Origin of the sequence: Streptomyces sp. NPDC047042, from assembly GCF_040644035.1 — a bacterium.
Classification (GTDB): domain Bacteria; phylum Actinomycetota; class Actinomycetes; order Streptomycetales; family Streptomycetaceae; genus Streptomyces.
The window spans coordinates 55,588-144,235 of record NZ_JBEYVP010000030.1 but is presented as its reverse complement, the minus strand read 5'-3'; the positions used below and the strand labels follow the sequence as shown (position 1 = coordinate 144,235).

Sequence of the window (88,648 nt, the reverse complement as noted above, 5' to 3'; positions counted from 1 at the left end):
ACGCGTGTCGAGCAGCGCACCGACTTCGACAAGCTGATCGTCGACGTCGAGACCAAGCAGGCGATGCGTCCCCGTGACGCCATGGCCTCCGCCGGCAAGACGCTCGTCGAGCTGTTCGGGCTCGCCCGTGAGCTCAACATCGACGCCGAGGGCATCGACATGGGCCCGTCCCCCACGGACGCCGCCCTTGCCGCCGACCTGGTGCTGCCGATCGAGGAGCTGGACCTCACCGTCCGGTCGTACAACTGCCTCAAGCGTGAGGGCGTGCACTCCGTGGGTGAGCTCGTCGCCCGCTCCGAGGCCGACCTGCTCGACATCCGCAACTTCGGTGCGAAGTCGATCGACGAGGTCAAGGCGAAGCTCGCCGACATGGGCCTGGCCCTGAAGGACAGCCCGCCCGGATTCAACCCGACCGCCGCCGCGGACGCCTTCGGCGCCGACAGCGACGCGGACGGCAGCTTCGTGGAGACCGAGCAGTACTGAGGCCGCGCAGTGGCCGGTTCCCCAGGGAGCGGGCCATGCGGAGCAGCCGACGATCAAGGAGACACCGCCGAAGGTGACGGGCGCGGTCGTACTCCTGTGGCCCGCCAACGCCATCCGTGGCACGGCGGGCCCGTGGTCGTCGGCTGCGGCGTTTTTGAGGGGCCTGGGAGAATCCCGCGCATGGCGAGACACGACAGCGACGAGGCGTACGTCCTCGATCTGTGCGACGAAGCACTCGGGCAGACCGGACTGCGTCAGCACAGGTTCGACTGGCTGCTGGGCGATCCGGGGAGAAACGGGCGGCGGGTGAGACTGCCGGTCGACTCGTACTGGCCGGACCTGCGCCTGGTGGTCGAGTACCGGGAGCTCCAGCACGACCGGCCGATGCCGCACTTCGACAAGCCCCACCGGCTCACCGTCAGCGGCGTGCACCGGGGCGAGCAGCGAGCACTGTACGACGCCCGTCGCGACACGCTCATCCCGCAAAACGGGATACGCCTGGTGGCCGTCCGCCCCGCCGAACTCGACGCCGACAGCCGGGGCCGACTGCGCCGCAGCAGAGTGGCGGACCTGGAGGCGGTGCGCCGGCTGCTGGCGCCGACAACGCCTGCGGCCGGCTCCCGCGACGCCTGACCAGGGCCCTTCGGGCAGGGCTGTCGGTTCGTCAATTCCCGATGCACCGGCTCCACTTGAGCGCCACCCAAGGGATTCTCCCGAAGCCGCCAAAAGTACTTCAACTTTCGATCATGATTCGGCAACCGGAACAGAGGAACGTCGAGCCGGACATACGTTCCCCTCTGTGAACTCTGACCCCACACCTCACAGAGCCGTCCCCTCGCAGCGGACAGCATCTCCCGCCCGGCGCTCCCTCCTGCGCGCCGCGCTCACCGGGACCGCGGCAGTCGGCGCCGGCCTGACCCTCGGCGCCGAACCCGCGCTCGCCGCACCGCACATCGCCGCCCAGCGAAAGCACCCCACCACCGCCGATGAGGCGCTTCGGGAGCTGTCGGAGGGCAACCGCCGCTGGCGCACCTTCCGGCAGCAGTACCCCGACCAGTCCCCCGAGGTCCGGCAGGCACTGACGACCGCCCAGCACCCCTTCGCCCTCATTCTCGGCTGCATCGACTCCCGGGTACCTCCGGAGCTGGTCTTCGACCAGGGCCTCGGCGATCTGATGACGATACGCAGCGCGGGCCAGGTCCTCGACGAGGCCGTGCTCGGCAGCCTCGCCTACGGCGTGCTCGAACTGGGGATCCCGCTGCTCATGGTGCTGGGCCACCAGTCGTGCGGAGCTGTGAAGGCCACGGTCCAGGCGGACCAGTCGGGCGAGAAACTGCCCGCCCACATCCAGTATCTGGCCGACCAGATCACCCCGGCCATCGACCGCAGCAAGAACGGTGACGCGCGCATCGACGCGACGATCGACGCCAACGTACGCCTCATACGCTCGCGCCTGGCCGCGGAGCCCGACCTCGCCGCCAAGGTGGAGTCGGGCGCGCTGGCCATCGTGGGCGCCCGCTACGAGCTGAACACCCAGCGAGTGCACCGCATCTGCTGACCTCGCACTCCCCTCGGGCGGCCGTCGTGGACCACCACGGCGGCCGCCTTCGCGTGCCGTCCAGTCGGCGTCCCGATTGACAGCTACCGAACATGCGTCCGGAATGGTCATGGCGGATCGTCGTACGGATGAGTTTTTCCGTACATTCGGCGCCCCCGAGCCTGCCCGGATCGGCCGGACGGTAGCAAGGACAAGATCACGGGTGAACGGCGGCGACCCGCACGCGCACGACGGTTGAACCCCGCGCGTTCCCCCTGCCGGCAAGTCCGCACTCCGCACGTCCTCATGTCCGCGCATTCCAATCACAGGGGGCTTCATGAGATCCAGACGATTACGTGCCCGCGTCGCAGCAGCCGCAGTCACCCTCGCGCTGCTCGTACTCGGCTCCGGGCAGGCGTCCGCGCACACCTCCGAGCCACCGCTGTACACCGCCGTCGACCTCGGCACCCTCGGCGGGACCGGCAGCTACGGGGTCGCACTCGACCGCGACACGGTGGTCGGCAACGCGGCCACCGCCGACGACAACGTGTGGCACGCCTTCGCGTACGACCGCTCCACACGGGTCATGACCGACCTCGGCACCCTCGGAGGCACTTCGAGCGACGCCGTCGACGTCCAGGGCCGCTATGTCATCGGCAACTCCACGCTGGCCGACGGCGACCGGCGTGGATTCGTCTACGACCTGCAGACCGGTCGCATGCGGGCACTGGGCACCTTCGGCGGCACCGACAGCCAGGTCAGGGCCATCAGCGGTCACCTCGTGGTGGGCAACGCCAGGACACCGGGCAACCTGCGCAACCACGCCTTCGTGTACGACATCCGCACGGGCGTCATGACGGATCTCGGTACCCCGGCCGGCCCGGACGGCGGCAGCGTCCCGGTCGGGATCTCCCAGGGCCGCTACGTCGTGGGGACCTGGGGCGCCCCGGGTTCGGTGTTCGACGGAGGCCAGCCCTTCGTCTACGACCTGCGCACCCACGTCATGACGGACGTCGGCCTCCATGGCGGCGTCTACAGCAAGGTCACCTCGGTCAGCGGCCACACGATCGTCGGCATCACCCAGCCGCAACCGACCGGCGGCACCGGCGAGTTGCCGCCCACCCACGGCTTCGCCTACGACATCCGCACCGGGGTCTGGACCGACCTCGGCGCGCAGATGTCGTACCAGCCGCGCGTCACCGGGCACACCGTCGTCGCCAGCAACCGGCCCGCCGCATACGCCTTCGACCTCACCACGGGGACCATGACGCCCTTCGGCCCGGGCCCCCTCAGAACCGCGATCAACGGTGTCGGCGGACCCTTCGTCGTCGGGGAAGCCTTCCCCGGCTTCACCGCCTACGTCTACCGCATCGACACCGGCCGGTTCACCCAACTGCACTCCCTGGGCGGCCGCCAGGCCGCGGCGAACGACGTCGACCGGCACGGTTCCGCCACCGGCAGCAGCGCCACGGCACCGACCGACCCTTCGTCTCCCGACGGCGAGTACCACGCCACGCTCTGGACTCTCTGCGCCGACTGACACCCGAGGCTGGAAGGTTCGGCGGTTCGCGCAGAGTAGTGCCGACTCGAACGGGCACTCGTATGCCACCAGTCAACCGAGGGACGGCATACCGCTCATGGAGATATCAGGCGTCATCAGCGCGATCGTCATCGGCATCGTGATCGGTGTCCTGGGTCGATTCGTCGTACCCGGCCGCCAGCGCATCGGCATCCTCTGGACGATCGCGATCGGCATCGTCGCCGCGTTCGTCGGAACCGGCATCGCAGCCGGTCTCGGCGTCGCAGACACCGACGGCGTCGACTGGGTCGAGTGGCTCGTCCAGATCGCCCTCGCCGCCCTCGGCGTCGCCGCGCTCAGCAAGGTCAAACTGCGCCACTGAACGGAGTTCACGGATACCGGGAGGCGCCCATGGGACGCCTCCCGGTTCTCGTGCGCGGGCGCGGTCAGGTCACCGTGCGTTGAAGCGGTACGACCCCGGCCCGGCCCGGTAGCGAGGACACCCTGCCTCGGACGGTGTCGATCGCGCCAGGGGAAATCAGTCCTCGGCGGGCGACACGTCGGTCACTTTGCCCTGGGGGTCCGCCTCCAGGAAGCCGGCTCCGTAGTCGTCCGTCAGGTAGAGCGCCATCCCGAGCGGTTCGTCGCTGAGTGTGTTGGGCTGCCTCACCATCAGATAGCGGTATTTCGGGTCGGCGACGTTGAGCTTCTTGTGCGCCTCCTGGAGGAGCGCCGGAACCCGGTCCCAGTTGAAGCCGTCGAGACGGAAGGGCTGGTTGCCGCCCGACAGGGAGCCGCTGATGATGCTCTTCTCCACGCCCTTCCCAGGGCGGTAGGTGTAGCTGTCGAACTTGGTGTCGCTGCCGTTGAGCATCACATCGGCGATCGCGTAGTCCTCGTACACGGTGAAGTCGCCGAACCTGTCGCGGCCGGTGTCCTTCTTGAACGCGTCGATGACCGTGCGGATGCCGGTCGGGGTGAGCAGCGTGTCGGTTCGGGCGTCGTCGGACTTCTGGGCCGCCGGGGCGGGTGTGGACGGTGTGGACTGTGACGTGGTCGGTTGTGGGGAAAGGTTGGCGGAGGACGCGGTGGTGGAGGGGGTGGTGGATGTCGAGGCGGACGTCGAGGGGCCCGCTTTCCCGTCACCCGAGTCGCCGCCGAGCGGCAGCAGCCACCACAGCAGGACGGCGGCGAGCGTGATTCCCGGGACGCCCCAAAGGATCTTCGGACCAGGTCCGCCCCGGCGTGCCGCCGGTACGGGTGCGGTCACCGGCTGGGGCGTGAGGTGTACCGGCCCCGGCAGAACAGGGGGCGGGCCGAACCCGGCCGGAACTGCAGTGCCGGGCAAGCCGGGAGCGCCGGCCCCGACGGGCACGTCCGGCGTGGCGGGAGCGGGCGGGGGCCATGAAGCCGGCGGGGCGGTGGACGGGGCCGGGGCCGTGGACGGAGGGTTCAGCGGGTAGGAGGTGGGGTCGTCCCGCCAGGTCGTCGTGCCGGGCGGGGCCGACTCGATCTCGGCGAGCCGCCGGTCCAGCACCTCCGCGGAGGGCCGCGCCGACGGGTCCCGTACGAGCACGCTCATCAGCACCTCGCCGAGGGCTCCGGACCGCACCGGCGGCGGCACGTCGTCGTGGAGGACCGCGGCGAGAGTGGCCAGGGTGGTGCCTCGGCGCAGCGGGTGGTGGCCCTCCACGGCGGCGTACAGCATCATCGCCAGCGACCACAGGTCGGAGGCCGCTCCGCCCTCGTGCCCCGAGATGCGCTCGGGTGCCATGAAGTCGGGGGTGCCGATGATGGAGCCCGTGGCGGTGAGGCTGGTCGCCTCGCGGATCGCGGCGATGCCGAAGTCGGTCAGCACCGGTCGCCCGTCGGGCCGCAGCAGCACATTGGCGGGCTTGACGTCCCGGTGCTGGATGCCCGCGGCGTGCGCCGCGGTCAGCGCGGCCAGCACACCCCGGCCGGTCCGCGCCGCCTCGGACGGTGTCATCGGCGCGCCGGCCAGCCGGTCGGCCAGCGAGCCGCCGCTGACCAGCTCCATCACGATCCACGGGTAGGTGCCCTCACCGCCGTCGACGATGTGATGGACGGTGACGACGTTCGGGTGGTCGATCCGGGCCAGGGCCCTGGCCTCGCGCAGCACGCGCTCGCGCAGCATCCGGGCGCCCTCGGGGTCGTACTCGGCGAGATCCCGGTCGGGCGGGCGGACCTCCTTGACGGCCACCAGCCGGTGCAGCACCAGGTCCCTGGCCCGCCAGACGGTCCCCATCCCGCCTCCACCGAGACGGGCCTCCAACTCGAAGCGCCCGTCGACGACCCGGCGTCCGGTGCCTCTGTCTGCCTCACTCATGGACGGGAGCCTAAACGGAGCCACCGACACCGCTCACCGCACCCCGAGGTGTTCATCGCCGGGCCGGCGAGTTGAGGGTGGGCGGAGGGTGAGCGGGCGGGCGAGTGGTCGGGGCGGGTCGTCATGGGGTTTCCGAGTCGAAGACGGGTTCGAGTTCGCGCTTGAGTCGGTAGAGCCCGCGCCGTGTGTGGCTCTTGACGGTGCCCAGCGGCCAGCCCGTGCGCTCGGCGATCTGGCTCTGGCTCAGGTCCTCGTAGAAGGCGAGCCGCAGCACCCGTTGCTGGGCCGACGCGAGCTTGGCGAGTTCGGCGCGCACCACCACGCGGTCCAGGGCGCCCTCGAACCGGTCGGCGGCGGGTTCGGCGAGCGCCGGCCGGAGGCTCGCCGAGGCGGTCGGCTCGTGGCGGCGGGTGCGCGCGGCCAGCGCGTCGGCGATGCGGTGGCGGGTGATGCCCACGATCCACGCGGCGAGCGGTCCGCGCTCCGGCCGGTAGCCCCGCCGGGCTCGCCACACACCGAGGAAGACCTGCTGGGTGACGTCCTCGGCCTCCTTCGCGTCTCCGAGTGAGCGCCAGGCCAGGGTGTGCACCAGCGCGGACCAGCGCCGGTACACGGCCGCCAGGCCTGCATCGTCGCCCGCGACGAGGGCCCGGACCAGGTCCTCGTCGTCCGACGGAGGGTCGGCGGAAGCGACGGGCCGCCCGGCGGGCTCAAGCATGGTCATGACGAGACTCCTCGCACGGGAACGACTTACCCTCGGTGATCCGGCGGCGGCCGGGCGTGTACGACCGGGCGTGTACGACGGTGCTGTCATCGTCCGAGGCCAGGGCGCGGGGCCTCAACTCGCGTCGATTCTGCGTCGTATGGTGCCGCGAGGCTCGTAGAGTCGCCCCATGGACGGCATGCGCGGCGACTCATCGGCGGCCGGTCTCACCACCGGCGCTCTGGCCCGTCGGCTGGGCGTGGCACCGACCACGCTGCGCTCCTGGGACCGCCGGTACGGCATCGGCCCCGCGATCCGCCCGGACGGACGGCACCGCAGGTGGACCGCGAGCGACATCGCCGTACTGGAGACGATGTGCCGCCTCACCTCCGCCGGCGTCCCACCGGCGGAGGCAGCCCGCACCGCGCGACAGCTGGCAGCCGGGCCCCCGGCCGCTGGCCGGGCGGTGGCGGTGGCGGTGGGCGGCGCGGCGCAGCGGACTGCGCCCGAAACGCCGGGCGAGGGTCTGGTGCCAGGCGCCCCCACACAGTCCATCGCGGCCGACAATCTGCCGCCCGGCACCGCCACCCGACGGACCACCGCCGGAACCCCGAACGTCCGCCGGACGCCCGGCACCGCCGCCCGACAGACCACCACCGGAACCCCGGACGAACACCCGACGCCCGGCACCGCCCCCCGGCGAGCCCCGGCCCCCACCCCGGGTGACAGCCAGGCGCGCAACGCCAGGGCCCAGTCAGCAACTGGGCGCGGAGCTTCCCGTGCCGCCGGCGCGTTGCCCCTGGGTGGTGTGCGGCAGGAGTGTCGAGGGCTTGGGCGGGCCGCCGTGCGGCTTGATGCGCCCGCCGTGGAGCGGCAATTGGCTTCAGCCGTCGATGTGCACGGTCTCGTGGTCGCCTGGCGCGAGGTGATGGTGCCCGCGCTGCACGCCGTGGGCCGCAAGTGGGCCTCGTCCGGGGACCGTTACGTCGAGGTCGAGCATCTGCTGTCCTGGCACGTCTCCACCACCCTGCGTCGCGCCGCCCGCCCGGCGGCGGCCGATTCCGGCGGCGTGGCGGCGCCCGGGCCCGTGGTGCTGGCCTGTATGCCCGGCGAGCAGCACACCCTTGCGCTGGAGGCGCTCCATGCCGGGCTGAGTGAACTGGGCCTGCCCAGCCGGATGTTCGGGGCCGCCGTCCCCGCCGAGGCGCTGACCTCGGCGGTCGACCGGCTCGGTCCGACGGCCGTCGTCCTGTGGGCGCAGGCCCGCTCCACGGCCGGCCTGCCGCTGGCCCGGCGGATCGCCGGCGCCCGGTGGGGAGTGAAGGGTGCCCGCCGCAGCCCCTTGGTGATGCTGGGCGGCCCCGGCTGGCTCGGCCGGTCGGACGCCGGGATGCCAAGGCCCACGTCCTTGGAGGATGCCCTGACAACCCTGGGGACGCTGTACGGCGGTGAGGCGGCGTCGGAGCGGGGGCTCAGTCGAGGCCACGCGCCCGTTTGAAGCGGGCGAGGCCGTCGGGCAGGTCGACGACGGGGTCCGGGTAGTCGATGGCGGCCCGGTCCAGGCCCTGCAGTTTCCACGGCTCGTGCACCGATGACCCTGTCAGCGACCGCAGTTCGGGCACCCAGCGGCGTACATACGTACCGTCGGGGTCGTAGCGCTTGGACTGGGTGACGGGGTTGAGGACCCGGTTGGGCCGGGTGTCGGTTCCGGTGCCCGCCGTCCACTGCCAGTTGAGCTGGTTGTTGGCGATGTCGCCGTCCACCAGAAGGTCCAGGAAGTGCCGGGCACCGATTCGCCAGTCGATGTACAGCGTCTTGGTGAGGAAGCTCGCGGTCAGCAGGCGCCCCCTGTTGTGCATCCAGCCCTCGTGGCGTAGCTGACGCATCGCCGCGTCGATGATCGGGTACCCGGTGCGGCCCTCCTTCCACGCCTCGACGTCCTCCCGCGCCTGTGCTCCTGAGCGCCAACTGTCGTGCCGGGTGCGGTAGTCGGAGGCGGCGACGGCCGGGCGGGCGGCGAGGACCTGGCGGTTGAAATCGCGCCAGGCGAGTTGCCGTACGAAGGCGTCGGCGCCCGGTCCGCCCGCCCGGCGGGCCCGCTGGACGAGTTCGGCGGATGACAGCGTGCCGAAGTGGAGATGCGGGGAGAGCCGGGAGGTGGCGTCGCCCGCGAGGTCGTCATGGCGGTCCTCGTACGATGCCACCCCGTCGCGCAGCCACGCGGCGACCTGTGCGCGGCCCTCGGCCTCGCCTCCCGCCGCGAGGCCTGCCGAAAGCCCCTGAATGCCGCTGCGTGAGGGCAGGGGTTCGGAGCCGACTCCCTCGGGGACCTGCACCGTCCGGGGCGCCCCGAGCGGATCCCGCAGTGGCTGCCGCGACCACTGCCGGAAGTACGGTGTGAACACGGCGAAGTGGTTCGAGCCGGCCGGCACCACCGCCCCGGGCGCGACGGCGACGGTCACCGTGTCATGCACGTGCAGGCGTACGCCGTCCGCCTCCAGGGCGCGGCGCAGCCTGTCCTCCCGTCTGCGCGCGTGCCGGCTGACGTCGGCCGCGATGTGCACCTCGTCGGCCTCGGCCTCGGCGGCGACCCGGCACACCTCGCGGACGAGGTCGCCGTGGCGCACGACGAGCCGGCCGCCCCGCTCGCGCAGCCCGGTGTCGAGGTCGCGCAGGCAGTCGGCGAGGAAGGCCAACCGGTTCGGTACGGCGAATCCGGCGCCGTCCACCGCCGGGTCCCGCACGAACAGCGGAACGACGGATCGTCCGCCGTCCAGGGCGGCCCGCAGCGGCGGATGGTCGTGCAGTCGCAGGTCGGAGGTGAACAGGACGACCGAGACGTTCATGGTGCGCACTCCAGGGAGCATGGAGAGGAACTGACGGGCGGTGCCCGTCGATGATCACTTCCAGGCGCGGGCCCGCTTTGGATGCGCCCCGAGCTTGCCGTGTTCCCAGAAAATTGCGCATATCACCACGTAAGCCATGAAAGACCTAAGGCCGCCTCCTCGAGGGCGCGGCCATCGGCCCGCCCGCCTCCTCGGTGAGCCTGATCAGCAGAACAGCCGGCGTACGCGGCAGCGACACCCGCAGCCCCTCCCCGTCCCAGACCGCCGAGCCGGCTGTCGGAGCCGAGGGGTGCAGGATCTCCGTACTGACCTCCCGGCCCGCCAAGTGCCGTATCGGCAGCCGGAGTTCGGACTCTCCGTCGCGTCGCCAGACCGAGAGGTAGGAGGTGCGGCCGTCCAGCGCCCGCATGCCCAGGGCCAGCCACTCGTCCGTCCATCCCGGCAGACCGAGCGGCCAGAAGGGAACGGCCTCGGCGAGATCACCGCGGAGTGTCTTGTACACGGCCACCGCGTTCCGCACGAGCCCGAGCTGGTGTTCCGACATTCGGTCCAGATGGCCCGACAGATGGATCCGGCCCAGCAGGGCCCCGCCCAGGGTGAAGGTGATCAGGTCGTCGTCGAACGCGGGCTGCGGGTACGCCCAGACGGCGCCCTGCTCGGGCGGGACCGCCGTCGGCGCGGCGGCGGCGATCGGGGGGCAGTTCAGCGGGTCCTGCTGGTCGCTGGTGGACTGGAGCTGGGTGACGGCCAGCGTCGCCCCGTCCATCCGCATTCCGCCCGAGGCGCAGTTCTCGATCACCAGCCCGGGGTGCCGGTCCAGCACCTCGGAGAGCCAGTCCAGGTACGCCTGGGCGTGGCCGAGGAGGCCGGCGCCCGGTGCGATGTCGCCGGGAGCGGTGGTTCCTGGGTCGACCACGATGTTGTAGTCCAGCTTGAGATAGCCGACGCCCCAGTCGCCGACGATGCGGTCCACCGTCTTGTCGAGGTGCGCCCGGGCGGCCGGGTGCCGCAGATCGAGCTGGTGGCGGCCCTGTTCGGCGATGCGTATGCCGTCCCGCTGGAAGAAGGCCTCCGGGGGAAGTTCGGCCGCGACCGGGCTGCGTACGCCCACGACCTCCGGTTCCAGCCACAGGCCGGGCACCATTCCGCGTTCCCTGATGCGGTTCAGGACCGCCTGGATTCCGCCGTCGGGGAAGCGGCGCGGTGAGGGCAGCCACTCGCCGACGCTGTCCCACCAGCCCTCGGTGCTGTCGTCGTACCAGCCGGAGTCGACGCAGAAGTACTCGGCGCCCGCCTCGGCGGCGGCGTCGATCAGCGGCAGCAGTTTCTCCGTCGTCGGATCACCCATCAGGGTGTTCATGTAGTCGTTGAAGACGACCGGCAGGGTGGCGTGGTCCGGGTGCGGGCGGCGCACGGCACGGCGGTACGAGGTCAGGGCGGCGAAGGTGTCGTCCAGGCCGGAACCCAGGGCCAGGACGCCCGGCACGGTGGTGAACTCGGCGCCGGGCGCCAGGCGGACCCGCCACTGGTGTTCCGCGTCCGTGGGTCCGTTCAGCGCCAGATACGTGCCGTGGTCGCGCTCGCCCAGGTCCCAGCGCCAGGCGGCCGGGGACTCGATCTGCCACAACCAGGCCCGGTCGGCGCCTCGTTCGGTGAGGGCGCCCATCGGAAGATGCCCGTCGGTGGACCAACTGCCGCGTCCGGTCAGGGTGAGGGCCGCCCGGCTGTCGTGCTGGTGGACGTCCACGTGGATGTCGGCGACGGTGTCGCGCAGCGCTTCGGTGTGCCAACGGCACTCCGCCAGCCAGTCGTTGCGGGCGCGGTGGACGTCGAGACGGCCCGGAGAGGGGAGGGCGCCCAGCACCAGACTGCTGACGGACTGGACGACGACAGGTTCCTCCCCCTCGTTGCGCAGGCGGACGCGTGAGCGCAGCACGGGCAGTCCGACGGGCGACGACAGCTCGACGAAGGCGGTCAACGCGCTGACGGGGTCGTGGAGTTCGACGGTCAGGTACGTCCAGCCGTCGGCTTGCCGGGTGGTGTGTCCCCGGTGCCGCAGTCGGGCGCCCAGTGCCGTACCGGTGAAGCGGGGGCCCGACCAGCCGCTGCCGTGACCGAGCGCGGTCAGTTCGACGAGGTGGAGGGGGGCGTCAGGGCTGGGTTCGGGCGCCGGGGCACCTGTGTCCGGTCGCCCGCCGGGGACGGTTTCGGGGTCGGGGCGGGACAGGCGTACGAGTCGTAGGGCGCCGTCGGCGCCAGTGGCGAACTCGGCCTCCAGGGCGCGATGACCCCAAAGAAAGTGCTGGTCAGTGGTGGTGTGGGGGGCCGTGCCCGCCGAATCGGACGTACCGGTCAACGTCTTCCCCTCCCGATGCCGCCTGGGCCGACGGTCTGCTTCTACCGCGTGAATTGCTGGTTACGGTCTCTTGACGGCCCTCATGTGACCGGTCACAATCCTGGCATGAATGTGACCGGTCACACAAGACGCTCAGTGAGCATCCGGGATGTCGCCACCGCGGCCGGAGTCTCCTACCAGACCGTCTCCCGGGTGATCAACAACCACCCCAGCGTCAAGCCGTCGACCCGCGACAGGGTGCTCGCCGCCATCGACGAACTGGGGTTCCGGCGCAACTCCAACGCGCTCGCCCTCGCCAGCGGACGCAGCCGGGCCGTGACCGTGCTCACCTCCAACACCACGCACTACGGCTACGCCTCGATCCTCCAGGGCATCGAGGAGGCCGCCCGCGCCGCCGCGTACACGGTCGGCGTCGGGGTGCTCGAATCGACCGACGCGGCCGACGAGCCCGCCATCGACGCCCAGGTGCGGCGGGCGGCGGACGCGGGCGGCGGACTGATCGTGATCGCATACGATCCGGCCGGTGTTCGGGCCCTGGGTGCCGTTCCCGCCGAACTCCCCGTCGTCGGTGTCGTCGAGACCCCCGCGACCCCGCCCGGCGGCGACCGCCCGTGGGTGTGGGCCGACGACCGCGAGGCCGCCTACGAGGCCACCCGGCATCTCCTCTCCCTCGGCCACGAGACCGTGCACTACGTCGCCATCCCGTCCAGCACCCGCCGTACCAGCGCCCGAACGACCGGCTGGCGACAGGCTCTCCGGGAGGCGGGAGCGCCGGAACCCCGTCCCCTACAGGGGAGTTGGGGACCGGCGGGCGGTCACGCGGCCGGCCGGAAGCTCGCGAAGGACACCGGCGTCACCGCGATCCTGTGCGGAAACGACGACCTCGCCCTCGGGGTGATCCGCGCCCTCCACGAGGCGGGGCGCGCGGTCCCGGGCGAGGTGAGCGTCGCCGGGTTCGACGACGCCCCGCACTCCGCGTATCTCACCCCGTCACTGACGACCGTACGCCTGGACTTCACCGGCCTCGGACGGTCCGCGTTCGCCTTGCTGCACGGCGTCCTGGAGGAGTCGGCGCAGATCGCCCCGCACCCCGTCTCCGTACCGGAACTGGTGGTGCGGGAGAGCTCGGGGCCGCCGCCCGGACGCGGCTGAAGCCGCGTTTCGCTCGACCTGAGCAGCGCCCGTCGATCCATCACCGGCTCGGCACCCACCCCGTACCCCGCATCCCCCTCGGCTCCGCCCCCCCCCCAGCTTGCTCCGCCCGTTCGCCGCTCCCCCGGTCAACTCCGCCCCACCCGCCTCGCCGATGCCCGCCGACTCCGGCCCACCCACCTCGCCACGCCCCCCCTGTCAGCTCCGCCTCACCGCCGCCCAACTACCCGTCAGCTCCACCCCACCCGCCTCTCAACTGCCCTCCGACTCCGGCCCACCCGCCCCACCACTGCCCGCCAACTCCAGCCCACCCCACCTCGCCACGCCCCCTGTCAACTCCGCCCCACCGCCGCCCAACTACCCGCCAGCTCCACCCCACCCGCCTCTCAACTGCCCTCCGACTCCGGCCCACCCGCCCCACCACTGCCCGCCAACTCCAGCCCACCCCACCTCACCACGCCCCCCTGTCAACTCCCCCACCTCGCCCCTCCCTCATCCACTCCCCCTCCCCCCACCTGCTCCCCCCGAGTCGGTCCACCCGCGCCCCCTCAGCCCGACCACTTCACGATCCGCCGCCTGTCTGAGCCCGTTCGCGAAAGGCACGTCATGACGAGAAGAGTCCTCCCCGCGCTGGCGTTCATATGCGCCGCCGCCCTGTCCGTCACCGCCTGCAGTGACCCGACCGCCGGCGGCTCCGATTCCTCCTCCGACTCGGGGGCCAAGCAGACGAAGGTCGACCCGACCGCCCGTCTGGACGGCGTGAAGCTGACCATGTGGACCGCGCAGAACACCCTCAACGCGCCCAAGCAGGTCATCGACGCCTTCGAGAAGGCCACCGGAGCCAAGGTCGAGACACAGGCGATCCCCGACCTGTACGAGCAGAACGTGCCGACCAAGCTCGCCTCGGGCGACAAGCCGGACCTGATGTTCTGGCAGCCGTCCATCTCCACACTGCCCTTCATCCAGCCGAAGCAGAACCTCCTCACCCTCGACGGGGAGGAGTGGGTGTCCAAGCTGGGCGACACCGAGAAGTCGCTCGGTGTCATCGACGGCAAGCGGTACGCGGCGATCGTCACCAGCCCCGCCATGCTCGGCGTCTACTACAACAAGGACGTCTTCAAGAAGGCCGGGCTGAGCGAGGCCGACTTCCCCAAGTCGTACGACCAGTTGCTGGCCCTCGGCAAGACGATCACGGACAAGACCGACGCGGCCGGCTTCTACGAGGCCGGCGGCGACAAGTGGCCGCTCCAGTGGCAGATGCAGGTCCAGCTCACCGACCTCGACAAGCAGTGGTGGGCCGACCTCAACCAGAACAAGGTGAAGTGGACCGACCCGGTCGTGGTCGGCGCCATCAAGAAGTACAAGGAGAAGCTGCTCGACGCCGGGCTCGCGCAGAAGAACTACAGGACCGGCACCTTCACCGGGCAGGCCGACTCCCTGTGGAAGGGCGAGTCGGGCATGGTCCTCAACGTCACCTCGTTCCAGAGCCAGTTGCAGGCCAAGTACTCCACGGCCGAGATCGACAAGAAGATCGGCTGGTTCCCCATCGCCAACTCCTCGGCGACCGGCATGTACTCCCCCGACCAGACCAACGGCGTCGTCGCCTTCAAGACCGGTGACGAGAAGCGGCAGAACGCCGCCCGGCAGTTCCTGGCCTTCTGGCTCGGCCCGGACTACGCCGACTACATCAAGACGATGAAGATCCCCTCCGTCGAGCCGTCCGTACCGACCCCCGCCGGCCTCCCCGAGGCGTCGATGGCCCAGGTCAAGGCGCTGCCCACGGCGATCGGTGTCTTCCAGGCGAAGGCGATCGTCGCGCCCGACACGCACCTGTACCTCGCGGACATGCTCTACGGCAAGAAGAGTCCGCAGCAGGTCGCGCAGGCGATCGAGGACCAGTTCTCGCAGGTGGCGAAGGCCCAGGGCGCGCCCGGCTTCTAGGACGACGACGACTTCCGGACCGGCTTGCAGACCCGGCCCCGTCACAGGCCTCCGTACCCATCTCCGCATCGGTCCCTGTGCCCCGGCCTCCGCACCGGCTTTCTGGATCGACCGACCCGACTGGCAAGGATTTCCCCGATGGCGGACACGGCCATACGCACGCGCACGCAGAAACCGGCGCCCGCCAAGCGCCGGGCGGGAAAGGTGGGACGGCTGCCCCGCGCCGCCGTCCACCACCCCTGGTGGTTCGCCCTCCCAGCGATCGTCTTCTTCGCGGCGTTCTTCCTGGTGCCGAACCTGCTCAACTTCTACTACCCGTTCACCAACTGGTCCTCGTACCACCCGGACATCGCCTTCACCGGCCTCGACAACTTCAGCACCATCGCCGACGACGGTTCACTGCTGCGGGCGATCCGTACGACCCTGCTGTACGCCCTGCTGGCAGCGGTGTTCCAGAACGGCTTCGGGCTGGGGCTGGCCCTGCTGCTGGAGCCGGACACCCGGTTCAACCGGTTCTTCCGCGCGGTCTTCTTCCTGCCCGTGCTCATCTCCGCGCTCGCCACCGGCTATGTCTTCCAGTCCCTGTTCAACCAGGACGGCGCCGTCAACGGCCTGCTCGGCACGGACATTCCGTGGCTCGGCTCGACGACCTGGACGCTGGTCCTGGTCACCGTCATCCACGGCTGGAAGTGGATGGGCCTGTCGATGCTGATCTATCTGGCCGGCCTCAAGGGCATCCCCGGCGAGATGCTCGAGGCCGCGAAGTGTGACGGCGCAAGTCCCTGGCGGACCTTCTGGTCGGTGCGCTGGCCGATGCTGGCGCCCGCCCTCACCTTCAACGTCACCACGGCGCTGATCGGCTCGATGAACACCTTCGACATCGTGCAGGCCACGACGGGCGGCGGGCCCGCGGGCTCCACGGAGGTCTTCAACATCTACATGTTCCGCATCTTCGGTCAGGGCCTGTACGCCCAGGCCTCCGCGATGAGCCTCGTCCTCTTCCTGGTCGTGGTCGCCGTCGCGATCCCCCTCGTCATCGGACTGCGCCGAAGGGAGCAGCTGCTGTGAGCACCGCCGTGAATCCCGCGTCCGCCCTGGGTGGCCCATCCGTCGTGGGGCGCGCGTCCGCCGTCAACCCCGCCTGGCGGTACGGCCGTCCGGCGCTCGTCCTGCTGCTCGCCGGGCTGTTCGTCGGCGTACCGCTGTGGCTGGTCGCCGTCACCTCGGCCAAGCCGCAGGCCGAGGCGATCACCCCGAACCTGGACCTGCCGCGGCACTGGCAGCCGGCGAGCAACTACGAAGACGCCGTCAGCCAGGGCGAGATGCTGCACGGTTTCCTCAACTCCCTCCTCGTCGTGGTGCCTTCGGTCGCCCTGGTCCTCATTCTGGGGGCGGGCGCCGCCTGGGTCTTCGCGCGCCGCAAGTCGAAGCTGGTCTCGGCCGCGTACGCGATCTGCATCAGCGGACTGCTGCTGCCGCCCGCCGTCATCACCATCGTCATGGAGCTGCGGCAGCTGGGGCTCGCGGGCACCCGGCCGGGGATGATCGCCGTCTACACCGGGATGTACCTGTCCACGTCGATCTTCTTCATGACCGGCTTCATCCGGGCCATTCCGGTGGAGCTGGAGGAGGCCGCGCGGATGGACGGGGCGTCGCCGCTGCGGATCTTCCGGCAGATCATCCTGCCGCTGCTCAGGCCGGTCATCGCCACCGCGACGATCATGGTGATGCTCTACGCCTGGAGCGACATCTTCTACGCGTTCTTCGTCCTCGGCGGCGGAGACAAGGCGACCCTGCCGCTCAACCTCTACAAGGTCGCCAGCGCCCAGCTCTACCTCAACAACTGGCATCTCGTCTTCGCGTACGTCGTGGTGATGAGCCTGCCCATGGTCGCCATCTTCCTGGTGGCCCAGCGAAAGATCGTTTCCGGAATCACCAGTGGAGCCGTCAAATGACCGGAGGTCCTTCAGCGTGAGCACCCGTACCCCCACTACCACGCGAGCCGGCACCAAATCCCGTACCGCAACTGTCCTTGCCACAGCCGTACTTGGAGCAGCCGCCATGGCAGGCACCCTTCCGGCCGCGGGCCCCGCGGCAGCGGCCGCGCCCCAGCGCGTCACCGTCGATCTCGGCGCGTCCGAGGGCCCGGTGACGCTCGGCGCCAACGGCACCCTGTACGGGCTCAGCGACGACGGCGTACCCAGTGACGCCATGCTGGCGCCCCTGAAGATCACCAGCATCTCGCAGAAGCCGGAGGGCGGCGCCCAGCACCCCAACGGCGACGCCCTCACGGTGTCCAAGTCGTTCTTCCGCAACGGCGGCGGCGAGATCAACGTGATGATGCAGGACATCTACGCGAAGTGGCCGTACGAGGACCTCGGTATCGACGACTACCTCCCCAAGGTCGACAAGATCGTCAAGGAGGTGTCGGCCGACCCGAACAGCGAGCGGTTCGTCTACATCCCCTTCAACGAGCCCGACCAGATCTGGTACAACCTCGGCACTTCGAACCAGGCGCAGTACGAGATCAACCGCGACCGGTTCTTCAAGGACTGGAAGACGGTGTACCAGCGCATCCGCGCGATCGACCCGGACGCCAGGATCGCCGGCCCGAACGAGTCCGGCTACCACAACCGTCTGCTGACCGACTTCCTCGCCTTCGCCAAGCGGGAGAACGTCCTGCCCCAGGTGATGACCTGGCACGAGTTGGACTCCAGCTCGCTGAAGAACTTCCAGGGGAACTACGACAATTACCGCTCGATCGAACGCCAACTCGGCATAGCGCCCCTGAAGATCAACATCGATGAGTACGCCAACCGCCGCGACCTGTCCGTTCCGGGCCAACTCGCGCAGTGGGTCGCGATGTTCGAGCGGAACAAGGTGTACGCCAACCAGGCCTACTGGGACGCGGCCGGCAACCTCGACGGCAATGTCGTGCGCAGCAACATCCCCAACGGCGGCTGGTGGTACTTCCGTTGGTACGCGGGACTGACCGGCGACACGGTCAAGGTGACCCCGCCGCAGGCCAACACCATCGACACCCTCCAGGGTCTGGCCTCCTTCGACAAGAAGCGCCGCCAGGCGCAGGTCCTGCTCGGCGGCTCGGCCGGTGACGCCGACGTCGTCGTACAGAACGTCTCCCGGTCCGCCTTCGGACGTACGGTCACCGCGACCGTCGCCGAGGCCGCCTGGTCCGGTTACGAGGGTCAGCACGCGGCGCCGCGCGTCCTCGCCCGTACGAAGGTGAAGGTGGCGGCCGACGGTACGGTGACCGTCCCGCTGCGTGGCCTGCACAAGATGTCCGCGTACCGGATCGTCCTCACCCCCGGCGGCTCCGGCACCCCGGCCGCCGTGTCCGTCCCCTGGTTGGCGTCGTACGAGGCCGAGGACGCGGCCATCACCGACGGCCAGGTCTACACACAGGGCACGGTCAGCAACGCCAACGGCTACGCGGCCTCGGGGACGAAGGACGTCGGCTCCCTCAACCAGCCCACCAGCAAGGTCGACTTCACGGTGGACGTGCCCAAGGCCGGCACCTACGACCTGGCGATCCTCTACGGCAACCAGTCCGGTGTGCCGGCCACGCAGAAGCTCAGCGTCGACGGTTCGACCCCGGTCACCGTCTCCTATCCCTCCACCGAGAACTGGACCTACCGCGCCAAGAAGGACGTCACCGTCGACCTCCCGGCCGGCAAGCACGTGCTGACGCTGGCCAAGGGCAACACGGAGGTCACCCTCGACCGTATCGACTTGACCGCCCGCACCTCGGCCGCGCCCTCGGCGTCGTACGAGGCCACGTTCGCGGACATCAGCGGCCGGCCGTCCTTCGACTACTCCTCGTCGGCCGGCGTCGGCACGGGGTCCCTCGTCCTCCGCTCCGGGGACAAGGCGACCTTCGACGTCTACGCACCGCGCGACGGCTACTACTCGGTGGTGCCGCGCTCCTCGGCGCCCGTGCGGCTGGAGTTGCACGGCCAGAAGGTGACGGCGGTGCCCGGCAAGGCTCTGCGGCTGTACCTGGTCGCGGGCAACAACCGCGTCGCGCTGACGGCCAAGGCCGCCGCCGTCCGCTCCCTCGACGTCTCGGGCAACGGCTCGACCGCCGGCACCCTGTCCTACGAGGGCGCCGCGGCCACCCTGGCAGGTGGGGCCAAGCTGGTCGACTCGGTCTACGCCTCCGCCGGTTCCTACATCGGCTGGCTCGGCAACAGCGCGGCCAGCACGGCCGAGTTCACGGTGGACGCGCCCAAGTCGGGCCGCTACATGCTGGTCATCAGCTACGCGCACAACGAGCGGCGCGACAACGGCCACTCGTACAACACCGACATCATGTCCCGTACGGCGGACCTGACAGTCGGGTCGGCCGCTCCCCGGAAGGTCACCTTCAAGAACACCTGGGGCTGGGACGACTACTGGACGCTGGGCGTCCCCGTCGACCTGAAGGCGGGCCCCAACAAGGTGACGTTCGGGAACGCGAGCGCGTGGGCCCCGAACATCGACCGGATCGAACTGGGCCGGGTCATCGGCTAGTCGTTGCCGGACTGCCGTCATGAACGGGCCGGGTCGCGTCTTTGGGGAGATGCGGCCCGGCTCCATGTTTCAGCCCTGCCGCGTCACGTCAGTGGATCGAGGAACGTCAGCACGGAGGCGTCCTCTTCGATCAGCGGAGTGAGAGCGGCGTTGAAGGGGGCCCCGTACGGGGCGTTCAGGTGGGCCTTGAAGGCGTCCTCGTCGCGGTACACCTCGTAGATCCAGAAGGCGCGCGGGGCGCCTGCCCTGGTGTAGACGTCGAAGGCGATGTTGCCTTCCTCCTCGCGCACCTTCAGGGCGTATTCGCCGATCATGCGGGCGACCTCGTCCCGCGCTCCCTCACGGGCGGTGAACTCGGCGAGCAGCGTTTTCCTCATGGTCGTGTGTGTCCTATTCAGCCGGTGCGTCAGATGTGGGTGTCGGTTCTGGTTGTCGGGTGTGGTCGTCGGTTGCGGTGCATGTGTCACCCATGGGCGGAGCCGACGTGCCGGACGACGGCACTGTCCAGCCTCACCGAGCCGTTCTCGGCGAAGACCTGTACCCCCTGGGCGGCGGGATCCGGGAAGATCTGGTCGGTGATCACGGCTTCGCCGCTGCCGCCGAAGACCTCGACGGACGACCAGTCGACGAGTACGCGCAGCTTGATCCTGCCGTTCTCCGCCTTGAGCGGGGCGGTCTGGACGCCGGGGAAGGTGCTGTTGAAGTCCACGGCGCCGGACAGGGTGCGGTCGACGTACAGTTCCCCGGTCGTGGTGTCGTAGCCGATGACGGTCCCCTCGCCGTTCGCCCCGGTACGCACCTTCAGGCCGAAGCGGTCGGCGTCCTGGAGGGAGAAGGTCGCCTCGATGTCGAGTGCCTTGCCCTCGGCTGCGGGGCCGATGAGAGGGCGGGTGGTGTCAGTGACGGTGCCGCCTGTCTCCGACACCGGGTTCTGCCAGAGGGAGGCCACGCTGCTCACGGGCCGGCTGGTCAGGCGGATCCGGCCGTCGATCGTCCGCAGCGCCATCTCCCGGGGGATGCTCTGTGCGCCGCGCCAGGGAGACGTGGGGACTGCGCCGCCGTAGTCCCAGTTGTTCATCCAGCCGATCATGTAACGCTTGCCGTCGGGCGCGTCCTCCCAGGAAACCGCGGCGTAGTAGTCCTTGCCGTAGTCGGCCCAGTCGGCGCGCTGCACGACGGACTTCGCGGCCGTGCCGGCGGTGGTGAACCGGTCGGCCAGGACGTGGCCCCAGCCGCCGGTGTTCATGTCGACGAGCTGGATCCGCGCCTGCTTGCCGATGTAGGGGCGCATGTCGAAGGAGGCCCAGTCCAGCGTCTCGCTGTCGGAACCGGTCGCGCTGCGGACCACCTGACCGTCGACGACCAGATTGACGGAGGTCTCCTGGGAGCCGGGCTGGGCCTGGGTGTCGGACAACTCGATCTGGTCGGCGTTGATGTGGCCCCAGCTGCCCGTGTTGGCGTCGACCACCCTGATCCGCGCCTTCTTGCCGGTGAGGTCGCCGACGTCCCAGGAGGCCGTCTCGAGTGCCTCGGCGTCCTTCCCGGTGGCGCTGCGGACGATCTGACCGTCGACGAGGAGTTCGAGGGCTGTGGGGTCGGCGGAGCCGACGGGGTGGTTGCCGCCGCCGATGAGGAAGTTGACGTATCGCTTGTCGATGGTGAACTCGGGCGAGGTGAGGGTGCCGGCGGTGGCGTCGCCGTTCAGGAAGGTGTTGACCAGGCCGCTGCCCTGGAAGCCGGAGACCTGCTGCTGACCGGGGAGGGTGCCGGTGGCCGGTGCCGGGCCGAACGCGGTGCCGGTCGTCGTCCAGCCGCCGTAGGTACCGCCCTCGAAGTCGGCGAGGATCTTCCCGGGCCGGTGCGGATGCCGGCCGCCGCCGATCTTGAAGTTCAGGTAGGGGCCGGCGACGGTGAAGGCGGGCGAGGTGAGGGTGCCGGTGGTGGCGTCCCCGGAGTGGAAGCTGTTGGCGAGGCCCTTGCCGTCGAACCCGGTGACGGTCTGCTGCCCGTCGAGCGTCCCGGCCGCCGGTCCCGCGCCGAACGCGGTGCCCGTGGCCGTCCACGAACCGAAGCCGGTGCCCTCGAAGTCCTGTACGACGGTCCCGGCGGGCGGGGTGTAGACACCGTTGTCCTCGGCGGTGAACTTCGTGCCGTCGAAGTCGCCGATGAAGTACTGGGCTGCCGAACCGCCGGCGATACCACCGGGGTTGATGTTGACGACCAGGACCCACTTGATGTTGTTCGGGTCCCCGTCGACGGCGAGGGGGAACAGATCCGGGCACTCCCACACGCCGCCCGTCGCACCGGCGGGCCCGAACTCGCTCCGCAGCTGCCAGTCCTTGAGGTTCTTGGACGTGTAGAACCGCACCTTGTGCTCGACGGACATCGACACCGTCATCAGCCAGCTCTTCGTGGGCGCGTACCACTGGACCTTGGGATCGCGGAAGTCCTTGGAATTGATGTCGATGACGGGATTGCCCTGGTACTTGGTCCAGGTGCGCCCGCGGTCGGTGCTGTACGCGAGGGACTGGGCCTGGACGCCCGTGTCCTTGCGCAAGCTGGTGTACACCGCCACCATCGCCGGGTTCGCCGGGGTGCCGAACCCGGTGGAGTTGTCCCGGTCGATGACGGCGCTGCCGGAGAACACCATCTCCTTGTCGTCGTGCGAGAGGGCGAGCGGCAGCTCCTGCCAGTGGACGAGGTCGCTGCTCACCGCGTGCCCCCAGGACATGTCGCCCCAGGAGTTGCCGTTCGGGTTGTACTGGTAGAAGAGGTGGTACTCGCCCGCGTAGTACAGGAGACCGTTGGGGTCGTTCATCCAGTTCTTCTGCGGGGTGAAGTGGAACTGGGGCCGGTAGGTCTCGGAGTACGGCGGGGCATCGGCGGCCGTGGCGTGCGGTGTGAACGGGGTGCACGACAGGGTGCAGACGGCGGCCACCGCCGTGAGCGCTCGTACGCGGGCATGCCGTAGTACACGTCCAGAGCTCAAGGTGTCTCCTGTCTGGTGCGTCCACTGGGCGGAGCCTGCGGCCCGTGCGTGGAGCGGCCGAGGAGTGCGCCCCGGCAAACGTCACCTTCCAGAGCGCACGCCAGGTGTCAACGTTGACTTGTGTCATCGATGACACCGAGAGGCCACGATGATGGGCGGAATCCGGCCGGTGCGTCAATGGTCCTGGCGGGATTGCCTGCGCGCCCGCGACAGGGCGTCAGACCCCGTCGACGGCCGTCAGCTGCGCCAACTGGTCGCTCCACGGCGGATTCGGGCCGGCGACCGAGCAGGTCAGTGCGGCGACCCGGGCGCCGAACCGGCAGGCCTCCTCCACCTCCTCGATACCGAGTTCGGTCAGTCGGCCGCCGAGGAGGCCGAGGGTGCCGAGGTGGTGCAGGAGGCCGGCGGTGAAGGAGTCACCCGCGCCGACCGTGTCGACGACCCGCGTGGACACCGCGGGCACCCGCACGCGTTCGCCGTCGAGTGAGGCCAGTGCGCCGTCGGCGCCGAGCGTGATCACGACGAGCCGTACCCCCGCGGCATGCCAGAGGTCGCACGCCTGCTCGGGCGGGGTGCCCGGCAGCAGGAGTTCCAGGTCGTCCTCGCTCAGCCGCAGGATGTCGGCGAGGGCGCACCAGTGCGCCAGCCGGGCGCGGTAGGCCTCGGGGCGCACCAGCAGTGGCCGGACGTTGGGGTCGACGCTGATGGTGGCCCGCTGCGCCGCCGTCCGCAGGAACTCCTCCACCACCGCTCCGCCGGGCTCACGGACCAGTGCGAGCGATCCGGTGTGCACGCACGCCGTTTCGGACAGATCCGCTCGCGCCAGTTCCGCCGAAGTCCACTGCCAGTCGGCCGTGTTCTGCGCGTGGAACGAGAACGTGGCCTGCCCGGTGGCGTCCAGTTCGGCCACGGCCAGCGTGCTGGGCTCGGCGGCGGCGACCGCGTACGACAGGTCGACGCCGGACGCCTCCAGGTGGGAGCGGAACAGACGGCCGAACACATCGCCGGACAGGCGGGCGAGGAAGCGGGCCGGCGTACCGAGCCGGGCCAGGGACACCGCCGTGTTGGCGGGTCCGCCGCCCGGCAGCACCCGAAGGGCGAGTTCGTTCGAGGCGTCTGCCGTCGGTTCGGTGAAGGCGTCCGCGACGCACTCTCCCAGAACGGTGATCTGGCGCGGGCTCATGGGCTGCTCTCCCTCGGAAAGGGCGACGACTGCGGGCGTTGCCGATTTGTGACGGGTGGAAGGCATTGACGTTGCCGGGATCCGGAGTCCATCATCCTCGCCAGGCGGTGTCAACGATGACATAAGTCAACGATGACACCTCCGGCGGCACTCTCTGATCCCAACCCCGTGCTGCCCGCCATCCCACAGGAGTCGATCATGTCTCGCACCACTCGCCTGTCCTCCTCCCTCCTCAGAGTCGCCGCGGTCACGGGCGTCGCGGCGCTCACCCTGACGGCCTGCGGATCCGGCTCCGGTTCGGGGTCGTCGAGCTCCGGTTCGGGTGAGGTCAAGGTCGGTCTGATCACCAAGACCGACACCAACCCGTTCTTCGTGAAGATGAAGGAGGGCGCGGAGAAGGCCGCCAAGGAGAGCGGCGCCCAACTGTCCACCGCTGCAGGCAAGTTCGATGGGGACAACGCCGGTCAGGTCACCGCCATCGAGAACATGGTCGCCGCCGGCGTGAAGGGCATCCTGATCACGCCGAGCGACTCCAAGGCGATCGTGCCGGCGATCGAGAAGGCCCGCGCCAAGGGTGTTCTGGTCATCGCCCTGGACACGCCGACCGAGCCGGAGAGCGCGGTCGACGCCCTCTTCGCCACCGACAACCTCAAGGCCGGTGAGCTGATCGGCGAGTACGCCAAGGCCGCGATGAAGGGCAAGACGGCGAAGATCGCCGCTCTGGACCTCGCGCCGGGCGTCTCCGTGGGCGTCCAGCGCCACGACGGTTTCCTGAAGGGCTTCGGCGCCACGGACAAGGACGTCGTGTGCGCCCAGGACACCGGTGGCGACCAGGCCAAGGGCCAGACCGCGATGGAGAACTGTCTCCAGAAGTCGCCCGACATCAACGTGGTCTACACCATCAACGAGCCGGCGGCGCTGGGCGCTTACACCGCGCTGAAGGCCAAGGGCCGGGAGAAGGACGTGCTGATCGTGTCCGTCGACGGTGGCTGCACCGGCACCCAGGCGGTCAAGGACGGCAAGATCGCCGCGACGTCGCAGCAGTACCCGCTGAAGATGGCCGCGGAGGGTGTCAAGGCTGTCGTCACGTTCGCCAAGGACGGCAAGAAGGCGTCCGGTTACACCGACACCGGTGTCACGCTGATCAGCGACAAGGCGCAGGACGGGGTCGCGTCGAAGGACACGGCGTACGGCCTGGAGAACTGCTGGGGCTGAGTGGACCCCGCCTGATCCGTACACCCCCTCGGCGGGGCGGTCGGCCGCGCGGTGTTCTGCTGCTGGCCCGGTGGGGGCTGGTCGCGCAGTTCCCCGCGCCCCTGTCGGGCGCTGTCGCGCACCGACCTTCGCCAGAACCGCCTAGTGCCATCGCCCCGCCTATCAGGACATCTGTCTTCCGACAAGGACTTCGCATGACAGCCACGACCACGCCGTACTCGGAGCTCAAAGCGCCGACGACCGTTCGCAGACTGCTCACGGCGCCGACCACCGGACCTCTGGCCGCCCTCCTCCTGGCCTGCGCCTTCTTCTCCTTCTCGACCGACCAGTTCCTGACCGGCGGGAACTTCTCGCTGATCGTGCAGCAGGTCATGGTCGTGGGCACCCTCGCCATCGGCCAGACCCTGATCATCCTCACGGCGGGCATCGACCTGTCGTGCGGTGCGGTGATGGCGTTCGGCAGCATCGTGATCGCCAAGATGGCGGCCGAGGGCTCCGTCCCGCCGCTGGTCGCGATCGCGCTGGGCCTGGGGGTCTGCGGCGGCTTCGGGCTGCTCAACGGGCTGTTGGTGCAGAAGATCCCGCTGCCGCCGTTCATCGTGACCCTCGGCATGCTCAACGTGGCGTTCGCGCTGACCCACATCTACTCCGAGGAGCAGACGGTCACCAACCTGCCCGGCTCGCTGACCGCCCTCGGGGAGACCTTCCCGCTCGGTCACACGGACATCACCTACGGCTCCCTGGTCACCATCGGGCTGTTCCTCCTCCTCGCCTACGCGCTGAGCAGCACCGGGTGGGGCCGGCACGTCTACGCGCTGGGCAACAGCGCCGAGGCCGCCCGGCTGAACGGCATCCGCACCTCCCGCCTCACCATCGGCATCTACACCGTGGCCGGCGTGCTCTACGGCATCGCCGCGGTGCTGCTCATCTCCCGTACCGGGGTGGGCGATCCGCAGGCCGGGCAGACCGACAACCTCGACAGCATCACCGCGGTGGTCCTCGGCGGCACCAGCCTCTTCGGCGGCCGGGGTTCGGTCCTCGGCACCTTCATCGGCGTCCTCATCGTCGGTGTGTTCCGCAACGGCCTCCAGCTGATGGGCGTCGCCTCCATCTACCAGACCCTGATCACCGGCGTCCTGGTGATCCTCGCGGTGACCGTCGACCAGATCTCCCGGAAGAAGGCCCGATGACCGCCCCCTCCTCCCCCACGCCCGTGCTGCAGGCCCGCGGTCTGGTCAAGCGGTACGGCCAGGTCACCGCCATCGACGGCGCCGACTTCGACCTGCTGCCCGGTGAGGTGCTCGCCGTCATCGGCGACAACGGCGCCGGCAAGACCAGCCTCATCAAGGCCCTCACCGGCGCGCTGACCCCCGACGCGGGCGAGATACTCCTCAACGGGAAACCCATCACCTTCTCCGGCCCGCAGAGCGCCCGCGCCCACGGCATCGAGACGGTGTATCAGGACCTCGCCGTGGCCGCGTCCATGGACATCGCCTCCAACATGTTCCTCGGACGCGAACTGCGCCGCTCCGGCGTACTCGGCAGCGTCTTCCGCATGCTCGACAAGAAGCGCATGCGCCAGGAGGCCGCCGAGCACATGGCCGACCTGAAGATCGGCCTGCGCTCGCTGACGCAGTCCGTGGAGACGCTCTCCGGCGGGCAGCGGCAGGCCGTGGCGGTCGCCCGCTCCGTCGCCTGGGCGAGCAGCGTCGTCGTCATGGACGAACCCACCGCCGCCCTCGGCGTCAAGGAGTCCGGCCAGGTCCTCGACCTCATCCGCCGGGTCCGCGACAAGGGCATGCCGGTCGTCCTGATCAGCCACAACATGCCGCACGTGTTCGAGATCGCGGACCGGATCCATGTCCACCGGCTCGGCCGGCGGGCCGCCGTGATCAAGCCCTCCGACTACTCGATGGCCGAGGTCGTGGCCATCATGACCGGTGCGCTCAGCATCGACGAGGCCGGAGATACTGTCGTAGCGGATTCGGAGGCCGCGAAGGCCGCCGGAGTCCAGGCCACCTGACAGCTCAACCCGCTCTCGCATCTCCGGCCGAGGCCGCGGCCGGAACCGAGAGCCCTCAGGAGACGGTTTCCTCCATGGCAGCGAACCGCCGCCCCACCCTTGCCGACGTCGCCCGCGAAGTCGGCGTCAGCGCCAAGACGGTCTCCCGAGTCCTCAACGAGGACGGACCCGCCTCCGCGCAGACCAGGGAACAGGTACTCGCCGCGGTGGCCAAGCTCGGCTTCCAGCCGAACCTGATGGCCCGCAACATCCGCGTCGGCGGCCCCGACACCACCATCGGCCTGGTCATCCCCGACCTCGCCAACCCCTTCTTCGGGGCCGTGGCCCGCGCCATCGAGGACACCGTCCGCGACCGCGGACTGACCCTCCTCATGGGCTCCTCCGCGGACACCCCCGAGCGTGAACGCGCCCTGACGGACAAGTTCCTGGCCCGCCGGGTCAGCATCCTGCTCGTCGTCCCGTCCGTCGGCGCCGACCACTCCCACCTCAAGTCCCACCGTACGGCGGGACTGCCCGTGGTCTTCCTCGACCGGCCCGGCGTCGGTCTCGCCACGGACAGCATCGTCAGCTCCAACCGGGCCGGTGCCCACGGCGGGGTCGCCCATCTCGTCGCCCACGGGCACCGGCGTATCGGATTCGTCGGTGACCTGCCCCCGAAGCTGTACACCCGCCGTGAACGACTGGCCGGTTACCGGTCGGCGCTGCAGGAGGCCGACATCCCCTACGACCGCGCGCTCGTCACCAACGCCCACGACCAACAGGGCGCCGAGGCCGCGACCGCCCGGCTCCTCGAGCTGGCCGATCCGCCGACCGCCCTGTTCGCCGGCAACAACATCATGGCGCTGGGCATAGTCGCCGAACTGGCCCGCGGCAGGCGCAAGGACGTCGCCGTCGTCGCCTTCGACGACATCGCGCTCGCCGAGGCACTCGAGCCGGCCCTGACCGTCGTGGCCCAGGACGCGGAGGAACTCGGCAGAACGGCGGCGACGACGGCGCTGGCCCGCCTGGACGGAGACCGCTCCCGGGCCCGGACGATCACCGTCCCCACCCGTCTGATCACCCGGGGCTCGGGCGAACTTCGTGTCCCCGCACTCCAGGAGGCGTGAAGAGAATTCCTCCCCGGGCGATGAGTTCCGGCGGGCTCACGAGTCTCTTGTGGTGACAGTGACAAGGCGTCGTACGGGGCCCTGTCGCACCAGACCCCACGGAGGACACCATGACGACCACGCCCAGTGACCCGACCGCAGGACCGGCCGACGGCCTTCCGCCCGTCGTCGACCTGGCCGCCTGGCAGCTGGCCAGGGACGAGCTGCTGGTCCGCGAGAAGGCCCACACGCGTGAGGGCGACGCCATCGCGGCGGCCCGCCGCCGACTGCCCATGGTGGAAGTCGACGGGACGGCCGAGGTCGTCGGACCGGACGGCCCCGTCCCGTTCCTGGACCTGTTCCAGGGACGGGACGAACTCGTCGTCTACCAGCACATGTGGTACGACGGCGCGCCCCACCAGGGGCAGTGCGAGGGCTGCACCACGACGGCCTGGCATCTCAAGGACGCCGTCTATCTCAACGCCCGCGGCGTCTCGTTCGCCGTCCTGACCACGGGCCCCTGGGACGAGGTCGCCTCCTATGTCTCGTTCATGGGCTACACCCAGCCCTGGTACTCGGTGCGCGACACGGAGGCGCCGATCGGCGGCGAGATGGGTTACCTCGCCTCCTTCCTGCGCTCCGGCGACCGCGCGTTCCTCACCTATTCCACGACCGGCCGTGGCAACGAGCCGGTCAACGGTTCCCTCGCCCTGCTCGACATGACGCCCTACGGCCGTGGCGAGGCGTGGGAGGACAAGCCGGCGGGCCGGCCCGAGGGGCACAGCCCGTGCTGGTACTGGCGCTCGGACGCGGACGGGAACGCCGACTGGGGCCCGACGAGCCGCCCGGTCCCGCAGTGGACGCGGCCCGGCGCGACCCCTGTACAGACCCTCGGCCGGCAGGGCCACCATCACTGACGTGCGCCGGCCCGACGGGGTGTGCGGCTTTCCGTTCGTCGGCATCCTGTTCGCTGGCATTCTGTTCGTCGGCGCGGGGGGTCATCTGCCGCGCAGCCGTGCGCTGATCGTCCTGCCCGTCTGCTGGACCACGTCGACGAGCCGGTCCAGGCTGTGCGCGGGATCGGTCACGACGCTCAACGACGCGATGAGGACGCCGCCCGGCCCGTACAGGGGCACCGCCACACAGCACGCGCCGGGCGCCACTTCCTCCCGGTCGAAGGCGACGCCCCGTTCGTGGATCGACGCGCACTCCCGTCGCCAGGACGAGGGCAACTCCCCCAACGGGAGACGCGGGTGCGTCCCGGCCACCAGGACCTTGCCCGCCGCGGTGAACCACGGCCAGACCGTGCCGTCGAGCTGCGGGTCGAGTACGTCGTCGGTCTCGCAGGCCGTCCAGTCGAGGACCAGGGTCCGTCCCTCCCGCAGAACGTTGACCCCGACCGAGGTGCCCGTGGCGCGTGCCAGCCTGCGGGCCGGCCCCCGGGCCGCGGACCTCAGCCCGGGATACGGCTGCCATGCCTGCCCGAGCCGGAACATCCGCGAGCCCACTCGATAACCCGTACGGCTCCGCTCGACGGCGCCCAGGTCGACCAGTTGCTCCAGCAGCCGGTACGCGGTCGTCTTGGGCAGCCCGCACTCCGCCGCGAGCCTGGTCAGTCCCGCCTGGCCGGCCCGCTCCAACGCCTCCAGCAGCCCGAAGGCGCCCTCCAGTACGCTCCGTCCGCCGACGTCCCGCACGACCGGCGGACGCACCGCCACCTGCTCCGGCACGGTCAGCCGGTCCAGCTGCCCCACCGGTGAAGGTGCCGTCCTTGTCGCTGTCGCTCCCCGTGGTTCCTTCAAGTTGCTCTCCCCAACCACCGCCCGCAGTGCGGCCGCAGCCCGGACGGCTCGGGTCCCCGCGGCCGGACCGCCCGTGTCGCACGACTCCCCGGCTCGCCGCGCCACGTCCCCCGTGTGCGGAGCGCCGCCGTGCGTGGGCGCCTCCCTCCCCCACACACTGAGGTCCGAATGTGGCTCAGAACGTTGTCGATACGTTGTCGCCCAGCGTGAGAGTGTGCGCGACACGTGGAGAAGATCTGCACGGGGGGTGCGGAGAACGTGATGGATTTGCGACTTCTCGGTGTGGTGGAACTGTCCGTGCGGGGACGGACGGCGGAGGTCGGGCCGCCCCAGCGCCGGGCCGTGCTGGCGGCGCTGGCGGTGGACGCGGGCCGCCCCGTCACGGCCGACGTACTGATCCAGCGGGTCTGGGGCATCGATCCGCCCGACGGCGCACGGCGTGCCGTGCACGCCCATGTCGCCCGGATCCGGCGACTGTGCGAGCAGCACGCGGACGCGGAGGACGCCGAGGACGGCCGGTTGCGCCTGGTGCGCCGTTCCGGCGGGTACCTGCTGGAGGCCTCCCCGGAACAGGTGGACGTCCACAGATTCCGGCAACTGGTCGGCCTGGCACGGGAGTCGGGGCGGACGGAGGAAGGGCGGGCGTCGCTGCTGCGGGAGGCGCTCGGTCTGTGGCGTGGCGAACCGCTGGCCGGGCTGGGCGGACAGTGGGCGGGACGGGTGCGTGAGGCATGGCGGCAGCAGCGGGTGGACGCCGCCGTGGGGTGGGCCCACCTGGAGTCGCGGGTCGGCGATCCCGTCGCCGTGATCGGTCCGCTGACCGAACTGCTGGACGAGTATCCGCTGGTGGAGCCACTGACCGGGGCGCTGATGCGGGCGCTGCACGCCGCCGGGCGCGGCGCGGAGGCGCTGGACCGCTACGCGAGTGTCCGGCGGCGGCTGGCGGAGGAGCTGGGCGCCGACCCCGGGACCGCGTTACGGGAGGTGCACCAGGCGGTTCTGCGGGGAGGCCTGTCGACGCCGTCCGCGCGACCGACCGTCCGGGGGCAGGCCGAGGCGGCCCACCTCGCCCGTCGGGGGACGCGACCGTCGTCGTCTCCCCTGTCCCGGCCGGGCGAGGTGCCCGTACAACTGCCCATGGGCGTACGGGGTTTCACCGGGCGCGATCAGGAGCTCGCCCGGCTCGACGAGATCCTCGCCTCGGCGGTGGAGCAGCCGTCGGCGGTGGTGATCTCGGCGGTGTCGGGTACCGCGGGGGTGGGCAAGACGGCGTTGGCCGTGCACTGGGCGCGCCGGGCTCAACGGGCCTTTCCCGACGGGCAGTTGTATGTGAACCTGCACGGGTTCGACCCCGGCGGGCCGGCGGTGGGTCCGGCGGAGGCGGTACGGGGGTTCCTGGATGCCTTCGGGGTGCCGCCGTCCCGTATCCCGGCCGGTCTGGAGGCGCAGTCGGGGCTGTACCGCAGTCTGCTGGCCGGGCGGCGGGTGCTGGTGGTGCTGGACAACGCCCGTGACGCCGAGCAGGTCCGGCCGCTGCTGCCCGGGGCGCCCGGGTGTCTGGCGCTGGTCACCAGCCGGCGGGCGCTGACCGGGCTGGCCGCGGCCGAGGGGGCCCATCTGCTGACCCTCGGTCTGCTCGGACCCGGTGAGGCGCGGGAGTTGCTGATCGGCCGGCTGGGAGCGGACCGGGTGGCGGCCGAGCACGCTGCCGTACGGGAGATCGTGGGTCGGTGCGTGGGGCTGCCGCTCGCGCTGGCGATCGTCGCCGCCCGCGCGGCCGCGCAGCCGGGTCTGCCGCTCGCGGCGCTCGCCGGGGAGCTGCGCCGGGCCGACGGACGACTGGACGCGTTGGACGGTGGGGAGGCGGCCAGTCAGGTGCGGGCGGTGTTCTCCTGGTCGTACCGGGCGCTCGGTGCCGACGCCGCCCGGCTGTTCCGGCTGCTGGGTCTGCATCCCGGACCGGACGCCTCGCTGCCGGCGGTCGCCGCGCTGGCCGACGTGCCGCTGCCGCGTGCCCGTGTGCTGCTGGCGGAGCTGGTCCAGGGCCATCTGCTCACCGAGCATGTCCCGGGCCGGTACGCCTTCCACGACCTGCTGCGCGTCTACGCCGCCGAACTGGTCGCCGCGTACGACAGCGACGAGGTCCGGAGCGCGGCCGTACTCCGGATGCTCGACCACTATCTGCACACCGCCCATGCCGCCGACGCCCTGCTCACGCCCCGGCCCCGGCCGACTCCGCTGCCGCCCGCCCAGCCGGGCGCCTCGCCGGTGCGGCTGTCGGACCACCCTGAGGCACAGGCGTGGTTCACCGCCGAGCACGCGGTCCTGCTGGCCGCCGTGGAACAGGCCCCCGCCGCGGGTTTCGACACCCACGCCTGCGGTCTCGCCGCCGCGCTCACCACCTATCTCGACCGGCACGGCTACCGGCAGGCACTGACCTCTGTCCACACCACGGCGCTGGAGGCCGCGGTGCGCCGGGGCGACAAGGACGGGCAGGCCGACGCCCACCGCGGGCTCGGGCTCGCGCAGGACCGGCTCGACCACCCCGACGACGCCCGCGCCCACTACCTGCGGGCGCTGGACCTCTTCGACGAATCCGGCAACCACGCGGGGCAGGCCCGCATCCACCAGCATCTGTCCCGTATGTACGAGGCGCAGGGACGGCACCTGTGGGCGCTCGGCCATGCCCGCGACAGCCTCGCGCACCACCGGGCCGCCGGTGACCGGGCCGGGCAGTCCGCCGCCCTCAACCACATCGGCTGGACCCTCGCCCAGCTCGGCGACCACCAGCAGGCGCTCGCCCACTGCCGCGAGGCCCTCGAGCTGGCCCGGGAGACCGAGGACCTCAACGGCCAGGCCCACATCCAGGACAGCCTCGGCTACGTCCACCACCATCTCGGCCGCCACGAGGAGGCCGCCGACTGCTACCGGCAGGCCGTCGACCTGTTCCACCGCACCGGGGACCGACACGGCGAAGCCACGGGACTCGTCCGCCTGGGCGACATCCAGCACACCGCCGCCCACACCCACGCCGCCGCCGACGCCTGGACCCGGGCCCTGTCGCTCACCACCGACCTCAACCTCCCGGACACGGACCCCCTACGCACCGGCCTCCTGACCCGCCTCGCTGCCGCGTCCAACCCCGATCCACCAACCCGGCCCGTCCCGGCCCCCCTACGGCCCACGCCGGGAACCAATCCGGACCGCCGGGCTACCTCGTCCGCCCTCGATCCCCGCCCCGGCCCAACCCGGGATTCCGGCCCGGCCGGGCCGGGTGCCAAGGCCGGGCCGAGCCCGGGATTCAAGGCCGGGCCCGGCCCGATGAGCCCCTCTCCGGTCCACTGAACGGCGCCGGTCAGGCCGAGTCGCGTGCCTGGACCCGGAGTTCAGCCTCGACGAGGGCGGCGGGTGTGGCCTGGTGGTCGAGGGCGTCGACGATGCGGCGCGCCAGACCTCGGGCGATGGCGTCGGTGTCGCGGACGACGGTGGTGAGCGAGGGCCTCAGCAGTGCCGAGGTCGGGATGTCGTCGACGCCGATCACGGCGAGGTCGTGCGGGGCGCGCAGCCCCAGGGACTGCAGGGCCATCAGTACGGCCATGGCGACATCGTCGTTGAACGCGCAGATGCCCGTCACCGGCGGGTCCGCCGCGAGCCAGCCCTTCACCGCGTCCACGGCGCCGTTCATCTCCAGCGGAACGGTGCGGACGTCCGGCTCGGGGAGGCCGTGTTCGTCGCAGACCTGGCGGACCCCGGCCAGGCGCGGCTGGGCGAGGACGTCGAGCCGGGCGATGTCCGGGTAGGCGTAGCCGATCCGGCGGTGCGCGGGGACGAGGTGGCGGGCCTGCAGCGCGCCGATCGGTTCCTCGGCCACCAGCGGGGACCGGAGGTCACGCCCCACCGCCCCGTGCATCGTCATGACGACCTCGATGCCCGCCGCCCGCATGGCGTCCGCCTCGGACTCGGGGAACTCGTTGAGGGCGAGTACGGCGGCCGGGGTGAGGGCCCGCCAGATCTCGCGCAACGGCCGGGCGGGGTGGGCCGCCGAGTGCACGAGGAAGGTGAACTCGTGTTCGGCGAAGGCGTTGGTCAGCTGCTGGATGAGCCGTCCGAGGACGTGCTGGATCGGCCAGTCGGGCAGCAGGCCGAGCACGATGTCCGAGCGCCCTGTCCGCAGGGTGCGGGCGGCGGCCGAAGGGGCGTAGCCGAGGCGGGCGGCGGCTTCCCACACCCGGCGGCGCGTCGCCTCCGCGATCTTCTGGTGCGGGGTGTCGTTGAGGACGTAGCTCACCGTCGCGCGTGAGACTCCGGCCTCCCGTGCGACATCCCCACTGGTGACCCGTCTGCCTCTGGATGTCCCCGCCATGCGCCCCCCGCCCTCTGGCCTCTGACCCACCGACAGACCTCTTGCCAAACCCACGATCGCGGGCTAGCTTACCGGCTCAGTCAACCTACACGTTTAAGTGACGCGTTTAAGTAACTCCTGGTAGTCAATTACGGTACTCAGTGAAGAGGACCCATGCCTGGCCCGAACGAGATCACGAGCAACCCCTGGAAGACCGCGACGCTCGCCGGCATGGCCTCCTACCTCGATGCCGCCGCCCTGGTGACGTCGGGAATCGCCATCGGCGGTTACTACGCCGCACCGCTCCAGCTCACTCCCGGGACCATCGGCTCCCTGCTGGGGCTGCAGACCCTGGGCTTCGCGGTCGGCGCGCTGTTCGGTGGCCGGCTGGGCGACCGGTTCGGCCGACGGGCCGTCTTCACCTGCTCGCTCGTCCTCTACGCGATCGGCGTCCTGCTGCTCCTCGTGGCGGCGGGCCCCGCCGTGCTCTTCACCGGAGTGGTGGTCACCGGGCTGGCCATCGGCGCCGACCTCCCCGTGTCACTGGCACTCGTCAACGAGGAGGCGCCGGACGGCAGGAAGGGCACCATGGTGGTGTTCTCCGGCATGCTCTGGCTCGCCGGCATCGTGACCGTGCTGACGCTGAGCTCCTTCATGGGGGCGCGGGGCATGGCCGGCGGCCGGATACTCTTCGCCCACCTGCTGGTCGTGGCCCTCGTCGTGCTGGTCCTGCGGCTGAGCCTCGGCGAGTCCGCCGAGTGGCGCGCGGCACGCCGGGCCGCCGACGCACGCGCCGACGCCGACGCCGACGCCGGGACCATCGAGTTCAGCCGCGTCCGGGATCTCTTCCGGGCACCGACCGTCCACGCCCTGCTCGCGACCGGCCTGTACTACGCCACCTGGAACCTCGGCGCGAACACCCTCGGGCAGTTCGGCACCTTCCTGTGGACCGCGCTGGCCGAGGGAGAGGTCGCGCGGTTCTCCCAACTGTCCCTGCTCGGGCTTCCGTTGGGCTTCGTCGCGGGCCTGGTGTTCATGCGGGTCATCGACCGGCCGGCCAGGCACGGCTGGTTCGCGGCGGGCACCGGACTCATCGTCGTCGCCTGGGCGCTGCCCGCCCTGCTCGGGCCCACCAGGTTCACCCTGGTCGCCGTCATGCTCGTCTCCGGTCTGGGCAACGCCTTCGCCGGCGAGTCCATCTACAAGATCTGGTCCCAGGAACTCTTCCCCACCCTGCTGCGGGCCACCGCCACCGGCGTGACCATGGCGTTCACCCGGGCCGTCGCCGGTCTGGCCGCCCTGGGCACGCCCGCCTTCGCCGTGGGCCACACCCGGCTGTTCTTCGGTCTGCTGTTCGGCTTGATGGTGGTCTCGGCGGTGATCGGCCTGCTCTGGGTGCCGCGACTGCCCGAAGCCACCCGGCCCGAGGAGGCCGTCGGCGCCGGCAGCGACCCCGTACTCACGCTCAAGACGACCGAAAAGGCTGCTCCTTGATCCGCCATCACGACTTCCGCCACCGCGAGCTGACCCTGCGCTCCACATTGCACATCCCCGACGGCCCCACGGAAACCCGCTGGCCGACCGCCGTGTTCGTGCACGGCTTCGCCTCCAACCGGCTCGAACTGCCGGACTTCGTCGCCATGTCCCGGCTGCTGGAGTCCCACGGCATCGCCTCGGTCCGCTTCGACCTCTCCGGACACGGCGAGAGCGACGGCGACTTCTTCGACGTCACCATCACCGGTGAACTCGACGAGACCCGCGCGGTACTGGAAGTGGTGCGGACCTTCGACTTCGTCGACCCCGGCCGGATCGCCCTGGTCGGTATGAGCATGGGTGGTGTGGTCGCCGGCATCACGGCCGCCGAGGTGCCCGGGATCAGCGCCCTGTGCCTGTGGTCCCCGGCCGCCGTAGCCCCGTTCGAGATCGGCAGCGGCCTGCTCAAGGGCCGCAGTCTCGCCCCGGAGCTGGCGGAGAAGGGGTACGTCGACACCGGCGGCCACCGGATGAGCCCCGCGCTCATCGAGGACATCGCCGGCCTCGACGTCTACGGGCGCTCCGGCGCGTACACCGGGCCCGTGCACATCCTGCACGGCGACCAGGACGACATCGCTCCCCTCGAGTACGCGCGCCGCTATCTGGACCACTACGACGGCAACGCACAGCTGGAGATCGTGGCGGGCGCTGACCACGCCTGGGCCTCCATCCCGCACCGCACCGCGCTGCACCAGTCCACGCTGCGATTCCTCCGGAGGCACCTCCAGCGATGAACACGTCGAGCCACACGGCACCTGACGCGCCGGACACCGCGACGTCGGTCGTCGCCCTGCGCACCGAGGACGACTCCGGTCTGGTGGCCACCCCGTACGCCACCCCGCGCCTGTCGTGGTCGCTGACGAGCGAACGTCCGGACGTCCTGCAACACGCCTACGAGGTCCAGGTGTCGGCCGGCCTCCCCTTCGACGACGGACCGCCCGGCGAAGTGGTCGAGTCCGGCACGGTGACCGATCACCCGTGGCCGGCCGAGCCGCTGTGCAGCCGCGAGGTCCGGTACTGGCGTGTCCGCGTCCGCACCGACATCGGATGGACGGCCTGGAGCGACCCCGCCAGGGTGGAGGCGGCGCTCCTGGACGACGCGGACTGGGTGGCCCGTCCCGTCCATCTCCCCAGCGACCGGGGCCGTACCTCCCCCGGCCCGGCACCGCTGCTCCGCCGGGAGTTCGACCTCCCGGCGGAGCCGGTGTCCGCCCGCCTGTACGTGACCTCACTGGGCGTCCACCGCACCGCCGTCAACGGGCACCCCGTCTCGGACGACCTGCTGGAGCCGGGCTGGACCAGCTACCCCAACCGGCTGCTCTACGCCACCTACTACGTCACCACCCTCCTTGCCGCGGGCACGAACGCGCTGTCCGCCGCGCTCGGCGACGGCTGGTACCGAGGCCACCTCACCTGGCACAAGACCCGCAATGTCTACGGCGACACCACGGCTCTCCTCGCCCAGCTGGAAGTCACCCTGGCCGACGGCAGCGTCATCACGGTCGCCACGGACGACCACTGGCGTGGCGGCTACGGCGGTCTGCTGGCGGCGGATCTGTACGACGGCTGCGAACACGATCTGCGTCACGAACCGGACGACTGGCAGCTGCGCGACTTCGTCGACGACTCCTGGGAACAGGTCACCGCCCTCCCCCTGCCCAGGGGGCTGACGCAGCGCGCGCACCCCGCCGTGCGGGTCGTCCAGGTGATCCGGCCCGAGCTGCGGACCCTGCCCGACGGCACGATCGCCGTCGACGCGGGCGAGAACATCACGGGCTGGCTCAGGCTCCGTGTGGACGGCCCGGCGGGGAGCACGGTCACCGTGCGGCACGCCGAGGTTCTCGACGCGGACGGCCGGCTGCTGACGAGCCTGCTGCGCGGCGCCCGTGCCACCGACCAGTACACGCTGGCCGGCGGTCCGACCGAACTGCGGCCGGAGTTCACCTTCCACGGCTTCCGGTACGCCGAGATCGTCGTCCCCCCGACCGTGACCGTCGAGGCGGTCGAGGTCGAGGTGGTGGCGAGCGACCTGCGCCGCATCGGCGGGTTCCACTGCTCCGACGAGCGCGTGAACACGCTGTACGCCAACGTCGTACGCTCCCAGCGCGGCAACTTCCTCGCCGTGCCCACCGACTGTCCGCAACGGGACGAACGGCTCGGCTGGACCGGCGACCTCATGGCCTTCGCCCCGACGGCGTGCGCCACCTTCGACAGCGGTTCCTTCCTCGACAGCTGGTTCACCGACCTGCGGATCGAGCAACGACCCGATGGCGCGGTCCCGTTGGTGATCCCCGATGTGCCGCTCGGCGAGCCGCCACCGGCCGAGCTGCCGCACGCCGGGGGCGCCGCGGGCTGGGGCGACGCCGCCACGGTCGTACCGGCCGCCCTGTTCGAGGCCTACGGCGGACACGGCATGCTCGAGCGTCACTACGCGGCGATGCGGGCCTGGGTCGGCTTCACCGTCGACCACCTGGACGAGGACGGCACCTGGAGCGGCAACGCGCAACTCGGTGACTGGCTCGACCCGGCCGCGCCACCGGAGGATCCGGCGCGGGCCACCACCGACTCCGGCTATGTCGCGACCGCGTTCGTCGCGCACAGCGCCCGTCTGCTCGCCGACGCGGCAAGGGAGTTGGGGCACGTCGAGGACGCCGAGCGGTACGCGGACCTGCACCGGCGTACCGGCGAGGCGGCCTGGCGCAAGTGGGGCGACCACGCCCGCACCACGCAGACCGGTTGTGCGCTCGCTCTCGAGTTCGGTATCGCGCCGGCCGCCGAGCGCGCCGACGTTGCCAAGGCCCTCGCCGGTCTGGTGCGCGCCCGGGACGGACGCATCGCCACGGGGTTCTTGGGCACACCCTTCGTGCTGCCCGCGCTCACCGGTACCGGGCACACGGACGAGGCCTACCAGTTGCTGCTCAACCCGGAGTGCCCGGGCTGGCTCTACCAGGTGGCCCGGGGTGCCACCACCATGTGGGAACGGTGGGACGCCGTCCAGCCCGACGGCACGATCGACGTCGAGAACGCGGGCATGATGCTGTCGTTCAACCACTACGCCTACGGCGCGGTCGCGGCCTGGCTCTACCGGTCCGTCGCCGGACTGCGTCCCGCCTCTCCCGGCTACCGCACCCTCGAGATCGCGCCCCGCCCCGGCGGCACGATCACATCGGCCGAGGCCTCGATCACCACTCCGTACGGGCCGGCGTCCGTCGCCTGGTCGATCGCCGGCGGCACCCTCACGGTGAACGCCGTCCTGCCGCCCGGCACCACCGGGCAGTTCAGCGCCCCGGAGGGCTGGAGCTGCGCGGAGGCGGAGGCCGTGGGACGGCTCGGGTCCGGCAGCCATGTCCTGACGCTGCGTCCCGTCTGAGCCGTCGTGCAGCGGGTTCTGTCACCCCGCCCCACATACGGCGGCCCGCTGTCTCTGACACGACAGCGGGCTGCTCTCCCTGCTGCGGTCCTTGCGGCCGCGGTCCCTACTGGCGCAGGGCGTCGGCGAAGAAGTCGAGGGAGCGGTCGACCTCGGGAAGAGCCGGCGTCCGGTTGAGGTGACCGTGCGGCATGCCTTCGGCGAGGTAGGTCGTCACCGGCACGTCGGACGCCGTCAACTGCCGTGCCAGGAGTTCGCCGGAGGGCCGGAGATCGTCGTACTCGGAGACCAGGAGATGTACAGGCGGGAGTCGGTGCAGCGCGGCCGCTCCCGGCAGGGCGTCGCGCGGCAGGTCGGTGAGCCTGCCGACGTAGTTCTCCACCATGAACTCGATGTCGGTCGTGGTGAAGCGCATCGTCGGTGGGAGGGGGGCCATCTCGGCGGCCGTCGCGGCATCCAGGGCCGGGACGGGGAAGTGCGCGAACGGGTAGGCGAGCAGCAGCAGATCGGCCGGTCGCACATCCTCGTCGCGGTCGTGTACGGCGGTGGCCAGAGCCAGGGCCGCGCCCGCGCTCGCGCCGCCGAGGGCCACGGTACGGGCGTCGGCGGCCCGTTCGTCCCGGAACCATCGCCATGCGGCGCGCACGTCGTCCAGCGGCACGGGATGACGGACCCCGTCGGTCGCCAGCCGGTAGTCGACGCAGACGACCAACGCCTGGGCCCGCGCGGCCAGTTCGGATGCCACGACGTGCGCTTCGGGCATGTCGAGGTCACCGGCGAGGAAGCCTCCGCCGTGCACCCACAGCAGGGCCGTGGAGCCCGGCTCCCGCGGGGTGTAGGTCCTGACCGGCACCGGCCCGTGCGGTCCGGCGATCTCGCCGTTCTCGACGGTGACATCGGGTTGCGCCCACGGCGACGGATCCTCCGCGAACCGGCCGAACCGCGACGCGGCCTCGGGGTCCACGAGGTCGGCGAACGTCAGATCGGCTATGAGGTGCAGCCGCTGAGCGAGATAGGGGTCCAGGGGCAAGGTCGTCAGCTCTCTGTGCGGTCATGGGACACGGCAAGGGGCGCCGGGGAGGCGTCGGGATTCGGCCACCCCCGCTTCGATGGCGTCGGGCCGTCACGCCGACGCACGGACCTCCAGCCGGATGCGCGGCTCGACCACTTCCCCGGAGAGCTGCGTACCGGCGAGCGCCGCCGTCACGGAGTCCGCGTAGTACTCGGCGATGGCGGCGACGTCCTGGACGACCGTGGTCAGCGGCGGGCAGGCCACGGCCGAGGCGGGGCTGTTGTCGACGCCGATGACCGCGATGTCCCCGGGAGCCCGAAGGCCCAGGTGGTGCGCGCCGGCCAGCACGGCCATGGCGACCTCGTCGTTGAACGCGCAGACGCCGGTCACCGGGATGTCCATGGCACGCCAGGCCCTGATGGTGTCGGCCGCCCCGGCGGGATCGAGCGGAACCGTCCGGACGTCGGGCTCGGGCAGCCCCAGGTCGGCACAGACCTCCCGGACGCCGTCCAGGCGTGGCCGGGCGAACACGGCGACCCGTTCCTCGTCCGGGTACGCGTATGCCAGGCGCTGGTGGGAGGCGGCCAGATGACGGGCCTGCAGGGCGCCGATCGCGCGTCCGCTGGTGTCGGCCTCGCCCGCGCCCTCCTCCCGCGCGTCGTACATGGCGACGATCACCTCGATGCCGGCGGCCCGCATCGCCGCGGAGTCGAGGTCGGAGAACGGTTCGAAGGCCAGTACGGCGGCCGGGGTGAGGGCCTTCCAGATGTCGCCGAGCGAGCGGGCCCCCCGGATGCTGGAGTGCACCACGAAGGTCAGGCTGCGGCTCGCGAAGGCGCGGGTCAGCTCCTGGATCAGCTCTCCCGCCGAATGACCGAGGGGCCAGTCCGGCAGCAGCCCCAGCACGACGTCGGACCGTCCGTTGCGGAGCGTTCGCGCGGCGGGCGAGGGGGCGTAGCCGAGTTCGGCCGCCGCCGCCAGGACGCGTTGTCGGGTCGCGTCGGTGATCTTCTGATGTGCCGTGTTGTTGAGGACGAAACTCACCGTCGCGCGGGAAACACCGGCCTCACGGGCCACATCCGCACTGGTGACCCTCCTGCTCCGTGGTGCCACTCACAACCGCCTTCCAGGAACCTCTTGCGCAATGCGAGAGACGCCGTTAATTTACAGGACACCAACTTTAACGTGTTAGCGACACGTTAAAGTAACTCAAAGTACTGCACCGGCCCAGTGATCCAACCGCTGATCACGGTCGGCTGCAACCGCCGCGGAGACCCGCTCCACCCGCACCGGGTTCATCACCCCACTGCCGGGCCCCGTCCCGGGACGTCCGCTCATCGGCGCCCCCGCGAGTCACCCGATCCTCCCGGTTCCTGCCCCTCTCCCCGGCAATTCCACGCAACGGAGACCCTCAATGAAGAGAAGAACCGCACTCCAGGCCTCCATCGGTGTGGTGGCGACGCTCACGCTCGCCGCCTGCGGCGGTGGACAGACCAGCGGAGCGGGCGCCGGCTCCGGCTCCGGCCCGGCGAACCTGACCATCGCCCTGTCCTCGGCTCCCAACAGCCTGGACCCGGCCCAGGTCGCCGTCGGGCCCTTCCTGAACTACATGGACCCCGCCTACGCGACGCTGCTGACCCGCAAGGCCGACGGCACCCTGGGCGCCGGGATCGCCGACAAGTGGGGCTACGTCGGCCAGGGCAACACCAAGTTCCAGCTCCAGCTGCGCAAGGGCGCGAAGTTCGCCGACGGCACGCCGATCACCGCCGCCGACGTCGTCAGGTCCTTCACGTACTTCCAGAAGGGCAGCGGACCCTCCGTCGCCAACTTCCGGCCCCTGACCTTCGCCACGCCCGACGCCTCGACCGTGGTCGTCAGCAGCCCGACGCCGAACCCCGACATGGGCACCCTGTTCACGCCCTCGTACATGGGCGGCGCCATCATCAGCCCGGCCGGCCTGAAGGACCCGAAGAAGCTGGCCTCCGCGACCTTCGGCTCCGGGCCGTACGTGTACAGCCCCCAGCAGTCGATCTCCGGTGACCACTACGCCTACGTTCCGAACAAGAACTATTGGGACAAGTCCGCCGTCCACTTCAAGAAGATCACCGTACGGGTGATGCCGAACGTCAACTCGCAGGTGCAGGCCCTGAAGTCCGGGCAGATCGACCTCATGTTCGGCACTCCGGACGTGGCGCCGACCATCAAGGGCGACAAGGCGCTGACCACGCTCACCAAGCCCACCACCTGGGCGGGCCTGTTCCTCCTGGACCGCGCGGGCACCATCGTCAAGGGACTGGGCGACGAACGCGTCCGGCAGGCGCTGAACTTCGCCATCGACCGCACCGCGATCACCAAGGCGGTCTACGGCGACTTCGGCACACCGGTCTCGCAGCCCGCGATGCCCGGTTACGACGGCTACAGCCCCGCCGCCCAGAAGGTGTACCCCTACGACCCGGCCAAGGCCAAGGCACTGCTGAAGGCGGCCGGCTACGGCAGCGGGCTGACCATCCCGGTGAACTACGGTTCGTTCGACCCCTCGACGACCAAGATGGTCCAGGCGGTGCAGGCCCAGCTCGCCGAGGTGGGCGTCAAGCTGGAGCTGCGGGCCGCCACGAACTTCGGCGCCTGGATCAACGACCTGCTGACGAAGAAGTACGCGGCCACCGTGCTCTCCCCCGGCTCGGGCGGCGAGTCAAACTTCTACGCCCAGCAGGCCGGCTTCACCAAGACGGGCATCATGAACCTCTTCGGCGTGGCCGATCCGGACGTCGACGCCGCCTACGCCCGGCTCGCCAAGTCGGACCCGCAGTCCAGCGGGACGGCCGCGAAGGAGCTCACCGATGTGATCGTGCGCAAGGCGCTGGCGCTGCCGGTGTCCGGCACCGACACGATCGCCATGTACAACACCAAGCTGCACGGGGTGCTGTTCCCGGAGGGCGGCGCCCAGCTGACCTCCAACACCACGTGGACCGTTGGCTGACGAGGACCGATGTTTCCCATCCTTCTCCGCAGGCTGGCCCTGTCCGTCCCGCTCCTGGTGATCGTCTCGGCGATCACCTTCCTCCTCGAATCGTTCGTGCCCGGAGACCCCGCGCGCACGGTCCTCGGCATCAACGCGACACCGGAGCAGTACGACGCGCTGAAGGCCGCGATGCATCTCGACCAGCCGGTCGTCGTGCAGTACTGGCTGTACTTCCGGGACATGGTGCGCGGCGACCTCGGCAACTCGCTGTTCACCGGTGAGTCCGTACTGGGGCTGATCGGACAGCGTCTGCCGGTCACCCTGGCGCTGGTGATCGGGGGGACCGTGCTCGCGAGCCTGGTCGGCGTGGTGCTCGGTGTGTTCAGCGCGACACGGGGCCGGTACAGCCGCCGGCTGTTCGACATCGTGTCGCTGCTGGGCAGCGCGGTGCCGAACTTCTGGATCGCGCTGCTGCTGGTCGCCGTGTTCGCCGTCAAGTTCGCGATCTTCCCCGCCACCGGGTACACCCCGTTCGCGCAGTCCCCGGGGCAGTGGGCGACGGGCCTGGTCCTGCCGGTGGTCGCCCTCTCGATCGGCGGGATCGCCTTCATCTCCAAGGTCACCCGCGACGCGATGCTGTCCACCCTGAGCCTCGACCACATCAGAACGCTGCGGGCCTCCGGCATCAGGTCCTCGTCGATCATCTGGAAGCACGCCCTGCGGGGCTGCGGACTGCCGGTGGTGACCACCATCGGCCTCATGATGATCACCTTCATTCCCGGCACGATCCTCGTCGAGAACGTCTTCACCCTGCCCGGCCTGGGCACCACGGTCGTGGACGCGACCAACCAGCACGATCTGCCGGTCGTCCAGGGCCTCGCCCTCACCTTCACCGTCATGGTCATCGTGGTGAACCTTCTCGTCGACGTCCTCTACAGCCTCCTCAACCCGAAGGTACGTACGGAATGACCACTGTCGAGGCGCCCCCCAAGGCGCGATCGCGGGCGAGGACCAACCCCTTCGCCGGGATATGGCGCCGTCCCGTCACCGTCACAGCGCTCGCCGTCGTCACGGTGATCAGCGTCGCCGTGATCCTCGCCCCGCTCCTGGCACCGCATCCGCCGCTCGCGCAGGACTTGTTCCACACCCTGTCCGGCCCGTCGACGGACCATCCCCTGGGCACCGACGCACTCGGCCGCGACGTACTGAGCCGGCTCCTGTACGGCGGACGGCCCACCCTCGTCGGGGTGGGGCTCGCGGTACTCGTCTACGCCTTCGTCGGCATGTCCCTGGGCATGCTGGCCGGTTACCTGCGCGGCTGGACCGACCGGGTCATCGTCGCCGTGCTGGACATCATGCTCTCGGTCCCGGCGGTCATCATCACGCTCGCCGTCCTGGCGATCTTCTACCAGAGCAACGTCGCCGCCATGCTCACACTCGGCTTCTTCGCCTCCGCGGGTCTCGCCCGGATCATCCGCAGCTCCTGTCTTGAGCTGCGCGAGGAGCTGTTCGTGGACGCCGCCCGGGTGAACGGCCTCGGCCCGGCACGCATCATGGCCCGGCACATCCTCCCCCGGCTGACCGGGCAGTTGCTGGTCCCCGTCTTCCTCTTCTCCGGCAACGCCCTCGCCATCCAGACCGGCCTCGGATTCCTCGGCCTGGCCACTCCGGCACCGGCCCCGAGCTGGGGCGGCATGGTCGGCGACGGCGCGCAGATCATGCAGCAGAACTCCTATCTGCTCCTGGTCTCCGGTGGCGTGATCGGCCTCATGTCCCTGTCGTTCGGGCTGGTCGGCGACGGGCTGCGCGACCTCGACCAGGACCGGCGGCAGGCCACCGGCGGGCGCTCGCGCCGACCGGTCCGCACGACGCCCCTCGAGGTCGCCGCCAAGCCGTCGGACACCCCGTCGGCCGACACGGTTCTCGCGGTACGGGACTACTCGATCGCCTTCGCCACGGCACAGGGGCCCCGGACGGTGGTCGACTCGATCAGCTTCGCCGTCCGTCCCGGTGAGATCTTCGGCCTCGTGGGCGAGTCGGGCAGCGGAAAGACGGTGACGGGCCTGTCCCTGCTGGGGCTGCTCGCCCCCAACGGGGCCGTGACCGGCGGTTCGGCATGGCTGGCCGGCACCCGGATCAGCGGTCTGCCCGAGCGGGAGCTGGAGGGCATCCGCGGCCGGGAGATCGCCCTCGTGTCGCAGGAACCGATGGTGGCGCTCGACCCGTACTTCACCATCGGCTCCCAGCTCTCGGAGGTCATCCGGCGCACCGGCACCGCGCCGGACGGCAAGGAAGCCGTACGGCGGCGGATGCGGGAGCTGCTGACCAGCGTCCAGCTGCGTGATCCGGACGATGTCGCGCGCCGCCATCCGCACGAGCTGTCCGGGGGCATGCTCCAGCGCGTCGTCATCGCCATGGCGCTGGCCGGATCCCCGAAGGTACTGATCGCCGACGAGCCGACCACGGCCCTGGACGTGACCGTGCAGGCGGGCATCCTGGACCTGCTGCGGTCGCTGCGCGACGAGCACGGCATGGCGATCATCCTCATCACCCATGACCTGGGGGTGGTGGCCGACAGCTGCGACCGCGCCATCGTGATGGAGCACGGCCGGATCGTCGAGGAGGGCTCGGTCGACGACATCTTCTACCGGCCCCGGCACCCGTACACGAAGAAGCTCATCGAGAGCACGCCCAGCATCGCTCGGACCGAGGGCAGGATCGCGTGACCACAACGCCCGTACCCCAGACATCCGAACTCCAGTCACCCGTACTGCGGCTCGACTCCCTGGCGGTCCGCTATCCGGGCCGGGGCTTCCGCAAGCCCCCGGTCACCGTCATCGAGGACGTGTCGTTCGAGGTCGGTCAGGCCGAGACGGTCGCCCTCGTGGGCGAGTCCGGCTCCGGGAAGACGACCATCGGCAGGGCGGTGCTCGGCCTCACCCCGGTCAGCGGCGGGCGCGTACTGCTCGACGGCCGGGACATCACCCGACTCGCCGGCCGGGCCCGACGGCTGCTCTCCTCCGACCTCCAGGCGATCTTCCAGAACCCGTACGGGTCGCTCAACCCGGCGCTGCCGGTGGGCCGGACGCTGGCGGAGCCCCTGCTCGCCGGTTCCACCCGCTCGCGCCAGGAGGTCCGCGACCACATCGGCGCACTGCTGCGCCGCGTGGGCCTCCCGGAGGACGCCGCCGACCGGTATCCGGCCCAGTTCAGCGGAGGCCAGCGTCAGCGCATCGCCATCGCCCGGGCGGTCGCCCGGCAGCCCCGGCTCATCATCTGCGACGAGCCTACCAGTGCCCTCGACGTCACCACCCAGGCCGCCGCACTGAGCCTCCTCGCCGAGCTCCAGGACACGCTGGGGTGCGCGTACCTGTTCATCACGCACGACCTCGCCGTCGTCAAGGAGTTCGCGGCGCGCACCCTGGTGCTGCAACACGGGCGCATCGTCGAGGAGGGCCGCAGCACCGATGTGTGCGACCGTCCGCAGCACGAGTACACCCAGCGCCTGGTGGCGGCCGCGCCTGTCCCCGACCCGGTCCTGCAACGCAGCCGCCGGCAGCAGCGGTTGGAGGTGGAGGCGGCGACCGTATGACGGCCTCACTCCTTACTCCGTGTCCGCCCACCGGCGGATGAGCCGTACGGTGCGTTCGGGCTGTTCCTCGTGCAGGTAGTGCCCGACGCCGGGCCAGTGCTCCACGCGCGAGCCGGGAAGGTGCAGGGTGGTCTCCTCCCAGGCGGCGGCCTCGGCGGACGTCCACACCGTCAGGGCCGGGCGGATACGGCGGCGCAGGTACTCCTCGCTGTGCGGGCGGACGCCGACAGCCTCCGGGTCGGTGTACATGCCCGCGTACGCCTGCGCGACGACGTGGTCCGGAGTACCGAGCATGGTGCGGATGTGGGCGGTGCGCAGCCCGGGCGGGGCCTGGGCGGAGAACGCGCCGGCGACGAAGTCGGCCGCCGCGGCGGCTCCGTGCTCGCGGTAGGCGGCCAACCGGCCCGGGATGCCGTCCACTTCGGTGCCGTGTGCGCCGTGCGCCGGGTCGAGGGCGACAACCGAGCGGACCAGGTCGGGCCGTCGTACGGCGAGCAGGTTGACCACCTGCCCGCCCATGGAGTGGCCGACGGCGACCACGGGACCGCGGTCGAGGACCTCGACCAGCGCCGCCAGGTCGTCCGCCATCTCCCTCGGCGAGTTACCCGTCCCCGGCACGTCGGAACGGCCGTGGCCGCGCAGGTCGGGGACGACGACACAGAACCGGTCGGCCAGGTTCTCGGCGTGGAACGACCATTCGCGGCCGTCGCCGCCCCAGCCGTGCACAAGCAGCACGGCGGGGGCGTCGACGGGCCCCGAATTCACACAGAACAGGCGACCACGGCCGAGGTCGATCACGCGTGCCTCTCCTGACAGACGGCGGACGCGAAACCCGCGTGCGGCATGTGCTGTTCCTTCCTCACCCGGTGTCGCCCCGGTACAGCACCAGGGTGCTGAGCGGGCCGAGGCGGGGCCGCTTCCCGGCGCCGATCGTCTTGCCGGTGACCAGGTCCCGGGCTGGGCCGAAGTCGGGGCGGGCGGGCAGGACGCAGGTCCGGTCGGTGCTGGTGTTCATGGCGACGAGGTAGTCGCCGTACTCGCAGAGGTAGAAGGGCGCCCGGCCGACGAGCATGGTCTCGACGCCGTCGAAGTGGACGCCGAGGGTGGGATCGGGCACGTCGTCGGGGACGGGAGCGAGACGGTACACATCACCGGCGAGTGCCTGGTGCAGGGTGTCGCCGGGCGGCGGGAAGCCACCGGGCGGGAGGTGGGAGGCGCCGGGGTCGTTGATGGCGTAGTCCCACAGGACCCAGTCGCGGGCGGTGAAGGTGGCGTCCGTGGTGCCGGCGCTGTGCTCCCGGACGGTGGCCGAACGCTGGTCGACAGGGGTGACGTGGTGGATACGGGCGTAGTTGTTCACGCCCTGGCGCGAGCGGAAGTACAGCGAGGCGAAGAAGAGTTCCTCGCCGTTCTTGACGGCGACACAGCCGTTCTGCTCGTCGGTGAGGACGAAGTCCGGCTGGTCCCAGGCGGTCGGGATACGGGCGGGCCGGGCGGCCAGGGACTGGAAGTCGTCCCAGTCGCGGGAGAGGAAGCGCAGGGCGTTGAGGCCGACCCGGGTCCAGGGATGTGTGGCCTGGAGGTTGAGCTGGGGGTAGAGCTGGCCGTCGGCGACCATCTCCTGGGTCCAGCCGACGATCTCCGGGTCCTTGAACACGGCGGCCGACATGACGGGGTTGGAGTCCCAGGCGGTGCGTGAGGCGTAGGCGGTCTCCCCGGGGTAGACCTCGTTGCGCCAGCCGATGACCGTCTCGATGCGGGAGATCCGATGGTGGTCCTTGTCCACGTCGACGACCCGGAATTTGCCCCGTGCCTTGGTCATCATGACCATGTGGTCGCGCAGTTCGGGCGCTTCCTGGCCCTGGTACCCGCGGGTGACCGACTCGTACATCATGACGAGCCAGTCGATGACCTCTCCGTAGCTGCCGACGTAGCCCAGTTCGCGGGTCAGGCCCGCCCTGGTCACCTGGTAGTAGTCGGCGCCGAGCGGTCTGGTCGGGTTGCCGTCCTGGTCCTCGGGGCCGAGGTAGGGGACCATCCCGATCGACTGGTACAGGTAGTCGCGGGCCCTGTCCTCCGGCAGAGCCAGCTCCGGAGCGAGCAGCCGCAGGCCCCGGTTGGTCTGGTAGAGGCCGATGGCGCAGATCTGGGCCTGGTTGCTGTAGTGAGGGAAGTGCCGGCGCCAGTAGTCGCGGCTGGATCTGAGCATGTCGACGTACGCGTCCCTGCGCGGCGGCGGCACGGGGGCGGTGGTGTCGGCGGGGGCGACGAGGGTGATGTCGTCGAACCAGGCCGTGCCCGGGCCGGACAGCCGCAGGTGCAGCTCCAGTTGGGTGGCGCCGGCCGGGGTGGCGAAGACGAACTCGACGTACTCCCAGTCGTGGGTGCCCTTGCTCGCGTACACCTTGTGGTCGCTGCCGACGAGCTTGCCGCTCGCGTCGAAGAACAGCGGGTCGATGTGGGCGCCGGCGCCGGTGACACCGTCGGTCCTGATCCAGGCGCCGTACCTGTACGTGCCTGGCGTGAGCCGTGTTCTGGGCGCCGAGTTGACGTAGCTGTAGCCGCTCGCCGTGCTGACCTGGAGTTTCAGGGAGGCGGTACCGGAGCGCCGGACGGTGGTGTCGCGGGCCCAGGTGCCGCCGCCGGCGGTGGCCCAGCCGGGCATCTGCCAGCCCGTGGGTGTGGCGCCGCCGGACTCGAAGCCGGGGTTGGCGATGGCGTACGGCGAACCGGTGACCTGTCCGTCGAGGCGGTCGCCGAGGTGCTCCCAGAGCAGGGCCAGCACCAGGCCGACCCGTCCGAAGCCCTGCCACTGCTGGTCGGAGCCGGTGAGCACGGTGGCGTCGGCCTTCCATGCCATGTAGCGGCCGTCGATGGCCATCAGAACCCGCTCGATCGCCTGCGGGTCCTGATGGGCGGGGCTGCCCGGCCACAGATAGCCCTCGGCCAGGGACTGCATGGCCCAGCCGTCCATGGTGGCCGGGGTCGCGGTGGTGAGGAGGTTCTTCTGGTCCTTCTGCACCCGCGCCCTGATGGCGTCCATGACCTCCTCGCCACCGGTACGGACGGTCGCCGTGGGGGCGGTGCCCTGGACCTCTCCCCTGGGCGCCTCGAAGTAGGGGTCGGTGTGGGTGTACAGGCGGTAGATGCCGCGCGAGGGCGTGGTCATGGTCCGGTAGAGCTGGCTCGCGTCCTGGCCGTAGGACCAGATGCGGCCCATCGACCGGATCTCCAGTGTCACCTTGTTCCTGCCCGCCGTCATCCGTTCCGGCAGCGGCAGGGTGTGGAAGAAGAAACGGCCCGGGGTGCGGGGCGCGGTGTCGAGGATGTCCAGGCTGTCCACGGCACCCTGGTCCTCGTAACCGACCTGCTTGCCCTCGCAGAAGAGCTGCAGCCGCCACATGTTCGTGCCGGACCCGGCCTCCTCGGAGGTGTCGTCGTGGTCGTCGCCCCAGAGCCGGACGGTGACATAGGTGGTGCCGGTCGGGCGGACGGCGACGTCGAACTTCAGCGTGCCGCCCCAGTAGGCCGCCGGAGTCGAGGGGTTGAGCACACGGGCCGGCTGGCCGAGACCGCCGGTGACGACGTCGGAGAGGGTCGCCTCGAGATGGTGCGCGGCCTCGGAGTCCGCGTCACCGAAGACGACGGTGTCGAGCGGGGCACGGCCACGCGCGCGGAAGGTCTCCGGTTCGGCCGCGGCGGCGGGCTGGGCGAGGGGCAGGCCGAAGGCGGTCGCGGCGGCACCGGTCGCCCCGGCGTACTTGAGGACGTCACGTCTCTTGGGTGCGTTGGGCACTGGTGTTCCTTTACTTGAGGCTGCCCATGAGGATTCCGCTGCGCCAGTACTTCTGGAGGGCGAACATGAAGATCGCCAGCGGAACGATGGACAGCAGTGACCCGGTGAGGACGAGGGTGTTCATGTCGCGCGACTGCTGTGCCTGCTGCACCCAGGAGAACAGGCCCAGGGTGACGGGGAAGGAGCGCTCACCGTTGAGCATGAACAGCGGGAGGAAGAAGTTGTTCCAGATGCTGACGAAGTCGAGCATGAAGATGGTGATGCCGCCGGTTCGCATCAACCGCAGCGCGATGGAGAAGAAGACGCGTGTCTCGCTCGCGCCGTCGATACGGGCCGCCTCCATCAGCTCGGCGGGCACCGAGGTGTCGGCGTAGACCTTGCCGAGGTAGACCCCGAACGGGTTGATGAAGTACGGGATCAGCACGGCCCACACGGTGTTGGTGAGCCCGATCTCCGCGAAGACGAGGTAGAGCGGGAAGGCCAGCAGTGTGCTCGGCAGCAGGGAGGCCCCGACGATGACGCCGAACAGGGCGCCCCGGCCGCGGAACTCGTACTTCGACAGGCCGTAGCCGGCGGCGAGCGAGATCAGCGTCGAACCGGCCGCTCCGACGGTGGAGTAGAGGACGGAGTTGAGGATCCAGCGGCCGAAGACCCCGTCGTGGTAGTCCCAGATGGCCTGGAAGTTGTCGGCGAGATGGTTGGAGGAGAACCACAGGCCGAAGGTGGAGTACAGGTCGGTCTGGCTCTTGGTCGACGCCACCAGCAGGAACCAGGTGGGTGCCAGCGAGTAGAGCAGGAAGACGACGAGCAGGCCGGTGGTCAGGGCCACCGCCCGGCGGGTGGGGCGCACTCCCCCGCCGGAGACGGGCGCGGCGTTCGAGGCGCTGCTCATGACATCTTCCTGTTCGTGACGCGGTAGAAGACGAAGGCGAGGATGCCGGTGGCGGCGGCGAGCACAAGCGATTCGGCGGCGGCGTACTGGTAGTCGCCGGTCTTGAAGGCCCGGTCGAAGATCTCCAGCATCGGCGTGAAGTCGGTACTGATCGACTCGGGAGCCACATACCGCAGGAACAGCGGCTCGGTGAACAGCTGAAGCCGCCCGATCAAAGAAAACATCCCGGTCAGTACGAGGATCCCGGTGATGTTCGGCGCCTTGATCGACCAGGCGATCCGCCACTCCTTCGCGCCGTCCAGTCGCGCCGCCTCGTACAGTTCACGCGGCAGCGCCTGCAGTGAGGCGGAGATCAGGATCATGTTGAAGCCGATGCCCTGCCAGGTCAGCAGGTTGCCCAGCGAGAGGTAGGTGTTGAGGCCGCCGAAGAAGGTGACGCTCGTGCCCGCCCGGTGGGCGATGTCGACGATGGGGCTCGCGGTCGGGCTGTAGAGGAACAGCCAGATCAGGGTCGACACCACTCCGGGAATGACGTACGGGATGAGCAGTCCGGCACGGAAGAAGCGCACCGCGCGGGCCGCGACGCCGTCGAGCAGCAGGGCCAGCAGCAGCGAGATGCCCAGCATCACGGTGATCTGCGCGGCCCCGAAGAGCAGGGTGCGCAGCATGCCGGCCCAGAAGGTGCCGTCGGAGAGGATCGAGGAGAAGTTAGCGAAGCCCGCGAAGACGGTCTTCGTCGGTCCGAAGCCGATCCCGCTGCTCTTCTTCTCGTGCACGCTCTGGCTGAAGGCGTAGCCGATCGGCACGACGTAGGTGAGGACGAAGCCGATCAGGAAGGGCAGCATGAACAGCAGGCCCTTGTAGGCTCCGCGTCTCCCGGTCCGGCGGGGGGAGGTCCGCCGGACCGAGGAGCCCAGGGTGACCTTCGCGGGTCGTGTGAGGGTGGACAAGGCAGTCTCCTGGTCGAGTGGTTCAGCCGGCCGCGACAGCCTTGACGCCCTTTTTCCTCAGGTCGGCCAGCACCCAGTCCTGAAGGTGCGTCAGCATGTCCTTCACCGTGAGCTGCTTGTTCATGACCTTGCCCCACTGCTTCTGCATCTCGGAGTACATAGCCGCGTAGTCGGGCCCGTACTGCCACTGGTCGCCGACGCGGGAGGCCGCGGTGGTGATGATCCGCGCGCCGTCGGACTTCCCGTTGAACATCTCCGTGGGGATGATCTTGTCCACGTACGGGGAGACGTCCTTGACGGCCGGGAAGAGCCCCGACTTGGACTTCGGGTCGGTGAGTGCGGTCAGGGACTCCTTGCTGCTGGACAGCCAGGCCGCGAACTGGGCGGCCCGGTCTGGGTACTCGCAGCCCTTCAGGACGGCGGTGACGTCGAAGTTGCTGGAGGTTCGGGGCTCGGCCGGGTCGAACACCGGCGCGTCGGCGAGCTGCCAATCCCCCTTGGACTTGGGGAAGTTGGTGTCGTAGATCGGCAACTGCCAGGTCGACGTGGTCATCAGGATCGTCTTGCCGAGGTCCCATGTCTTGAAGACACCGGGGTCGGCGTAGGAGGCGTTGGAGGCGAGGTTGTCGTCGACCATGCGCTGCACGATGTCGGCGGCCTCGAGCGCGTCGGGCGAGGTGAAACCGATCTCCCAGTGGTCGCCGGCGATCCTGTACCACTCGGCGCCTGCCTGCCAGGAGAGATCCACGAGGGTGCTGGGGTCTTCACCCGCCATGTTGAAGATCTTGACGTTCTTGTCCTTCTTCTGCACCGCCTTGCCCGCGGCGATCAGGTCGTCCCAGGTGGTGGGGGCCTTGACGCCGTACTTCTGGAACAGGTCCGCGCGGTAGGCCGTGAACAGCGGGGAGGATCCGGTGGGGATGCCGTAGGTGGCGCCGCCGGGGCTGACGGCGTTCCAGGCAGGGGTGGTGTAGCGGGCCTTGTACGGCGCCGCGATCCCGGTGATGTCGGTGAGCAGTCCGTCGGCGGCGAAGTTCGCCAGGTTCATCCCGTCCATTTTGGACAGGCAGGGCGCGTTGCCCGAGGTCACCGCGGCGCGCAGCTTCTGGTAAACGGTGTCACCGGCCGCGTTGACGTACTTCACCTGGGTCTCGGGGTGTTCCTTGTTCCAGACCGCGACCTGCTGCTGGATGCCCTCCGTCCAGCTCCAGAACTCCAACTGCACATCGCCCTGGGTGCTCTTGGCCGCCGAGTCGCTGCCACCGCCCCCACAGGAACTCAGGGCGAGGGACAGGGAGAGGGCGGCGGCCGCGCCGGCGAGGGCTCTCGTACGGGTGGTGCTCATCGGTCCTCCGGGAGAAGGGCGGACAGCGCCGGCGGTGGGGAGAGGACGCGGGCGACTGAGGGCTGGGCGGAAGAAGCGGTTGCCTGCGTTTGGGTAACCGTTTCCTGTGGACCGTAGGACCTCGGGGACAGCGCCACAAGAGGGAGGACGCCAAAATGTTTCACCGAGCTTGCCGGTCGATTACCTGGAGGTGGTTTCTGACCTGGAGGTTTTCGCCTGCTTGTGCGTTTGGAGGGGGAAGGGGCGCCAGGAGCGGGCTGAGGCAGGGGCGTTGACCAAGGAGTCTGGCGGGTCGTAGCGTGGATACGTTTACTACGACGAACGACGACTGGCGCTCATCGGCGAGTCGATCTCCGGGAAGGCTGGAAGGGGCCGGGCGTGCGGTCGTCGCGGCGGAGCAGGGCGCGGCAGAAGCAGGGCGTGGCAGAAGCAGCCGTCATTCACGACAGGTCGATAAGAAATCGTTTACTGCATGAGCGCGTAGCGGTCACGCGTAGGGATCATCCAGGAGCGCGACCGGCAGGTTCCCCTCTTCGACATCGGCTCTCGGGATGCGAATGCCGAGGGAGTCGCTCACCGCCTGCCACAGGACAGCCGGCACGCCGCCAAGGTGTGCGTCGACGAATCGTGTCCACTCCGGCACGTCACCGAACTCGGGAGGACCAGGGTTCACGGCTCCGGCGGCGCGCAGCGCCTCGTCCAGCACCGCCACCTTGCCGGTCACATCCTTGCGCCGACTGTCCAGCGGGCTCTGTCCGAACTCCGTGAACCACACCGCCCCGTCGCCCGGGGCGTACACCAGCCAGCAGGGCTGAACCGCGATGTTCGGGTTGATGCACACCATTTCTTCGCCGGGGCGCGGCTTCACGGCAGGATCGTCGTTGAACCATCTCTCGTACCAGGTGGCCGAGCCGGAGTCTTCCAGGACGTAACTCCAGTCACCCGAAACCCCGTACATGCACGGCGTCCGTGATCCCGTCCCTGCGGGGAAGTCGAAATCCCGGTACCGGACAGCGGCTCCCCCGCCCTCACCCCGCGAAGCCCCCAGACGCTGGAGAAGCGTCTCCACCTTCAGCCCACGTACTGCGGTCAGTGCGACGCCACCCCGCATTCCCGGCGTCTGCCCCCGCCTCTCGTAGCAGTACGTACCGAGCCACCTCAGGCTGCCGTCGTCCACTTCACGCCCCCGCTCTCGCCGCCGACAGCCTTTCACACGGAGGCTTGCGTAAGCCCCGCCTTCGCCGTGGACGGCGGCGAAGGCGGGGCTACGGGGCTACGGGGCGGTCAGTGGCCGGCTCGGCGTGTGTGCGCTTCGGCGAGGAGGAGGTAGCTGGCGGCGGTCCAGGTGTAGGCGCGGTCGCGGAGGCCGGTGCCGGTGAGGGCGTCGAAGTTTTCGGCGAAGCCGTGGGTTTCGCACAGGGTGCGGAAGCGGGTGCTGATGTCGTTGGCGAGGTGGTGGTGGCCGGCGCGGCGGAGGCCGTCTTCGATGAGGACGGTGGCGGGGGCCCAGATGGGGCCGCGCCAGTAGCCGTCGGGGAGGTAGTGGGGGGAGGTGGGGAGTTCGGTGGCGAGGCCGTGGGGGGTGAGGTGGGCTTGGATGCGCTGGGCGAGGGTGGTGCTGATGTGGGGTGGGAGGTGTTCGCCGAGGGTGATGGGCATGAGGTCGAGGAGGCTGGAGGTGCTCCAGGTGTCCCCGGTGGTGACGCTTTGGGCCACGAACCGGTCGCCGGTCCAGAGGTGGTCGAGCATGGCGGTTTGGGTGTCGGTGGCGGTTTGCTGCCAGTGGGCGGCTTCGTCGGTGTGCCCCAACTCGGTGGCGAGGTCGGCGAGTTGGTGGAGTTGGAGGGTGAGGAAGGCGGCGAGGTCGGCGGTGATGATGAGGCGTTCGGGGTCGAAGGTGGTGGCGTTGTCCCAGCCGCTGTCGTTGCCGTGCTGGTAGTGGGGCAGGGTGTGGCCGGGGGCGCGGCGGGCGGTGAGCCAAAAATCTGTCCAGCGTTGGAGTCGGTCGTAGGTGTGGGTGAGTTGGGTGTGGGTGAGGGGTGTGGGCAGGAGGCGGCGGAGGTGGTTGAGGGTCCAGCCGTGGATGGGGGGTTTGACGAAGTTGTGGAGGACTTCAGAGTGGGTGACGGAGTCGGGCAGGGCGCCGGCCTGGTCTTGGTGGTCGAAGGGGAGGTGGTATTGGTCCCAGGCGAGGTGGGGGTGGCCGGGGGCGAGGGCGAGGGCGTTGAAGCAGTGGTCCCAGCTCCAGACTTTGTCCATCCAGTGTTTGGACATGAGGACGCCGGGGCGGGTGAGCAGGCCTGCGGGGCGGACGGTGGCTGACCACAGGACGTAGGCGGCGAGTTCGGCGGCGGGGGTGTCCGGGGTACGCCAGGGGGCGAGCGCGTCGACGAACTCCGCGAACGCGCCGTGGGCGGCGGTTGTGACCTCGTCGAACGTTGCTGATGAGCGGTAGGGCTCTCTCGCGGTGTCGAGTTCCTCGACCGCTATCTCCCAGGAGCCGCCGGGCTCGGCGGTGGTGACCGTCAGGCCGCGGTCGGCGCTGCCCAGAGCCTGGGATCCGGTCACCTCGGTGATCGTTCCGGTGAGCAGGGTGATGCGGTAGCGGCGGCCGGTTTCGTAGGAGGTGAATACGTGCGCCTGTGCGGCCGGGTCGTCGTAGAAGTAGGTGCCGCTGAAGGGGGTCAGGGCCTTCGCTGCCGCGGAGATGCGTAGAGCAAGTCCCGTCCCGAACACCCTGATGGTGTCCGGGGTTTCGTAGGCGAGGTCGATGCGCCCGTTCTCGCTGGTCCAGGTGAGCAGGCCCGGTGTCGCCGTCACCTGCGTCTGTGCCCGCTCGCCGGTAGCTACGACCAGCGGTACGAGGCGCAGGGTGGCGTGCATGCCGTTTTGGTGGGAGACGAGGTGGAGGTCTTCGGCGCGGGTCTTTTCCGCCAGGACGGGTGAGATGCCGAACCACGATCCGTGGGTGCTGAAGGGGATGTCCTGGACGCAGAAGACGGGGCCGGATCGGTCGGCTGTCATGGCGGCGGTACTCGTTTCTCGGGCAGGGGCGGCCGTCCGTCCGGGGTGCGGGGGGACGGTCGGTGGGGACCAGGAAGAAGGGGTGGGGGTCAGTCTTTGACGGCGCCGGCGGTGACGCCTGCGGCGACGTAGCGCTGGGCGAGGACGAGGATGACCGTGGCGGGCAGGGAGGCCACGACGGCGGTGGCCATGATGGCGTTCCACTGCTGGTTGTTGTTGCCGATGTAGTGGTAGATGCCCAGCGTGATCGGCTCGTGGGTGCCGCCGTTGACCAGCGTGCTGGCGAAGATGAAGTCGGACCAGGACCACAAGAACGCGAACAGGGACACCGTGACGATCGAGTTGCGGCTCATCGGCAGGACGATCGACCAGAACGTGCGCAGGGGCCGTGCTCCGTCCATCTGTGCGGCCTGGATGAGTTCACCGGGAATGCCGGTCATGAACGCGGTGAAGATGAGGACCGCGAAGGGCACGGCGAGGGTGGAGTCGGCGACGATCAGGCCGGGGAGGGACTGCAGGACGCCGAGTTGGAGGTAGATGGCGTAGAAGCCCATCGCCATGATGATGCCGGGGATCATCTGCGCGGCCAGCAGGAGGAAGCTGAGGACGCCGCCGCCGCGGGGGCGGAGTTTCGCCAGCGCGTATCCGGCGGGCGCGGCCAGCGTCACCGTCAACGCGACGGTGCCCAGGGCGACGACGAGGCTGGTGGCGAGGTAGGGCAGCTGTTCGGTGAGGACGGTGCGGTAGCCGGCCAGTGTGCCGTTGACCGGGAACAGGCTGGGCGGGGACTTGCGCATGTCCTGGTCGCGGGTGAAGGACACATTCAGCATCCAGTACACCGGGAACAGCATCACCCCGGTCAAAACGACCCCGATGACCGTCTTGCCCCACGTCCGGTCGCGGCGCGTGAGAGTGGGGGGAGCGGTTGCGGTCATGTCAGGGCCTGCTTTCGCTGGATGCGCAGATAGATCAGGCCGAAGACGAGGGCGGCGACGACCAGGAGGTTGCCGACAGCCGCTCCGGGCCCGAACGCCGGGAGGAGGCTGCCGAAGCCGAGTTGGTAGGACCAGGTCGCGAAAGTGGTCGAGGAGTCGGCGGGACCGCCCTTGGTCATGATCCAGATGATGTCGAAGACCTTCAGCGTGTACACCAGCCCGAGCAGGAGGGTGATCGCGGAGACCGGGCGCAGCAGGGGGAAGGTGATGGACCAAAAGCGTCGCCAGGCGTTCGCTCCGTCCAGGGCGGCCGCTTCGTAGAGGCCGGCGGGGATGGACTGCAGGCCGCTGTAGAGGACGACGAGGTTGAAGGGGACACCGATCCAGATGTTCGCGATGATCACCGAGGCCAGGGACCAGGTCGGTGAGGTCAGCCAGTTCACCGGGCCGATACCGACCGTGTTCAGGGTGGCGTTGACGATGCCGGAATCGGAGTTGAGCATCCAGGACCAGGTGGACGCGGACACGATCAGCGGCAGCAGCCACGGCACGAGGAACAGGGCCCGCAGGGTGGCCGAGAGGCGGAAGTGCTGGTGGAAGAAGACCGCGAGCGCCAGGCCGATGGCGTACTGGAAAACCAGGCACACCGCGGTGAACACGGCCGTGTGCACCAGGGCCGGGGTGAAGGTCGCATCGTCGAAGATCCTGCGGTAGTTGTCCAGGCCCGTGAAGGGGGCGTTGCCCTGCACGAACGAGCGGACCGTGTAGTTGCGCAGGCTCAGATCGAGGTTGCGGTAGAGGGGATAGGCGTAGAAGACGGCGAGGTAGCAGGCGACCGGGGCGATAAACGCCCAGGCCGTCCACTGCGCAGAGGCCGGACGGCGCCGGCGCGTGACGCGGACCGGGCCCGGGGCCGGAGCGGCGGTCGCCGCCCCGGCCCCCTCGCTCACCAGACGGCCGTCGTCCGGTGCGTGTGTCGTGCGGTTCATCAACTGGCCTTCGGCACTCGGTTACTTGACGGCGGACTGGGCGGCCGTGAGCGCGTCCTTGGGGGAGGTGGAGCCGCTCAGCGCGGACTGGACCGCCTTCCACAACTGCTCGGAGATCTTCGGGTACTTGGTGCCCAGGTCGTCACTGGTACGGCCCTTGGCCGCCTTCACCGCGTCCACCCACGGCTTCAGCTGCGCATTCGCCGCGACCTGCTTCTCCTGCACCTCACCGGTCGGCGCGACATAGGACAGCGTCGTGTCGGTGGCCAACAGGTTCTGGCTGCTGGTCAGGCAGGACACGATCTTCTGCGAGGTCGCGTAGCGGGCGGTGTCGTCCTGCACCGGCACCGTCACGAACTCCCCGCCCGTCGGCGCCGCCGCATTGCCCCCCGACGCGCCCGGGACCGGGATCACCCCGTACTCGAACCCGGCCTTCTCCGCGTTCGCCAGCTGCCAGGTGCCGTTCTCACTGAACGCGTACTCCCCCGACGCGAACTCCTGCCAGCTGGTGGTCTGCGTGTTGTTGAGGACCGAGTTGGGCGCGTAGCCCTTGTCCAGCCAGCCCTTCCACAACGCCAGCGCCGACACCGACTCCGGCGAATCCAGCGCGGTCAGCTTCGCACCCGACCCCCAGAACCAGGGCAGGAACTGGAAACTGCCCTCCTCCGTACCGATCGCCGAGAACGTGATCCCCTTCTTCCCCGCCTTCTTCACCTTCGCAAGCGCCGCCGTCAGCGACGCCCAGTCCTTCACCGACGCGATATCCACCCCGGCCTCCGCCAGGACCTTCTTGTTGTAGTAGAGGGCCAGGGTGTTGGCGCCGATCGGCGTCCCGTACGTTTTGCCGCCCGACTGACCCGCCGCCAGCAGGTTCGGATCCACCGCGGACGTGTCCAGCTTGTTGTCGTCCGTCGTCGTCAGCACACCGGCCTCAGCCAGCGTCGAGACCACCGGGTTGTCCACGATCAGCACATCCGGAGAATTGCCCTGCTGCGCCGCGAGCAGCGTCTTGTTCGCCAGGTCACCCGTGTCGAACCCGGTCCGCTTGACCTTCACCCCGGCCTTCGTACCGCAGTCCTCCAGCAGCTTCACCCACGCCGAACCCTTCGCGAACTGCGGGTAGGGGTCCCAGATCGAGTAGGTACCGCCGTCAGCGGCCTTCGTGTCCGAACTGCCCGAGCCGGACGAACAGGCAGTGGCACTCACAGCGACGGCCAGCACGGTCACAGCGGCGGCGGTCAGACGACGCTGTCTGGTGGATCGGTTCATGGCGGAAGTTCCTTTGTTTCTGGGCATGGGAGTGCCGAGGCAAGGGCCGGCAGGCGGATGCGCGCGCACGGGCGAGCGTGCGGTGAAGTGAGGAAGAAGGGAGGTACGGAGGTACGGCGGTAGGGAGGTAGGGAGGGAAGTAAGGAGGTCAGGCCGTCATACCGGCCCCGGCGTCTGTACTCGGCGCGGTTCCGGCCGGGCCTGTGCTGGCCCGTAGCGAGATCGGCGGGGTGAGGAGATGGTGCCGGGGCGGTGCGTCGGGGTGGTTGAGCCGCTCTACCAGCAGGTCTACGGCGAGGCGGCCCATCTGCTCCGCCGGTACGTCCGCCGCGGTGAGCTGCGGCGTCACCGTCTCCGCCCACCGGCCCGCCACGACCCCCGTGAGGGAGAAGTCGCGCGGTACATGGCGGCCTGCCTCGGCGAGGCCCCGATAGAGGCCGCCGAGCGCAGCCTCGTTGAGGGTGACCAGGGCGGTGGTGGCCGGGTCGTCGTGCAGGATCCGTTCCAGGCAGGTCTGGCCCGAGGCGGCGTCGTCTCCGCAGCAGTACGTGCGGACGGTGAGCCCACGTTCGGCCGCGGCCTTGGTGAAGCCGTTCAGCCCGCGCTGGGCCGACTCGTACCCGGTGCGCAGCAACTGCTCGGGACGGTTGACGAAGGCGACCCGGCGGTGGCCGAGATCCGCCAGGTGATGGACACAGCGCTCCACCAGCGTGGTGTGGTCGAGCCCGACCCATGAACAGCTCTCGGTTCGAGCGGTACGGCCGATGGCGACGAACGGGAAGTCGAGGGCTGCCAGGTGATCGACCCGGTCGTCCTCCAGCCTGATCTCCATGAGGATCGCGCCGTCGACCCGGCGCTCGCCCAGCAGGCGCTGGAACGAGCGGTCGCTGTCCACACCGCTCGGCGAGAGCAGTACGTCGTAGTCGTGGGCCGCCGCGGCCTCCACCACGCTGCCGATGAAATCCAGCTGCATTCCCGTGTAGTGGTTCCCGGCCGGCGGAAAGACCAGACCGAGGGTGCTGGTCCGGCCGTTGGCCAGGGCGCGGGCGCTGGCGCTGGGCTGGTAGCCCAGTTCGTCGACGACGCGCTGGATCTTGCGGCGGGTGTCGTCCGAGACTGGGCGCTTCCCGCTCAGCGCGTAGGAGACGGTGCTCCGCGAGACACCGGCCAGCCGGGCGATCTCACCGATGTTCACGACAACTCCTTGTAGGAAGGGTGGAGCGGCGACTATCGGCTGTCGAACCGGTTCGCGTGAAGTGAAACTAGAAACAAGCCGGGCGCCTGTCAACACCCGTACCGGGCTTTCGGTGAAAACACCTTGCAATCCGGCGTACACGGCACAGGTTCGGTGTGTCGGGGGGATTGCTGGCCGGTTTCCTCGATGCTAGCTTCGCCGAACCGGTTCGACCGGCTGCCTCTCCCCCTCCGGCCAACCGGAACCTCCCCCTCAGGAACCAAGAATTTAAGGACGCACTCCATGCCACCTGCTGACAGATCCGTCCGGCGCCGAGGTGCGGCCGCCGTGGCGCTGACTCTCGGCGCGGGGCTGCTCTCCGCGCCGGCCGTCCTCGCGCAGGCGGCCGACACCCCCCAGCCCGTCGCCCGCTACACCTTCGACCAGGACGACCTCGCGTCGGGCAGCATCACGGACAGCTCCGGAAACGGCCTGACGGCGAGCCTCGTGAACGGCGGCACCGCCCGCTCCGTCGCGGGCGCGGACGGTGGCAAGGCCATCGCGCTGCCCGGCGGGGCGCCCGACTCGAACGGCGCGTATGTCCGTCTGCCCCGTGAAGTGGTCGGCGACGCCACGGACTTGACGGTCTCGGCCCGGGTGAAGTGGGACGGCGACAAGTCGTCCTGGCAGCGGATCTTCGATCTCGGCACCAACACCACCAGGTATCTCTTCAGCACTCCGTACAGCGGCAACGGGCTGTTCCAGACCTCGGTGACCACCGGCGGAGGCGGGGCGGAGGCCCAGGCCGTCGGCTACGCGATGCTGCCCGCGAACGCCTGGCGGACCGTCACCGTCACTCTCGACACCAGTGCCGGACGGCTCACCACCTACCTCGACGGCACGGCGGTGGCGTCCGCCGCGACCGGCATCAAGGCCAAGGAACTGCTGGACGGTTCGGCCACGGCCGCCGGCTACATCGGCAAGTCCTTCTGGCCGGATCCGCTGCTCAAGGGCGCGATCGACGACTTCGCCGTGTGGCACTCGGCGCTCAGCGCCGAGCAGGTGGCCGGTCTGGTCGGGACCGTGCCGACGCTCCAGGACCTGTCGAAGACCTCCTTCGAGGTTCGGACGACGACCGGCACCGCCCCGTCCCTGCCCGCGGCAGTCCGCTCCTCCTTCTCCGACGGCTACGACCGCGACGCGCCGATCACCTGGGACGCCGTACCGGCCGACAAGTACGCCCGGCCGGGGACCTTCACCGTCGCCGGAACCGTCGCCGGTCGAGCGGTCTCGGCGACCGTCACCGTGGTCCGCGAGGGCCAGCTGACCGTCGACCTCGGCTCGAACACCGGTGCGTTCCACGGCGGCGCCTCCGGCACCCTCTACGGGGTGTACGGGCCGGACGTCCCCACCAACAACCTCATCGAGGGCATGGGGCTGCGCACGGTCTCCACCAAGGCACAGGACGGCCCGCAGCACCCGGGCGCCGACGCGCTGGACGTGGTCGGGCCCCTGGCCGACTCCACCGACGGTGATGTGTACATCTACATGACCGACATCCACCGCGGCTTCCCCTACGAATGGCCGGGCGACACCCCGCAGGAGAAGATCGAGCTCTACGAGGAGAAGATCGCCAAGCAGGTCGACCAGGTGCTCCAACTGCCCGAGGAGTACCAGGACAACGTCGTCTTCGTGCCGTTCAACGAGCCCGAGGGCAACATGTTCGGCACCGGCGACTGGAGCTACGACAAGGTCAGCTGGCTGAACGACCCCACCGACTTCTTCGCCGCCTGGGACGACGCGTACAAGCTCATCAAGGGCAAGATGCCGAGCGCCCGTATCGCCGGCCCCAACACCAGCGTCCTCTACGACCAGGTGAAGGGTTTCCTCACGCACGCCCTGGCCGCCGGCACCCTCCCGGACGTCATCACCTGGCACGAGCTGAGCCACCCCGAGGCGGTCCGCTCGAACGTCGCCAAGTACCGGACGTGGGAGAAGGAGCTGTTCAAGGGCACCGCCCGAGAGGGTACGCGGCTGCCGATCAACATCAACGAGTACGCGTTCAACTACCACACCTCGGTCCCCGGCCAGATGATCCAGTGGGTGTCCGCGATCGAGGAGTCCAAGGTCGACGCCGACATCGCCTACTGGAACATCGACGGGAACCTGTCCGACTCCGCGGTGCAGTCCAACCGGGGCAACGGCCAGTGGTGGCTACTGAACTCGTACGCCTCGATGAGCGGGCACACGGTGACGGCGACGCCGCCGTTCCCCGGCGAGAACTACACCATGCAGGGCGTCGCGACCCTCGACGAGAAGAAGAAGCAGGCCCGGCTGATCTTCGGCGGGTCCACCGGGAAGGGCCACATCACGTTCGCGGGCGTTCCGAAGAAGCTCTTCGGGAAGAACGTGCACGCCTGGGTGCGGGAGATCGCGTGGAGCGGCCAGGTCGGCGACTCCTCCGGTCCGAAGCTGCTCGCCGAGCAGAACCTGAAGGTCGGTGACGACGGCACGGTGGTCGTCGACTTCGGCGACGGCACGCTGCCGAGGCTGGAGGAGTCCTCGGCGTACGAGATCGTCCTCAGCCCGGCCGGTAAGGCGAAGGGCACGCAGTCCCCGCCCGTGCGCTGGCAGGCTTCGTACGAGGCGGAGGACGCCGTCCACACCGGAACCGGCTACTCGAAGAACGGCCCCGAGGGCTCACCCCGTGACGTGTCGAAGTTCTACACCTCCGGTGGATACGACGTCGGCGGTCTGCGCACCGGCTCGGACGTCACGCTCGAGACCACCGTGGACGTGCCGGAGGACGGCACCTACGACCTGAGCGTCTTCGCCAACTCCCTGAACACCTTCGACAAGGTGAGGGAGCAGGGCCCCACCAACGTCTTCCTCCGGGTGGACGGCAGGGCCGACAGCGAGCAGGAGCTGTACATGCCGCTGGGCTACAAGTGGGTGGTCTGGGACCACACCGACACCAAGGTCCGGCTCACCAAGGGCAAGCACACCCTGACGCTCGCCGCGAAGAGCCTCGACGGCAAGCGCGTCACCAAGGGTGACGCCATCGTCGACCGTCTCACCCTCTCCCTCCCCGCGGCATCGGCCACCACCCAGGTGTACGAGGGTGAGCTGGCCTGGCTGGGCGGCGGGGCGCGGCCGGTGTACGACCTGCCGAAGCAGGCCCGGGTCCCCGCCACCGGCTCGCGCGCGGCCCGGCTCCGGAAGGGCCAGACCGCCACGTTCTGGGTCTACTCCCCCGCCGACCGCGAGGCCACCCTCGAGGTCGACACCGTCGAGGGCAAGGGCGCCCGGCTCTCCGTCAACGGGCACGACGTCCTGCGCCTGGACAAGAAGACGAGCAGGGTGGCGGTCTCCCTGTCGGGCGGCGTCAACAAGGTGACGGTGACCGGGGGTTCGACCACCACCCTCGTCGACCGCCTCACCGTCACTCCCACCGAGGGCACGCTCAAGACGCGTACGTACGAGGCCGGCGACGCCGTACTCGCGGGCTCGGCCACGCTCACCCCGCTGTCCCTGGCCACCGCGGGCACGGCGATCACCGGGGTCGGCGGCGCGCCGGGCAACGGCAACACCGCGACGTTCACCGTCACCGCCGACCAAAGGGGTCTGTACGCGCTGCGCATCCGGTACTCCAACCCCGAGCAGGCGGAGGCCACCCACTACAACCCGGACCCGCTCGCCCGCCACGCCGACATCAGTGTCAACGGCGGCGAGACACGGCGCGTCAGCTTCCCGCACAGCTTCCACCAGAACAACTTCTGGGAGCTGACCGTCCCCGTCCAGCTGAAGAAGGGACAGAACACGATCACCTTCCGCTCCGAGGAGCTGCCCAACTTCGACGGCACCACCTACGCCTCGGACACCTTCCCCGGCGTACCGCTGCGCTCGCGCTACGCGCCGCTGATCGACCGGATCACCGTCGCGCCGTACGCCCGCGAGACCCGATGACGTAGACGCCGACATAGACGTCGTCGTCGCCACTGGCGGCGAAAGCCCGGGCCCGGCACACCGCCGGACCCGGGCTTTCCGCTGTGAGAAGCCGCCTCAGTTGATGCGGACGATCTTCCAGAGCTGGTCGTCGACGTTCACGTCGGTCCACTGGACGACCGCCGCGCCGTTGGCGGTGGAGGACTGGGCGACGCCGGCGTTGAGGCCGCTGTTGACGTTCTTGAGTTCGTAGTAGCCGTTGCCCGCGTCGGTCAGGGTCCACTTCTGCGAGTTGGCGGTGGAGGGGGTGTTCTGGACGACCGCGGCTCCCGGGGTGGTGGAGCCGCTGCGGATGTCGAGGTTGAGGTTGCTGTTGGCGTTCTTGATGGTCCAGGCTCCGCCGCCCGCGGACTGGAAGGTGAACAGCTGGCAGACGCAGGCGGAGTTCTGCCACTGGCCGACGGCGGTGTTGGTGGCGGTGGAGCCGGCCGGGATGTCGAGGTACTTGCCGCTGTTCTTGTTGACGAAGATGTACTGGCCGGTGCCCAGCGGGGGCAGCGCGGTCTGGGTGAGGTTCCAGCGCTGGCAGGCGCAGCCGGTGTCGCTCCACTGGCCTGCGGTGGTGCCGGTGGCGGTGGAGCCGCCCGGGATCTCGAGGAGCTTGCCGGTGACGCGGTTGGTGAGCGTGTAACCGCCGGCGGGGTTGGGGGCGACGGCCCATTCGTGGTCGAGGGTGCCGTTGTCGTCCCACTGCAGGATCTTGGCGCCGTCGGCGGTGGAGCCGCTCTGCACGCCCAGGACCTTGCCCGTGGCCACGTTGAAGATCTTGAAGTAGCCGGAGGGCTGCGCCGCGAAGCGCCACTGCTGGTCGGTGCCGCCGGTGGCGGTCTGCTGCGTCGCGAAGGTGCCGTTGGCGGTGGAGCCGCCCGCGATGGCCAGGTTGAGGGCGCTGCCCGCGTTCGAAGCCGCGTAGGTGGCGCCGTCGGAGATGCCGCCGCCCAGGTCGATGGTGCCGTACGTGACGGGGTTGTGGAGGTTGCTGCCGCCGCTTCCCCCGCTGAGCACCAGGAGGCTGTGGCCGTCGGGCAACGGGAGCAGACCGCGGCTGTAGCCGCCGACGACGGTGGAGTTGATGCGCGTCCAGGTGTCAGCGGCACCGTTCGCGGTGTTGAGGAACAGGTCGCCCGTGCTGTAGGCGCTGACGACCAGGGTGCCGTTCGGGCCGCCGGTGGGCAGCCAGGTGATGTAGGGGGTGCTGGTGGGGACGGTGCCGTCGGTCGCCCGCAGGGGTATGCCGGTGACGGAGTTGAAGGCCTCCGGGTCGGCGGAGATCTTGTAGTAGACGGCGAAGTTGCCCGAGGGGGAGCCGCCGTACTCGTACGTCATGATGTAGTTGCCGTTGGGCAGCTTGGCCACGGTGGGCATGCCCGGGCGCTGGCTGTAGGTGGGCATCGCCACGTCGTTCACCACGGGGCCCCAGGTGCGGCCGTCCGTGGAGACCTGGTGCACGACCTTCTGGCCGTAGGCGGAGTCGCGCTGGTCGGAGTAGTAGACGATCAGCTTGCCGCCCGCGTAGAGGAAGAACGGCTCCCAGACGGGGGTGTTGCCGTTGCCGTTCGTGTCGAAGGCCGGGCCGCCGGTGGCGATGTTGCTGACGAAGGTCCAGGTCAGTCCGAGGTCCGTGCTGGCGTAGACGTCGATCTTGATGGCCGAGCGGTCGGCGGGGACGGACGCTCCGGCGGCGAGGATGGTGCCCGCCGGGAAGTCACCCATGGCCGCGGGGAGCTCGAACAGCTCCGGCTCCCAGCGCATGCCCCAGCCGTTCTGGGTGTCGGCGACCTCGGAGATCTTCGTCCAGGCGTTGCCGTTGTCGGTGCTGCGGTAGATCGGGAGAACCGGTGTGCCGGTGCTGTACTGCTCGAACGTCGCCAGAATCGTGCCGTTGGCCGAGCCGTTGTGCTGCAGCCGCAGCGCCCGCGGATACAGCGACCCGGGCGAGGGCGCGTCCGACGGCGGGGTGTACATCGTCTGCGACGGACGGGACAGGGCGTCCGCCCGGCCCGCGGCGGGCAGCAGCAGCGTCGCCACCGCGGCCAGCAGGGCGAGGACGGCCGTCAGGAGAAAGAGGGGACGGGAATGCGGAGCGGCGCCGGGTCTGGCGTCTGTCTGCGCATAGGACATTGCGGCTCCCGGGGGATGGGATGGAGGTGTGTTTCGATGCCCGCCGCCCGCTCGGATCGGTCCGGGCGCGGAACAGCGGAGTCAAGGGACGGAGACGCCGGCCGGCCTGACAACGGTCGACGCCGTGGCGACGAGGAATGCGACGAGGAATCCGGTGAGGTTTCGCGACGGGCTTCCTCGGCGTACAGCGGAGGTGCTCACGCGTGCCCTCTGTCCGCACCTGTGGGTGCGATGGCTCAGGCGGTGCGGGGTGCGGTCCGCCCCCGGTGGGAGGGCGGCGGCGCGGTCGAGGCGCGGATGACGAGCTCGACCTGTGGTTCGCTCGCCGGAGGCAGTTCGGTCTCCGGCTCTTCGACGGCGTGCACGAGCAGTCTGATGCCGTCCCGTGCCGCTTCGTCGAAGGGCTGACGCGCGGTGGTCAGCGGGGGTGTGACGTGGGCGAAGACGGGGTTGCCGTCGAAGCCCACCACGCTCACGTCCTCCGGTACCCGGCGGCCTGCCTCGCGCAGGGCGTGGATCAGGCCGATGGCCATCTCGTCGCCCGCCGCGAAGACAGCGGTCACGGTGGTGTCCGCAGCCAGTTCCCGGCCGGCCGCGTAGCCGGACTCGGGTGACCAGTCGCCCTCGATCACCGGATGCTCGACCGCACCCCGTGCCGCCAGCGCGGCGCGCCAGCCGTCAGCACGGTCCTTCGAGGCGTACCAGCGTCGAGGGCCCGCGAGATGGTGGACGGTGGTGTGCCCGAGATCCAGCAGGTGGTCGGTGGCCGCGCGCGCCAGTTCATGGGCGCCCACGCCCACACTCAGGGTCCGGGCGGAGGTGAAGAAGGCCGGCGGCGCGCCCAGGAAGAGGACCGGCACGTCGATCCGGACGGACACCTCGCCCTCCACGATGGGTTCGGACACCACGATGCCGTCCACGCCCTGTTCGAGGAGCGACAGCACCGCGCCGGCGATGCCCTCGGGGTCTCCGTCCACGGTGTTGACCACCCGCAGTGCGTAACCGGCGTCCCGTGCGGCCCTCTCCACACCGACGAGGAGTGAGGCGGTGCCGTACCCGGCTGTGCCCAGGGCGACGACCCCGATCGAACGGCTGCGGCCCGAGGCCAGTGCCCTGGCCGCGTGGTTCAGCCGGTATCCGAGCTCCCCGGCCGTGTCCAGGACCCGACGGCGGACCTCGTCGGAGACGTACGGCTCGTTGTTGAAGACCCGTGACACCGTCTTGCGCGAGACGCCGGCCGCATGGGCCACGTCCGCGCTGCGCGGTGCCGGGGAACCGGCGTTCCGCCCCACCACTCGTGTCATGAGAACTCCCGATGGCCGTGAGTATCGAACCAGGTCAACCGTATGACCGCGCGGTCCTGACCGCGCGGTCATGTCTACGCAGCACCGGGGTCCCCCGTCAAGGGAACCGGCAGGTTTTCTTGCACCGAGGCACCGATTTCCTTCTCCTGGGACGGTCTGACGGGCGCCTTCTCCGCACGGCCTTGACAGCGGGCCCCCGGAAAGTTCACTCTTCACCGCGTCAGCCGATCGGATCTGTCCGATCGCGTTCATTTCTGGTCGTATCCGTCGACCGCTTCCCGTCATGCCCCCTTGAGCCGATGCGCCACGCCCGGGCCATGACAGCCCTTCAGGAGCCGAAATGCGCCATTCATCCCTTGGTGAGCCCTTGCCCGGCACAAGCCGCCGCGCCGTGCTGCGCGGACTCGGCGGGGCCGCACTCCTCGGTGCCGGTGTCCCGCTGCTGTCCGCGTGCGGCGGCGGTGGCACCGGGTCCGACTCCAAGACCGTCACCGTCGGCTCCAACGCGTCCGACGCCGTCCCGAAGAAGGGATACGGCGACATGTACGCGGCGTTCACGAAGCAGTCCGGGATCAAGGTCGCCATCAACACCAAGGACCACGGCACGTTCCAGGAGCAGATCAACACCTATCTGCAGGGCACGCCGGACGACGTGTTCCAGTGGTTCGCCGGCTACCGGATGCAGTTCTTCGCGGCCAAGGGACTGGCCTCCCCTATCGACGACGTGTGGAAGACGATCGGCGGCAACTTCCCCAGCGCCATGCACGACCTGAGCAAGGGTCAGGACGGCAAGTACTACCTGGTGCCGCTGACCACGTCCCCGTGGGCGGTCTTCTACCGCAAGAGCGTCTTCCAGCAGTACGGCTACCAGGTCCCCACCACGTGGGACGCGTATGTCGCCCTGTGCAAGCAGATGAAGAAGGACGGCCTGGTCCCGATCGCCTTCGGCGACAAGGACGCCTGGCCGGCGATGGGTTCCTTCGACCAGATCAACTTCCGCCTCAACGGCTACGACTTCCACGTGGAGCTGATGGCCGGCAAGGCCTCGTGGACCGACGCGAAGGTCCGCAAGGTCTTCGACACCTGGGCCGAGACCCTGCCCTTCCACCAGGAGGGCGCGGTCGGCCGTACCTGGCAGGACGCCGCCCAGACGCTGGTCGCGAAGAAGGCGGGGATGTACATGCTCGGCATGTTCGTGGCCCAGCAGTTCACGAACAAGGCGGACCTGGACGACCTCGACTTCTTCCCCTTCCCCGAGATCGACCCGGCGTACGGTCAGGACACCGTGGAGGCGCCGACCGACGGCATCATGCTCAGCAAGAGCCCCAAGAACCACGCCGGTTCGGTCAAGCTGCTCGAGTTCCTGGGCACGCCGCAGGCCGAGGAGATCTACCTCAAGGCCGACCCGAGCCTCATCGCCGCCTCCACCAAGGCCGACACCTCCGCCTACAGCACCCTTCAGAAGAAGGGCTACGACATGATCGCGGGGGCCAAGCACCTCACCCAGTTCATGGACCGTGACAGCCGCCCGGACTTCACCTCGACGGTGATGCAGCCCGCGCTGCAGAAGTTCGTCCGCGACCCCAAGGGCGTCGACGGCATCCTGTCGTCCATCGAGCGCCAGAAGAAGGCGATCTTCGCCTCCTCATGAGCACCGACATCCTCACGAAGTCCCCGGAGGCGGCCGCCGAGCCGCCCCGGGGCGTGCCCTCGAACAAGCGGGTCCCGCAGGGCCATCGGCGTCTGCTGACCCGCCGTGACCGGCTCACGCTCGGTCTGATGGCCGGCATACCGACGATCCTGCACGTGGCCCTCGTCTGGCTCACCGCGCTGGCCTCCATCGCTCTCGCGTTCACCACCTGGGACGGCATCGGCTTCGACTCCATCAAGTGGGTCGGGCTGGACAACTTCCGCGAACTGTTCACCAACAACCCGCAGTTCTGGCCCGCCGTCGAGCACAACGTCATCTGGTTTGTCGTGCTCATCCTGATCCCGACCCCGCTCGGACTGCTCCTGGCGGTCCAGCTGGACAAGAACATCCGGTTCAGCCGGGTCTACCAGACGGCGTTCTTCCTGCCGGTCGTGGTGTCGCTGGCCGTCACCGGATTCGTCTGGCAGCTGGTCTACAACCCGGACACGGGCCTGATCAACAGCCTCATCGGGGCCAATAAGCCCGGCCACTACATCGACTGGATCGGCGACCCGGACCTCAACCTGTGGGCCGTCCTGGTGGCCGCCTGCTGGCGGCACACCGGCTACATGATGATCCTCTACCTGGCCGGTCTCAAGGGCGTCGACCCCTCGCTGCGCGAGGCGTCCTCACTCGACGGCGCGGGCGAGTGGCAGACGTTCAAGAACGTCATCTTCCCCACGCTGCGCCCCACCAACACGGTCGTGCTGGTCGTCACGATCATCGAGGCCCTGCGCGCCTTCGACCTGGTCTTCGTCTTCAACAAGGGCGCCCAGGGCACCGAGTTGCTGTCGATCCTGGTCACCAACAACATCATCGGCGAGTCCAGTCGCATCGGGTACGGCTCGGCGATCGCCGTGGTCCTGCTGGTGATCTCGCTCGCCGTGATCATCCCGTATCTGATCTCGACCTTCCGGAAGGAGCGGAGCGCATGAGCACCTCCATGGCACTGAGACAGCGCACCCCCGTCCGCCCCGCCCGGATCCTGCTGCACACGTTCCTCGTCGTGACGTCACTGGCCTGGCTGGCGCCGCTGCTGTGGGCGATGTTCGCGGCCCTGCGGCCGTACGCCGAGACCAGCGACAAGGGCTATGTCTCCTGGCCCGACAAGCTGAACTTCGCCAACTTCACCAACGCCTTCACGCAGTCGGACATGCTGCACTACTTCGGGAACACGCTGCTCATCGCGATTCCGGCGGTGCTGCTGACCCTGTTCCTGTCGTCCTGCGTGGCGTTCTACGTCAGCCGCTTCGACTTCCGGGTCAACCTGTTCCTGCTGCTGGTGTTCACGGCCGGCAACCTGCTCCCGCAGCAGGTCATCATCACCCCGCTCTACCGCCTCTACCTGCTCGTGGACCTGCCGGGAATCACCGCGTCCGGCAAGCTGTACGACTCGGCTCTGGGGCTGGTTCTCATCCATGTGGCGTTCCAGTCGGGCTTCTGCGCGTTCGTGCTCGCCAACTACATGCGTTCCCTCCCGCACGAGCTGACCGAGGCCGCCCTCGTCGACGGCGCCTCCGTCTGGCGCCTGTACTGGCAGATCGTGCTGCCGCTGTGCAGGCCCGCGATGGCGGCCCTGGCCACCCTGCTGTCCATCTGGATCTACAACGACTTCTTCTGGGCGATCGTGCTGATCTCCACCGGCGAGAACATGCCGATCACCTCGGCCCTCAACAACCTCTCCGGCCAGTACTTCACCGACCCCAACCTGGTCGCCGCGGGTGCGCTGCTGACCGCCATCCCCACCCTGATCGTTTACTTCGCGCTGCAACGCCAGTTCGTCAGCGGTCTGACCCTGGGCGCCAACAAGGGCTGACCCAGCCGTACGCGCCCGCCCTCACCCCCGACTTTCCGGAGCACTCCCCCATGAGCACCGCACGCCGCCTCCGTCTTCCCGGCATCGCCTACGGAGGCGACTACAACCCCGAACAATGGCCCGAGGAGGTGTGGGCCAAGGACATGCGCCTGATGCGCGAGGCCGGGGTCACCATGGTCAGCGTCGGCATCTTCTCCTGGGCGCTGCTCGAACCGGCCGAGGGCGTCTACGACTTCACGCGCATGGACCGGATCCTCGACCTCCTGCACGAGAACGGCATCGGCGCCGACCTGGCCACACCCACCGCGTCGCCGCCCGCCTGGTTCTTCAAGGCCCACCCCGAGGCACTCCCGGTGGACAAGGACGGCCGCCGGCTGTGGTACGGCAGCCGCCAGACGTTCTGCCCCTCCAGCCCCGCCTACCGTGAGGCCGCCCTGCGGATGGCGGGCACGCTGGCCGAGCGGTACGCCGACCATCCGGCCGTCGTCATGTGGCACGTCCACAACGAGTACGGCTGCCACAACCCCGCCTGCTACTGCGACGAGAGCGCGGAGTCCTTCCGCCGCTGGCTGCGGGACAAGTACCAGGACCTGGACGCGCTGAACGACGCCTGGGGCACGACCTTCTGGAGCCAGTGGTACTACGACTGGGCCGAGATCATCCCGCCCCGTGCCACCGCGGCCCCTCCGAACCCCACTCACCAGCTGGACTGGCGCCGCTTCTGCTCCGACGAACTGCTCTCGCTGTGCACGGCCGAGCGCGAGGTACTGCTCCGGGCGGCGCCGGACCTGCCCGCGACGACCAACTTCATGGTCCTGCGCACCTTCGACGCCCTCGACTACTGGCGCTGGGCACCGGAGTTGGACATCCTCTCCAACGACCACTACCTGATGTCCGACGACCCGGAGGCGGAGCTCGACATCGCGCTCAGCGGCGACCTGATGAGGTCGCTCGCGGGCGGCCCGTGGTTTCTCATGGAGCACTCGCCGGGTGCCGTCAACTGGCAGCAGGTCAACCGGGCCAAGGGCCCGGGTGAGATGCGGCGCAACGCGCTCGCCCATGTCGCCCACGGCGCCGACGGCATCGCGTTCTTCCAGTGGCGGGCCGCGAAGGCGGGCGCCGAGCAGTGGCACTCGGCGATGCTTCCGCACGCCGGCACCGACAGCCGGATCTGGCAGGACGTCGTCCAACTGGGCGCCGATCTGCGGGCGTTGGCCGAGGTGCGGGACACCGATGTCGCGGCGCGCGTGGCGATCGTATGGGACTGGGACGCCCGTTGGGCGCTGGAGCTGCCCGCCCAGCCGAGCGGTGAGCTGCGTTACCAGGACCTGGTGCGTGACTGGTACACCCCGCTGTGGCGTGCGGGTGTCGCCGTCGACTTCGTCCGTCCCGACGACCCCGGGCTCGACCGGTACCAGCTCGTCCTGGTCCCGTCGCTGTACGTGGTGACGGAGTCGGCCGCGGCGAATCTCGCCCGGTTCGCGGAGAGCGGGGGGACGCTGGCCGTCGGCTTCCACAGCGGCATGGTCGACGAGAAGGGCCACGTATTCCTGGGCGGGTACCCGGGCGCGTTCCGCGACGTCCTCGGCGTGCACACCGACGAGCTGTTCCCGCTGCTGCCGGGGCAGACCACGGGCCTGGCCGGCGAAGTGCCGCCGGGCGCCACGGCCGACCTGTGGTCGGAACGGGTCGGGCTGGCCGGCGCCCGGGCCGTCGCCTCGTACGCCGACGGTCCGCTGGCCGGGCATCCCGCCGTCACCCACCACCGGTACGGCAGCGGTAGCGCCTGGTATGTGGCGACCCACCCCGACCAGGACACCCTGGCGGCCCTCCTCCACCGCATCCGCGAGGAGGCCGGTGTGGCTCCCGAGCACGAGGTGCCCGCCGGGATCGAGGTCGTACGGCGTCGCGGCGCGGAGGCCGACTTCCTGTTCCTCGTCGACCACGCGGGCAAGGGCGCCGAAGTCCGCGCCGAAGGGGTGGAACTCCTCACCGGCACCCCGGTCTCGGGGACCGTCGTCGTCCCCCCGGGAGGCGTCGCCGTCGTCCGGGAGCCGCACGGCACGCCGTCCTGACCTACCGGGACCGGACAGGGGTTCCGCTCAGTCGAGCGGGACCCCTGTCCGGCTCTCCAGGGCCTGGATGAGGCGAGCCTGGAACTCCTTGTCCTGGGAGGCGGGGTGCGGTGGCTGGGTCCGGCGGTGGTACCAGTAGCCGCCGGTGCTCGGGGTCACGTCGTCGTGGGTGGCGAGCCACGCCTGTGTCCGGTGCCCGGCGACCAGGTCGTCCGCTGCGCCGGCGCCGCCCATCCGGGTGGGCACCCAGCCGGGGTCGACCGCGTGGGCGACGGTTCCTTCCCAGCGGGACGCGAAGGCCAGCGTGAGGGTGGTGACCCACAGTTTGGTGTCGGAGTAGGTGGCGGTGCCGTCCGTCAGCCGTCCGAGGTCCGTGGAGCCGGATCGGTGCATGGAGCTGCTGAGGTAGACGAGTCTGGCCGGCTTCTCCATCAGGGCCGTCAGCAGGTAGGGCGCGATCGTGTTGACCGTGGTCTGCTCCGGCGAGTTCAGGACTCCGGCGTTGTGGATGACGGCGTCGAAGCGGCCGAATCCCGAGGCCTGGCGGGCGACTTCGTGAATGTCGTCCGGTCGGGCGAGGTCCCCGAGGACGACGCCCTTCCACCGGGCGCTGTCGTCCTCGCGGGTGAGACGTGCCGGGTTGCGGACGTGGACGACCACGTCGTGACCGTCGTCGGCCAACGCGTTCGCCGCGTCACGCCCGAGCCCGGAGGCCGCGCCGGTTACCAGGATCAGTGCCACGTCAGTCATCTTTCGTCGTAGGGGAAACGACAGTATCGGCCCGGCGATGTGCGGCCCCGGCCGCCGCACATCACGCCCCACAGGCAGTCGGCTCGAAGAGCCGATCCGCTGCCCCGGTCAGCGGATCGTCGTGCCGTCCGGCTCGTCGAGCAGTCCCAGTTCGTCCCGGGTCGGAAGGCCCTCCCAGTCGCCCCGGGCGGCGACGGCGAAGGCCGCCGTGGTGACGGCGCGGTGCAGCCGGGCCGGGATGTCAGCGCCGTCGAGGACGCCGGACAGGTATCCGGCCACGAAGGCGTCACCCGCGCCGACCAGATCGACGGCGTCGACCTGTCGTGCGGCGCGGTCGGTCGGACCGTCCGCGGTGAACGTGGTCGCGCCGCGTGCGCCGCGTTTGACGACCACCTCGGCGACCCCCGCGGCCAGGACGCTCTTCACGGCCTCGGCCTCGTCGGCGTCGGGTCGTTCCAGTACCAGCGGCAGCTCGTCCTCGGAGGCTATGAGCAGGTCGGTACGGAGCAGCAGCGGGCGGAGCGCGGTGCGGGCGGCGTCCGTACTCCACAGCCGGGAGCGGTAGTTGACGTCGAGGCACACGGTGATGCCGGCGTCGCGCGCGGCCGTGGCGGCGGCCAGTGCGGTGTGGGCGGCGATCGCGCTGAGCGCCGGTGTGATGCCGGTCAGATGCAGGACGCGAGTGCCGGGGGTCAGCGCGGGCAGTACGTCGGCCGGTGACACCGCCGAACCGGCGGAACCGGTGCGGTAGTAGCTGACGCGGGTCAGGGTGCCAAGGCGGGGTTCGGTCAGCAGCAGTCCCGTGGGGCGGCCGGTGTCGTCGGTGGCCGCGTGGTCGGTGTCGACGCCCTCCGCGCGCAGCGTACGCAGGACCAGCGCGCCGAGTTCGTCCGCGCCGACCCGGCCGGCCCAGCGCACCCGGTGCCCTAGTCGGGCGAGGCCGATGGCCACGTTGGACTCGGCGCCGGCGACGGACAGGCCGAGGTTGCCGCCGAGTCGTAGCGCGCCGTGGGCGCGCAGTGCCGCCATGGTCTCGCCGAAGGTCACGACCTCGGCCGGAGTCCGGGTCGTCATACCGTGCCCCCTGCGGTGACTTTGCGGAACTCGGCCGCGCGGAGGCGGAGTTGACCGAGGTCGCCGCCGTCGGCCGCGTCGCCGACGAGCGGTGAGCCCACGCCGACGGCGAGGGCACCCCGGTCCAGGTAGGCGCGGGCGGCCGGTGCGTCCACTCCGCCGACGGGTACGAAGTGCACCTCGGGGAACGGGTCGCGCAGGGCCTTCAGATAGCCGGGGCCGCCGAAGGAGCCGGGGAAGAGTTTGATCGCGGCGGCGCCCCTGGCGAGGGCGGCTTCGACCTCGCTCGGTGTCAGGGCGCCCATCAACACCGGTACGCCGTACGGCTCCAGGCCGTCGACGAGGGCCGGGGTGACGAGGTAGGACGCGCCGGCGTCCAGGGCGCGGGCGGCGTCCGCGGCGGAGCGCACGGTGCCGGCGCCGAGGAGGGCGTCCGGGCCCAGTTCGGCGCGCGCCCGCCGGATGACGGTCAGGGCGTCGGTGGTGGTCAGCGAGACCTCGATCGCCGCGATGCCCTCCTCTGTGAGGGTGCGTACGGTGCTCAGTGCCGCGGCGGCGTCCTTGCCTCGAACGACCGCCAGCAGGCGGTGGGTTCGGAGGGATTCCACCAGGTTCATGAAGGCGCGCTCTCCTTGTGCCAGGGCAACAGGCCCTGAGGGGTAGGGGGTTGTCGTGCCGCTGGTCACCACTCGGTGAATGCCCCGTCGGGGCCGCGCCATACGGGGTTGCGCCAGCGGTGTCCTGTCTCGGCGGCGTGGCGTACGGCCTTCTCGTCGATCTCGACGCCGAGTCCCGGGCGGGTGGAGGCGACCGCGTACCCGTCCTGGAACCGGAAGGGTTCGGGGTCCATCACGTACTCGAGCAGGTCGGACCCGTTGTTGTAGTGGATGCCCAGACTCTGTTCCTGGATGAGGAAGTTCGGTACGGAGAAGGCGATCTGGAGGCTCGCGGCCAGCGCGATCGGGCCGAGGGGGCAGTGGGGGGCCATGGTGACGTCGTACGTCTCGGCCATGGCGGCGATGCGGCGGACCTCGGAGATGCCGCCGGCGTGCGACAGGTCGGGCTGGGCGACGGCGATGCCGCTGGTCATGACGGGGCGGAAGTCCCAGCGGGAGTAGAGGCGTTCGCCGGTGGCGAGGGGGATGCTCGTGCTCTCCACCAGGCTGCGCAGCTGGCCCGAGTATTCCGGCGCGACGGGTTCTTCGACGAACAGCGGGTGCAGTGGCTCGAGTTGGGGCAGCAGTCGGCGTGACATGGCGGTGGAGGCGCGGCCGTGGAAGTCGACGGCGATGTCCCGTTCGTCGCCCAGCACCTCGCGGACGGCCGCGACGCGTTCGACGACCTCCGCGGTGCGGGCCGGGGTGTCGATGCGGGCGAGTTCGGCCGAGGCGTTCATCTTGACGGCGGTGAAGCCCGCCTTCATCTGTTCCTCGGCCAGTTCCGCGACATCGCTCGGCCGGTCTCCGCCGATCCAGGCGTACATCCGGACACGGTCGCGCACGGGGCCGCCGAGGAGGCGGTGCACGGGGACGCCGTAGGTCTTGCCCGCGATGTCCCACAGGGCCTGGTCTATGCCGGCGACGGCGCTGGAGAGGATGGGGCCACCCCGGTAGAAGCCGCCCTTGGTGAGCACCTGCCAGTGGTCCTCGATGCGCAGCGGGTCCCGGCCGACGAGGTGGTCGGCCAGTTCGTGGACCGCGGCCCGTACGGTCTCGGCGCGGCCCTCGATGACGGGTTCGCCCCAGCCGGTGACGCCCTCGTCGGTGGCGACGCGCAGGAACAGCCAGCGCGGGGCCACCAGGAACGTCTCAAGTCCGGTTATTTTCAAGGGAGTTCCTTCGGCGACGGGTCGGTCGCGGGGTCGGGGCCGGTCCTGGCCCGTACGGCTGCCAGGTCGTCGGTGGCCTGTGCCAGGAGGGAGTCGACGGCGGCCGCGGCGGCGTCCGGGTCGCCCGCCTCGACGGCGTCGAGCAGGTCCTGGTGCACGGGGATGGAGTCGGAGAAGTGCTGGGCGCCGTGCACGATCCGGTCACGGACGCGCAGGCCGGCCTCGATGACGACCTCCATCCGGCTGAGGAGTTCGTTGTGGGCGGCGTCGAGGAGGGCACGGTGGAAGGCCAGGTCGGCCTCGACCATGGCCGCCGCGTCGGCGCCCGCCGCCGCCATCGCGTCCAGCGCCTGCCGCAACGCGTCCAGGTCTTCGGGGGTACGGCGCACCGCGGCGAGCCGGGCGCCGGCGGGCTCGACGATCGCGCGGACCTCGGCGAGGTCCTCGAGGAAACCGTCGGTCGGAGCGCTGCTGCCCTGCCAGCGCAGCAGGTCGCTGTCGAGCAGGTTCCAGTCGGCTCGGGGCCGGATCGTCGTACCGCGTTTCTGCCGTGACTCCAGCAGGCCCTTGGACGCCAGTACGCGCATCGCCTCACGGACCACGGTCTTGCTGACGCCCAACTCCGTTTCGAAGTTGGCCGGGTCCACCACGGAGCCCGGGGGGTAGTCGCCGCGGACGATGCGTCGGCCCAGCTCCTCAACCGCCTGGCCGTGCAGCCCCCTGCCGGGATGGATCACCGTGTTCTCCGTTTCCGTTCCGGTCCTGTTCGCCGGGACCGCGCACGGTCCACCGCCGGGTGCGCGCCGCTCACGAGGACTCCTTCATGACGCTCCATCCTCCATCAACCACCAGGCTCGCTCCCGTCACATAGGACGCGTCCTCCGATACCAGGAAGGCGACGGCGGCGGCGACCTCCTCCGGCCGGCCGAACCGCCGTGCCGCGGTGGCGGCCACACTGCGCGCCCGGTCGGCCTCCGGGATGCCGTCCCAGGCCGCGGTGAGAACGGGGCCGGGCAGCACGGTGTTGACCCGGATGTCGGGCCCGTACTCGACGGCCAACTGCCGCCCCAGCGAGCACAGCGCGCCCTTCGCGGCGGCGTAGGCGGCATGCCCGGGCAGGCCCATGACCGCGTGCACGGAGGAGGTGAGGACGACGGAGCCCGAGGTTTCGCGCAGCAGGGCCGCGAAGGTCTTCATCCCGCGCCAGGCGGGCTTGAGCAGCACGGCCATCTGACCGTCCCACTCGGCCTCGCTCAACTCGTGGGCGGGCTTGTTGAGTTGGGCGAAGGCGTTGCTGTGCAGGACGTCCAGCCGGCCGTGGTGCTCGTCGACGTGGCGGGCCAGGTGGTCCCAGTCGGCGGCCGAGGTCACATCGCAACGCACGTACTCCGCTCGTCCGCCGCTGTCCGCGATGTCGGCCGCGACGGCCTTGCCGGCCGCGTCGTCCACGTCCGTGACCACGACCACCGCCCCTTCGGCCGCGAGCCGGTGTGCCGTGGCCGCGCCGATACCGTGCGCAGCCCCGGTGATCACCGCCACGCGCCCGGTCATCCTGCGGCATCCCGTCATCACGTGCGTCTCCCCTCGCTTCTGTCCACACACCCACCATAGCTGTTTCAATTAATTATGAATATATCTTGACGGCGTGGCGATGCCGCTCCAAGACTGACCGGCACGCAACAGGCACCTGCAGGACGAAGCCAGGAAGGACCTCCTCCCATGAGCCGCACCACACCCCGCCGCAGAAGCCGGGGCACATTGGCGACGACCCTTGTCGCCGTCTCCCTGCTCATCTCGGCCTGCGGGGGTTCGGCCGATTCGACGGACAAGGACAAGGCACAGGCACCCGCCAAGCCCGGCCAGAAGGTCGACCTGCGCTTCTGGTCGTGGGTCCCCGGCGTCGACAAGGCCGTCGACAAGTGGAACGCCACCCACCCGGACATCCACGTCAAACTGGAGAAGGTCCCGGCGGGCAGCAGCGGCACCTACGCCAAGATGCGCGCCGCCCTCAAGAGCGGCAACGCGCCCGACCTGGCGCAGGTGGAGTACCAGGAGATCCCCTCGTTCCTGCTGGAGAACGGCCTGGTGAACCTGTCCGAGTACGGCGCGGACAAGGACAAGTCGAAGTTCGTTGACTGGCAGTGGGAGCAGGGAGTCTTCGGCTCGGCCGTCTACGCGATCCCCCAGGCGTCCGGTCCGATGGGCCTGTTCTACCGCTCCGACCTGTTCAAGAAGTGGGGCATCGCGCCGCCCACCACCTGGGACGAGTACGCCCAGGCCGCGGAGAAGATCAACAAGGCGGACCCGAAGGCGTACATCGGCACCTTCCCGCCCGGCAACTCCGCCTGGTTCACCGCACTCGCGTGGCAGGCCGGCGCCAAGTGGTTCGGCGTCGACGGCGACACCTGGTCGGTGAACATCGCCTCCCCGCAGACCCTGAAGGTCGCCGCCTACTGGGACGAACTGCGCACCAGGAAGCTGATCAAGACCGAACCCGACTTCGCCAACGGCTGGTACAAGGACCTGCAGACCGGCTCCATCACCTCATGGGTCAGTGCCCAGTGGGGCGACGCCATCATCAGCGGAAACGCTCCCAAGACGGCCGGCAAGTGGGCGGTGGCGCCCATGCCGCAGTGGACGAAGGGCGCGAACGTCTCCGCGAACTGGGGCGGTTCGTCCACGGCCGTCCTCAAGGGCGCCAAGCACATCCCGGAGGCACTGAAGTTCGCCGAGTGGCTCAACACCGACCCCGCGAGCGTCGACCTGCTGCTGCAGGGCGGATACGGCTGGCCCGCGGGGGCCGACGCGTACAAGGGCTCCTCACTGGACAAGCCGTCGGAGTTCTACGGAGGCCAGAAGTACAACGAGGTCTTCGCTGAGGCGGACAAGAACATCGACACCTCGTGGAAGTGGATACCGACGATCGACGCCACCTACCAGCACCTCAACGACGGCTTCCAGGCCGCCGTGGCGGGCAAGGGCTCGTTCGTCTCCGCGGTCGAGCAGGCGCAGAAGCAGACCGTCGAGGACCTGAAGAAGAAGGGCCTGAAGGTTTCCACCGGCCAGTGACCGCCTCCGGAGGGGCGCGACACGGCCGCCGCCGTTCCCCCCTCCGGACTCCAGAAAGCACCCTGATGCCCACCCGCACCCGAGCACCCCGCCGCCGCAGAAACCTGGCGCCCCTCGCCTTCGTCGCGCCCTTCCTCCTGCTGTTCCTGCTGACCTTCGGCGCCCCCATCGGCTACGCCGTTTACCAGAGCGTCATGGACGTCGAGCACACCGGCCCGCTGGGGCTCGGCGGCAGCCGTACCGTCTTCGTCGCGCTGAACAACTACTCCGACGCGTTGTCCGACGACACCTTCCTGCGCAGCGTCGGTCGCGTGCTGCTGTTCGCGGTCGTCCAGGTGCCGGTGATGGTCGCGCTGGCCGCCGGGCTCGCGCTGCTCCTCGACAGCGCCTCGGCCAGAGGCGTGCGGTTCTTCCGCGCCGCCTACTTCCTGCCCTACGGCGTCCCGGGGGTCATCGCGTCCATCCTGTGGGGCTTCCTGTACGTACCGGGAGTCAGCCCTCTCGTGGACGGCATGCGCCACCTGGGCGTGTCGGTGGACCTGCTGGGCGGAAACACGGTCCTGTGGTCCATCGCGAACATCGTCACCTGGGAGTTCGCCGGCTACAACATCCTGGTCCTCGTCGCCCAACTGCGTACCATCCCCGCGGAGTTGTACGAGGCCGCCCGCATCGACGGCGCCAGTGCGTGGATGACGGTCCGGCACGTCAAGCTGCCGCTGCTGCGCCCGGCCCTGATCCTCACCACGGTCTTCACCATCATCGGCACGCTGCAACTGTTCGCGGAGCCACTCGTGCTCAAGCCCGTCTCGTCGAGCATCGACAGCGCCTACACCCCCAACCTCAGCGCCTACAACGAGGCGTTCACCAACGACAACTACCACCTCGCCGCCGCCGAGGCAGTGCTGCTCGCCCTCGCCGCGTTCGTGCTCTCCTTCGGGTTCCTGCGGCTGGTCAACAAGAGAGGCGGGGACGCGTGAGTCTCCAGACAGCGGCCCGCACGGTCCCGCCGAGCGGTGAGAAGCCGGCCTCCGACGACGGCCCGACTCCGCGCGGCGGCATCACCGGGGTCACCACACGCAGCCGCATCCTGGTCACCGGTCTGCTCGTGGCAGCCGCCGGGTACTTCCTGCTCCCGGTGTACTGGCTGGTCGTGGCGTCCACCAAGTCCACCGGCGACCTGTTCGGCAGCTTCGGGCTGTGGTTCTCCCATCCGCAGTTCCTGAGCAACCTGCACCAGGTGGTCACCTACGACCACGCGATCTACCTGCGCTGGGCCGCCAACAGCCTGCTGTACGCGGGGGTCGGCGCCGGCGTGGCGACGCTGCTGGCCGCGATGTCCGGCTACGCGCTGGCCAAGTTCTCCTTCGCCGGCCGCGACACGATCTTCAACATCGTGCTGGGTGGCGTCCTGATCCCCGGCACGGCGCTGGCGCTGCCCATGTACCTGCTGTTCAGCGAGGCGGGCCTGGCCAACACCTACTGGGCCGTGCTGGTGCCGAGCTTCGTCAGCCCCTTCGGCGTGTACCTGTGCCGGATCTACGCCGCGGCGTCCATACCGGACGAGCTGCTGGAGGCGGCCCGCATCGACGGCGCGGGAGAGTTCCGCATCTTCACGACCGTCGCTCTGCGCATCATGACCCCCGCCCTGGTGACGATCTTCCTCTTCCAGTTCGTCGGCATCTGGAACAACTATTTCCTGCCGCTGGTCATGCTGTCCGACTCCAAGCTGTACCCCATCACCCTCGGTCTGACGTCGTGGCAGTCCTTCGCCGACCGCCAGCCGCAGCTCTACCAACTGACCGTGGGAGGCGCCTTCGTCTCCGTCGTCCCCCTGATGATCGCCATGGTCGCCCTGCAGCGCTTCTGGCGCAGCGGTCTGACGGACGGCAGCGTCAAGGGCTGAGCCACAGGAAGGGCAGAGCAGGAAGGGTGGAGGGGGAGGGACGGACCGTCCCTCCCCCTCCACCCTTCGACGTCAGGTCATCGGCCCCTGGGGTTCACCGCCTTGCGGAACACGTCGTAGACGAGCTTGGGCCGCTCCTCGGTGAAGGTGACCAGGCCCATCACAGAGATGCCGTTGTAGTCCTGGTTGTAGCCGGCCCGCTGCTTGTAGTCCTTGAGCACCCAGTAGGTGAACCCGGCGACGAAGGCGCTGCGCGCCGTCACCTGCGCCCAGTGCGCGGTGAAGCTCGACGCCTGCCACTCCTCCGTGCCCTGGGTGGTGGCGGGCCCGTGGGTGCCGGCGATGGCCCAGGTGCCGTTCTCGGTGATCAGGATCGGCTTGTCGGGGTACTTCGCGTGGACCGCGTCCAGCGTGGGGCCGAGGTCGGCGTCCTTGCCGTAGAAGTAGCCGAAGTACTCGTTGAACCCGATCACGTCGGCGAGGTCGAAGGCGGGGTCGTTGCTGGTGTTGGAGGCCCAGGTGACGGGCCGGGCGGTCAGGTCCACCGCCTTCACCGCCGCCTTGAGGTCGGCGAGCCAGGCCCGGTAGACGGGGGCGCCGCCGGTGTCGATCTCCGACTCGTTCTGGAGTCCCCAGAGGATCACCGAGGGGTGGTTGTGCTGGTTCCAGGCCATGGTCAGGGCGAGGGCGCGGGCGAGGCCGTAGCGCTCGGTCTGGAGCTTTTCCTGGGCGGTGTTGAGCCACATGGTGTCGATGTCGTCCATCACCAGTACGCCGTGCTCGTCCGCCCAGTCGTAGACGTACGGGTGCCGGTTGTAGACGCAGTTGCGGACGAAGTTGGCGCCCAGCCTCGTGAGATGGCCCAGTTCGCGGTCGTACTCGGCCGGTGTCATCGCCCTGCCGTGCGCGGCGGTCTCCTCGTGCCAGTTGAGGCCCTTGAGGAACAGCGGCTTGCCGTCCAGCTTCAACTGGGCGTCGCTGATGGACAGTTCACGTACGCCGTACCGGGTGGAGAGCGTGTCCACCCGTGGGCCAAAGTGCCTCCCGGCGGTCAGGGTGGCGCGGGCGGTGAGCAGGTGCGGTGCGGCCGGGCTCCAGCGCGGGGCGTGGGGCACGGGGACCGGGACGCGTACGACGCCCGCCGACCGGGCGGCGATCCGGGCGGCGACCACGACGGGCCGGCCGCCGCTGCCCCGGCCGGGATCCAGCGTGAGGCGGCCGTCGAAGTCGACGTCGCTGCGGTTCTCGACGACCGCCCGCGCGTCGAGGCGGCCGCCCGCGCCGGCGACGAGCAGTTTGGCGATGGTGACCTGCGGGACCGCCTCGATCCAGGCGGACCGGGTGAGGCCCGCGTAGGGCCAGTAGTCGACGGGCTTGTACGGCAGCTCGTGGTCGTCCGTGACCGGCTGGGGAGCCGCGGCCGTGTAGTCGGTGTAGCTCGCCCGGCGGAAGACCCGGACGGCGAGCGTCTGGCGCGTACCCGGCCTCAGCGCCCCCGCCACCGGTAGCGCGAAGGGCGAGTTGGCGCCCTCGTGCTTGCCGAGATGCCTGCCGTCGAGCCAGACCTCGGCGCTGTATCCGGCCGCGAGAAAGGCGATGCGGATGTGCCGGGCACGCCAGGAGGCGGGCACGTCGACGGTGGTGCGGTACCAGGCGTAGCCGTCGCTGAAGGCGGTGCCCTTGGCGAAGGGGGCGTCCTGCGAGCCGAATCCGGGGGTGTCCAGGAGGTCCCAGGCCGCCGGGACGTCGATACGGCCCCACGCCCGGTCGTCGTGGTGCGCCAACTGCCAGCCCTCGTCGAGCCCCTGATCGGCGGGATCGAAGCGGAAGCGCCATTTCCGGTCCAGCGAGAGGTAGTCGCGGGTGGGCTCATGGGTGCGCCAGCCGTCGAAGGCGGGGAGGACCGCGCCGTACTGGAAGACGACGTTGGTGCCGCCGACGTCCCGCACATGGGTGCCGGAGGGTTCGGTGGCGGGGTGGGTGTCGAGCACCGGGGTTTCGAGCACCGGAGTGTTCGCGTCCTGCGCGGTCGCCGGCCAGGCCGGAAGGGCGACGAAGCCGAGGGCGCCGATCGCCGCGACGACGGTACGCCGGGACGGAGGGATGGATTCGGTCATGGCACCTGAGACTGGGGAGTCCCACCACCCCTGTCAAGCATTATTCATAAATAATGAATTGAGCTACCGTGCCTTCATGACCACACAGCAGCAAGCAATGGCCATCACCCTGTGGGACTTCAGCTGGTACACCCAGGCGGGCCCCGGCGAGCCGTTCGCCGACATCGACCGCGCCTTCACGGAGGCGGTGGAGCGGGGCTTCAACACCGTGCGCATCTGCGCGATGCCCTTCCTGCTGTTCTCCGGACGCGTCCCCGAGCCCGAGTCGCTCCAGGTCCGGGGACTGGGCGAGGAGTTCGGGCAGCGCACCCGCTGGTACAACGTGCGCGGCGGCTATCCGCTGGACGGCCGCCGCCGGCTCGTGGAGCTGTTCGAGGCAGCGGCCCGCCACGACTGCAAGGTGATCGTGTCCTCCTGGGAGTACCAGCAGTCACCCAGCTTCGCCGACACCGACACCTGGCACCGCGCCCTGGCCGAGGTCCCCGGCCCTGACCGCGCCGAGGCGGTGGCCGAAGCGCTCGCGGGGCTGCTCGACTTCCTCACCGAGCGCGGACTGGCCGGCCAGGTCGCCTACGTCGAGGTGCACAACGAGGTCGACAACTGCTCCCTCGTACCGCGCGACGGCGTCACCCACTACGCCTACCTGCACGGCCCTCTCGACCGTGCCGTGAAACTGCTGCAGGCCAGGCACCCCGGCATCCCCGTCACCTACTCACTGGGCGAACCCTGGCCGACCGAGATCGACGACCTGCCGCAGGGGGCGCACATCGCGCACTTCCACTTCTACGTCTACGGTGTGCTCGGCGCGCTGTACGAGGCGGTGGGCCTCGGACACGGCACCGAGGCGGCGCCCGAGACGGCCGCCTGGCCCACCCCCGAACTGGCCGCCATGCTGCGCCCGGACGCACCCGCCTTCGCCGACTACCAGCCGGACGAGCCCTGGCGGCTGGCCGCCACCGGGATTCCCCGCGAACTGTTCTACGCGCACGACTGGGTGGACCCCGACCGCTGGGACCTGTGGCTCTACGAGAACTACGCGGCGCACCGGGAGGCCATGCGGGAGACGCTGGCCGGCTGGGTCGACTCCGTCGCCGACTTCGCCCGCCGGCGTGGTGTCCCGGCCGTCCTCGGCGAGGGCGTCGTCGGCTACACGCCGCTGCTGACGCGCTTCGAGGACGACGCGGTCGGCAAGGACCTCGCCGAGTTCGTCGTCGACCGCTGCCTGGCAGCGGGCTTCCACGGGGTCGTCCTGACCTCCAACGCGGCCCCGCACCACCCCACTTGGCACACCGACCAGGCCTGGATGCGCCGGGTGAACGCCCGCATCACGGCAAGCTGAAAGGGCGGTGCCCAGGGTCCCTGCCCAGGCACAGGACCGCCGCAAGTCGGCAAGGCCGGCGGAGCCACGCGACGCGACAACCACCTCGCAAGCGGACGCCGATCGGGCCGGGGTGACACCGTTCGCCGCCGTCAACCCGACGCCCGCGATCGCGCCGGCCCACGGGGGCGTCGCCACGAAGGTGGGCACCGCCACACTCACCCAGCAACGCCCCACCCATCACACCAACGCCGAAGCCCGCGCCGGGCTGGGCTGGGCCGGAGCGCGCCGGGCCGGACCGGGGCCGAGCCGGGCCACGCCGGGCAGGGCCACGCCGGGCAGGCCGGGTTGGGTTGGGCCGGGCCGCGCCGGGCCGCGCCGGGTTGGGCCGGGCCGGGTTGGGTTGGGCCGGGCCGCGCCGGGCCGCGCCGGGTTGGGCCAGGTTGGGTTGGGCCAGGTTGGGTTGGGTTGGGTTGGGTTGGATCGGGTTGGGTCGGGCCGCGCCGGGCTGCGCCGGACCACGCCGACTCGGACCGGACCACGCCGAGCTGGACCGGACCGGGCCACGCAGGGCCGGACCGGGCCACGCAGGGCCGGACCACGCAGGGCCGGACCGGGCCAGGCCGGGCCAGGCCGGGCCAGGCCGAGCCAGGCCGAGCCAGGCCAGGCCGCGCCGGACCGGAAGTCCGAGGCTCTGATCGGGTCCGGCCTCCGCGTTCACCGAGGAATCCCCCGAAAGATCGGGGGAAGACCGTGCCCGAGCCCCACCCCTTCCCGCAGGCAGTGCTGGGCCCGCTCACCGGCGCCGCCGTCCTCCTGGTGGTGACCGTCGATCCCGGCAGGGAGCCGGTCGTACGGGAGTTGTTGTGCGACCCGATCCGCCGCCCGCGCCGGGACTGTACCCGAGGTCGGCGCCCGGGTCGCCGACGGCCTCCGACACCGCTCCGGCCGCGCCCCACGCGTAGCCGCGCAGGCAGCCCTACGAGGGGTTCGTGCCCGTCCCCGCGCCCTGCAGGCTCGTTGGACGGGTGCGGAGCACCTCCTCGACGGAGGCGAGGGCGAACCGTACCGCTCCGGTGATCACGGCCTCGTCGCCCAGGGCGGACAGGCGCCACCGGGGCAGGTCGACGAGGAGGCTGGCGGCTTCCTCCTCGGCGGCCGTCAACAGGAGTTGGGCCGCCGGGAGCAGCGCGGGTACCGGGAAGGGGCCGGTGCCGAGCACGACCAGCGCCGGGTCGAGGGCGAGCAGCACCGGGGCGATGCCCGCTGCCAGTCTTCGCCCGTACGACGTGACGGCCGCGCTCGCCTCCGGGTCCCCGGAGGCGGCGCCCCGGACGATGCCGGCGCCCGCGCGGCCCGGGGCCGCGTTGTCCGGGACGAGGGGTTCGAGGCCGGGCTGCGCCGAGGTGCTGCCGGGGAAGCGGATGAAGCCGATCTCCCCGGCCGCGCCGCGGTGTCCGCGCAGCAGGCGTCCTCCGGTGATGACTCCGGCGCCGAGGCGTTCGCCGAGCAGGACGAAGACCATTTCGTCGGCGGCGCCGCCGACTCCGCGCCACTGCTCGCCCAGCGCCGCGAGGTTGGCGTCGTTCTCCACGGCCACCGGGCAGCCGAGGGTGTCACCGAGGACGGTGACGATGTCCGCCTCGGCCCAGCCCTTGAGGTTGTCGGCCTGACGGATCCGGGTGTTGCTCCGGTTCACCAGACCGGGGGTGCCCACCGTCGCCGCCCACACGCTCCGCACGTCGGTTCCCGCGCGTTCGACGGCGCGCTGCACCACTCCGGTCACGGCGCGGGCCCGGGCCTCGCCGCCCAAATCGGCGCGCACCGCCCTGCGTTCGACGGCCACCGTCCGGCCGTCGAGGTCGGCGAGAGCGGCGCTCACCGACCGGGCCCGTACGTCCACGCCGACGACGTAACCGGCGTGCGGACGGAAGCGGAACCGGCGGGCCGGGCGGCCGGGCGACCGCTGGCCCCGCGCGGAGACGGCGGGTGCGACCTCGATGAGGCCGCGGTCGGTGAGTTCCTCGACGATCGCCTCGACCGTGGGGCGGGAGAGTCTGGTCGCCTCGGCCAGCGCGGCGAGCCTGGGGTGGGGGTCCGTCGAGCGGACGGCGGCGAGGACGGCCGCCGCGTTCGTGGCCCGCAGATCCGCGACGCCCACCACCGCGGGCAGTTCACTGCCCGGCGAGGGTGGCTGCGGCAGTCCACCGAGCGGCCACCACGTCTGTGGAGCGGGGGCCGTGGACGGGGAACGGTCCCTCGACGTGGCCAAGATCAACCTCCTGTGAAGCGGCGCGACGGGACCGGCGCGGACCGCCCCGACGATAACAATCCAGCCATGAGTGCTTGACGCGTACCGGACCCACTCCGATTATAAAACGCAACTGCGTTATCGAACTACGGCGCCTCACGCCCCTTTCCTCCTTCCTGGCTCCCCACAGTCCCGTCGTGCCTGTCCTGTCATGCCCAGGAGACCTCATGAGCCCCAGCACGTCGTCCACGTCGTCCCCATCGTCCCTGTCGAGACGCACCTTCCTCGCGGCCACCGGCGCACTCGGCGCCGCCGCGCTCACCGCCTGCAGTGATCTGACCCCGGGCGCCTCGTCGTCCGACAAGAGCAGCAGCGGCCCCGCCTCCACGGCCGTGCCCACCGACAAGATCACCCTGGTGGTCGCCGACGCC

The 88,648-nt window shown here is 70.1% G+C and carries 66 protein-coding genes (1 of these 66 cut by a window edge); 34 read left to right on the top strand and 32 right to left on the bottom strand.

Features of this window, described 5'->3' with window-relative positions; genetic code table 11:
* The 5 genes from ABZ855_RS31940 to ABZ855_RS31920 all read left to right on the top strand — a co-directional run.
* The coding region (locus ABZ855_RS31940) for a DNA-directed RNA polymerase subunit alpha C-terminal domain-containing protein (protein ID WP_360812806.1) at positions 1-483 on the top strand (483 nt) is incomplete at its 5' end.
* A 180-nt stretch (positions 484-663) separates the two neighbouring features.
* Positions 664-1,116: a hypothetical protein gene (locus tag ABZ855_RS31935; protein WP_360812804.1), complete on the top strand. Its 453-nt coding sequence runs from the start codon at positions 664-666 to the stop codon at positions 1,114-1,116.
* A gap of 166 nt (positions 1,117-1,282) precedes the next feature.
* Positions 1,283-2,041 carry a carbonic anhydrase gene (locus ABZ855_RS31930; protein WP_360812802.1) on the top strand — a complete coding sequence of 253 codons (759 nt, stop codon included), beginning with the start codon at positions 1,283-1,285 and terminating at the stop codon, positions 2,039-2,041.
* Positions 2,042-2,357: 316 nt separating this feature from the next.
* Positions 2,358-3,560, top strand: coding sequence for a hypothetical protein (locus ABZ855_RS31925; protein ID WP_360812800.1), 1,203 nt, complete (start codon positions 2,358-2,360; stop codon positions 3,558-3,560).
* A 97-nt stretch (positions 3,561-3,657) separates the two neighbouring features.
* Entirely contained in the window at positions 3,658-3,921 is a 264-nt protein-coding gene (locus tag ABZ855_RS31920) for a GlsB/YeaQ/YmgE family stress response membrane protein (protein ID WP_360812798.1), read from the top strand.
* A gap of 156 nt (positions 3,922-4,077) precedes the next feature.
* Here ABZ855_RS31920 and ABZ855_RS31915 read toward each other — a convergent pair whose 3' ends face one another.
* Together ABZ855_RS31915 and ABZ855_RS31910 are read right to left on the bottom strand one after the other, a co-directional pair.
* Positions 4,078-5,886 (bottom strand): serine/threonine-protein kinase, encoded by a 1,809-nt coding sequence (locus ABZ855_RS31915; protein ID WP_360812796.1) that lies wholly within the window; start codon positions 5,884-5,886, stop codon positions 4,078-4,080.
* Positions 5,887-6,007: 121 nt separating this feature from the next.
* Positions 6,008-6,610, bottom strand: coding sequence for a sigma-70 family RNA polymerase sigma factor (locus tag ABZ855_RS31910; protein ID WP_360812794.1), 603 nt, complete (start codon positions 6,608-6,610; stop codon positions 6,008-6,010).
* A 169-nt stretch (positions 6,611-6,779) separates the two neighbouring features.
* On the opposite strand from ABZ855_RS31910, the gene ABZ855_RS31905 reads away from it, so the two are divergent.
* The gene (locus tag ABZ855_RS31905; protein ID WP_360812793.1) at positions 6,780-8,087 is read left to right on the top strand and encodes a MerR family transcriptional regulator; all 1,308 of its coding nucleotides are present in this window, start codon (positions 6,780-6,782) and stop codon (positions 8,085-8,087) included.
* On the opposite strand, the gene ABZ855_RS31900 is transcribed toward ABZ855_RS31905, so the two are convergent.
* Complete coding sequence (locus ABZ855_RS31900) at positions 8,062-9,435, bottom strand: deoxyribodipyrimidine photo-lyase (protein WP_360812816.1); 1,374 nt, start codon at positions 9,433-9,435, stop codon at positions 8,062-8,064. The genes ABZ855_RS31905 and ABZ855_RS31900 overlap by 26 nt on opposite strands.
* Before the next feature lie 145 nt (positions 9,436-9,580).
* Positions 9,581-11,791, bottom strand: a complete 2,211-nt coding sequence (locus ABZ855_RS31895) for a glycoside hydrolase family 36 protein (protein ID WP_360812791.1) — start codon at positions 11,789-11,791, stop codon at positions 9,581-9,583.
* A gap of 105 nt (positions 11,792-11,896) precedes the next feature.
* Between ABZ855_RS31895 and ABZ855_RS31890 the strand changes: the two genes are divergently transcribed.
* The 5 genes from ABZ855_RS31890 (at position 11,897) to ABZ855_RS31870 (ending at position 19,414) form a co-directional block, all read left to right on the top strand.
* A complete protein-coding gene (locus ABZ855_RS31890; protein WP_360812789.1) occupies positions 11,897-12,943 on the top strand; it encodes a LacI family DNA-binding transcriptional regulator in 1,047 nt (348 codons plus the stop codon).
* Between the two features lie 606 nt (positions 12,944-13,549).
* Positions 13,550-14,884 carry an extracellular solute-binding protein gene (locus tag ABZ855_RS31885; protein WP_360812787.1) on the top strand — a complete coding sequence of 445 codons (1,335 nt, stop codon included), beginning with the start codon at positions 13,550-13,552 and terminating at the stop codon, positions 14,882-14,884.
* Between the two features lie 138 nt (positions 14,885-15,022).
* Complete coding sequence (locus ABZ855_RS31880) at positions 15,023-15,952, top strand: sugar ABC transporter permease (protein ID WP_360812785.1); 930 nt, start codon at positions 15,023-15,025, stop codon at positions 15,950-15,952.
* A gap of 44 nt (positions 15,953-15,996) precedes the next feature.
* Positions 15,997-16,839 carry a carbohydrate ABC transporter permease gene (locus tag ABZ855_RS31875; protein ID WP_360812814.1) on the top strand — a complete coding sequence of 281 codons (843 nt, stop codon included), beginning with the start codon at positions 15,997-15,999 and terminating at the stop codon, positions 16,837-16,839.
* Positions 16,840-16,945: 106 nt separating this feature from the next.
* Positions 16,946-19,414: a CBM35 domain-containing protein gene (locus tag ABZ855_RS31870; protein ID WP_360812783.1), complete on the top strand. Its 2,469-nt coding sequence runs from the start codon at positions 16,946-16,948 to the stop codon at positions 19,412-19,414.
* A gap of 83 nt (positions 19,415-19,497) precedes the next feature.
* Here ABZ855_RS31870 and ABZ855_RS31865 read toward each other — a convergent pair whose 3' ends face one another.
* The 3 genes from ABZ855_RS31865 to ABZ855_RS31855 all read right to left on the bottom strand — a co-directional run bounded on the left by ABZ855_RS31865 (position 19,498) and on the right by ABZ855_RS31855 (position 23,586).
* On the bottom strand, positions 19,498-19,791 hold the full coding sequence (locus ABZ855_RS31865; RefSeq protein WP_360812781.1) for a putative quinol monooxygenase: 294 nt from the start codon (positions 19,789-19,791) through the stop codon (positions 19,498-19,500).
* A gap of 86 nt (positions 19,792-19,877) precedes the next feature.
* Positions 19,878-22,403: a GH32 C-terminal domain-containing protein gene (locus ABZ855_RS31860; RefSeq protein WP_360812779.1), complete on the bottom strand. Its 2,526-nt coding sequence runs from the start codon at positions 22,401-22,403 to the stop codon at positions 19,878-19,880.
* Between the two features lie 217 nt (positions 22,404-22,620).
* Positions 22,621-23,586, bottom strand: a complete 966-nt coding sequence (locus ABZ855_RS31855) for a carbohydrate kinase (RefSeq protein ID WP_360812777.1) — start codon at positions 23,584-23,586, stop codon at positions 22,621-22,623.
* Positions 23,587-23,784: 198 nt separating this feature from the next.
* Here ABZ855_RS31855 and ABZ855_RS31850 point away from each other — a divergent pair, with 198 nt between their 5' ends.
* The 5 genes from ABZ855_RS31850 to ABZ855_RS31830 all read left to right on the top strand — a co-directional run bounded on the left by ABZ855_RS31850 (position 23,785) and on the right by ABZ855_RS31830 (position 28,826).
* Entirely contained in the window at positions 23,785-24,801 is a 1,017-nt protein-coding gene (locus ABZ855_RS31850) for a sugar ABC transporter substrate-binding protein (protein WP_360812775.1), read from the top strand.
* 194 nt (positions 24,802-24,995) lie between these two features.
* The gene (locus ABZ855_RS31845; protein ID WP_360812773.1) at positions 24,996-25,991 is read left to right on the top strand and encodes an ABC transporter permease; all 996 of its coding nucleotides are present in this window, start codon (positions 24,996-24,998) and stop codon (positions 25,989-25,991) included.
* The gene (locus tag ABZ855_RS31840; RefSeq protein ID WP_360812771.1) at positions 25,988-26,824 is read left to right on the top strand and encodes an ATP-binding cassette domain-containing protein; all 837 of its coding nucleotides are present in this window, start codon (positions 25,988-25,990) and stop codon (positions 26,822-26,824) included. Before ABZ855_RS31845 ends, ABZ855_RS31840 begins: the two co-directional genes overlap by 4 nt.
* 74 nt (positions 26,825-26,898) lie before the next feature.
* Positions 26,899-27,930 (top strand): LacI family DNA-binding transcriptional regulator, encoded by a 1,032-nt coding sequence (locus ABZ855_RS31835; protein WP_360812769.1) that lies wholly within the window; start codon positions 26,899-26,901, stop codon positions 27,928-27,930.
* Between the two features lie 110 nt (positions 27,931-28,040).
* Positions 28,041-28,826: a DUF899 domain-containing protein gene (locus tag ABZ855_RS31830; protein WP_360812767.1), complete on the top strand. Its 786-nt coding sequence runs from the start codon at positions 28,041-28,043 to the stop codon at positions 28,824-28,826.
* A gap of 81 nt (positions 28,827-28,907) precedes the next feature.
* Here the strand turns inward: ABZ855_RS31830 and ABZ855_RS31825 are convergent, their stop codons facing one another.
* Positions 28,908-29,663 (bottom strand): helix-turn-helix domain-containing protein, encoded by a 756-nt coding sequence (locus ABZ855_RS31825; RefSeq protein ID WP_360812765.1) that lies wholly within the window; start codon positions 29,661-29,663, stop codon positions 28,908-28,910.
* Positions 29,664-29,972: 309 nt separating this feature from the next.
* On the opposite strand from ABZ855_RS31825, the gene ABZ855_RS31820 reads away from it, so the two are divergent.
* Positions 29,973-33,056, top strand: coding sequence for a BTAD domain-containing putative transcriptional regulator (locus tag ABZ855_RS31820; protein ID WP_360812763.1), 3,084 nt, complete (start codon positions 29,973-29,975; stop codon positions 33,054-33,056).
* A gap of 10 nt (positions 33,057-33,066) precedes the next feature.
* Here ABZ855_RS31820 and ABZ855_RS31815 read toward each other — a convergent pair whose 3' ends face one another.
* Complete coding sequence (locus tag ABZ855_RS31815) at positions 33,067-34,074, bottom strand: LacI family DNA-binding transcriptional regulator (protein ID WP_360812761.1); 1,008 nt, start codon at positions 34,072-34,074, stop codon at positions 33,067-33,069.
* Between the two features lie 153 nt (positions 34,075-34,227).
* On the opposite strand from ABZ855_RS31815, the gene ABZ855_RS31810 reads away from it, so the two are divergent.
* Genes ABZ855_RS31810 through ABZ855_RS31800 form a run of 3 tightly spaced genes read left to right on the top strand, consistent with a single transcriptional unit; the run spans position 34,228 to position 38,956 of the window.
* Positions 34,228-35,547, top strand: a complete 1,320-nt coding sequence (locus ABZ855_RS31810) for an MFS transporter (protein WP_360812759.1) — start codon at positions 34,228-34,230, stop codon at positions 35,545-35,547.
* Complete coding sequence (locus ABZ855_RS31805; RefSeq protein ID WP_360812757.1) at positions 35,544-36,320, top strand: alpha/beta fold hydrolase; 777 nt, start codon at positions 35,544-35,546, stop codon at positions 36,318-36,320. Before ABZ855_RS31810 ends, ABZ855_RS31805 begins: the two co-directional genes overlap by 4 nt.
* Positions 36,317-38,956 (top strand): family 78 glycoside hydrolase catalytic domain, encoded by a 2,640-nt coding sequence (locus tag ABZ855_RS31800; RefSeq protein ID WP_360812755.1) that lies wholly within the window; start codon positions 36,317-36,319, stop codon positions 38,954-38,956. The genes ABZ855_RS31805 and ABZ855_RS31800 overlap by 4 nt, the downstream gene beginning before the upstream one ends.
* A gap of 106 nt (positions 38,957-39,062) precedes the next feature.
* Here the strand turns inward: ABZ855_RS31800 and ABZ855_RS31795 are convergent, their stop codons facing one another.
* Positions 39,063-39,986 (bottom strand): alpha/beta hydrolase, encoded by a 924-nt coding sequence (locus tag ABZ855_RS31795; protein ID WP_360812753.1) that lies wholly within the window; start codon positions 39,984-39,986, stop codon positions 39,063-39,065.
* Positions 39,987-40,079: 93 nt separating this feature from the next.
* Entirely contained in the window at positions 40,080-41,081 is a 1,002-nt protein-coding gene (locus ABZ855_RS31790; protein ID WP_360812751.1) for a LacI family DNA-binding transcriptional regulator, read from the bottom strand.
* Between the two features lie 301 nt (positions 41,082-41,382).
* On the opposite strand from ABZ855_RS31790, the gene ABZ855_RS31785 reads away from it, so the two are divergent.
* Genes ABZ855_RS31785 through ABZ855_RS31770 form a run of 4 tightly spaced genes read left to right on the top strand, consistent with a single transcriptional unit; the run spans position 41,383 to position 46,522 of the window.
* Positions 41,383-42,948 (top strand): ABC transporter substrate-binding protein, encoded by a 1,566-nt coding sequence (locus tag ABZ855_RS31785; protein WP_360812750.1) that lies wholly within the window; start codon positions 41,383-41,385, stop codon positions 42,946-42,948.
* Between the two features lie 9 nt (positions 42,949-42,957).
* Positions 42,958-43,899, top strand: a complete 942-nt coding sequence (locus ABZ855_RS31780; protein ID WP_360812748.1) for an ABC transporter permease — start codon at positions 42,958-42,960, stop codon at positions 43,897-43,899.
* Positions 43,896-45,656 carry a dipeptide/oligopeptide/nickel ABC transporter permease/ATP-binding protein gene (locus ABZ855_RS31775; protein WP_360812746.1) on the top strand — a complete coding sequence of 587 codons (1,761 nt, stop codon included), beginning with the start codon at positions 43,896-43,898 and terminating at the stop codon, positions 45,654-45,656. Before ABZ855_RS31780 ends, ABZ855_RS31775 begins: the two co-directional genes overlap by 4 nt.
* Positions 45,653-46,522 carry an ATP-binding cassette domain-containing protein gene (locus ABZ855_RS31770; RefSeq protein WP_360812744.1) on the top strand — a complete coding sequence of 290 codons (870 nt, stop codon included), beginning with the start codon at positions 45,653-45,655 and terminating at the stop codon, positions 46,520-46,522. The genes ABZ855_RS31775 and ABZ855_RS31770 overlap by 4 nt, the downstream gene beginning before the upstream one ends.
* A gap of 12 nt (positions 46,523-46,534) precedes the next feature.
* Here the strand turns inward: ABZ855_RS31770 and ABZ855_RS31765 are convergent, their stop codons facing one another.
* From ABZ855_RS31765 to ABZ855_RS31715, 11 genes are all read right to left on the bottom strand, one after another.
* Positions 46,535-47,317: an alpha/beta hydrolase gene (locus ABZ855_RS31765; protein ID WP_360812812.1), complete on the bottom strand. Its 783-nt coding sequence runs from the start codon at positions 47,315-47,317 to the stop codon at positions 46,535-46,537.
* 64 nt (positions 47,318-47,381) lie between these two features.
* Positions 47,382-50,318, bottom strand: coding sequence for a twin-arginine translocation signal domain-containing protein (locus ABZ855_RS31760; protein WP_360812742.1), 2,937 nt, complete (start codon positions 50,316-50,318; stop codon positions 47,382-47,384).
* 10 nt (positions 50,319-50,328) lie between these two features.
* Positions 50,329-51,210: a carbohydrate ABC transporter permease gene (locus tag ABZ855_RS31755; protein WP_360812740.1), complete on the bottom strand. Its 882-nt coding sequence runs from the start codon at positions 51,208-51,210 to the stop codon at positions 50,329-50,331.
* Positions 51,207-52,160 carry a sugar ABC transporter permease gene (locus tag ABZ855_RS31750; RefSeq protein WP_360812738.1) on the bottom strand — a complete coding sequence of 318 codons (954 nt, stop codon included), beginning with the start codon at positions 52,158-52,160 and terminating at the stop codon, positions 51,207-51,209. Before ABZ855_RS31750 ends, ABZ855_RS31755 begins: the two co-directional genes overlap by 4 nt.
* Before the next feature lie 22 nt (positions 52,161-52,182).
* Positions 52,183-53,505, bottom strand: coding sequence for an extracellular solute-binding protein (locus ABZ855_RS31745; protein ID WP_360812736.1), 1,323 nt, complete (start codon positions 53,503-53,505; stop codon positions 52,183-52,185).
* A 487-nt stretch (positions 53,506-53,992) separates the two neighbouring features.
* Positions 53,993-54,463, bottom strand: a complete 471-nt coding sequence (locus ABZ855_RS31740) for a hypothetical protein (RefSeq protein ID WP_360812734.1) — start codon at positions 54,461-54,463, stop codon at positions 53,993-53,995.
* Between the two features lie 326 nt (positions 54,464-54,789).
* Entirely contained in the window at positions 54,790-56,529 is a 1,740-nt protein-coding gene (locus tag ABZ855_RS31735; protein ID WP_360812732.1) for a trehalase family glycosidase, read from the bottom strand.
* 89 nt (positions 56,530-56,618) lie between these two features.
* Positions 56,619-57,464 carry a carbohydrate ABC transporter permease gene (locus ABZ855_RS31730; RefSeq protein ID WP_360812730.1) on the bottom strand — a complete coding sequence of 282 codons (846 nt, stop codon included), beginning with the start codon at positions 57,462-57,464 and terminating at the stop codon, positions 56,619-56,621.
* Positions 57,461-58,453, bottom strand: coding sequence for a sugar ABC transporter permease (locus tag ABZ855_RS31725; RefSeq protein ID WP_360812728.1), 993 nt, complete (start codon positions 58,451-58,453; stop codon positions 57,461-57,463). Before ABZ855_RS31725 ends, ABZ855_RS31730 begins: the two co-directional genes overlap by 4 nt.
* A gap of 21 nt (positions 58,454-58,474) precedes the next feature.
* On the bottom strand, positions 58,475-59,722 hold the full coding sequence (locus tag ABZ855_RS31720; RefSeq protein ID WP_360812726.1) for an extracellular solute-binding protein: 1,248 nt from the start codon (positions 59,720-59,722) through the stop codon (positions 58,475-58,477).
* Positions 59,723-59,870: 148 nt separating this feature from the next.
* Entirely contained in the window at positions 59,871-60,917 is a 1,047-nt protein-coding gene (locus ABZ855_RS31715; RefSeq protein WP_360812724.1) for a LacI family DNA-binding transcriptional regulator, read from the bottom strand.
* A 327-nt stretch (positions 60,918-61,244) separates the two neighbouring features.
* Here ABZ855_RS31715 and ABZ855_RS31710 point away from each other — a divergent pair, with 327 nt between their 5' ends.
* Entirely contained in the window at positions 61,245-64,862 is a 3,618-nt protein-coding gene (locus tag ABZ855_RS31710) for a LamG-like jellyroll fold domain-containing protein (protein WP_360812722.1), read from the top strand.
* A gap of 96 nt (positions 64,863-64,958) precedes the next feature.
* Here the strand turns inward: ABZ855_RS31710 and ABZ855_RS31705 are convergent, their stop codons facing one another.
* Both ABZ855_RS31705 and ABZ855_RS31700 read right to left on the bottom strand, forming a co-directional pair.
* Positions 64,959-67,022 (bottom strand): RICIN domain-containing protein, encoded by a 2,064-nt coding sequence (locus ABZ855_RS31705; protein ID WP_360812720.1) that lies wholly within the window; start codon positions 67,020-67,022, stop codon positions 64,959-64,961.
* A gap of 236 nt (positions 67,023-67,258) precedes the next feature.
* Positions 67,259-68,326: a substrate-binding domain-containing protein gene (locus ABZ855_RS31700; protein ID WP_360812718.1), complete on the bottom strand. Its 1,068-nt coding sequence runs from the start codon at positions 68,324-68,326 to the stop codon at positions 67,259-67,261.
* Between the two features lie 340 nt (positions 68,327-68,666).
* On the opposite strand from ABZ855_RS31700, the gene ABZ855_RS31695 reads away from it, so the two are divergent.
* Genes ABZ855_RS31695 through ABZ855_RS31680 form a run of 4 tightly spaced genes read left to right on the top strand, consistent with a single transcriptional unit; the run spans position 68,667 to position 73,907 of the window.
* Positions 68,667-69,977 (top strand): ABC transporter substrate-binding protein, encoded by a 1,311-nt coding sequence (locus ABZ855_RS31695; protein WP_360812716.1) that lies wholly within the window; start codon positions 68,667-68,669, stop codon positions 69,975-69,977.
* Positions 69,974-70,951 (top strand): sugar ABC transporter permease, encoded by a 978-nt coding sequence (locus tag ABZ855_RS31690; protein WP_319213025.1) that lies wholly within the window; start codon positions 69,974-69,976, stop codon positions 70,949-70,951. The genes ABZ855_RS31695 and ABZ855_RS31690 overlap by 4 nt, the downstream gene beginning before the upstream one ends.
* The gene (locus ABZ855_RS31685; RefSeq protein WP_360812714.1) at positions 70,948-71,832 is read left to right on the top strand and encodes a carbohydrate ABC transporter permease; all 885 of its coding nucleotides are present in this window, start codon (positions 70,948-70,950) and stop codon (positions 71,830-71,832) included. Before ABZ855_RS31690 ends, ABZ855_RS31685 begins: the two co-directional genes overlap by 4 nt.
* 50 nt (positions 71,833-71,882) lie before the next feature.
* Positions 71,883-73,907, top strand: coding sequence for a beta-galactosidase (locus ABZ855_RS31680; RefSeq protein ID WP_360812712.1), 2,025 nt, complete (start codon positions 71,883-71,885; stop codon positions 73,905-73,907).
* A gap of 27 nt (positions 73,908-73,934) precedes the next feature.
* Here the strand turns inward: ABZ855_RS31680 and ABZ855_RS31675 are convergent, their stop codons facing one another.
* The 6 genes from ABZ855_RS31675 to ABZ855_RS31650 form a co-directional block, all read right to left on the bottom strand.
* The gene (locus tag ABZ855_RS31675; protein WP_360812710.1) at positions 73,935-74,657 is read right to left on the bottom strand and encodes an SDR family NAD(P)-dependent oxidoreductase; all 723 of its coding nucleotides are present in this window, start codon (positions 74,655-74,657) and stop codon (positions 73,935-73,937) included.
* 108 nt (positions 74,658-74,765) lie between these two features.
* Entirely contained in the window at positions 74,766-75,731 is a 966-nt protein-coding gene (locus tag ABZ855_RS31670; RefSeq protein ID WP_360812708.1) for a sugar kinase, read from the bottom strand.
* Positions 75,728-76,348, bottom strand: coding sequence for a bifunctional 4-hydroxy-2-oxoglutarate aldolase/2-dehydro-3-deoxy-phosphogluconate aldolase (locus ABZ855_RS31665; protein ID WP_360812706.1), 621 nt, complete (start codon positions 76,346-76,348; stop codon positions 75,728-75,730). Before ABZ855_RS31665 ends, ABZ855_RS31670 begins: the two co-directional genes overlap by 4 nt.
* Before the next feature lie 65 nt (positions 76,349-76,413).
* Positions 76,414-77,559 (bottom strand): galactonate dehydratase, encoded by a 1,146-nt coding sequence (gene dgoD, locus ABZ855_RS31660; protein WP_360812704.1) that lies wholly within the window; start codon positions 77,557-77,559, stop codon positions 76,414-76,416.
* Entirely contained in the window at positions 77,556-78,296 is a 741-nt protein-coding gene (locus ABZ855_RS31655) for a FadR/GntR family transcriptional regulator (RefSeq protein WP_360812702.1), read from the bottom strand. The genes dgoD and ABZ855_RS31655 overlap by 4 nt, the downstream gene beginning before the upstream one ends.
* 70 nt (positions 78,297-78,366) lie before the next feature.
* A complete protein-coding gene (locus ABZ855_RS31650; protein ID WP_360812700.1) occupies positions 78,367-79,110 on the bottom strand; it encodes an SDR family oxidoreductase in 744 nt (247 codons plus the stop codon).
* 168 nt (positions 79,111-79,278) lie between these two features.
* Here ABZ855_RS31650 and ABZ855_RS31645 point away from each other — a divergent pair, with 168 nt between their 5' ends.
* From ABZ855_RS31645 to ABZ855_RS31635, 3 genes are all read left to right on the top strand, one after another.
* Complete coding sequence (locus ABZ855_RS31645) at positions 79,279-80,628, top strand: extracellular solute-binding protein (RefSeq protein WP_360812698.1); 1,350 nt, start codon at positions 79,279-79,281, stop codon at positions 80,626-80,628.
* 65 nt (positions 80,629-80,693) lie between these two features.
* Positions 80,694-81,605 carry a sugar ABC transporter permease gene (locus ABZ855_RS31640; protein WP_360812696.1) on the top strand — a complete coding sequence of 304 codons (912 nt, stop codon included), beginning with the start codon at positions 80,694-80,696 and terminating at the stop codon, positions 81,603-81,605.
* On the top strand, positions 81,602-82,531 hold the full coding sequence (locus ABZ855_RS31635) for a carbohydrate ABC transporter permease (protein ID WP_360812694.1): 930 nt from the start codon (positions 81,602-81,604) through the stop codon (positions 82,529-82,531). Before ABZ855_RS31640 ends, ABZ855_RS31635 begins: the two co-directional genes overlap by 4 nt.
* Positions 82,532-82,608: 77 nt before the next feature.
* On the opposite strand, the gene ABZ855_RS31630 is transcribed toward ABZ855_RS31635, so the two are convergent.
* Complete coding sequence (locus tag ABZ855_RS31630) at positions 82,609-84,648, bottom strand: glycoside hydrolase family 2 TIM barrel-domain containing protein (RefSeq protein ID WP_360812692.1); 2,040 nt, start codon at positions 84,646-84,648, stop codon at positions 82,609-82,611.
* A 76-nt stretch (positions 84,649-84,724) separates the two neighbouring features.
* Between ABZ855_RS31630 and ABZ855_RS31625 the strand changes: the two genes are divergently transcribed.
* Positions 84,725-85,987 carry a cellulase-like family protein gene (locus ABZ855_RS31625; protein ID WP_360812690.1) on the top strand — a complete coding sequence of 421 codons (1,263 nt, stop codon included), beginning with the start codon at positions 84,725-84,727 and terminating at the stop codon, positions 85,985-85,987.
* A gap of 958 nt (positions 85,988-86,945) precedes the next feature.
* On the opposite strand, the gene ABZ855_RS31620 is transcribed toward ABZ855_RS31625, so the two are convergent.
* Complete coding sequence (locus ABZ855_RS31620; RefSeq protein WP_360812688.1) at positions 86,946-88,238, bottom strand: ROK family protein; 1,293 nt, start codon at positions 88,236-88,238, stop codon at positions 86,946-86,948.
* A 206-nt stretch (positions 88,239-88,444) separates the two neighbouring features.
* On the opposite strand from ABZ855_RS31620, the gene ABZ855_RS31615 reads away from it, so the two are divergent.
* Positions 88,445-88,648, top strand: the 5' portion of a protein-coding gene (locus tag ABZ855_RS31615; RefSeq protein ID WP_360812686.1) for an extracellular solute-binding protein. 1,155 nt of this gene lie beyond the right edge of the window; 204 of the gene's 1,359 nt are visible here — the first part of the coding sequence; it begins with the start codon at positions 88,445-88,447; the stop codon falls past the right edge of the window.

Excerpts from the sequence above, each read along its gene's own strand:
- ABZ855_RS31755 (WP_360812740.1), bottom strand. The coding sequence starts at position 51,210 with ATGAGCAGCGCCTCGAACGCCGCGCCCGTCTCCGGCGGGGGAGTGCGC.
- ABZ855_RS31850 (WP_360812775.1), top strand. The coding sequence starts at position 23,785 with ATGTCTCGCACCACTCGCCTGTCCTCCTCCCTCCTCAGAGTCGCCGCG.
- ABZ855_RS31900 (WP_360812816.1), bottom strand. The coding sequence starts at position 9,435 with ATGAACGTCTCGGTCGTCCTGTTCACCTCCGACCTGCGACTGCACGAC.
- ABZ855_RS31800 (WP_360812755.1), top strand. The coding sequence starts at position 36,317 with ATGAACACGTCGAGCCACACGGCACCTGACGCGCCGGACACCGCGACG.
- ABZ855_RS31650 (WP_360812700.1), bottom strand. The coding sequence starts at position 79,110 with ATGACCGGGCGCGTGGCGGTGATCACCGGGGCTGCGCACGGTATCGGC.
- ABZ855_RS31695 (WP_360812716.1), top strand. The coding sequence starts at position 68,667 with ATGCGCCATTCATCCCTTGGTGAGCCCTTGCCCGGCACAAGCCGCCGC.
- ABZ855_RS31935 (WP_360812804.1), top strand. The coding sequence starts at position 664 with ATGGCGAGACACGACAGCGACGAGGCGTACGTCCTCGATCTGTGCGAC.
- ABZ855_RS31920 (WP_360812798.1), top strand. The coding sequence starts at position 3,658 with ATGGAGATATCAGGCGTCATCAGCGCGATCGTCATCGGCATCGTGATC.
- ABZ855_RS31665 (WP_360812706.1), bottom strand. The coding sequence starts at position 76,348 with ATGAACCTGGTGGAATCCCTCCGAACCCACCGCCTGCTGGCGGTCGTT.
- ABZ855_RS31835 (WP_360812769.1), top strand. The coding sequence starts at position 26,899 with ATGGCAGCGAACCGCCGCCCCACCCTTGCCGACGTCGCCCGCGAAGTC.
- ABZ855_RS31915 (WP_360812796.1), bottom strand. The coding sequence starts at position 5,886 with ATGAGTGAGGCAGACAGAGGCACCGGACGCCGGGTCGTCGACGGGCGC.
- ABZ855_RS31705 (WP_360812720.1), bottom strand. The coding sequence starts at position 67,022 with ATGTCCTATGCGCAGACAGACGCCAGACCCGGCGCCGCTCCGCATTCC.
- ABZ855_RS31735 (WP_360812732.1), bottom strand. The coding sequence starts at position 56,529 with ATGACAGCCGACCGATCCGGCCCCGTCTTCTGCGTCCAGGACATCCCC.
- ABZ855_RS31680 (WP_360812712.1), top strand. The coding sequence starts at position 71,883 with ATGAGCACCGCACGCCGCCTCCGTCTTCCCGGCATCGCCTACGGAGGC.
- ABZ855_RS31730 (WP_360812730.1), bottom strand. The coding sequence starts at position 57,464 with ATGACCGCAACCGCTCCCCCCACTCTCACGCGCCGCGACCGGACGTGG.
- ABZ855_RS31910 (WP_360812794.1), bottom strand. The coding sequence starts at position 6,610 with ATGACCATGCTTGAGCCCGCCGGGCGGCCCGTCGCTTCCGCCGACCCT.
- ABZ855_RS31855 (WP_360812777.1), bottom strand. The coding sequence starts at position 23,586 with ATGAGCCCGCGCCAGATCACCGTTCTGGGAGAGTGCGTCGCGGACGCC.
- ABZ855_RS31670 (WP_360812708.1), bottom strand. The coding sequence starts at position 75,731 with ATGACGACCCGGACTCCGGCCGAGGTCGTGACCTTCGGCGAGACCATG.
- ABZ855_RS31740 (WP_360812734.1), bottom strand. The coding sequence starts at position 54,463 with ATGTACGGGGTTTCGGGTGACTGGAGTTACGTCCTGGAAGACTCCGGC.
- ABZ855_RS31885 (WP_360812787.1), top strand. The coding sequence starts at position 13,550 with ATGACGAGAAGAGTCCTCCCCGCGCTGGCGTTCATATGCGCCGCCGCC.
- ABZ855_RS31780 (WP_360812748.1), top strand. The coding sequence starts at position 42,958 with ATGTTTCCCATCCTTCTCCGCAGGCTGGCCCTGTCCGTCCCGCTCCTG.
- ABZ855_RS31830 (WP_360812767.1), top strand. The coding sequence starts at position 28,041 with ATGACGACCACGCCCAGTGACCCGACCGCAGGACCGGCCGACGGCCTT.
- ABZ855_RS31810 (WP_360812759.1), top strand. The coding sequence starts at position 34,228 with ATGCCTGGCCCGAACGAGATCACGAGCAACCCCTGGAAGACCGCGACG.
- ABZ855_RS31815 (WP_360812761.1), bottom strand. The coding sequence starts at position 34,074 with ATGGCGGGGACATCCAGAGGCAGACGGGTCACCAGTGGGGATGTCGCA.
- ABZ855_RS31720 (WP_360812726.1), bottom strand. The coding sequence starts at position 59,722 with ATGAACCGATCCACCAGACAGCGTCGTCTGACCGCCGCCGCTGTGACC.
- ABZ855_RS31865 (WP_360812781.1), bottom strand. The coding sequence starts at position 19,791 with ATGAGGAAAACGCTGCTCGCCGAGTTCACCGCCCGTGAGGGAGCGCGG.
- ABZ855_RS31785 (WP_360812750.1), top strand. The coding sequence starts at position 41,383 with ATGAAGAGAAGAACCGCACTCCAGGCCTCCATCGGTGTGGTGGCGACG.
- ABZ855_RS31880 (WP_360812785.1), top strand. The coding sequence starts at position 15,023 with ATGGCGGACACGGCCATACGCACGCGCACGCAGAAACCGGCGCCCGCC.
- ABZ855_RS31690 (WP_319213025.1), top strand. The coding sequence starts at position 69,974 with ATGAGCACCGACATCCTCACGAAGTCCCCGGAGGCGGCCGCCGAGCCG.
- ABZ855_RS31645 (WP_360812698.1), top strand. The coding sequence starts at position 79,279 with ATGAGCCGCACCACACCCCGCCGCAGAAGCCGGGGCACATTGGCGACG.
- ABZ855_RS31820 (WP_360812763.1), top strand. The coding sequence starts at position 29,973 with ATGGATTTGCGACTTCTCGGTGTGGTGGAACTGTCCGTGCGGGGACGG.
- ABZ855_RS31840 (WP_360812771.1), top strand. The coding sequence starts at position 25,988 with ATGACCGCCCCCTCCTCCCCCACGCCCGTGCTGCAGGCCCGCGGTCTG.
- ABZ855_RS31640 (WP_360812696.1), top strand. The coding sequence starts at position 80,694 with ATGCCCACCCGCACCCGAGCACCCCGCCGCCGCAGAAACCTGGCGCCC.
- ABZ855_RS31845 (WP_360812773.1), top strand. The coding sequence starts at position 24,996 with ATGACAGCCACGACCACGCCGTACTCGGAGCTCAAAGCGCCGACGACC.
- ABZ855_RS31700 (WP_360812718.1), bottom strand. The coding sequence starts at position 68,326 with ATGACACGAGTGGTGGGGCGGAACGCCGGTTCCCCGGCACCGCGCAGC.
- ABZ855_RS31890 (WP_360812789.1), top strand. The coding sequence starts at position 11,897 with ATGAATGTGACCGGTCACACAAGACGCTCAGTGAGCATCCGGGATGTC.
- ABZ855_RS31925 (WP_360812800.1), top strand. The coding sequence starts at position 2,358 with ATGAGATCCAGACGATTACGTGCCCGCGTCGCAGCAGCCGCAGTCACC.
- ABZ855_RS31725 (WP_360812728.1), bottom strand. The coding sequence starts at position 58,453 with ATGAACCGCACGACACACGCACCGGACGACGGCCGTCTGGTGAGCGAG.
- ABZ855_RS31745 (WP_360812736.1), bottom strand. The coding sequence starts at position 53,505 with ATGAGCACCACCCGTACGAGAGCCCTCGCCGGCGCGGCCGCCGCCCTC.
- ABZ855_RS31630 (WP_360812692.1), bottom strand. The coding sequence starts at position 84,648 with ATGACCGAATCCATCCCTCCGTCCCGGCGTACCGTCGTCGCGGCGATC.
- ABZ855_RS31775 (WP_360812746.1), top strand. The coding sequence starts at position 43,896 with ATGACCACTGTCGAGGCGCCCCCCAAGGCGCGATCGCGGGCGAGGACC.
- ABZ855_RS31625 (WP_360812690.1), top strand. The coding sequence starts at position 84,725 with ATGACCACACAGCAGCAAGCAATGGCCATCACCCTGTGGGACTTCAGC.
- ABZ855_RS31870 (WP_360812783.1), top strand. The coding sequence starts at position 16,946 with ATGGCAGGCACCCTTCCGGCCGCGGGCCCCGCGGCAGCGGCCGCGCCC.
- ABZ855_RS31675 (WP_360812710.1), bottom strand. The coding sequence starts at position 74,657 with ATGACTGACGTGGCACTGATCCTGGTAACCGGCGCGGCCTCCGGGCTC.
- ABZ855_RS31905 (WP_360812793.1), top strand. The coding sequence starts at position 6,780 with ATGGACGGCATGCGCGGCGACTCATCGGCGGCCGGTCTCACCACCGGC.
- ABZ855_RS31685 (WP_360812714.1), top strand. The coding sequence starts at position 70,948 with ATGAGCACCTCCATGGCACTGAGACAGCGCACCCCCGTCCGCCCCGCC.